This window comes from Halomonas chromatireducens (assembly GCF_001545155.1).
Classification (GTDB): Bacteria; Pseudomonadota; Gammaproteobacteria; order Pseudomonadales; family Halomonadaceae; genus Halomonas; species Halomonas chromatireducens.
This window is the reverse complement of record NZ_CP014226.1, coordinates 3,425,558-3,539,534: the sequence shown is the minus strand read 5'-3', so window position 1 is coordinate 3,539,534 and position 113,977 is coordinate 3,425,558. Positions and strand designations below refer to the sequence as shown.

101 protein-coding genes, 1 tRNA gene and 4 pseudogenes (2 of these 106 cut by a window edge) are annotated in these 113,977 nt (G+C 63.4%); 51 read left to right on the top strand and 55 right to left on the bottom strand.

The features are described from left to right. The 3 genes in view from LOKO_RS16375 to LOKO_RS16365 are tightly spaced (each overlapping or abutting the next) and all read left to right on the top strand, a layout consistent with a single transcriptional unit that may run on beyond the window. Positions 1-1,160, top strand: partial view of a BCCT family transporter gene (locus LOKO_RS16375; RefSeq protein ID WP_066451731.1) — the 3' portion only. 469 nt of this gene lie to the left of the window's left edge; 1,160 of the gene's 1,629 nt are visible here — the last part of the coding sequence; its start codon lies beyond the left edge, outside the window; its stop codon occupies positions 1,158-1,160. Next, on the top strand, positions 1,157-1,555 hold the full coding sequence (locus LOKO_RS16370; RefSeq protein WP_335339192.1) for a CidA/LrgA family protein: 399 nt from the start codon (positions 1,157-1,159) through the stop codon (positions 1,553-1,555). The genes LOKO_RS16375 and LOKO_RS16370 overlap by 4 nt, the downstream gene beginning before the upstream one ends. Continuing rightward, positions 1,552-2,283 carry an LrgB family protein gene (locus LOKO_RS16365; protein ID WP_066451727.1) on the top strand — a complete coding sequence of 244 codons (732 nt, stop codon included), beginning with the start codon at positions 1,552-1,554 and terminating at the stop codon, positions 2,281-2,283. Before LOKO_RS16370 ends, LOKO_RS16365 begins: the two co-directional genes overlap by 4 nt. Positions 2,284-2,296: 13 nt before the next feature. Here the strand turns inward: LOKO_RS16365 and LOKO_RS16360 are convergent, their stop codons facing one another. Continuing rightward, positions 2,297-2,653, bottom strand: coding sequence for a hypothetical protein (locus LOKO_RS16360; RefSeq protein ID WP_066451725.1), 357 nt, complete (start codon positions 2,651-2,653; stop codon positions 2,297-2,299). 187 nt (positions 2,654-2,840) lie between these two features. Here LOKO_RS16360 and LOKO_RS18985 point away from each other — a divergent pair, with 187 nt between their 5' ends. The 5 genes from LOKO_RS18985 to LOKO_RS16340 all read left to right on the top strand — a co-directional run bounded on the left by LOKO_RS18985 (position 2,841) and on the right by LOKO_RS16340 (position 7,520). Continuing rightward, entirely contained in the window at positions 2,841-3,014 is a 174-nt protein-coding gene (locus LOKO_RS18985; protein WP_083517640.1) for a DUF2970 domain-containing protein, read from the top strand. A 193-nt stretch (positions 3,015-3,207) separates the two neighbouring features. Further along, the gene (gene coxB / locus LOKO_RS16355) at positions 3,208-4,326 is read left to right on the top strand and encodes a cytochrome c oxidase subunit II (RefSeq protein ID WP_066451722.1); all 1,119 of its coding nucleotides are present in this window, start codon (positions 3,208-3,210) and stop codon (positions 4,324-4,326) included. A 73-nt stretch (positions 4,327-4,399) separates the two neighbouring features. After that, the gene (gene ctaD, locus LOKO_RS16350) at positions 4,400-6,037 is read left to right on the top strand and encodes a cytochrome c oxidase subunit I (protein ID WP_066451720.1); all 1,638 of its coding nucleotides are present in this window, start codon (positions 4,400-4,402) and stop codon (positions 6,035-6,037) included. A gap of 35 nt (positions 6,038-6,072) precedes the next feature. Then, positions 6,073-6,666, top strand: a complete 594-nt coding sequence (locus LOKO_RS16345; protein WP_066451717.1) for a cytochrome c oxidase assembly protein — start codon at positions 6,073-6,075, stop codon at positions 6,664-6,666. After that, on the top strand, positions 6,663-7,520 hold the full coding sequence (locus LOKO_RS16340; RefSeq protein WP_066451715.1) for a cytochrome c oxidase subunit 3: 858 nt from the start codon (positions 6,663-6,665) through the stop codon (positions 7,518-7,520). Before LOKO_RS16345 ends, LOKO_RS16340 begins: the two co-directional genes overlap by 4 nt. A 98-nt stretch (positions 7,521-7,618) precedes the next feature. Here the strand turns inward: LOKO_RS16340 and LOKO_RS16335 are convergent, their stop codons facing one another. Continuing rightward, positions 7,619-7,816 carry a DUF2909 family protein gene (locus LOKO_RS16335; protein ID WP_066451713.1) on the bottom strand — a complete coding sequence of 66 codons (198 nt, stop codon included), beginning with the start codon at positions 7,814-7,816 and terminating at the stop codon, positions 7,619-7,621. Between LOKO_RS16335 and LOKO_RS16330 the strand changes: the two genes are divergently transcribed. From LOKO_RS16330 to LOKO_RS16300, 7 genes and pseudogenes are all read left to right on the top strand, one after another. Then, a complete protein-coding gene (locus LOKO_RS16330; RefSeq protein ID WP_083517639.1) occupies positions 7,815-8,624 on the top strand; it encodes an SURF1 family protein in 810 nt (269 codons plus the stop codon). The two genes, LOKO_RS16335 and LOKO_RS16330, sit on opposite strands and share 2 nt — an antisense overlap. Before the next feature lie 48 nt (positions 8,625-8,672). Next, positions 8,673-9,254: a hypothetical protein gene (locus tag LOKO_RS16325; RefSeq protein WP_235588891.1), complete on the top strand. Its 582-nt coding sequence runs from the start codon at positions 8,673-8,675 to the stop codon at positions 9,252-9,254. A 74-nt stretch (positions 9,255-9,328) separates the two neighbouring features. Continuing rightward, the gene (locus LOKO_RS16320) at positions 9,329-10,393 is read left to right on the top strand and encodes a COX15/CtaA family protein (RefSeq protein ID WP_066451710.1); all 1,065 of its coding nucleotides are present in this window, start codon (positions 9,329-9,331) and stop codon (positions 10,391-10,393) included. Then, positions 10,386-11,171 carry a UbiA family prenyltransferase gene (locus LOKO_RS16315; protein WP_083517638.1) on the top strand — a complete coding sequence of 262 codons (786 nt, stop codon included), beginning with the start codon at positions 10,386-10,388 and terminating at the stop codon, positions 11,169-11,171. The genes LOKO_RS16320 and LOKO_RS16315 overlap by 8 nt, the downstream gene beginning before the upstream one ends. A gap of 46 nt (positions 11,172-11,217) precedes the next feature. Then, positions 11,218-11,766: pseudogene (locus tag LOKO_RS16310) on the top strand (PALP domain-containing protein); the annotation flags it as partial. A 351-nt stretch (positions 11,767-12,117) separates the two neighbouring features. Further along, positions 12,118-13,923 (top strand): single-stranded-DNA-specific exonuclease RecJ, encoded by a 1,806-nt coding sequence (locus LOKO_RS16305; protein ID WP_066451708.1) that lies wholly within the window; start codon positions 12,118-12,120, stop codon positions 13,921-13,923. Positions 13,924-14,031: 108 nt separating this feature from the next. Next, on the top strand, positions 14,032-14,649 hold the full coding sequence (locus LOKO_RS16300) for a YitT family protein (RefSeq protein WP_066451706.1): 618 nt from the start codon (positions 14,032-14,034) through the stop codon (positions 14,647-14,649). On the opposite strand, the gene LOKO_RS16295 is transcribed toward LOKO_RS16300, so the two are convergent. Together LOKO_RS16295 and LOKO_RS16290 are read right to left on the bottom strand one after the other, a co-directional pair. Beyond that, positions 14,646-15,065 (bottom strand): VOC family protein, encoded by a 420-nt coding sequence (locus LOKO_RS16295; RefSeq protein ID WP_066451704.1) that lies wholly within the window; start codon positions 15,063-15,065, stop codon positions 14,646-14,648. The two genes, LOKO_RS16300 and LOKO_RS16295, sit on opposite strands and share 4 nt — an antisense overlap. 274 nt (positions 15,066-15,339) lie before the next feature. Then, a complete protein-coding gene (locus LOKO_RS16290) occupies positions 15,340-15,897 on the bottom strand; it encodes a helix-turn-helix transcriptional regulator (protein WP_201025337.1) in 558 nt (185 codons plus the stop codon). A gap of 212 nt (positions 15,898-16,109) precedes the next feature. Here LOKO_RS16290 and LOKO_RS16285 point away from each other — a divergent pair, with 212 nt between their 5' ends. Continuing rightward, positions 16,110-16,688: a superoxide dismutase gene (locus tag LOKO_RS16285; RefSeq protein ID WP_066451700.1), complete on the top strand. Its 579-nt coding sequence runs from the start codon at positions 16,110-16,112 to the stop codon at positions 16,686-16,688. A 185-nt stretch (positions 16,689-16,873) separates the two neighbouring features. Continuing rightward, complete coding sequence (locus LOKO_RS16280) at positions 16,874-17,482, top strand: FMN-dependent NADH-azoreductase (protein ID WP_066451696.1); 609 nt, start codon at positions 16,874-16,876, stop codon at positions 17,480-17,482. A gap of 144 nt (positions 17,483-17,626) precedes the next feature. Here the strand turns inward: LOKO_RS16280 and LOKO_RS16275 are convergent, their stop codons facing one another. Together LOKO_RS16275 and LOKO_RS16270 are read right to left on the bottom strand one after the other, a co-directional pair. Further along, entirely contained in the window at positions 17,627-18,694 is a 1,068-nt protein-coding gene (locus LOKO_RS16275; protein WP_066451695.1) for a metal-dependent hydrolase, read from the bottom strand. 54 nt (positions 18,695-18,748) lie between these two features. After that, entirely contained in the window at positions 18,749-19,285 is a 537-nt protein-coding gene (locus LOKO_RS16270) for a DNA-3-methyladenine glycosylase I (protein WP_066451692.1), read from the bottom strand. 91 nt (positions 19,286-19,376) lie between these two features. On the opposite strand from LOKO_RS16270, the gene LOKO_RS16265 reads away from it, so the two are divergent. The 5 genes from LOKO_RS16265 to LOKO_RS16245 all read left to right on the top strand — a co-directional run bounded on the left by LOKO_RS16265 (position 19,377) and on the right by LOKO_RS16245 (position 23,535). Beyond that, entirely contained in the window at positions 19,377-19,799 is a 423-nt protein-coding gene (locus LOKO_RS16265) for a DUF411 domain-containing protein (protein ID WP_083517637.1), read from the top strand. Between the two features lie 75 nt (positions 19,800-19,874). Further along, positions 19,875-20,360 (top strand): vWA domain-containing protein, encoded by a 486-nt coding sequence (locus tag LOKO_RS16260; RefSeq protein WP_235588889.1) that lies wholly within the window; start codon positions 19,875-19,877, stop codon positions 20,358-20,360. A 55-nt stretch (positions 20,361-20,415) separates the two neighbouring features. Then, positions 20,416-21,378 carry a kinase gene (locus LOKO_RS16255; RefSeq protein ID WP_235588888.1) on the top strand — a complete coding sequence of 321 codons (963 nt, stop codon included), beginning with the start codon at positions 20,416-20,418 and terminating at the stop codon, positions 21,376-21,378. Continuing rightward, complete coding sequence (locus LOKO_RS16250) at positions 21,368-22,243, top strand: protein phosphatase 2C domain-containing protein (RefSeq protein ID WP_066451691.1); 876 nt, start codon at positions 21,368-21,370, stop codon at positions 22,241-22,243. Before LOKO_RS16255 ends, LOKO_RS16250 begins: the two co-directional genes overlap by 11 nt. Before the next feature lie 56 nt (positions 22,244-22,299). After that, positions 22,300-23,535 carry a patatin-like phospholipase family protein gene (locus LOKO_RS16245; RefSeq protein WP_335339191.1) on the top strand — a complete coding sequence of 412 codons (1,236 nt, stop codon included), beginning with the start codon at positions 22,300-22,302 and terminating at the stop codon, positions 23,533-23,535. Positions 23,536-23,796: 261 nt separating this feature from the next. On the opposite strand, the gene LOKO_RS16240 is transcribed toward LOKO_RS16245, so the two are convergent. Then, positions 23,797-23,873, bottom strand: a tRNA-Met gene (locus LOKO_RS16240). A 200-nt stretch (positions 23,874-24,073) separates the two neighbouring features. On the opposite strand from LOKO_RS16240, the gene phbB reads away from it, so the two are divergent. Beyond that, on the top strand, positions 24,074-24,820 hold the full coding sequence (gene phbB / locus LOKO_RS16235) for an acetoacetyl-CoA reductase (RefSeq protein ID WP_066451689.1): 747 nt from the start codon (positions 24,074-24,076) through the stop codon (positions 24,818-24,820). 99 nt (positions 24,821-24,919) lie between these two features. Here the strand turns inward: phbB and LOKO_RS16230 are convergent, their stop codons facing one another. Beyond that, positions 24,920-27,700: a DUF349 domain-containing protein gene (locus tag LOKO_RS16230; protein WP_066451687.1), complete on the bottom strand. Its 2,781-nt coding sequence runs from the start codon at positions 27,698-27,700 to the stop codon at positions 24,920-24,922. Positions 27,701-27,956: 256 nt separating this feature from the next. Here LOKO_RS16230 and minC point away from each other — a divergent pair, with 256 nt between their 5' ends. The 4 genes from minC (at position 27,957) to sbcB (ending at position 31,447) form a co-directional block, all read left to right on the top strand. Beyond that, a complete protein-coding gene (minC, locus tag LOKO_RS16225; protein ID WP_066451686.1) occupies positions 27,957-28,700 on the top strand; it encodes a septum site-determining protein MinC in 744 nt (247 codons plus the stop codon). 72 nt (positions 28,701-28,772) lie between these two features. Next, positions 28,773-29,591: a septum site-determining protein MinD gene (gene minD, locus LOKO_RS16220; protein ID WP_066451684.1), complete on the top strand. Its 819-nt coding sequence runs from the start codon at positions 28,773-28,775 to the stop codon at positions 29,589-29,591. After that, positions 29,588-29,842 carry a cell division topological specificity factor MinE gene (gene minE / locus LOKO_RS16215; protein ID WP_043512823.1) on the top strand — a complete coding sequence of 85 codons (255 nt, stop codon included), beginning with the start codon at positions 29,588-29,590 and terminating at the stop codon, positions 29,840-29,842. Before minD ends, minE begins: the two co-directional genes overlap by 4 nt. Positions 29,843-29,956: 114 nt before the next feature. Beyond that, entirely contained in the window at positions 29,957-31,447 is a 1,491-nt protein-coding gene (sbcB, locus tag LOKO_RS16210) for an exodeoxyribonuclease I (protein ID WP_066451682.1), read from the top strand. Positions 31,448-31,546: 99 nt separating this feature from the next. Here the strand turns inward: sbcB and LOKO_RS16205 are convergent, their stop codons facing one another. Both LOKO_RS16205 and LOKO_RS16200 read right to left on the bottom strand, forming a co-directional pair. Further along, positions 31,547-34,429: an insulinase family protein gene (locus tag LOKO_RS16205; protein ID WP_083517636.1), complete on the bottom strand. Its 2,883-nt coding sequence runs from the start codon at positions 34,427-34,429 to the stop codon at positions 31,547-31,549. Beyond that, positions 34,429-35,112, bottom strand: coding sequence for an SOS response-associated peptidase (locus LOKO_RS16200; RefSeq protein ID WP_066451680.1), 684 nt, complete (start codon positions 35,110-35,112; stop codon positions 34,429-34,431). The genes LOKO_RS16205 and LOKO_RS16200 overlap by 1 nt, the downstream gene beginning before the upstream one ends. Before the next feature lie 169 nt (positions 35,113-35,281). Here LOKO_RS16200 and LOKO_RS16195 point away from each other — a divergent pair, with 169 nt between their 5' ends. Together LOKO_RS16195 and LOKO_RS16190 are read left to right on the top strand one after the other, a co-directional pair. Further along, positions 35,282-35,899 carry a TetR/AcrR family transcriptional regulator gene (locus LOKO_RS16195; protein WP_066451678.1) on the top strand — a complete coding sequence of 206 codons (618 nt, stop codon included), beginning with the start codon at positions 35,282-35,284 and terminating at the stop codon, positions 35,897-35,899. A gap of 32 nt (positions 35,900-35,931) precedes the next feature. Beyond that, positions 35,932-36,660, top strand: a complete 729-nt coding sequence (locus LOKO_RS16190) for a 1-acyl-sn-glycerol-3-phosphate acyltransferase (RefSeq protein ID WP_066452412.1) — start codon at positions 35,932-35,934, stop codon at positions 36,658-36,660. On the opposite strand, the gene LOKO_RS16185 is transcribed toward LOKO_RS16190, so the two are convergent. Next, the gene (locus LOKO_RS16185) at positions 36,661-37,950 is read right to left on the bottom strand and encodes an HlyC/CorC family transporter (RefSeq protein ID WP_066451677.1); all 1,290 of its coding nucleotides are present in this window, start codon (positions 37,948-37,950) and stop codon (positions 36,661-36,663) included. It abuts the gene before it with no gap. Positions 37,951-38,034: 84 nt separating this feature from the next. Further along, on the bottom strand, positions 38,035-38,835 hold the full coding sequence (locus LOKO_RS16180; protein ID WP_066451675.1) for a cytochrome C assembly family protein: 801 nt from the start codon (positions 38,833-38,835) through the stop codon (positions 38,035-38,037). A gap of 306 nt (positions 38,836-39,141) precedes the next feature. Between LOKO_RS16180 and ffh the strand changes: the two genes are divergently transcribed. From ffh to LOKO_RS16130, 10 genes and pseudogenes are all read left to right on the top strand, one after another. After that, positions 39,142-40,569 carry a signal recognition particle protein gene (gene ffh / locus LOKO_RS16175; RefSeq protein ID WP_066451673.1) on the top strand — a complete coding sequence of 476 codons (1,428 nt, stop codon included), beginning with the start codon at positions 39,142-39,144 and terminating at the stop codon, positions 40,567-40,569. A 256-nt stretch (positions 40,570-40,825) separates the two neighbouring features. Further along, positions 40,826-41,074, top strand: coding sequence for a 30S ribosomal protein S16 (gene rpsP, locus LOKO_RS16170; RefSeq protein WP_066451671.1), 249 nt, complete (start codon positions 40,826-40,828; stop codon positions 41,072-41,074). A 23-nt stretch (positions 41,075-41,097) separates the two neighbouring features. Next, on the top strand, positions 41,098-41,655 hold the full coding sequence (rimM, locus tag LOKO_RS16165) for a ribosome maturation factor RimM (RefSeq protein WP_066451669.1): 558 nt from the start codon (positions 41,098-41,100) through the stop codon (positions 41,653-41,655). A gap of 29 nt (positions 41,656-41,684) precedes the next feature. Continuing rightward, positions 41,685-42,446 carry a tRNA (guanosine(37)-N1)-methyltransferase TrmD gene (trmD, locus tag LOKO_RS16160; RefSeq protein WP_066451667.1) on the top strand — a complete coding sequence of 254 codons (762 nt, stop codon included), beginning with the start codon at positions 41,685-41,687 and terminating at the stop codon, positions 42,444-42,446. Positions 42,447-42,608: 162 nt separating this feature from the next. Further along, positions 42,609-42,965 carry a 50S ribosomal protein L19 gene (gene rplS, locus LOKO_RS16155; RefSeq protein WP_066451665.1) on the top strand — a complete coding sequence of 119 codons (357 nt, stop codon included), beginning with the start codon at positions 42,609-42,611 and terminating at the stop codon, positions 42,963-42,965. Between the two features lie 112 nt (positions 42,966-43,077). Next, entirely contained in the window at positions 43,078-43,980 is a 903-nt protein-coding gene (xerD, locus tag LOKO_RS16150; protein ID WP_066451663.1) for a site-specific tyrosine recombinase XerD, read from the top strand. Positions 43,981-43,983: 3 nt separating this feature from the next. After that, entirely contained in the window at positions 43,984-44,739 is a 756-nt protein-coding gene (locus tag LOKO_RS16145) for a DsbC family protein (RefSeq protein WP_066451661.1), read from the top strand. A 50-nt stretch (positions 44,740-44,789) separates the two neighbouring features. After that, a complete protein-coding gene (locus LOKO_RS16140; protein ID WP_066451659.1) occupies positions 44,790-46,106 on the top strand; it encodes a homoserine dehydrogenase in 1,317 nt (438 codons plus the stop codon). A 4-nt stretch (positions 46,107-46,110) separates the two neighbouring features. Beyond that, a pseudogene (gene thrC, locus LOKO_RS16135) lies at positions 46,111-47,094 on the top strand (threonine synthase); the annotation flags it as partial. Further along, positions 47,090-47,554, top strand: a complete 465-nt coding sequence (locus tag LOKO_RS16130; protein WP_066451657.1) for a DUF2231 domain-containing protein — start codon at positions 47,090-47,092, stop codon at positions 47,552-47,554. The pseudogene thrC and the gene LOKO_RS16130, both read left to right, overlap by 5 nt. 54 nt (positions 47,555-47,608) lie before the next feature. On the opposite strand, the gene LOKO_RS16125 is transcribed toward LOKO_RS16130, so the two are convergent. Further along, positions 47,609-48,028: a CopD family protein gene (locus LOKO_RS16125; protein WP_066451655.1), complete on the bottom strand. Its 420-nt coding sequence runs from the start codon at positions 48,026-48,028 to the stop codon at positions 47,609-47,611. 35 nt (positions 48,029-48,063) lie between these two features. Continuing rightward, on the bottom strand, positions 48,064-48,558 hold the full coding sequence (locus tag LOKO_RS16120; RefSeq protein WP_066451653.1) for a methylated-DNA--[protein]-cysteine S-methyltransferase: 495 nt from the start codon (positions 48,556-48,558) through the stop codon (positions 48,064-48,066). A 189-nt stretch (positions 48,559-48,747) separates the two neighbouring features. On the opposite strand from LOKO_RS16120, the gene LOKO_RS16115 reads away from it, so the two are divergent. Then, complete coding sequence (locus LOKO_RS16115; RefSeq protein WP_043510453.1) at positions 48,748-49,062, top strand: high-potential iron-sulfur protein; 315 nt, start codon at positions 48,748-48,750, stop codon at positions 49,060-49,062. Between the two features lie 90 nt (positions 49,063-49,152). On the opposite strand, the gene LOKO_RS16110 is transcribed toward LOKO_RS16115, so the two are convergent. The 13 genes and pseudogenes from LOKO_RS16110 to LOKO_RS16050 form a co-directional block, all read right to left on the bottom strand. Continuing rightward, positions 49,153-50,706 (bottom strand): SpoVR family protein, encoded by a 1,554-nt coding sequence (locus LOKO_RS16110; protein ID WP_066451651.1) that lies wholly within the window; start codon positions 50,704-50,706, stop codon positions 49,153-49,155. Positions 50,707-50,723: 17 nt separating this feature from the next. After that, positions 50,724-52,007, bottom strand: a complete 1,284-nt coding sequence (locus LOKO_RS16105) for a YeaH/YhbH family protein (protein WP_066451646.1) — start codon at positions 52,005-52,007, stop codon at positions 50,724-50,726. 24 nt (positions 52,008-52,031) lie between these two features. Continuing rightward, the gene (locus LOKO_RS16100; protein ID WP_066451644.1) at positions 52,032-53,954 is read right to left on the bottom strand and encodes a PrkA family serine protein kinase; all 1,923 of its coding nucleotides are present in this window, start codon (positions 53,952-53,954) and stop codon (positions 52,032-52,034) included. Between the two features lie 423 nt (positions 53,955-54,377). Beyond that, positions 54,378-55,007, bottom strand: a complete 630-nt coding sequence (locus LOKO_RS16095; RefSeq protein ID WP_066451642.1) for a hypothetical protein — start codon at positions 55,005-55,007, stop codon at positions 54,378-54,380. 122 nt (positions 55,008-55,129) lie between these two features. Then, positions 55,130-56,140: a hypothetical protein gene (locus LOKO_RS16090; RefSeq protein ID WP_144439690.1), complete on the bottom strand. Its 1,011-nt coding sequence runs from the start codon at positions 56,138-56,140 to the stop codon at positions 55,130-55,132. 62 nt (positions 56,141-56,202) lie between these two features. Next, positions 56,203-57,183, bottom strand: coding sequence for a hypothetical protein (locus LOKO_RS16085; RefSeq protein WP_066451638.1), 981 nt, complete (start codon positions 57,181-57,183; stop codon positions 56,203-56,205). Between the two features lie 140 nt (positions 57,184-57,323). Further along, positions 57,324-58,415: a WD40 repeat domain-containing protein gene (locus LOKO_RS16080; RefSeq protein WP_066451636.1), complete on the bottom strand. Its 1,092-nt coding sequence runs from the start codon at positions 58,413-58,415 to the stop codon at positions 57,324-57,326. A 75-nt stretch (positions 58,416-58,490) separates the two neighbouring features. Then, the gene (locus LOKO_RS16075; RefSeq protein ID WP_066451632.1) at positions 58,491-59,912 is read right to left on the bottom strand and encodes a hypothetical protein; all 1,422 of its coding nucleotides are present in this window, start codon (positions 59,910-59,912) and stop codon (positions 58,491-58,493) included. Positions 59,913-59,922: 10 nt separating this feature from the next. Continuing rightward, positions 59,923-62,340, bottom strand: coding sequence for a transglutaminase domain-containing protein (locus tag LOKO_RS16070; RefSeq protein ID WP_066451630.1), 2,418 nt, complete (start codon positions 62,338-62,340; stop codon positions 59,923-59,925). After that, positions 62,330-67,936, bottom strand: a complete 5,607-nt coding sequence (locus tag LOKO_RS16065; RefSeq protein WP_144439689.1) for a vWA domain-containing protein — start codon at positions 67,934-67,936, stop codon at positions 62,330-62,332. The genes LOKO_RS16070 and LOKO_RS16065 overlap by 11 nt, the downstream gene beginning before the upstream one ends. Before the next feature lie 20 nt (positions 67,937-67,956). After that, positions 67,957-73,356, bottom strand: a complete 5,400-nt coding sequence (locus LOKO_RS16060) for a VWA domain-containing protein (protein ID WP_066451626.1) — start codon at positions 73,354-73,356, stop codon at positions 67,957-67,959. A 231-nt stretch (positions 73,357-73,587) separates the two neighbouring features. Next, positions 73,588-74,376: a hypothetical protein gene (locus LOKO_RS16055; RefSeq protein ID WP_144439688.1), complete on the bottom strand. Its 789-nt coding sequence runs from the start codon at positions 74,374-74,376 to the stop codon at positions 73,588-73,590. Between the two features lie 59 nt (positions 74,377-74,435). Next, positions 74,436-75,173, bottom strand: a pseudogene (locus LOKO_RS16050) (BaiN/RdsA family NAD(P)/FAD-dependent oxidoreductase); the annotation flags it as partial. Between the two features lie 332 nt (positions 75,174-75,505). Between LOKO_RS16050 and LOKO_RS16040 the strand changes: the two are divergent. After that, entirely contained in the window at positions 75,506-76,447 is a 942-nt protein-coding gene (locus LOKO_RS16040) for a helix-turn-helix transcriptional regulator (RefSeq protein ID WP_083517634.1), read from the top strand. Between the two features lie 74 nt (positions 76,448-76,521). Here the strand turns inward: LOKO_RS16040 and LOKO_RS16035 are convergent, their stop codons facing one another. From LOKO_RS16035 to LOKO_RS15975, 13 genes are all read right to left on the bottom strand, one after another. After that, a complete protein-coding gene (locus LOKO_RS16035; RefSeq protein ID WP_066451619.1) occupies positions 76,522-77,805 on the bottom strand; it encodes a TadG family pilus assembly protein in 1,284 nt (427 codons plus the stop codon). Positions 77,806-77,807: 2 nt separating this feature from the next. After that, positions 77,808-78,275 carry a TadE/TadG family type IV pilus assembly protein gene (locus LOKO_RS16030; protein WP_066451615.1) on the bottom strand — a complete coding sequence of 156 codons (468 nt, stop codon included), beginning with the start codon at positions 78,273-78,275 and terminating at the stop codon, positions 77,808-77,810. Between the two features lie 31 nt (positions 78,276-78,306). Continuing rightward, on the bottom strand, positions 78,307-79,248 hold the full coding sequence (locus LOKO_RS16025; protein WP_083517633.1) for a tetratricopeptide repeat protein: 942 nt from the start codon (positions 79,246-79,248) through the stop codon (positions 78,307-78,309). Between the two features lie 83 nt (positions 79,249-79,331). Then, positions 79,332-80,300, bottom strand: coding sequence for a type II secretion system F family protein (locus tag LOKO_RS16020; protein WP_066451613.1), 969 nt, complete (start codon positions 80,298-80,300; stop codon positions 79,332-79,334). Between the two features lie 51 nt (positions 80,301-80,351). Then, positions 80,352-81,344, bottom strand: a complete 993-nt coding sequence (locus LOKO_RS16015) for a type II secretion system F family protein (protein ID WP_066451607.1) — start codon at positions 81,342-81,344, stop codon at positions 80,352-80,354. Then, positions 81,335-82,699 (bottom strand): TadA family conjugal transfer-associated ATPase, encoded by a 1,365-nt coding sequence (locus tag LOKO_RS16010; RefSeq protein WP_083517632.1) that lies wholly within the window; start codon positions 82,697-82,699, stop codon positions 81,335-81,337. Before LOKO_RS16010 ends, LOKO_RS16015 begins: the two co-directional genes overlap by 10 nt. 114 nt (positions 82,700-82,813) lie before the next feature. Then, positions 82,814-84,004 carry a CpaE/TadZ family protein gene (locus tag LOKO_RS16005; RefSeq protein WP_066451605.1) on the bottom strand — a complete coding sequence of 397 codons (1,191 nt, stop codon included), beginning with the start codon at positions 84,002-84,004 and terminating at the stop codon, positions 82,814-82,816. A 66-nt stretch (positions 84,005-84,070) separates the two neighbouring features. Next, positions 84,071-84,253, bottom strand: a complete 183-nt coding sequence (locus tag LOKO_RS16000; protein ID WP_144439687.1) for a hypothetical protein — start codon at positions 84,251-84,253, stop codon at positions 84,071-84,073. 175 nt (positions 84,254-84,428) lie between these two features. Next, positions 84,429-85,964, bottom strand: a complete 1,536-nt coding sequence (locus LOKO_RS15995; protein WP_083517631.1) for a type II and III secretion system protein family protein — start codon at positions 85,962-85,964, stop codon at positions 84,429-84,431. Positions 85,965-86,160: 196 nt separating this feature from the next. Continuing rightward, positions 86,161-86,985: a Flp pilus assembly protein CpaB gene (cpaB, locus tag LOKO_RS15990; RefSeq protein ID WP_066451596.1), complete on the bottom strand. Its 825-nt coding sequence runs from the start codon at positions 86,983-86,985 to the stop codon at positions 86,161-86,163. 5 nt (positions 86,986-86,990) lie between these two features. Beyond that, on the bottom strand, positions 86,991-88,340 hold the full coding sequence (locus LOKO_RS15985) for a P-loop NTPase family protein (protein WP_144439686.1): 1,350 nt from the start codon (positions 88,338-88,340) through the stop codon (positions 86,991-86,993). 150 nt (positions 88,341-88,490) lie between these two features. Next, positions 88,491-89,036: an A24 family peptidase gene (locus LOKO_RS15980; RefSeq protein ID WP_066451592.1), complete on the bottom strand. Its 546-nt coding sequence runs from the start codon at positions 89,034-89,036 to the stop codon at positions 88,491-88,493. 82 nt (positions 89,037-89,118) lie between these two features. Beyond that, positions 89,119-89,337, bottom strand: coding sequence for a Flp family type IVb pilin (locus tag LOKO_RS15975; RefSeq protein WP_066451590.1), 219 nt, complete (start codon positions 89,335-89,337; stop codon positions 89,119-89,121). Positions 89,338-89,692: 355 nt separating this feature from the next. On the opposite strand from LOKO_RS15975, the gene LOKO_RS15970 reads away from it, so the two are divergent. The 4 genes and pseudogenes from LOKO_RS15970 (at position 89,693) to LOKO_RS15955 (ending at position 95,082) form a co-directional block, all read left to right on the top strand. Further along, positions 89,693-90,664 carry a Bug family tripartite tricarboxylate transporter substrate binding protein gene (locus LOKO_RS15970; RefSeq protein ID WP_066451588.1) on the top strand — a complete coding sequence of 324 codons (972 nt, stop codon included), beginning with the start codon at positions 89,693-89,695 and terminating at the stop codon, positions 90,662-90,664. 244 nt (positions 90,665-90,908) lie between these two features. After that, a complete protein-coding gene (locus LOKO_RS15965; protein ID WP_066451585.1) occupies positions 90,909-92,033 on the top strand; it encodes an efflux RND transporter periplasmic adaptor subunit in 1,125 nt (374 codons plus the stop codon). Beyond that, a pseudogene (locus LOKO_RS15960) lies at positions 92,033-94,117 on the top strand (efflux RND transporter permease subunit); the annotation flags it as partial. The gene LOKO_RS15965 and the pseudogene LOKO_RS15960, both read left to right, overlap by 1 nt. Before the next feature lie 269 nt (positions 94,118-94,386). Then, positions 94,387-95,082, top strand: a complete 696-nt coding sequence (locus LOKO_RS15955) for an aspartate/glutamate racemase family protein (protein WP_066452409.1) — start codon at positions 94,387-94,389, stop codon at positions 95,080-95,082. Between the two features lie 10 nt (positions 95,083-95,092). On the opposite strand, the gene LOKO_RS15950 is transcribed toward LOKO_RS15955, so the two are convergent. The 3 genes from LOKO_RS15950 to LOKO_RS15940 form a co-directional block, all read right to left on the bottom strand. After that, positions 95,093-95,296 (bottom strand): putative motility protein, encoded by a 204-nt coding sequence (locus LOKO_RS15950; RefSeq protein ID WP_066451583.1) that lies wholly within the window; start codon positions 95,294-95,296, stop codon positions 95,093-95,095. Between the two features lie 181 nt (positions 95,297-95,477). Then, on the bottom strand, positions 95,478-96,485 hold the full coding sequence (locus LOKO_RS15945) for a zinc-dependent alcohol dehydrogenase family protein (RefSeq protein ID WP_066451582.1): 1,008 nt from the start codon (positions 96,483-96,485) through the stop codon (positions 95,478-95,480). A gap of 112 nt (positions 96,486-96,597) precedes the next feature. Then, positions 96,598-97,461 (bottom strand): LysR family transcriptional regulator, encoded by an 864-nt coding sequence (locus LOKO_RS15940; RefSeq protein WP_066451580.1) that lies wholly within the window; start codon positions 97,459-97,461, stop codon positions 96,598-96,600. 94 nt (positions 97,462-97,555) lie between these two features. On the opposite strand from LOKO_RS15940, the gene LOKO_RS15935 reads away from it, so the two are divergent. Then, positions 97,556-98,320, top strand: a complete 765-nt coding sequence (locus tag LOKO_RS15935) for an NAD(P)H-dependent oxidoreductase (protein ID WP_066451578.1) — start codon at positions 97,556-97,558, stop codon at positions 98,318-98,320. Between the two features lie 222 nt (positions 98,321-98,542). Then, positions 98,543-100,012 (top strand): methyl-accepting chemotaxis protein, encoded by a 1,470-nt coding sequence (locus LOKO_RS15930; RefSeq protein WP_066451575.1) that lies wholly within the window; start codon positions 98,543-98,545, stop codon positions 100,010-100,012. An 18-nt stretch (positions 100,013-100,030) separates the two neighbouring features. Here the strand turns inward: LOKO_RS15930 and LOKO_RS15925 are convergent, their stop codons facing one another. Continuing rightward, entirely contained in the window at positions 100,031-100,441 is a 411-nt protein-coding gene (locus LOKO_RS15925; RefSeq protein ID WP_201025336.1) for a RidA family protein, read from the bottom strand. Positions 100,442-100,467: 26 nt separating this feature from the next. Beyond that, complete coding sequence (locus LOKO_RS15920) at positions 100,468-102,360, bottom strand: ABC transporter ATP-binding protein (protein WP_066451573.1); 1,893 nt, start codon at positions 102,358-102,360, stop codon at positions 100,468-100,470. Between the two features lie 436 nt (positions 102,361-102,796). On the opposite strand from LOKO_RS15920, the gene soxR reads away from it, so the two are divergent. Further along, entirely contained in the window at positions 102,797-103,246 is a 450-nt protein-coding gene (soxR, locus tag LOKO_RS15915) for a redox-sensitive transcriptional activator SoxR (RefSeq protein WP_144439684.1), read from the top strand. Between the two features lie 112 nt (positions 103,247-103,358). Beyond that, positions 103,359-103,994, top strand: coding sequence for a glutathione S-transferase family protein (locus LOKO_RS15910; RefSeq protein ID WP_066451571.1), 636 nt, complete (start codon positions 103,359-103,361; stop codon positions 103,992-103,994). A gap of 52 nt (positions 103,995-104,046) precedes the next feature. Here the strand turns inward: LOKO_RS15910 and LOKO_RS15905 are convergent, their stop codons facing one another. From LOKO_RS15905 to LOKO_RS15895, 3 genes are all read right to left on the bottom strand, one after another. Continuing rightward, complete coding sequence (locus tag LOKO_RS15905; RefSeq protein ID WP_066452407.1) at positions 104,047-104,268, bottom strand: hypothetical protein; 222 nt, start codon at positions 104,266-104,268, stop codon at positions 104,047-104,049. A 166-nt stretch (positions 104,269-104,434) separates the two neighbouring features. Further along, positions 104,435-105,016, bottom strand: a complete 582-nt coding sequence (locus LOKO_RS15900) for a rhomboid family intramembrane serine protease (protein WP_201025335.1) — start codon at positions 105,014-105,016, stop codon at positions 104,435-104,437. Positions 105,017-105,071: 55 nt separating this feature from the next. Next, complete coding sequence (locus LOKO_RS15895; protein WP_066451568.1) at positions 105,072-106,265, bottom strand: M24 family metallopeptidase; 1,194 nt, start codon at positions 106,263-106,265, stop codon at positions 105,072-105,074. A 156-nt stretch (positions 106,266-106,421) separates the two neighbouring features. Here LOKO_RS15895 and LOKO_RS15890 point away from each other — a divergent pair, with 156 nt between their 5' ends. Then, the gene (locus tag LOKO_RS15890) at positions 106,422-107,150 is read left to right on the top strand and encodes a YebC/PmpR family DNA-binding transcriptional regulator (protein WP_066451566.1); all 729 of its coding nucleotides are present in this window, start codon (positions 106,422-106,424) and stop codon (positions 107,148-107,150) included. Between the two features lie 52 nt (positions 107,151-107,202). Here the strand turns inward: LOKO_RS15890 and LOKO_RS15885 are convergent, their stop codons facing one another. The 6 genes from LOKO_RS15885 to LOKO_RS15860 form a co-directional block, all read right to left on the bottom strand. Then, positions 107,203-108,039 (bottom strand): alpha/beta hydrolase, encoded by an 837-nt coding sequence (locus LOKO_RS15885; RefSeq protein WP_066451564.1) that lies wholly within the window; start codon positions 108,037-108,039, stop codon positions 107,203-107,205. A gap of 3 nt (positions 108,040-108,042) precedes the next feature. Continuing rightward, positions 108,043-110,010, bottom strand: a complete 1,968-nt coding sequence (gene ftsH / locus LOKO_RS15880) for an ATP-dependent zinc metalloprotease FtsH (protein WP_201025334.1) — start codon at positions 110,008-110,010, stop codon at positions 108,043-108,045. A gap of 129 nt (positions 110,011-110,139) precedes the next feature. Beyond that, complete coding sequence (locus tag LOKO_RS15875) at positions 110,140-110,898, bottom strand: creatininase family protein (protein WP_066451558.1); 759 nt, start codon at positions 110,896-110,898, stop codon at positions 110,140-110,142. 101 nt (positions 110,899-110,999) lie between these two features. Further along, positions 111,000-111,233 carry a hypothetical protein gene (locus LOKO_RS15870; RefSeq protein WP_066451555.1) on the bottom strand — a complete coding sequence of 78 codons (234 nt, stop codon included), beginning with the start codon at positions 111,231-111,233 and terminating at the stop codon, positions 111,000-111,002. Between the two features lie 38 nt (positions 111,234-111,271). After that, the gene (locus LOKO_RS15865; RefSeq protein WP_316935495.1) at positions 111,272-111,484 is read right to left on the bottom strand and encodes a tautomerase family protein; all 213 of its coding nucleotides are present in this window, start codon (positions 111,482-111,484) and stop codon (positions 111,272-111,274) included. Positions 111,485-111,609: 125 nt separating this feature from the next. Next, positions 111,610-112,917 carry a putative bifunctional diguanylate cyclase/phosphodiesterase gene (locus tag LOKO_RS15860; RefSeq protein ID WP_066451552.1) on the bottom strand — a complete coding sequence of 436 codons (1,308 nt, stop codon included), beginning with the start codon at positions 112,915-112,917 and terminating at the stop codon, positions 111,610-111,612. Positions 112,918-113,318: 401 nt separating this feature from the next. On the opposite strand from LOKO_RS15860, the gene LOKO_RS15855 reads away from it, so the two are divergent. Next, positions 113,319-113,507 carry a DUF3008 family protein gene (locus tag LOKO_RS15855; RefSeq protein ID WP_066451551.1) on the top strand — a complete coding sequence of 63 codons (189 nt, stop codon included), beginning with the start codon at positions 113,319-113,321 and terminating at the stop codon, positions 113,505-113,507. Between the two features lie 171 nt (positions 113,508-113,678). On the opposite strand, the gene LOKO_RS15850 is transcribed toward LOKO_RS15855, so the two are convergent. After that, positions 113,679-113,977, bottom strand: partial view of a PA4780 family RIO1-like protein kinase gene (locus tag LOKO_RS15850; protein WP_066451550.1) — the 3' end only. The gene runs 568 nt beyond the window's last position; 299 of the gene's 867 nt are visible here — the last part of the coding sequence; its start codon lies off the right edge, out of view — the gene reads right to left on this strand; it ends in the stop codon at positions 113,679-113,681.

Sequence of the window (113,977 nt, the reverse complement as noted above, 5' to 3'; positions counted from 1 at the left end):
TCGTGGCGCTGGTGCTGGCCTATTTCTCCTATCGATGGAAGATGCCGCTTACCATCCGTTCGGGCCTGAAGCCGTTGTTTGGCGATCGAACCGATGGACTGCTGGGTGATGCCGTCGATGTGCTGGCGGTGTTTGGCACCGTATTCGGCATTGCCACTACCCTCGGGCTTGGCGTTCAGCAAATGAATGCGGGCCTCGACGCCGTATTCGGACTGCCGTCTTCGCTGACCCTGCAGTTGATCGTCACCGCCGTGATCATGAGCGTGGCGACATTCTCCGTGGTTTCCGGCGTCAAGCGTGGCGTGCGATTGTTGTCGGAAGCCAACTTCTGGTTGAGCATCGCGGTGGTGGTGTTCATGTTGCTGTTCGGGCCGACCCAGTACCTGATCGCGATTACCATCGAGTCCACGGGAGACTATATCCAGAACCTGATGGGCATGACGTTCCATACCAATGCCACCCGTGACGATGGCTGGCAGGCAGAGTGGACGGTGTTCTTCTGGGGGTGGTGGCTGGCCTGGTCGCCGTTTGTCGGCATGTTTATTGCCAGGGTCTCACGGGGGCGTACCTTCCGTGAATTCGTCATGGGCGTGCTGCTGGTGCCCACGCTGATAACCATTGTCTGGATCGGTCTTTTTGGCGGTACCGCGCTCTATCATGAGCTGTTTGGTACGGGTGGCATCGTGGCCGCCGTGGAGGCTGACGTGGCCACGGCGCTCTTTGCCACCATTGATGCCATGGGGCTCGGTTTGCTGGGGCAGGGCGTATCTGCCGTGCTCGTACTGCTGATCGCCACCTACCTGATTACATCGGCCAATGCCGGCACCCTGGTGATCAATACCATACTGGCAGGGGGCGACCCCGAACCACCCACGGCTCACCGTATACTCTGGGGTGGCCTGCTGGGCTTGCTGACGGCGGTGTTACTGATGGCGGGTGGGCTCGAGACTCTGCAGGCGGCCGTGATCATGGCGGCCCTGCCTTTCTCGGTGGTGATCATGCTGATGATTGCCGGTCTGCTCAAGGCGCTGCATCGTGAGCGCTATGCGGCCCGTACCGGTGAGCGCGCCGAGGCGCCGCGGGAGCCGTGGGCAGACCTCGACGATGCGGGCTCCCAGCCGGTGCCTGTTTCCAATGACGAGGCGCACAAGGCGCATTGAGCGAACGCTGCGACGAGCACAAGGGGGCTGGCATGCCGTTGATCATGGGGATGAGCGTATTGCTGGCCTGCCAGTTCGCCGGTGAGCTGGTGGCGCGTGGGCTGGGGGTGCCGGTCCCGGGGCCGGTAGTGGGTATGGTGATTCTGCTGCTGGGCCTGATGGTGCTAGGCCGGGTACCCAGCAGTCTGCGCATCACCGGGGAGGGGCTGCTGCGCTACCTGACCCTGCTGTTTGTGCCTGCCGGGGTTGGATTGATGGTGCATGCCAGGCTGATTGGCATGGATTTCTGGCCCATCGTTGCGACACTGATTATCTCGACGGCGCTGACCCTGGCGGTTACTGCGTGGGTGTTGGAGCGCATGCAGCGCCGCTATCGGCGAGGCGAAACGCGATGAGCGTCGTTGCCCTGGATCAGCTATGGGTCTACCTGTCTGGCAATCCACTGCTGTCGTTATTGGTCACCTTGCTGGCCTTCATGGTGGCAGTGCGAATCAATCGCATGCTGGGGGGGACTCCCCTTGTGCATCCAGTGACCCTGGCCATCGCCATGCTCATTGGCTTTTTGCTTTTGGTCGACATGGATTACGCCACCTACTTCGAGGGGGCGCAATTCATCCACTTTCTGCTCGGGCCTGCCACCGTGGCCCTGGCCATTCCGCTCTATGATCACCGTGAGCGCATCCGACGGCTGCTGTGGCCCTTGCTGCTTGCTTGTCTGGTGGGAATATTCACCGCCGTTGCTTCCACGATTGCCATCGCCATGGCGCTGGGGGCCCAGATCGAAACCGTACTAACCCTGGCGCCGCGATCGGTAACGTCCCCAATTGCCATGGGTATCGCCGAGCAGGTGGGGGGGATTCCCTCGCTGGCGGCGGGACTGGTCTTGTTGACCGGCTCGATTGGCTGTGCGCTGGGGCCGCTGCTATTCCGGGTAATGGGAATTCGCGACCCCGGCGTCCAGGGCTTTACCCTTGGGCTGGCCGCTCACGGCTTCGGTACCGCCCATGCTTTTGCTCGGATCGGGGCGGTAGCCGGCGCCTTCTCAGGGCTGGCCATGGCGCTGACGGGCTTGCTGACAGCGTTCCTGCTGCCACTGGTGGTCAGGGCATTCGGGTTAGGCTGAGCGCAAACAATCGTTAGATCTCCTCCCAGATGCGTGCACGAAAGTCATGGGACAGGTTCGCGACATTTTTCATTCTTTCCATATGGTGTTCCGCCACTTCCTTGGCAAGTTCCTGATAGCACTCGTTCATTTTCATCGGATCGCCCTGGTTGGTGTCGTAGCACTTGGCGATGCGCTGACTGGCCTCGGCCAGGGCAGAAAGAAAACGAGCCTCCTGCTGCATGATCTCAGACAGATTCTCCATCCAGGCCAATTGCATGCGGGTCATTGGGGTCGCACCCTGCATCCACTGCTTGGTCCACCACTCCATGATGGGCTGGGCAGCCTCAAAGGGTGCGCTGGGGTTGGCGGCCGATTTCTTGGTGGTCATGTCGTACTCCAGAGGTCAGTAAAACAGGGCTTGTCTCCTACTTGAAGTGTAGCTCAGAGCGGGAACCTTGGCGGTATTTCTACTGCGCTGCAGCATGGTTTTTCGTGTTGTTTTGAATACTTGATTTCCCGAAGTCGAGACTGCTGTGGCATGCTGTGAGCGTCCCAACTGGCCGTGGAGATCAGGCATGTGGAAGGTGGTCAAGTCGGTGCTTGCGGCTTTTTTGGGTGTGCAGAAGGAGCAGCAGAGGCGTGAGGATTTCGAGAAGGGCAATCCGATGGCCTTTATCCTCGTCGGTATCATCATGGCGCTGCTGTTTGTGGGCGTGATTGCAGTGGTGGCTATCTGGGCAGCAGGTTGAGCTGGCCCGGGTTTGATGCGCTGCGTTGATTGGAGCGTTTGTCAGAAGACGGGAGCAGGAGCAGTGACTTTCCGGCCCCGACTTCATATAATCTTTGCAGAAGCGGCTAATGTTCTTGCGCTTGCGTGAGGGCCCCCGTCCCTGACCTTCGGGGTTTCCGCTCTACGACAACTACAAACATCGGGAGGCGTCGATGCGCACTCTGCTCGTATGGTTGGCAGGGGGCCTGTCCCTTGTCGGCTCGAGCCAGGCGGCTCTGGCCAGTGGCTGGAACATGCCGGTGGGGGTAACAGACCTCAGTAGAGAAATCTACAATCTGCACATGGCCATATTCTGGATCTGCGTGGTCATCGGCGTGGTGGTGTTCGGGGTGATGTTCTACTCCTTGATCCGCTACCGCCACTCCAAGGGCGCCAAGGCGGCCAACTTCCATGAAAACACCACCGTGGAAGTGATCTGGACGGCGGTACCGCTGCTGATCCTGGTCGGCATGGCCATCCCTGCCACAGCGACGCTGCAGAAGATCTATGATCCCTCTGATGCTGAGTTGGACGTCATGGTCACTGGCCAGCAATGGCGCTGGCGCTATGAATATCTCGGTGAAGATGTCGCATTCAATTCGAACTTGGCGACACCGCGCACACAGATACGCGGTGACGAGGTTCGCGGTGAGAACTACCTGCTGGAGGTCGACGAGCCTCTGGTCCTGCCTATCAATCGCAAGGTTCGTTTCCTGTTTACTTCCGACGACGTCATCCACGCCTGGTGGGTGCCTGACTTCGCCGTCAAGCAGGACACTATCCCCGGCTTCATCAGTGAAAACTGGGTCAGGATAAACGAGCCGGGGATCTATCGCGGCCAGTGCGCCGAGCTGTGCGGGGTGGATCACGCCTTCATGCCCATCGTGGTTCACGCCATGGAGGAAGATGACTTCGAGACCTGGCTGGCCGAGCGCAAGGAGATGGCAGCCGAGGAGGCGCTTGGCGTCGATCGCGATTGGGAAATGGATGAGCTGATGGAGCGTGGTGAAGCCGTCTACGGCAGCATCTGTGCCTCCTGTCACCAGGTGGAAGGTCAGGGCTCTCCGCCGGCGTTCCCGGCACTGGCCGGCAACGAGCAGATGCTGGACGATATCGATTGGCACAAGGATGTCATCATCAATGGCGTGTCCGGTACTGCCATGCCGTCGTTCCGTACCACGCTCAACCCTGTCGAGCTCGCCGCGGTGATCACTTATACCCGCAACGCCTGGGGCAACGACACCGGCGATGCGGTACAGCCCGCGGAAATTGCCGAGCGGCTGGAACGTTGATCACGGCCACGGCACGCACGCCGTGGCCACCCCTTGCGCCGATATAACAAGACAATGAATCTGGAGATTTCCGATGGCCCCTAAGGTACCTCCTCAGCCTACCCTCGAGCAGAGCAGCACCGCCGCGGAAGCTGGGCATGGACACGCCCATGCAGCGCCCCCCAAGGGCCTCATGCGGTGGCTGCTGACTACCAACCACAAGGAGATCGGGTCGCTCTACCTGATCTTCTCGCTGGTCATGTTCTTCATCGGGGGGATCTTCGCCCTGGTGGTGCGCCTGGAGCTCTTCCAGCCCGGCATGCAGTTCGTCAATCCGGAATTCTTCAACCAGATGACGACCATGCATGGCCTGATCATGGTCTTCGCCGCTGTCATGCCGGCCTTTACCGGACTGGCCAACTGGATGATTCCGCTGCAGATCGGCGCGCCGGACATGGCCCTGCCGCGCCTGAACAACTTCAGCTTCTGGCTGCTGCCCGTGGCGTTCGGGCTGCTGCTGTCTACACTGTTCATGCCGGGTGGTGGGCCCAACTTCGGTTGGACTTTCTACGCGCCGCTCTCTACCACCTATGCACCGCCCTCGACGACGTTCTTCATCCTCGCGTTGCATATCGCCGGTATCAGCTCGATCCTGGGGGCAATCAATATCGTTGCCACCATCCTCAACATGCGTGCCCCGGGGATGCGCATGATGGATATGCCGCTGTTCGTGTGGACCTGGCTGATCACCGGTTTCCTGCTGATCGCCGTGATGCCGGTACTAGCCGGGGTGATCACAATGATGCTGATGGACATCAACTTCGGCACCAGTTTCTTCAATGCCGCAGGTGGGGGTGATCCGGTCCTGTTCCAGCACCTGTTCTGGTTCTTCGGCCATCCCGAGGTGTACATCATGATCCTGCCGGCCTTCGGGATCGTGTCGGCGATCATTCCCGCCTTCGCCCGCAAGCGCCTGTTCGGCTACGCATCGATGGTCTACGCCACTGCGGCCATCGCTCTGCTGTCGTTCATGGTCTGGGGGCACCACATGTTTGTGGTGGGGATGCCGCTGGCGGGGCAGCTTTTCTTCATGTATGCCACCATGCTGATCGCGGTACCCACCGGGGTGAAGGTATTCAACTGGATCGCCACGCTCTTCCAGGGCTCGATCAGTTTCGAGCCGCCGATGCTGTTTGCCCTGGCCTTCGTGGTGCTGTTCACCATCGGTGGCTTCTCGGGTTTGATGCTTGCCATCGCGCCGGCCGATTTCCAGTATCACGATACCTACTTCGTCGTGGCGCATTTCCACTATGTGCTGGTGCCGGGCGCGATCTTCGCGATCATGGCGGGGGTCTACTTCTGGCTGCCCAAGTGGACCGGGCACTACCCCAATGAGCGCCTGTCCCAGTGGCACTTCTGGCTATCTGTGATCGGCGTCAACCTGACCTTCTTCCCGATGCATTTCTCGGGGCTTGCTGGCATGCCGCGCCGGATTCCCGACTATGCCCTCCAGTTTGCCGATTTCAACATGGTGTCGAGCATCGGTGCCTTCATGTTCGGTTTCTCCCAGCTGTTGTTCGTGGCCGTGGTGATCATGTGCGTGCGGGGTGGCAAGAAGGCGCCGGCTGCGGCCTGGGGCGACTATGCCGACGACCTCGAGTGGAGCGTGCCTAGCCCGGCTCCGCTGCATACCTTCGAGACACCGCCGAACTACCAGCGCCCGGCTCACTGAGCCGGCGTATCGGCATGTGACAGGAGGAACGAAGCATGAGTCGGAACGAGACGGATACTCAGGAAGTGAGGGTCAGGCGCACGGTATGGCGTAGCGTCGCGGCACTGGTGGGAATGTTCGCCTTCGCCTTTGCCCTGGTACCCCTGTACGACGTGTTCTGCCGCGTCACCGGCATCAACGGCAAGGTGGACACCAACGCCCAGGCATTGGTCCATGACGATGTTGATGATTCGCGCATGGTGACCGTGCAGTTCATCACCCGCAACGGCTCCGGCTTGCCCTGGCGCATGGAAGTCGAGACCCGCCAGGTCCGAATTCATCCGGGCCAGACATCCGAAGTGAATTTCAGCTTCAACAATCAGAGCAGCGGGGAGAGCTGGGGTCGTGCGGTTCCCAGTGTCTCGCCCTCGACTGCAACGCGACACGTGCGCAAGGCAAGCTGCTTCTGTTTCGAGGAGCAGCGGCTTGAGGCAGGCGAGCGGCTCGAGCTTCCGCTGGTTTTCCAGCTGGATCGCGATCTACCCCCCGAAATCAACACCGTCACCCTGGTCTATACGCTCTATCCCGTTGAAGGCAAGAAGGCGCCGCTTCAGGCCGCTGCGAAGACCATTGAAGGAGATGAGGCATGAGTGGCAGCTATTACGTACCTGCAACCAGCAAGTGGCCGGTGCTGGGCTCCCTGGCACTAGGCATGATGATGGTCGGCACCGGCATGGTGCTGGTGCATGGGCGCGGCACTTTGATCATGCTGCTGGGGTTGGCGGGGGTGGTGGCCGTGATGGCGCTCTGGTTCCGCGATGTCGTGGTGGAATCGCGCAGCGGCCTCTATGATGCCCAGATGGACCGCTCGTTCCGCTGGGGTATGGGCTGGTTCATCTTCTCGGAAGTGATGTTCTTCGCAGCCTTCTTTGGTGCGCTGTTCTATGTGCGCATGTTTGCCATCCCATGGCTGGGGGGCGAGGGCACCAAGGGGCCAACGGCGCTGCTATGGCCGGAATTTACGGCCCACTGGCCGTTGCTCAGCCCGCCTGACCCCTCGATTTCCGGGCCGGCACAAGTCTTCAGTCCCTGGCATCTGCCGCTGGTCAATACGCTGATCCTCATCTCTTCAAGCATTACCCTGACGGTGGCGCACGAGGCGCTCAAGGAAGGCCATCGCAAGATCTGTCGCAACTGGCTGGCCGGAACGGTGCTGCTGGGCCTCACCTTCATCGTGATCCAGGGTGTGGAGTATTACGAGGCCTACGCCCATTACGGCATTACCCTGGAAGCTGGCATCTATGGTGCAACCTTCTTCATCCTGACCGGCTTCCATGGCGTGCATGTCATCGTCGGTACCTTGATACTCATCGTGATGCTGGTGAGGGTAATGAAGCGTCACTTTTCACCCGAGGAGCATTTCGGTTTCGAGGCGTCCTGCTGGTACTGGCACTTCGTGGATGTGGTCTGGGTAGGGTTGTTCCTGTTTGTCTACGTATTCTGAGGCTCAACAAGCGCATCCCCCTTCACCAGTCGATGATACGATATCTCCCGTCCAGCCCGGTGTGGCCGGGCGGGAGTTCGTCGTGAGATGTCCGGTGTTCAGGCGGTGCCCAGGTCGCCAAAATAGAAGCCGTAGAACAGCAGGGCGAGCAGTAGCGCGGCTAATCCAACGCGGATCTTCAGTGACACCAGCAGGCGGCGGGACTGGCTGTCGTCTCGTAGCAGAAAGCCGACGCCGGCTGCCAGGCTGGTCACCATGGCCAGGAATACAACGGCGATCAGGATCTTCAGCAGCATGAGTTACTCCATCAAGGGTCAGGGGGCAGGGGGAAAGGGGATGCCGACGATGCGTCTTCCTGGCTGGCGACTGGGCCTGTGGTGCGTGCTCTGGTCGCTGCTCGTGGCACTCGGTCTGGCTCTCGGACTATGGCAGTGGGAGCGGGCCGACGACAAGCGCGACTATCTGGCCAATCTCGACGCCGCGCCAACGCTCGAGGCACCCTTGACGGCTCCTCCTGATGGTACGCGTCTGACGCTGCGAGGCGAGTACCAAGCTGACGACACCCTGTTCCTCGATAATCGTACACTCAATGGCCAGGTGGGTGTGGCAGCATTGACGCCATTGCGCACCGAGGATGGCCGGCTATGGCTGGTACAGCGTGGCTTCATGGCCACCGGTCCGGTGCGCGAGACACCCGAAGTGGATACGCCTCAGGGTCAGGTCACGCTAAAAGGTCGCTGGCAAGAAGTCGGCGATTCAGGGCCGCTCTATGGTCCGAACCGCGAGGGGCTGCGGCTGCAGCAGATGGACCTTGCTGCCTGGAGCCAGTCGCCCGGGTTCGCCCACGATGGCTGGCTGCACCTGGAGGAGGGTGGCGGTCTGCTCGAGCCATGGTGGGAGCCCAGTGTGATGCCCCCCGAGCGACATGTCGGTTACGCGGTGCAGTGGTGGGGCCTGGCTCTGGCGGCACTGGTCATGATGATCGTCGGAGGGCGTCGGCTGGCCCGGGATCGGCGTGCAAGATTCGCTTCTGACGATTGCCCACCGCAGGGGCTGGAACCTCTGCCGAAACAACCCCCTACAGAGCCTCCCAAAGAAGGGTAGCCCGCTGGTTGGGCGCGCTGGGAGCTGTCATCAGATTAAGGTAGAAACGTGCGAGAAAAGCCGGCCGAGCAACACAGTAATGAGAAGGATAGCCAGAGGGCGCGTCGCCAGCGCTTCAAGCTTCTGGCGTTGATTGCCATCTTCGCCATACCGGTAGCAACCGCCTGGATCATGGTGGAGTGGCGCATTGGTATTCCAGAGCAGCGTACGGCTCACGGTGAATTGGCACCGGCAGTGCCTGCCCTTGCCAACTGGCCTCTGGTCGAGCCTCTCGAGGCGCTGGAGCCCGGGGATTGGATCCTGGCTTTCGATTGCTCTACGCAATGTGAGGCATTGGCTGACCAGTGGTGGCGCCTCCATCGGGCCCTGGGGAGAGAAGCGCCCAGGGTGAGCCGTTTGCGTATCGGTGGCGATGGGCCGGCACTACCGGGAGAGTCCGTGGCACAATGGACCCATACGCCGGAATGGCACTCGCCGGGCCGTGTTTGGTTGGTCGATCCACGGGGTGAGGCGGTGCTGACATACGCCCGCGAAGTGGAGCTCCGCGGTGTGATGGATGATATCAGCCACCTTTTGCGCATGAATCCGGAAAAGCGAGCGGCGCCGGAGCTAGAGGTCGGTAATCGCTGAAACGCCAGCGGTCGCCTCTCACGATCAGGGTAGGCATCATCGAGTGGCAGTCAGGATCGATAAGGAATGTACCAATGCAGGACATATCGACGCGAGGCCATCAAGGGTCGTCGCGGCTGGGGCTTCTGCTCAGCCTCAGTCTGGTGGGTGTTTTCTTCACTAGTGCCGTGATTCTGGTGGGTGTCTGGACGCGGCTGGTGGATGCTGGCCTGGGTTGCCCCGACTGGCCGGGCTGCTATGGCCGTCTTGTCGTACCTGACGCCGAGCGGGCCATGGCCCACTCACCGGATGCGCCTCTGGAAGTCTTCAAGGCCTGGGTCGAGATGATTCATCGCTATGTGGCTTCCGCGTTGGGGTTGCTGGTCATCGCCCTGCTGGTGGCGGGAGCCGGCCTGCGTAAACGCCAGGGGTATCCCTGGGGCGTGAGCGTGGCGCTGCTGGTAGTGATCCTGCTGCAGGGGGCTTTCGGCGCGTTTACCGTTACCCTGAAGCTTTGGCCCCAGGTGGTGACGATGCACTTGCTGGGCGGATTGGCCGTGCTGCTTTTATTCCTCTGGTTGCACTTGCGGCTTCGGCGATATGCCGCCGGGGACACGGGGGAGCGTCCAAGGCGCCGGCTTACGCCGCTGTGGGGCCTTGCACTGCTGCTGCTATTGCTGCAACTTGCACTCGGCGGTTGGGTTTCCAGTAACTACGCCGGTATTGCCTGTCAGGGCTTCCCCACTTGTAATGGCCAATGGTGGCCGGAGATGGACTGGAGCGAGGGTTTTCATCTGACCCAGACGGTCGGGCCAAACTATCTGCATGGGCAGCTGCATGCCGATGCAAGAGTCGCCATTCATCAGGGGCATCGCATTGGTGCGCTCCTGCTGGGGTTGGTCCTGCTGGCGCTGGCGGTCCGCTATTGGCATGAGTCACGCCTGCGGCCTTGGCTGGGCGGAGTGGTGGGGATATACGTGCTGCAACTGGGGTTGGGGATCGCCAATGTCCTGCTTTGGCTGCCGCTTTGGCTTGCCCTGCTACACACCGCCGGGGCTGTGGCCTTGGTGCTGTGCCTGGCATTGGCGGTATGGCATTGGCGTGAGGCGGTGGAGGATGAGACTACAATACGAAAGGACAAGGAGTGGGCGCATGTCTAATGCGGTAATCAAGCGAACGGGATTGAAGCGCACCCTGGGGGCTCCCTTCAATACCGAGGACGCTGCCGACTGGACCGGGCAGGATCTGCTCACGCTGTGCAAGCCGCGGGTAGTCGTCGTCATGCTGGCCTGTGCCTTGGTGGGCATGGCATTGGCGACACCGGCCTTGCCCCCGCTCAGTACGGTGATTTTCGGGCTGGCCGGGATTGGCTTCGCGGCTGGTGGGGCCGCTGCGTTCAACCATGTGGTTGATCGGCGGCTCGATGCCATGATGTTGCGGACCTCGCGTCGGCCGCTGGCCAGCCAGCGAATGCCGACCTGGCTTGCGCTGGCCTGGGCCTCGCTACTATCTGTGTCGGGAATTCTGTTGTTGCTGTGGCAGGTCAATGCGTTGACGGCGTGGCTGACGCTTGGTTCACTGATTGGCTATGCATTGATTTATACCGCGTTTCTAAAGCGGGCCACGCCACAGAACATCGTTATCGGTGGTGTTGCCGGCGCGGCACCGCCACTCCTGGGTTGGACGGCGGTAACTGGCCAGTTGGGTCCGGAGCCGCTGCTGCTGCTGCTGATCGTTTTTGCCTGGACGCCGCCTCACTTCTGGGCGCTCGGCCACCTTGAGGAAAGGTGGGTAGATCGGCGTGATCGTCAAAACGCCGTCACCCGGCTCGGTCAGAGCCAGGCTGGCCAGATGCAGTGCCGGCACCACGCCGGGGAGCCAGAGCTGCCATTCGGGCTCGATCGCCCAGCCATACTCCCTGGCGCTCCACTCGCATAGAGACCGGCGTTGCGAGTCGGGTTCCATGCCATAGCCGTAGACGCNCAACGCCAACGACATCCTGCACCGCACGCTGGCCGCCAACGACTTCTCCAAGCAGGAGCTCAAGGCGACCCTGGCGCCCTCCATGGACATCGTGGTGTCGTCCAACTTCGAGCGACTGCTGTTCGAGGCCTACGAGCGTGATGGCGACGCCGTGCGCGGCCTGCTCGAGCGCTTCCAGTTCGAGCCCACGGCGCTGGCCGAGGCGCCGCTGGCCAGGCTGCGCAAGCTGTTCGCCAGCCACAGTGTCGATGACACCACCATCCTCGAGGTGATCCGCGAGGCGCACCATCGCACCAAGGAGGTCCTCGATCCGCATACGGCGACCGGCTATCGTGCCGCCGAGCGGGCACGGGCCGATGCCCAGACGCCGATGATCACCCTGGCCACGGCCCATCCGGCCAAGTTCGCCGAGGCGGTGGTCAAGGCCGGCTTTCCCGGGGTGCCGCTGCCGCCGCATATGGACGACCTGCTGGAGCGGGAGGAGCGCTACACGGTGCTGCCGGCGGAGCTGGCTGAGGTTCAGAAGTTCGTGGTGGAAAACCGCCGGTAAAGCCAAAGGCGAACCTGGAGGCGAGGGACGCCGGGGAAAGGCCTGGAGGGGGTCTTTTTCCAGGGAAGGAAAAAGTAGCGTACAGGGAAGTATTTACAGCGCCCCCGAACAGGCCTTTCGCCGGATCAGCCCCGAGCGGTGCTGCAGCGCCTCCTCTACGACCGACCCCGGCGTCCCTCGCCATGGATGCCAGCCCCGAGCGGTGCTGCAGCGCCTCCTCGGTGGTACGGCACTCCGGGACCTGTCCCCGGCGCCCCTCGCATCTGTCTGCGCCCGTAGCCTACCGGGCAGGCGTTTGATCACTTGGCCTCGTCTCGTTTTCTTTCTCATACCGAACCACAGGAGCCACGCTTGGACGTGATTGCGCCCCCCGACCTGCACGCCCGACTCAGGCCACGGCTGCTGCCTCGGCCGCGCAACCAGGCGCTGTATGCCCGCGCCCAGGCCGAAGGCCTGACCGAACTGCAGGCCCGCGTGCTTGCCGGTCGCCTGGCCGGCTACGAGGGTGAGCTGGCGCCCCTGACCCAGCCCAGCCTGCGCTATCTCGAGCACCCGGAGCGCCTCGCCGACGGTCGCCGTGCCGCGGAGCGAATCGCCCAGGCCGTGGTCGAGGGCGAACATATCGGTATCCTCACCGACTACGACGTCGACGGCATCACTTCCCATGTTGTCATTCGGCGTACCCTGGTCGAGCTGTTCGGCGTGCCCGAGGCGCGCCTGCACAGCCTGATCGGCCACCGTATTCACGACGGCTACGGCATCAGCCTGCCGTTGGTGGAGCGCACGCTGTCGCTGAAGCCGCGGCCAAGCCTGGTCATTACCGCCGACTGTGGCAGCTCCGATGAGCCGCGCATCGCCCGGCTCAGGGCGGCCGGCATCGACGTGGTGGTCAGCGACCATCACGCCCTGCCGGTGGAGGGGCCACCGGCTTCGGCCCATGCCGTCGTCAATCCGACGCGAGACGACTGCGACTATCCCGACGCCACCATCGCCGGCTGCATGGTGGCCTGGCTGGTCATGTCCCTGGCGCGCCAGGTGCTGATCGAGTGGGGTGCGCTGCCCAGCGCCACGCCCAAGCTCTCGCCCTGGCTCTCCTACGTGGCACTGGGTACCGTAGCGGACTGTGTCTCCTTGGGGGCTAGCCCGGCCAATCGCGCGGTGGTCAGCCACGGGCTGACGCTGATCAACCGCATGGAGGCGGCCTGCTGGCGCGCCATGGCGGCCAGGCTGGGGGAGGACAGCACCCCCTTCACCGCCGAGACCCTGGCCTTCCAGATGGGGCCGCGAATCAATGCTCGCTCGCGCCTCGACGACCCCTACGCCGCGCTGCACTTCATGCTTGCCGCCGATGACGGCACGGCAACCCGGCATCTGGAGACGCTGGACCAGGACAACCAGTCGCGCAAGGCCATCGAGGCCGACATGACCGAGCAGGCGCGGCTGCTGGCGGTGCCGCAGCTTGACGCCAATCATCCCGCCATCGTGGTGTTTCTGGAAGGGGGCCACGCCGGGGGGCAGGGCATCGTCGCCTCGCGGCTGGTCCAGGCCTATGGCCGGCCCGCCCTGGTGATGACCCCGGCGGCGGCGCCGGGCATGCTTACCGGTTCGGGACGCTCCATCGAGGCGCTGCACCTGCGTGACGCCCTGCAGCGTACCTTCGAGCTGGCCCCCGAGGCACTGCCACGATTCGGCGGGCATCGCGGTGCGGCCGGGGTCGGCGTACCGGCCGACCGGTTCGATGCCTTTCGCACGGCCTTCCTGCAGGCAGTAGGCGAACAGCTGGGCGGCATCGAACTGTTTCCTCACGTGCTCACCGACGGCGAGCTGCTGCCGGCCCAGTTCGACCTGTCGACGCTGGACGAGCTGGAGCGGCTGGGCCCCTACGGGCGGGAGTTCGATGCACCTCTGTTCGAGGGCGCATTCCTGGTGGAGGCGTTAAGGCCAGTAGGTGCCGATGGCAGCCACCTGATGATGACGCTCTCGGCAGGGGCGGTGAGCCTGCGAGCGATCTGGTTTCGCGCCTTGACCCCCGGCGAGCTGCCGGCCTTTGGCCTGGGTGATCGGCTGCGCTGCGCCTATCGGTTGAGCCGTAACCGCTGGAAGGGGCGGGAGTCGCTGCAGCTGATGGTGGATTACGCCGAGCCGTTGGATGGTTGAAAGGCGCGATTCCCGGTCCGGTGAGCGAGGTCAATGAAACCGCTGGCCATTGTCGCTAGAATCCGGCCCCATTCGGCCCTGCCGCACTCACCACCAAGGAATTCGTGAATGGATCCACAAGATCTATCGGCCGACCCCCATCGCCCCTACGAGGACGTGATGGCCATGCTGGTGGGCACGCTGTTCGTTGCCCTCGGTGTCACCTTCTATACCCAGGCGCTGCTGCTGACCGGCAGCACCGCCGGGATGGCCTTCCTGCTGCAGTACGCCACCGGCTGGCGCTTCGGGGTGTGGTTTTTCCTGATCAACCTGCCGTTCTACTATCTGGCCGTGAAACGCATGGGCTGGTCATTCACCCTACGTACCTTTGTCGCCATCGGCCTGGTTTCCCTGTTCTCGGAACTCACCGGCAAGTGGATCACCATCGAGAGCCTCAATCCGCTCTATGCCACCTTGATGGGGGGAAGCCTGATCGGCATCGGCATGCTGGTGCTGTTTCGCCACCGCACCAGCCTGGGCGGCATCAACATCCTGGCGCTCTACCTGCAGGCACGCTATGGCCTGCGTGCCGGCTATGTGCAGCTCGGCATCGATGGGCTGATCATGCTCGCCGCCCTGCTGGTGCTGCCGGCCGACCGGGTCGGACTTTCGGTGCTCGGTGCCGTGGCGCTTAATTTGATTATTGCCCTGAATCACAAGCCAGGGCGATATATGGGCGTTTCCTAATAATTAGGCCAGACGCCTGGCGTGGCCAGCTCGATCAGGTGACCGTCCGGGTCACGAAAGTAGAGGCTTTCGCCTCCCTTGGGCCAGTGGGTGCGGCCCTCGATGGCCACGCCGTGGTCGTCGAGCTGGGCCTCCCACTCGGGCAGGGAAGCGGCCGAGATGGCAAAGGCGAGATGCACCCGGCCCTTTCCGTCATGGGGTGGAATGGTGCCCATGTCGTTGGGCAGTTTCACGGTTTCCAGCGTCTCGCCCTGCAGGAACAGCAGCAGCACTGAGCCCCTGCCGGCGTCGTAGGCGGTGAAGCGATGGTCGGCGTTGAAGGGTTCCAAGCCCATCACGCCTTCGAAGAAGACCCGCGCCCGATCCATGTCGTCGACGTAGAGCGCGGTCTCGAGTACGCCGTTGAGTCTAGGCATGGCGTTCTCCCTGCGNAGCGCTGAGGCGTTGTGCCACAGCCCCCTTAACAACGGATTGCTGAGTTGCGTTAGACTGATTCATGACCTGCCTCCCTCAATAGTGGCTCTGTGTTCTGGTCCCTACCTCAACGTAACCCACGACGTTGCGGCGGGGCAGGTCAATCCATAATGTCTACAACGGCGTGGCTGCGTCGGTGGAAAGAATCGCTGTTGGAGCGCCGCTTCGCGTCGCGACTGGCGCCGTCAGGCGCCTTGGCGGAGACCGCAGCGCCAGCTATGAACCTACTTGCTTGATGATTCGATAGGCGCAGCGTCGTGCTCCCTCCAGGACATGCTCGACACGTTCGACGCTGACGTCCGGGCCCAGCACGGCGCGAAACACCTGCAGTTCGGAGTGGCAGAAGGCCGGGCAGGTGCGGGCGGCGCTGCAGATCGGGCAGTGATTCTCGACCAGCAGCAGGCTGCCGTCCGCGCCTTCCTGCCATTCGGCCATATAGCCTTCTCGGCTGCGGATCTCGGCCAGGCGCGCGACCCGTGACGCCAGGGTCCCGGCATCTGCCAGCTCGAGGCGATAGTGGGCCAGGGTCTCGGCACCGCGCGCCTCCACCAGGCGGCCCAGCGCCGCTTCGCCAAGGGTGTCCCGCACGCTGATGATCAGTCGTGAGGCGAGCTCGGCGTGGGTGTCGGGAAAGTGGCCGTGGCCGGCTTCGGTGAGCCGCCACTCGACAACAGGGCGACCGACGCCACCCGGCCGCGAGCGCTGGGCCACCAGCCCCCTGCGAGCAAGCTTGCTCAGCTGCTGTCGCGCATTCTCGCCGGTGGTGCCGAGCATTTCGCCCAGCTCCGCGGCTGAGTGCGGCCCGCGGGACTTCAGCAGGTGTAGCAGTCGCTCCGCGGCTGTATCAGCTGGTTTTTCATTAGGGTCGCTTGACATGGTGCCCGTTGGAATTAATCTAGTGTATGCTTGGAAAATACCGACGAGGCGGCCAGGAGGCAAGTCCGGATCGCCTCGATTCCCACCGTGAAAGCAAGGAGCAAGACCCGATGGCATTTGAATTGCCCGCACTGCCCTACGAAAAGAACGCGCTCGAGCCGCACATTTCTGCCGAGACGCTGGAATACCACTACGGCAAGCACCACCAGGCCTACGTCACCAAGCTCAACGAGCTGGTCGAAGGCACCGACAATGCCAGCAAGTCGCTGGAAGAGATCATCAAGAGCGCGTCAGGCGGCCTGTTCAACCAGGCGGCGCAGGTGTGGAACCACACCTTCTACTGGCACTGCCTGTCGCCGAATGGTGGCGGTGAGCCCAGCGGTGCGCTGGCTGAGGCGATCAATGCCAAGTTCGGCTCCTTCGACAAGTTCAAGGAGACCTTCAACTCCAACGCCGTGGCCAACTTCGGCTCCGGCTGGACCTGGCTGGTCAAGACCGACGATGGCGGCGTGGATATCGTCAATACCAGCAACGCCGATACCCCCATTGCCCATGGCCAGACCCCGGTACTGACCATCGATGTGTGGGAGCACGCCTACTACATCGACTACCGCAACGCCCGTCCCAAGTACCTGGACAGCGTATGGAACCTGATCAACTGGGATTTCGTCGCCCAGAACTTCAGCTGATACCGGGCGCCACCCTGGCGCCTTGAGACGCTGACAAGGGCCCTGCCGCATGCGGCAGGGCCCTTGTGTTTTGAGCCGAGTTCTTTCGAATTAATCGTCTTTATTGGGCGAAATGTTGCGCTTTTATACGATTATTTGGACCAATAGAATGGCGGTCATCTTCCTCCCATATACAGGAGAACGCCATGACCACCCGCGCACTCGTTGTCACCTCGTCCATCCTCGGCACCCAGGGCCAGTCCATGGCCCTGGCCGAACACTTCACTACACGCAGCAATGAGCGGGATGCCCTGGAGGTGACCCGTCGCGACCTGGTGGCCGATGAGCTGCCGCACCTTGGTGTCGCCGAACTTTTCAGCTGGCAGGTGCCGGCGGTCGAGCGCACGCCGGAGCAGCGAGCCCTGGCCGAGCTTTCCGATGGCCTGATCGACGAGCTGAAGGCGCACGACGTCCTGGTGCTGGCGGTCCCCCTGTACAACATGGGCATTCCCTCCCAGCTGAAGGCCTGGTTCGACCGGGTATTACGGGCAGGTGAAACCTTCCGCTACACCGATAAAGGCCCCCAGGGTCTGGTGGAGGGCAAGCGTGCCGTTATCCTGGCGGCCCGCGGCGGGCAGTACGCCGGCACCGAGATGGACAGCCAGACGCCGCATCTCAAGGGCATGCTGGGCCTGATCGGCATCACCGACGTGACGGTGGTTTTCGCCGAAGGGCTCGCCATGGGGGAGAGGCATCGCGATGCTTCGCTCAAGGAGGCCAGGCAGGCTATCGACGGGCTGGTTGCCGCTCTCTGAGCCAGCCGTATCGCTCCTACCGAAGCCACAGCCGCACGACCAAGAAATAGTTCGGTGAACATAGCCCGGTGAAAGAGCACAGCGGGGGCGGCCATGGGCCGCTCCCGCTGCGTCGTGCCAGGTCCTCTTGTCGCTAGGGGCTGCTCAGCATGATGCCGGTGTGTCGACCACCCAGCGGTCGGCGACGAACTCGCTGGTGCAGAGCGGGGGCTCGGGGCTGAAGATGCGTGAGCCCAGCTGCCCAAGGGCGTCGAGGTCGGCGCGCGCATCGAAAGAGAGCTGTTCTGTTGGAACTGCCGGCCGCCAGTCGCCATCCTCGCGGACCGCCAGGGTGAAGCTGAAGGCATGAAAGCCGGGAAAGCCGAGGCGCAGGTCGGTGGCCACCAGGGTTTCTTCGCCCTCAAGGTCGCGGATCTCGTATCGCAGGAAGGGGCCGGCGAACCAGTGGAGCCGCTCGCCCCGTTCGAACGCCAGTGCGGTGGGCTCCAGTTCGCCGCCACGATCGAAGGTCTCGAAGGTGGGCTCTCTGTTACCGTCGAAAACGCTCAGCAGCGTTTCGTGATGCTGTGCCCCATCAATGATGGTCACGCGCCACAGCAGGGTATTGAAGGGCGTGGGCTGTATCAGACGCGGTGCCTCTTGCAGCCCCTGTTCGGCCAGCACCGGCTCGAGGCGTTGCTCTACCAGTATCTTGGCACCCATGGCGAACAGCAGGTAGGCGCTGGAGAGCGCCAGTCCCCAGGCAGGGCCGCGCCGGCCGTTGCCGGTGACCAGCGCTACGCCGATTCCTGCCAGCAGCGGCAGGGTGTAGAGTGGATCGATGATGAAGACCACCGGCCAGGCACTGGGCCGCACGTCCATTGGCCACCATAGCTGCGTGCCATAGGTGGTAAGAGCATCGAGCAGCGGGTGGGTGACCAGGCAGAGGACGAAGAAGGCCCACCAGTGGCGCAAGGCGATATCACGGGCCGGGGCGAAGCGGTCGGCCGTGAGTGCCAGCAGCGTGCCCAGTCCGGTCAGCACGAACAGCGAGTGGGTGAAGCCGCGATGCTGGGTATAGTTTGCCACCGCATCGCCATAGTCCAGGAAGACGTCAAGATCCGGCAGGGTGCCCAGGACAGCACCGATCACAATTGCCTTGCGGCCCAGTCGACGGCCGAGAACGGCGCCCCCCACCGCTGCGCCCAGTGCGGCTTGAGTCAGGGTATCCATATGTCTTGCCTCCTTTTCTGCCTCTTGCAAGTCCCTGGACTGTTCGCAAAACGGTCAGGTTGACTGCCAGGCAGGGCCTGCGGTGAGTATGCGGGCCTGGACCGGGCAGTCGTCGCGATGGGCGCCGTTCAGGTAGCCGGTACTCATCAGGAACTCGCCGACGATCTCGGGTCCGGTGAAGCGGAATGTCTTGCGAAACAGCTTGACCCAGTCGGCGTGAGGCAGCGGGTGGTGGTGGTCCAGCCAGGCCTTGAAGCTGCCGTGCTCACTTCGAAGGGATTGCACGACTCCGGCATTGTGTATGACTGCATCCACCTTGAGCCGGTTGCGGATGATGCCGGCATCGCTCAGCAGCCGCTGCCGGTCCTCCTCCGCATAGTTGGCGATCCGGTCGATATGAAAGTCCTCGAAGGCGAGACGGAAGGCGGCGCGCTTCTTCAGCACGGTCAGCCAGGAGAGTCCGGCCTGGTTGATTTCCAGCACCAGTCGCTCGAAAAGTGCGCGATCGTCATCAACGGGGAAACCATATTCCGTGTCATGGTAGGGGCCGTGAAACGGGTGACCCGGTGCCAGATCACAATAATGCGACATTTTGCCTTCTCCGCTGTCTTTGCTATTGGCAAGCCCGCATCGGCTTGTCACGATTCCATTATCTGGCGTCAACGCATCAGGAGTCACTAGCATGAAAACCCTAACGGTAAACCGCAAGACGAGAAAGGCGGCGGCGCTATCCCTGTTGGCCGGCGGTGTCTTGGCCTTGTACCTTGTCTTGGCGCCCGGCGCCAGCACGCAGGCAGGTTCGGTGGTCGAGATGTACCAGGATCCCAACTGTGGCTGTTGTACCGACTGGGCCGATCACCTCCGAGAGGAGGGCTTCGAGGTTCGCCAGCACAAGACCCGCGATATGCGCTCGGTAAAGATGGAACACGGTGTCACCCCGGAACTCTCCTCCTGTCATACGGCGCTGATCGATGGCTATGTCATCGAGGGCCATGTTCCGGCAGCCGACATCAAGCGACTGCTCGAGGAGCGTCCTGAGGTGGTGGGACTGANTCGATACCGAGGAATTCGAACTCGAGAAGCCCTGAGTAGCGAGCGTGCATAGCCATACCTTGCTGCCAGCCGGACTGCCACCTATCCTGATAGTTGCCACTGTCGTTTTTCAAGGAGGTAAAACGCCATGAAGCAACTGTTGATATCCGGTTTTCTCGTCGCCCTTATGGCAACGGCTGCCCACGCCATGAACATCTCCCAGTGTCGCCACTTCGCCGCATCCGGGCTCACTCCGCTGGGGGCGGCCATGGAGCTGGCGCTGGACCGATTGGAAGAGCGCACGGCAGCCTACCGCAAGGCTGGTGTCGCCTACTACCAGCCCTGGCTGGTGGTCATCAGCGATGGCGTTCCCACCGACCAGTGGCAGGCGGCATCGGCCAGGGCCCGTTCCCTGGCGCAGCAGCGCAAGATGGTGGTGATGCCGGTGGGGGTCGAGGAGGCCGATCTCGAGGCGCTCAGCGCCTTCTCGACGCGTCCGGCCAAGCGGCTCCACGGCCTGAAGTTTCGCGAGTTCTTCCTCTGGCTGTCGGCCAGCATGAGCCGCGTCTCCGCCTCGGCTTCTACCACCGAACAGGTCAGGCTACCGCCGACCGACAGCTGGGACAGTATCTGAGCATGCCCCAACGCGTCGATGGGAAGGAGGTCTAGTGGCATTGCGGGCAAGGGTCGTGACGGATTCGCTGGGCAAGACGCGCCGGCTCGGCAAGCGCCTGGAGCGCGGCGGGGAAGGGGAGATATTCGCCCTTCAGGAGCGCCCCGACGTGATCGTCAAGTGGTACTACCCCGAGGTCCTCGACAAGCGTGGCGACGAGCTGCACCGCAAGGTGGAGGCGATGCGTGAACTGCGCGATGCGCACATGACCCGTGACGTCTGCTGGCCCCTGATCCGCGTCTTCGACGACAAGCACCGCTGGATCGGCTTCGCCATGTATCGGGCCCGGGGCGTCAGGATGGGCTTTCTGGCCCATGCGCTGCTCTATCAGCGCTACTTCCCCGGGCTGGATCGCCGGCAGATCGTCGATTATCTGATCCGCTTCGTCGAGATCGTCCAGCAGCTGCATCGCGCCGGCGTCTGCATCGGCGACTATAACCTCAACAATATCTTCTGCGTGCCCTCGACCCAGGAGGTCACGCTGATCGACTGCGACAGCTACCAGCTGCGCATGGGCGGCACCTTCTATCCCTGCCCGGTGGGCAGCCCCGACATGACCCCCAAGGAGCATCAGGGCGTCGCCTTCCGCGATATCGTGCGCACGCCCCGCAGCGAGGCGTTCTCGCTGGCCATCGTGCTCTTCAAGTGCCTGATGCTGGGACGTCACCCCTACGATATCGTCGGCGGCGACGACCCGGTCCGCAATCTCCGTCGCGGCAACTTCGCTTACGGACACGGCCAGCGCGATGTGCCCCAGGGGGCCTGGTACGATCTCTGGCGCGAGCTGCCCGAGCCGATTCGCGACATGTTCGTCACCACCTTCACGGCGGGTGCCAGCGCGCCGAGCCGTCGCGCGACACTGCCGCAGTGGCATGCCGCCTTGACGACGTATCGTCAGCAGTTGGAAGCCGGTGAGTGCCCCCGTGAACTTGCCAGGCCCAGCGCGAAGCCGGATTCGCAGGTGCTTCATGCCCGATGAGCTGAGCCACGCCGAACCTGAGCGGCAGGAGGGGGCCTGGACGGCCCTGGCCACGGCGGTGCCGGGGCTGGCGCATCTTGAAGCGCCAACCCCGCAGCCCTGCCAGGATGCTGCTGGGGCTGCTGCTGGCTGGCGCCCCGTGCTGGTGGTGGCCGATGGCGCGGGTAGCTCGCCGGCGTCGGACGTGGGTGCGCGCACACTGGTCGCCGCCATGTTGCGTCTGGCCGACACGCTGGAGCCCCAGCTCGCCTGGCTGCTCGATGGTCAGGATGAGCCGGGGAGCGAGCCGCTTGGTCAATTCGCCGAGCTTCTGGTTCGCCACGCCACGGGAAGCCTGCTCGACCGCGCCGCCGAACGGTTGCGCCCGGCGCGCGACCTTCGCTCTACGCTATTGCTGGCGTTGGGGGGCCGCGAAAGGCTGCTGTGGCTCAAGGTGGGTGATGGCGAGATCGTGCTGGAGCGGGCGGTGCCCATCGAATCCCCGGAGGGCGACGAGCCCGCGCTGGCGCCCGAGCTTGTCACGCTGGGTGAACGGGGCAAGGGCGAGTTTGCCAACCAGACGCTGTTCGTCGACGATCGGCTGACTTCCGAACAGGTACAGTACGGCTGCGAGCCGATGTCAGCCATGACAGGCATCGCCCTGATGAGCGACGGTGCCGCCGAGAAGTTGGTGGCACACGACGGTGGACGGGTGGCAGGACAGCTCAGCCACTGGCTCGATGACCTGCGCCGGGGCCGGCTGCGCCAGCGCGACCTGGTCCGGCTCTTCTACAGCGATACCTTCTGCCGCGGCACCAGCGGTGACGATCGCAGCATCGCCCTCGCCGCCCGGGGCCTGCCCCCCCACGATATAGTCCAAACGTAGTGAGAACGTAGGGATTTCAGGAAGACTTGCAGCTGGCTGCGAGGATCACATCGTGCGTGCTGACAATCCAGTCCTTCCTTTCCCAAGCTCTCCAGCGTTGGGCGGCTCTGTACGTCACCGAACAGATAGCCCTCTCGCCCTGCTTTATTCTGCAGACAGTTTCTGCGTCCGGCCATTTCCATGCCCTTGTTGTGGGCCTCGATGTCCACGCCATCCATTCAGCGATTCACCCCAAAAGGCCCGAGCACATGACACAGAAACCCAAGCTCATTAACCTCGCTCTTCAGGGCGGAGGTGCGCATGGCGCTTTCACGTGGGGGGTGCTGGACCGGATTCTTGAGGATGGGCGGCTGCAGATCGCCGGGATTTCGGGTACTTCGGCGGGAGCGATGAACGCGGTGGCGCTGGCCGATGGCTTTACCCGCGATGGCCCCGAAGGCGGGCGCGCGGCCCTCGAGCACTTCTGGCGACGCATGGGCGAGGGCGCGAAGAACAGCCCGCTGAAACGCACGCCCTACGACGTTCTGACGGGCCGCTGGGGGCTGCAGAACAACCCCATGTATCACGCCATGGATGCACTCTCCCGAGTGGCTTCGCCCTATCAGCTCAATCCGATGAATATCAATCCATTGCGTGATCTGGTGGAAAAGAGCATCGATTTCGACAGGGTGCGTCGATGCACGGCGTTCAAGCTGTACATTTCGGCCACCAACGTGGAGAGCGGCAATGTCAAGGTTTTCCCTCGCGAGGTGATAACGTTGAACATGTTGATGGCCTCGGCCTGTCTTCCGCATATTTATCAGGCGGTCGAGATCGACGGCGTGCCATATTGGGATGGCGGCTACATGGGTAATCCGTCGCTGTTTCCCTTTCACGGCGAGACCGGTACCAACGATATCGTGGTGATCCAGATCAATCCGATCGAGCGGAAGGGCGCGCCGAAGAGCTCCCAGGACATACAAAACCGGATGAACGAGATCAGTTTCAACAGCAGTCTGCTCAAGGAACTGCGCGGAATCGACTTCGTTGATCGGCTGATCCGTCAGGGCAAGCTATCGGCCGATGAATACCATCAGGTTCGGGTGCATGTCGTGGAAAACCAGGCGGAGCTGATACCGCTCGGCGCTTCATCGAAGATGAATGCCGAATGGAAGTTTCTCACCAAGCTTCGCGACCTCGGCCGTGACACCGCCACGCGCTGGTTGGAGGAAAATTTTTCCGCTATCGGTGAGCGTTCGAGTGTCGATCTTCGTCAGATTTTCCAAGGCATCGGCGCCCAGCACCAGGGTTAGGTTCGACAGCAAACGTAAGCATGTGGCTAACTGACCATTCTTTGGGGTGTCGGGCACAAATTCGGTGGCTGGGCACGGGCGTGCCAAAAGCGGAATTTTTTGGCAGGCATTGAAAAGAGGCAGATCAGTAATATACTGATCTGCCTCTTTAAATCTTGATAGCCGGAACGCTGACGTTGAATGGAACGCGAACCGATGACCGGTCATCGTGATGACGCTTAATAAAAAAACCGAGGCTTGTGGCCTCGGTTTTTTCGAAGATGGTAGCGGGGACCGGATTTGAACCGATGACCTTCGGGTTATGAGCCCGACGAGCTACCAGACTGCTCCACCCCGCATCAACGTGGTGCGAATACTACGCTTTTTCTGCGCCATGTCAAGTGGGTGGTCGTTGTTCGTGCACTTGTCGCTCAAGGGTCCATAATCATAAAGGATGCTTGAAGGGGGCGCCCCTCAGGAAGCATCCTGTTACCGCTTGCCTGCTGCTTCAGGTCAAGCCATTCTGCATAAGTATGCGTCATGATCAGGGAGGTGGAATATGACCCAAACAGCACCCGTTGCCTGGGTAACCGGCGGAACCGGTGGTATTGGCTCGGCAATATGTCGCGGCCTGGCCTCAGCGGGATATCAAGTGGTTGCCGGGTATCACAACCCGGAGAAGGCGAAAACCTGGCTTGAGACCCAAAAGGCTGACGGCTTTGACAACATAGCGCTTTCTGGTGTCGACCTGACCAGCTTCCAGGCGTGTGAGACTGGAATCAAGGAGATCGAGGAAAAGCACGGGCCCGTGAGCGTATTGGTCAACTGTGCCGGGATCACCCGGGACGGCACCATGAAGAAGATGACCTCCGAGCAGTGGCACGAGGTCATCGACACCAACCTCAACAGCGTCTTCAATACTTGCCGTAGTGTCATCGGGACCATGCTCGACCAGAAATACGGCCGCATCATCAACATATCCTCGATCAACGGCCGCAAGGGACAGTTTGGCCAGGTCAACTACTCCGCTGCCAAGGCGGGTATGCATGGCCTTACCATGGCGCTGGCCCAGGAGACCGCCACCAAGGGAATTACCGTCAACACCGTATCGCCGGGCTACATTGCCACCGACATGATCATGAAGATACCGGAGAACGTGCGCGAGGCGATCCGCGAAACCATCCCGGTCAAGCGCTATGGCACGCCGGAGGAAATTGCACGCCTGGTCGTGTTCCTGGCAGACAAGGAGGCGGGGTTCATTACCGGGGCCAATATCGATATCAACGGTGGCCAGTTCATGGGCTGACACCACGGCGCCAGAATGTCATCCGGCTACGGGAGGCTTTGCCTCCCGTTTGCGTATCTGCAGCTGCGAAAGCAAGCCGGCAGCGGTGTCCAGCCCCTCTCAGGGAGGCGGTAGGTGGGTCAGTCGTGTCAACAGCGCGTCGAGTTCACCCACTTCACGCGCCCACTGGTCCGGGGAGACAGGGCCGGTGGCCAGCAGATTGCGCAGCACGATACGCACTTCTTCTGCACGGCTGAGTTCTCGACTCAGCCCTTCGTTGAGACGCTCGACCTGTATGGCCAGGCGCAGCGGCTCGTCATGTTGGCTCACTCGCCCCATGGCCAGCAGCGAAAGATGGACGCGCAGCCGGGCCAGCTGCTCGGCCACGTCGGCGTCGGAGGGTGGGTGAAGGCGTGCGGCATTGCGCTGCTCATGGGCGGTGCGCATGTCCTCCGGGAGAGAGAAGCCGTCCTGGATGGCCACGTCCTCGGCGGTATCCTCCTCGAGCAGCCTGGCGTCGGCCTTCAGGTGAGCGTCGACCAGGGGCTGGTAGGTCTGCCACCGCTGGATCTCCTCGGCCACGGCAAGGCGGTTGAGTCGTTCGCGCCGAGCTCGAACGATGCCGCTCCAGCGGCGTCGCATGCCCTCCGTTCGCCGTCCTGATGGCAGCGGCTCCAGGGTCGACGCCTCATCAATGGCCTGTTCCAGGATCGTGCTATCCGCATGGCGGCTCGGCTGCCAGGCGTCGAGTCGGTCGATCAGTGCCTGCATCTCCTCAAGCCGCTGGCGAGCTCGCTGCGTGCGGTCATCCCGCTGGGCTTCACGGGCCGCGAATATCTGGTCGCAGATCTCGCGAAATTCCCGCCACAGCGTCTGCTCCTCGCCACGCGGTGCACGGCCCAGCTCTCGCCAGCGCTGCTGAAGCGTCTTGGCTTCTTCCGCCCGGGCGGCTGCCGGGAGCTGCCGCTCGAGCAGGGTGCGGGCGTCTTCGACCAGTTGTCGCTTGGTAGTGGCGACTTCGCGAGCCCTCTGGTCGATAAGCCCCTGAAGTGCGTAGCGAATGCGTCCGAACCGGCGCCCGATGGCTTCCGCTTGCTCCTTGGGGACCGGAGTGTGGCGACGCCACTCCTCCCGGGCATGATCGCGGATGCGGCGCAAGGCGTCCGGGTCGGCGTCTGCGGCGGGAGCTTCCAGCAAGGCTTCCAGTTGCTCGCAGAGAGCCGTACGGGCTTGGAGGTTGCGTGTGCGCTCGGCGTGTAGCCTGTCGCGCCAGGAGGCCAGGCGTTCGTGAATACGATCCGATGCCGCGCGAAACTGTTCCGAGAGCTGGCGATTGGCAGCGGCATCGCCCAGCAGCTTCCAGTCCCGCACCAGTTGCCGGTGCCGGCGGTCGAGCTCGGCGTCGGTCAGCGATGGCGTCTCGGCCAGTTGCTCAATGGCCTGGCAGAGCTGCTCGCGCTTGGGGCCGGCAACAAAGCCGCGCCAGTCGCGTAGTTCTGCAAGCCTGGCGCCCAGACGCTTGAGGGTGGCCCGATGGTTCTGGAGTCGCTCGTCAGGCAGCGATTCGGCACGATGCCTGAGGCTCTGATGGAGGCGGCTGGCCCCCTTGAAGGCGCCCCGGTCGAGCAACTGCTCCAATTGTGAAAGGTCGGCTGCAAACTGTTCCAGCCGTGTGTCGATGTCGACGTCCGTTTTCTCCGAGCCAGCGAGTTCGCGGCGGGCCCGGGCAAGCAGCGGCGTGGGAGGCAGGGATTCGGGCCACTGGCAGGCCTCGATGCTGGCCGCCAGGCGTTCCGGGTTCCGTTCCGCCAGGGCCGCCTCAAGTTCGGCCTGCTGCGAGATCAGCCGCTCCCAGGCGGTGAGGACGCGGTCATAGTCGGCCAATACGGTGTCATAGCGTTCGCGCAGCCCTTCATCGGTGACATGCAGGTCGGAGAGGGTCTGCCAGCGGTTGGCCAGCAGCAGCTTCTGTGAGCGCAGACTGGCGATATCCTGCTCGGTGAGAAGATCCCCCCGGGGTAGGCTGGCAAGGCTCTCCTCCAGCGCTTCGAGCAATGATTCGCGGGCCTCGGTGGCCAGCTCGCGGCGGCGGTCCGCCTGGGCATGGGCGTGTTCGCGTGCCTCGTGATCGGATATGACCTTGCGGCAGCGCTGGCAGGCGTCCTGGTAGCGGCGCTCCTGGCTGGCATCAGGAAGCCCCGGCATCGACTCCCACTCCCTGGCCAGATGTCGGTATCGACCGGCATAGAGCGGCTCCCATGGGGCGCGGCCTTGAGCTTCCAGCTTGGCCAGCAGGGCCTCGCGGTTCTCGCGCTCGGCGGTGAGGGAGGCGGCATCGGCTTTCAGACGATTCAGGCGCTCTTTGGCTTGGCGCATGACCTGGCGGTCGCGGCGAGCCTTCTGGGCCAGCTGTTGCAGGCCGGCTTCGCTGGTTACCCGTGCCGCAGCGGCGTGGCGGACGGCGGCAATTCCGTTTTCGCAGGCCTGATGGATGAGGTCCTCTTCCGCGTCAAGGCGTGCCACAGCGGCCAGCCTGAGCTGCTGGTTGTCCCCCTGCAGGGCGACGGCGGAGAGCAGGTCGCGGTCGTCGATGTTTTCCAGTAGCTGCAGGCGCCGGGTCAGCGTCATGCCGCCGGTCTTGCCGGTAATGATGTCGATCAGGCGGCGATGCAGCTCCGGGGCATAGGGCTGTTCGCCGAGCAGGCGAATCAGGGTGTCGGGCTCATCGATCCTCGCCAGCGCCGCCAGGCGAACTCGCGGGTCGCTGTCGAGGCAGAGGCGCTCCAGGCCCTCACGCTGGTCTGGGCGCGATGGGTCGAGCTTGTCAACGGCCAGGCGTCGGACCTGGGCATCGTGGTGCTGCCAGCGAGGGGCAAACAGGCGTCGAAGGAATCCGGGCATGGGGCATCCTAAGCGTGAGGAGCGCAGAGCAAGGCGCCTGCGCCTAGCCGTTTTATTGCTATCGGGTCGGCATCTTTCGTCTAATGTATGTATCTAAGCATGCGCCGCGGCTGGGGAAAAGTCTTGCACCCAGCCAAGTGTGGCCAAACTGCGACTCTGTCATCCCGGCCCGGCTGGCCGTATGATCAGTTGCAGGGTCGCAGGGAGTCGCTTAGCTTTAGACCACGACCCGACAACACCCGAGTGGAGTCCGGCAATGAGCCTCAAAGTGGACAGGGCAAGCATGGCATTTACCTTCAAGGGGGGCATGCTGCCAATGACGGTCATGGAACTGGCCAGTGCAGACCCGGAGCGCATCAGAGAGCAGCTTTCCGGCAAGCTTAGTCAGTCCCCCGCCTTCTTTCAGCATACCCCCGTGGTTCTCAGCGTAGAGAAGCTCGACGAGCCTCATCTGGCGCTGGAGCGCATCTGTGCCGTATGCCGGGCCCACAAGCTGCTTCCGGTAGCGGTGCGCGGCGGCCCCGACCCGGTGAAACAGTCGGCCTGGGCGCTGGGGCTGGGCTGGTTTCCACCCAACGACGGCGCTCGTGCGCGCACGCTGGAGGGCGTGTCCACGGTTCAGCCGGCGCCTGACGTGCCGGAACCCTCCCCGGAGCCGATAAGCACGGCCAGCGGCGGGCGTATCTATCGGGGCACGGTCCGCTCGGGGCAGCAGGTTACCGCCCCGGATGGGGACCTGGTCGTGATCGGTGCCGTCAATGCCGGTGCCGAGGTGCTGGCCGCAGGCAGCGTGCATGTCTATGGCGCCCTGCGTGGCCGCGCCCTGGCCGGTATTCATGGCGATACCATGGCCGGTATCTTCTGTCGCGAACTCCGTGCCGAGCTGCTTTCGGTTGCCGGCAACTACAAGCGCCTTGAGGATATCGACCCTCAGCTGCTGGGAACCTCGGTTCAGGTCAAGCTCTGTGATGCCCAGTTGGGGATAACCTCACTCGGTTGACCGGCGGCTTGCGCCTGATGACGCCGCTTTTCATCGTTTTCCGTTTTCACCGTCATCCATAGGAAGGACAACTTGGCCAAGATTATCGTAGTGACCTCAGGCAAGGGTGGGGTCGGAAAGACAACCAGTGCAGCGGCCATCGCCACCGGCTTGGCCCTGAGAGGCAACAAGACTGTCGTCATCGACTTCGACGTGGGGCTGCGTAACCTGGACCTGATCATGGGCTGCGAGCGTCGCGTGGTATACGACCTGGTCAACGTGATCCAGGGGGAGGCGGGACTCAATCAGGCACTGATCCGCGACAAGCGCGTCGACAACCTGCATATCCTGCCGGCCTCGCAGACCCGCGACAAGGATGCCCTGACCTCGGAAGGGGTGGAAAAGATACTCGAGACCCTGAGCAAGGATTTCGACTATATCCTCTGCGATTCGCCTGCCGGCATCGAGCGGGGAGCCCAGTTGGCCATGTACTACGCCGACGAGGCGATCGTGGTGACCAACCCCGAGGTGTCATCGGTGCGCGACTCCGATCGTATCCTGGGGCTGCTGGCATCCAAGACCCGCCGGGCCGAGCGTGGCGAGGATCCGATCAAGGAGCATCTGCTGATCACCCGTTACAACGCGGCCCGCGTCGACGATGGTGACATGCTCAACCTCGACGACATTCGCGAGATCCTGGCCATTGACCTGCTCGGCCTGATCCCGGAGTCGGAAGCGGTGCTGCGTGCCTCCAACCAGGGGGTCCCGGTCACCCATGACGACAACAGCGACGCGGGCCAGGCCTATGCTGATACCGTCTCGCGTCTTCTCGGGGAGGAGGTGCCGCTGCGCTTCCACGAAACTCAGAAGAAGAGTCTGCTGAGCCGCATGTTCGGAGGAGGTCGCCGGTGAAGTTGCTCGAATTCCTGAAGCGTGAACGCAAGAAGTCCGCGTCGGTCGCCAAGGAGCGGCTGCAGATCATCGTGGCCCATCAGCGCAGCCAGCGCGGCCAGCCGGATTACATGCCGATGCTGGAGAAGGAGCTGCTGGAGGTGATTCGACGCTATGTCCAGGTGGATGACGATGCCATCAATATCAGCCTGGACAGCGAGGACAACTGCTCGGTGCTGGAGCTCAACGTCACCCTGCCGCGCAGTTCGTAGTCGAGCGCTGCTAGCACCGAGCGCAGGCTGGACGTTTTAAGCCTGGCTGAGGCATCGGCGAGGCTGTGTTAGGCTGTGCCACTCAGCGACGCAGAGTCAGGAGACACCGCGCCCATGGCGAAGCCCGATGCCGCCCCGATGACCTTTCTCTGGCACGACTACGAGACCTTCGGCGCCGACCCGCGTCGCGATCGACCCTCGCAGTTCGCTGCCATTCGCACCGACGCCGACTTCAACGAAATCGGCGAGCCCGTCGAACTCTTCTGCAAGCCTGCTGACGATTATCTGCCGCACCCCCAGGCCTGCCTGATCACCGGCATTACCCCACAGCAGGCGCGCCGTCGCGGGCTGCCGGAAGCCGAGTTCGCGGGACGGGTCCATGCTCTCATGAGCGAGCCCGGCACCTGCGCCCTGGGCTACAACAGCCTGCGTTTCGACGACGAAATCAGCCGCTGCCTCTTCTATCGCAACCTGCTCGACCCCTATTCCCGGGAGTGGCAGAACGGCAATTCCCGCTGGGACCTGATCGATGCCGTGCGTGCCTTCCACGCCCTGCGACCGGCCGGCATCGAGTGGCCGCGTCGCGAGGATGGCAGCCCCAGCTTTCGGCTCGAGGACCTGACCGCTGCCAATGGCATCGCCCATGAAGGCGCCCATGATGCTGTCGCCGACGTGCGTGCCACTATTGCCCTGGCGAAGCTGCTCAGAGGCTGCAATCCGCGTCTCTTCGATCACCTGCTTGCGCTGCGAAAAAAGCGGGAAGTGGCGCTTCGTCTCGACGTCCCCGGCCGCAAGCCGGTACTGCACATCTCGCGCCGCTACCCGGCGAGCCGTGGCTGCAGCGCACTGGTGATCCCGCTTGCCGAACACCCCACCAACCCCAACGGGGTGATCGTCTATGACCTCTCGGTCGATCCTGAACCGCTGCTGACCCTGAGCGCCGAGCAGATTCGTCAGCGCATCTTCGTCAGCAACGACGACCTGGCCGAGGGTGAGGCACGTATTCCGCTCAAGGTGATTCACATAAACCGCAGTCCGGTGATCCTGCCGGCGTCGGCCTTGAAGGATGTGGATGGCCCCCGGCAGGGCGAGTATGGCGATATCGTCGAGCGACTGGGGCTGGATCTGGCCGCCTGTCGTACACACTGGAAGCGCCTGGCCGGCAGCGCCGATGCGGCGAGCAAGGCCGTGGAGGCCTTCGTGGCTCCCCCTCCCGAAGGGCCGCAGGACCCTGATCTGATGATCTACTCTGGCGGTTTTTTCTCGGCAGCCGATCGCCAGCAGATGCAGCGAGTGCGCGATACCGACCCCTGGGATCTGGTGGATGCCCGATTCGCCTTTCAGGATGGGCGGCTGGAAGAGATGCTCTTCCGCTATCGAGCCCGCAGCTTTCCGGAGACGCTTTCCAGTGAAGAGCTGGTTCGCTGGGAAGCCTTCCGCTGGGAGCGCATGAACGACTCGGCGGTCTCCGGCTTTACCTTGAAAGACTTTGCCCGGGAGATCGAACGGCTCAATCAGGTGGCGCTGAGCGATCGCGACCGCCAGGTGCTGGAGGAGCTGGTGATGCATGTGGAGGCGATGATGCCGCCCCAGGCCTTCGGCTAGTCTTCTCCGGAACTAAACCATGAAGCAACAGTGCCCGGCCAATGGCCGGGCACTGTTGTTGAGGTGCTGTCGTTGAGTCGATGATTGGAGCCGAACGGGTCAGTCGTCGGCCTCGGGCATCGGTTCCAGGTGCCGGGTCAGGTCGGCCACGTCGCTGGGCTCGTCGCCCGGATCATGGCTGATGGTGGCGGTGGCGCCTTCGCGCAGCTCAGGCCAGGCCTGGCGGAGCTCATCGGCGCTGACGTCGAGTACCCGTGCGGCCAGGCGTTCGCGACGGTCGAAGTCGGTGTCTCCGAAAGACAGCGCGCGCCAGAGCCGGTTTGTACGCCCCGAAAGGCTGGTGTCGCGCTGCAGCAGGTTGTCATGGACCGCCTGGCGGTACGCCGCCAGCTCGTCGTCCTCCAGCGCGCCCAGTCGCTCGCCAAAGGCGTCCAGGAAGGCGTCGATATGCGTCAGGATCTCGTCGCTGGGGGTATCCGGCGACTGCACCAGCAGGCTGAGGCCCGGTGCGTCGAGCAGCGGCGAATAGCCGGCGTTGACCACGTATCCTAGCTGTTCCTCGGTGCGCAGGCGCTGGTAGAAGGGGGTATCGATCACCTGGCCGAGTACAGCGAGGCGCGCCTGGCTCGTGAGCGAGCGGTCGCTGCCCTGCAGGTAGCGCAGCACCAGTGACTCCTCCCGCGAGGTAACCGGATGCAGTGGCGGCAGGTCACTCACGATGCGCAGCGGCGTCAGGTCGGGTATCGCTTCCTTCGCGGCTTGAGGCTGCAGCAGCTCGGCGATCTGACGCCCCTCTCGAATGGCCAGCTCTTCGTCGAGGTTGCCCACGGCCAGGGCTTCCATGTGCAGGTCGGAGAGGAGGGCGTCGCGGAAGTCGCGCAGTGCCTGGACATCGAGGTCTCGGCTGGCCTCCAGCAGATCGTTGGTGGGCCACTGCGGCCGTACCAGGGCTTCGGTCAACGTGCGATGAGCCTGGCGGAAGAGGGCGGCCTGGGGCGCGTTGCGCCACTCCCGCTGCAGGCGATAGCGCGCACGCTCGAAGCTGGCCTCGTTGATCTCGCCCTGCTGTAGCTGAGCCAGGGTGCGCTGCATGACGCGGTCCTGGCGATCGCGCCAGCCGGAAAAGGAGAGCGTGATGCCGCGGGCATGCGCATAGGCTTCGGCATGGTGGCCCGCCAGGCGGGCTGCATAGAAGTCTTCGTTGAGGCTGTCATCCAGCCAGCCTGCCAGCAGGTGGGCCAGCGCCGCCTGCCTTGGGTCCGAGTTGGCCGCCGGATGCTGCAGACTGATGCGCCACTCCACCTTCGGCGTGTTGAAGGAGGCGTCCGCCATGTGCCAAAGGGCGAAGCTTGGTTCGTCCAGTACTTGGGAGGGCCGTTCATGCTGTTCGGTGAGCAGCGTCAGGTCCTCGGCGATGAAAGGATTCGGTTCCGGCAGGGACAGGCCGGCCAGGGGTTCTGCCGTCGCCGGGCCGGTATCGCTGGCCTCACGCCAGGGGGCATTGAACCAGGGCGAGATCTGCTCGCCTTCGACATCCGGGGCGCTGTAGAGACGCAGCAGCCGGTCGGGGCGCAGCTCGTCGAGATAGCGCTCGACCAGCTCGCGGTCGAAGCCGTCCATGCGATAGGCGGCGTACTGCACGTCCTCCACCGGGAAGCGTGCCAGATTCATGGCCAGGCGCATGGCGCCCTGTAGCGGCGAGCCATGCTGCTGGAAGCGAAACTGCTGTTCGGCCAGTTGGGCCTGCTCGTCGTAGCGCCACTCGTCGAGGCCCGACTCGCGGATCTGGTCGATGGCGGCGAACAGGGTGGCCTCGATCTCGTCGAGCCGTTCGGCCCCGGCAGGTGTCAGGCTGATGCTGACGGTGAACAGGGCATCGCGCTCGTCGCTGCGGCCGACGCCGGCGGAGAGCCCGTCGGCCAGTCCTGCTTCGCGAAGCACCGCCAGCAGGCTGCCCTCCCCCTCGTGGCCCAGCAGGTGGGCCAGGTAGTCGGCGGGCTTGTGCTCGTAATACTGGATGGAATCGGGCACCGGGAACATGAAGCGCACGTGGCGGCTGTTCCTGACCGACTGCATTTCCAGTTTCAGGGGCAAGCTCTCTTCCCGCACCAGCGGCTCTTCGATGACCGGGCGCTCCAGCCCCCGGTCGGCGATATCGGCGAAGCGCTCGATGACCATTGTCTCGAGCTCGTCCAGCGAGTGCGGTGCGACCAGAGCCAGATGCATGACGTTGGCGTCGTAGTAGCGCTCGTAGAAGTCGATCACCCGTTGACGCAGCGATGCTTCTCCTTCGGGCGGATCGAGTGTCTCGCGGCTGCCGACCGAGAACCCGACGGTGGGGTTGTCGGGGTTGAGCACCTGGTTGAGCACGTCGAGTTCGCGTCGCCCGTCGTCGCGGATACGAGCCATGTACTCCGAGTGCACGATATTGCGCTCACTCTCCAACTGGTCGGGGTTGAACAGCGGTGTCAGAAAGAATTGGCTGAAGCGATCCAGCGCCCCGGTCAGAGCCTCGGGCTCGATGTCGAAGAAGTAGTTGGTGTCCTGTGGCGCGGTGAAGGCATTGTGGCTGCCGCCATGGCGACGCAGATAGCCCTGGTAGGCATCCGCTTCGGGAAAGGGCTCGGTGCCGAGGAACAGCATGTGTTCCAGGAAGTGGGCCAGCCCGGCCAGGTCGTCGGGATCCTGGGCGCTACCGACACCCACGTTCATCGAAGCGGCCGCCCGGTCGGCGTCAGGGTCACTCACCAGCAGCGCGGTGAGCCCATTCTCCAGCGTCAACACCCGGTAGTCCCGTGTATCGTGGGGGCTGACCCGAGGGGTAACGATCTCATCAATGGCGGCCTCGGCGGCCTGCTCAGCGGTCTCGGCGGCGGCTGTCGGCAGCAGCGCACCGTTCAGCAGCGCGCCGGCCAGCAGCAGCCCGGCGAATGGTTTTGACCAGTGCCGTTGGCCCTGGGGGGAAGTAGCAAGACTGGACATCATATCTCCTGGTCACTCCAGCGCAGCATTGGCCCGGTGGGATGCGCGCAGGCTGGGTCCTGGTTCTTGGGATCGTTCACTCGTCTAGATACCGGAAAAGCGCCCAACAGTTCCCTTGGGGCGGGACGCAGCAGGGCCTTGGCTGTCGGAAGTGGCGTCTGCGGGTCGAGCCAGCAGGCGGCATCATCGGCGTCAATGATTGCTGGCAGCCTATCGCTGAGTGGCGCCAGAGGGTCGCTGGCGGCCACGGTGATCAAGGCCATGGAGTCAGCATGTTCGCTCAGGCTGGTGTGATAGCGGCACCATACTCCGGCCAGCAGCAGGGGGCCACGGTCGACCCGAGTGATCAGGAAGGGCTGCTTGAAACGCGGCTGAGGCTTCCAGACGTAGATGCCACCCACCGGAACCAGGCAGCGTCTCGCGGCAAAGGCTTCGCGAAACATGTAGCGCGACTCCAGCGATTCAGCGCGCGCGCAGTGAGGGGCATGGTCGAGTACGGTCAACCACGGTGGCGTCAGGCCCCAGAAGACTGGCGACAGCCGGACGCTGCCGCCTTCGAGGCGAATCTGCGATACGGGCCGTCGTGGTGACAGGTTGGCCGCGGTGATCAGTGGGGCATCATGGCACAGGTCAGGCAGCAGTCGAGCGAGATCGAGGGTGGGAATGAAGAGTCGACCGGCCATGGTTTCTCCGCGAGTCGGGGCACTCAGGGTAGCCAAGTCGAACGGGACTGAAAAGGGCTTGATGCGTAATGGTCGAAAACAGTGTTCGATGTGCGCTATCCTAAGCCACGCGAGGCATGGCAGGCGCCACGCCATGCTTACGATTTGATCATCGCCCTGCGAGGAATTCATGGCCCGTCCCCGACAGCATGCGCCCGAAGCGCTACATGCCCAAGTCATGGCGGCAAGCGATGCCTGGCTGCAGGGCAACCCCGTACATACGCTGTCGCTGCGCGCCCTGGCGCGTGAGGTCGGCTGTGCGCCAAGCACCCTGCTCAAGCTCTACGGCAGTTTCGGCAACCTGCTGCAGCATGTGAACATCGAGACCCTGGGGCGCCTGCGCATGGTGATCGAGCCCTTGACCGAGGGCGCCTCTCCCGAGCGACAGCTCAACGCCCTGGCGCTCGCCTATTGGCAGTTTGCCCAGCGCGAACCCTATCGCTGGCAATTGCTGTTCGACTATCCGCTGGCCCAGGAGGGCGAACTCGATCAGCGCCAGTCCGACATGATCGAGGCCCTATTCCTGCGCGTCGAGGCGAGTCTCAAGGAGTACCAGCCGGCGCTGGGCGACCTGGAGGCGCGCCGGCTGGGGCGTACCCTGTGGGGCAGCGTTCACGGCCTGGTGCAGCTTGGGCTCAATGAGCGGCTGGGGTACTGGCAGGGGCAGCAGCTCGAGGTCGGCGAACTGCTCGATCAGCTGCTGGTCACCATCCTTGCCGGCCTCAGGAACAGGTCCGGTATCGCGTGAACCTGGCCTTTCTCGGGCTCTTCGGCACCCTGATGGCGGCGGGTGCCTGGCGTGTCGCCCGCGCGCCACGACCGATCATTCGGCGGCTGATCTATCTGCTCATTCACTGCCTCTACCGCTTGCGCTTCCGGGGTCGTCGCTTCATACCGGCCAAGGGGGCGGCGCTGGTGGTATGCAATCACGTCAGCTTCATGGATGCGCTGGTGGTCGGCGGTGCCAGCCCTCGGCCGCTGCGCTTCCTCATGGACCGGCCGATCTACGACTCCCCCTGGCTCAACTGGCTGTTCCGTCTGGTGGGAGCGATACCGGTGGACTCCGACCGGCATGATCCCGGCAGCGTGCGACGCGCGCTGGAAGAAGTGAGTCGTGCGCTGCGCAACGGCGAGGTCGTGATGCTGTTTCCCGAGGGGCGGCTGACACCGGACGGCGAGGTGCATGCCTTTCGCCGCGGGCTGGAGACGATCCTGGCGCGGGATCCGGTGCCGGTGATTCCGGCGGGCCTGGCGGGTCTCTGGGGCTCCTGGACGTCCCACTGCGATGGGCCGGCCCTTTCCAAGCGCCCCCGCCGTTTCAGGGCCCGTGTGGCGCTCTATTTCGGCGAGCCGGTGTCACCCCGCCTGGCTCGGCGCGACAGGATGGAAGCCCGGGTGCGGGCGCTCAAGGCCGAGGCCGACGACTGGGCCTGCTCTGTTGGCCACGGGCTGGGCAGCAAGGATTCGGGTAGCAAGGATTTGGACAGCAAGGGCTCAGGCAAGAGCTGATCACTCCTGGCGGCGGCGGACACTTCGCGAGGGTTGCGGCCAGCAGCGTGCCCCGGTGATCAGGTTGTCCTGCACGTCGAGTATCTCCATGCGGATGCTGCCGATCTGAAGGCAGGCGGGCCCGTCGGGGAAGGCTTCCAGATGTTCGAGAATCAGCCCATTCAAGGTCTTGGGTCCATCGGTGGGCAGCTGCCAGCCCAGCATCCGATTGATGTCGCGGATGTTGGCCGTGCCGTCGATCACATGGCTGCCATCATCCTGGCGATGGATATCCTGGTCCTGGCCCGCCACGTCGGTGGTGAATTCGCCGACGATCTCCTCGAGAATGTCCTCCAGCGTCACCAGCCCTTCCACGTCGCCATACTCGTCCACCACGATGCCGATCCGTCGCTTCTGCTTCTGGAAGTTGAGCAGCTGCGTGTGCAGTGGGGTCGATTCGGGGATGAAGTAGGGTTCCCGTGCCTCCTGGACGATGGAGGCCTTGGTCACCTCTTCCCGGGATAGGAAGCGCGCGGCATTGCGCAGATGCAGCATGCCGATGATGTTGTTGATGTCCCCCTTGTAGATCGGCAGTCGCGTATGCTGGCTGGTGCGGATCTGCGTCAGGATCGCCGGCAGGTCATCGTCCAGGTCGATCCCCACCACCTCGTGGCGGGGAACCATGATGTCGTTCACCGTCACGTTCTCCAGGTCGAGAATCGACAACAACATGGCCTGGTGGCGATGGGGGATCAAGGTGCCCGCCTCGTGTACAACGGTGCGAAGCTCGTCGCGGGTCAAGCTCTCGCCGCCACCCTCGATGCTTTTGACCCCCAGCAGCTTGAGCAGGTTGTTGGAGATGACGTTGACCAGCCAGACCAGCGGATAGAGCAGCTTGAGTAGTGGCTCCAGGGCGCGTGACGCGGGGTAGGCGATGCGCTCGGGTTTGATGGCGGCATAGGTCTTGGGCGTGACCTCGGCAAAGATCAGGATCACGATGGTGAGGACCAGGGGGGCGATGGCGGGGCCGGTGACATCACCGAAGAAGTGAATGGCAAGCACCGTGGAAATGGCGGCGGCCAGGTTGTTGACCAGGTTGTTGCCGATCAGGATCACGCCGATGAGTCGATCCGGTCTGGCCAGCAGTCGCATCACGCGGCGGGCACGGCTGTCCCCGCTGTTGGCCTCGTGGTTCAGCCGGTAGCGGTTGATCGACATCATGCCAGTCTCGGAACTGGAGAAGAAGGCAGAAAGACAGATAAGTAGGAAAAGCAGGCCGAACAGCAATCCCAAAGGGAAGTCGTCGCTCAAGTCGAAGGGTCCTCGCTGACGTGTCAGCCACGTTTTTAGGGATTCGGCCCGTCACTGTCAAGGCGACTTCCGCCTGGCAGACGATTAGGTGCGTTGAAGGATGACCTCCAGCACGAATTTGCTACCGAAATAGGCCAGCAACAGCACTGAGTAACCGCCCAGCGTCCAGCGTACGGCTCGCATGCCGCGCCAGCCCAGAATGTGATGACTGATCAAGAGAATGGCAAAGATCACCCAGGCAGCCAGGGCAAGAATAGTCTTGTGTGCCAGATGCTGGGCGAACATGCTTTCGACGAAAATGAAGCCGCTGACGATGGATAGGGTCAGCAGGATCATGCCAGCCCAGATCAGCTCGAAAAGCACCCGCTCCATGGTGGTCAGTGGCGGCAGCACCTGTACCACGCCACGGGTGTGGTGGTGGCGCAGCGCCTGGTTCTGCAGCCCCAGCAGGACCGCCTGGAAGGCGGCAATCGCCATTACGGCGAAGGCGAGCGCCGAGCTGATGGCGTGCAGGGCGATGCCCGGCGTCATGCCGCCGGTGCGCTCGGGGCTGGGCACGCCGACTGCCAGCAGCAGGGCCAGGCCGGACAGGGGAAATAGACCTATCGCTACATTGAGAACCGGCTTGGCCAGGCTCACCGCCAGCAGCAGGAGGACCATGATCGCCGTCAGGAAGACTGCGCTGGTCGACAGGCCTGGCAGCAGGCCGGGGCTCTGGTCGATCAGCTTGAGTGCAACAGGCAGATGGAATAACAGGCCCAGCAGGCCCAGGGCGCGGACCAGTACGGGGCGCTGCGGCACCCTGCGCAGCAGGGTGAGTCCCTGCCAGGAGGCAGCACCCAGATAGAGGATGAGGGCCATGATAGCCAGAGGAAGCGCCTGCATTCAGTTGTCATCCGTGCGCCGTTGGCGGCGTCAATGCATCTCGAAGGAGGAAAAGGTTTTTGCCGACATCACTATACCCAATCCGTGCAGCGCCGCACAGCCATGGCTGTCAGCTCCATGGAGACTGGCGGCCACAAGGCGTATAATTCTGCGTCAATAACTCTCTACCGCTAGTTTCAACGACTGTTTTACAGTATGGCGGGCAATGCGAGATGCCTGGCGAGCGTGACCGATCGTCGCACGACAACAATCACAGCGACGCCGGGCGGGTTGCCAGCCCTGCCAGTATCGTAGCCGGAGTGGCCCATGTTTCAGAATCTCAGCGAGCGGCTTTCGCAGACGCTCAAGTCCATCAAGGGTCAGGCGCGCCTGACCGAGGACAATATCAAGGATACCCTGCGCGAGGTGCGCCGGGCCCTGCTCGAGGCCGACGTCGCCCTGCCGGTGGTCAAGGACTTCATCGACCGCGTGCGCGAGCGTGCCGTAGGGCAGGAAGTGTCGAAGAGCCTCTCCCCGGGGCAGCAGTTCGTCAAGATCGTCCAGCAGGAGCTGGAAGCGACCATGGGCGAGGCGAACGAGGGGCTCTCGCTCAAGGGGGCGCCTGCCGTTGTCCTGATGGCCGGCCTGCAGGGCGCAGGCAAGACCACCTCGGTGGCCAAGCTGGCGCGCTACCTGCGTGAGCGCGAGAAGAAAAAGGTGCTGGTGGTCTCCGCCGACGTCTACCGCCCGGCGGCCATCGACCAGCTCGAGACGCTGGCCGCCGAGGTGTCGGTCGACTTCTTTCCCTCCCGCTCCGACCAGAAGCCGGTGGCCATTGCCGAAGCCGCGCTCAAGCACGCCAAGATCCAGTTCCATGACGTAGTGATCGTCGATACCGCCGGCCGGTTGGCCATCGACGAGGCGATGATGGCCGAGATCGCCGAGCTGCACCGGGTCTGCCAGCCGCAGGAAACCCTGTTCGTGGTCGATGCCATGACGGGCCAGGATGCGGCCAATACCGCGAAGGCGTTCCACGAGGCACTGCCGCTGACCGGGGTTATCCTGACCAAGGCCGACGGCGACGCCCGAGGCGGCGCCGCGCTGTCGGTGCGTCACATCACCGGCAAGCCGATCAAGTTCATGGGCGTGGGGGAGAAGGTCGACGCCCTGGAGCCCTTCCACCCGGATCGGGTGGCCTCGCGCATCCTCGGCATGGGCGACGTGCTGTCGCTGATCGAGGAGGCCGAGCGCACCGTCGACAAGGACAAGGCCGAGCGGCTGGCGAAGAAGGTCAAGAAGGGGGATGGCTTCGACCTCGAGGACTTCCGCGACCAGCTCCAGCAGCTCAAGAAGATGGGCGGCATGGGCGGGCTGCTCGGTAAGCTGCCCGGCATGGGCCAGATGGCCGAGATGGCCCAGGGCCCCGGACCTGAGAAGGAGCTGGGCAAGCTGGAGGCCCTGATCAACTCCATGACACCCAAGGAGCGTCAGCGCCCCGAGATCATCAACGGTTCGCGCAAGCGGCGCATCGCCGCCGGTGCCGGCCTGCAGGTGCCCGATCTCAACCGACTGCTAAAGCAGCACAAGCAGATGCAGAAGATGATGAAGAAGGCAGGCAAGAAGGGCGGCATGCAGAAGATGATGCGCGGCATGTCGGGCATGATGGGCGGCGGTGGTCCCGGCGGCCCGGGGGGTATGGGCGGCATGGGTGGCCCCGGTGGCATGGGCGGCCCGGGCGGGTTCCCCCGTCGCTGAGCCGGTATCGGCCGCTGGGCGGCAAAAGGATTGTCGGTCGGGCTTTCCAAGACGGGCTGATTTCCGTAGAATGCTGCGTCTTCATGGCAGGACCGGACATCTGTCCGGCTGCACGCTTGATAAGCAACAGTGACCGAATGACGCGGAGGCTGGCCTGGTGGCCCGCTTCCGGGGCAGTATGTCGGCATCCGGCCGTTAGCCGGGGTCGTCACGCATCGGTATTAAACGTAACCTCAACTGAAGGACAGTTAACGCCATGGTTACCATTCGTCTGGCACGTGGTGGCGCCAAGAAGCGTCCCTTCTATCATCTGACCGTGACCGATTCGCGCAATGCGCGCGATGGCCGCTTCATCGAGCGTCTGGGTTTCTTCAACCCCATCGCCCGTGGCGGTGAAGAGCGTCTGCGCGTCGATCTGGACCGCGTCACTCACTGGCAGAGCCAGGGTGCCCAGCTGTCCGATCGCGTGGCCGAGCTGGTCAAGGAAGCCCGTAAGCAGGCCTGAGCCTGTCGCTTTGCGGTGACGTCATGAGTGAGCAAGCCGAACGCATCGAGTTGAACGACCATGTGGTGCTGGGCAAGCTGACCAGTCCCTATGGCGTCAAGGGGTGGCTCAAGGTCTACTCCCATACGAGCCCGATGGACGGCATTCTGGAGTATCCCGAGTGGGTGCTGCGGCAGGGCACCGCCCTGACCCGTCATCGCCTGTTGCAGGGCCGTCGGCACGGCAAGGGCCTGGTCGCGCTGCTGGAGGGCGTCGAGGGTCGCGAGGCCGCGGAAGCCATGGCCGGTGCCGAGATCCTGCTACCCAAGTCGGCACTGCCCGGCCTGCCCCGCGGCGACTACTACTGGCATCAGTTGGAAGGGCTGGTGGTAGCGACCCGTGAAGGCGAGGTGCTGGGGCGCGTCAGCTACCTGTTCGAGACCGGGGCCAACGATGTGCTGGTGGTAAAGGGCGACCCGGAAGGTGAGCCGCCGGCCATCGACGATCGTGAACGCCTGCTGCCTTATTTACCCGACGAGGTGATCGTCGAGGTGGACCTGGCCGCTGGGACCATGACCGTGGACTGGGATCCGGCGTTTTGACGGATGAAGCGACCTCACGGGGTTTGTCCATGTGGGTTGGCGTGGTGTCGCTGTTTCCCGAGATGTTCGATGCCATCACTCAGCATGGCGTGACGGGTCGGGCAGTCAGCCAGGGGCGTGTGGCGCTGGAGTTCTACAATCCGCGCGACTATGCCACCGACCGACATCGCACCGTGGACGATCGCCCCTATGGGGGTGGCCCCGGCATGCTGATGAAGGTCGACACGCTGCGTGCGGCCATTCATGCCGCCCGCGATCGGGCTATTGTGGCAACCGGGCAGCAGCCACGTGTGATCTATCTGTCGCCCCAGGGGCGCCGGCTCGATCAGCAGGGTGCGCAAGAACTGGCCTCGGGCCCACCGTTGGTGGTGGTGGCCGGGCGCTACGAAGGCATCGATGAGCGCGTGGTAGAGAGCGACATCGATGAAGAGTGGTCGATCGGCGACTATGTGCTCAGTGGCGGCGAGCTGCCGGCCATGGTGCTGATCGATACTGCGGCAAGGTTGGTCCCCGGCGTGCTGGGGCATCAGGATTCCGCAGTGGAGGACTCCTTCAACGAGGGGCTGCTGGACTGCCCGCACTACACACGCCCGGAGGTGATCGACGGGCGGCGGGTGCCGGATGTGCTGCTCAGCGGGCATCACGGCGAGATCCGGCGCTGGCGGCTCAAGCAGTCGCTGGGGCGGACCTGGCTGAGGCGGCCCGATCTGCTCGAGGGCAGGACGTTGAGTCGAGAGCAGCAGGCGCTGCTCGAGGAGTTCATCGAAGAATACGCGCTGTCTACTAGGTAGCCTGTCTACCCGGTTGATGGGGCGGAGGTGCAGGACGCTGACTCGCATTGAGCTCGCGGACCTGCGTCACCCATCATTTCCCGCGCTCTCGAGCCATATTCGAGCGCCGGGATCACGCTTCGCCACCAAGGTGGTGAAGCCATGTTATCGAGGAGTTATGTCATGAGTAGCAAGAACAAGGTGATCCAGGCGCTTGAAAACGAGCAGATGAGCAAGGAAGTGCCGGCTTTTGCTCCGGGCGACACCATTGTCGTTCAGGTCAAGGTCAAGGAAGGCAACCGTGAGCGTCTTCAGGCCTTCGAAGGCGTGGTGATCGGCAAGCGCAACCGCGGCCTGAACTCCGCCTTCACCGTGCGCAAGATCTCTCACGGTGTCGGCGTCGAGCGTACCTTCCAGACCTACAGCCCGCTGGTCGACTCCATCAGCGTCAAGCGCCGCGGCGACGTGCGTCAGGCCAAGCTCTACTACCTCCGCGACCGCAGCGGCAAGTCTGCCCGCATCAAGGAAAAGCTGGGCTAAATCCAGCTGGCCGACGGCGCACCCGAGCGTGCGCCTCCTGCGAAACCCCGTCACCGCTTGTGCGGGGCGGGGTTTCGTTGCATTAGGTCCGTCAGCGTCGGGGAGAGCCTGCATGTCGCACGCCGATGAATCTCACGTACTGATCGACACCTTTCTCGATGCGCTGTGGCTTGAGCGGGGGGCGAGCGATCACACGCTGACGGCATACCGTCATGACCTTGCGGCCTGGGTCGAGCGCCTGGGGGAAACGGGTGGCTCCCTGCTTGCCCCCGGCGATGCGGCGCTACCGGCCTGGCTCGACGAGCGGCGAGCAGCGGGTTATCGTCTGCGCAGCAATGCCCGGCTGCTTTCCAGCCTGCGTAGCTTCTATCGCTGGGCGCTGTCCGAGTCGCGCACCGACCGCGATCCGCTGGCGGACGTGCGCCTGCCGCGGGTGCGGCCGAACCTGCCGGATACCCTTGAAGAGGCGGAGGTGGAGCGCCTGCTGGCCGCCCCCGATCTCTCGACGGACCTGGGCCTGCGTGACCGGGCCATGCTCGAAGTACTCTACGGCTGCGGGCTGCGCGTCTCGGAGCTGGTGGGGTTGACCGTGGATGCAGTCAACCTTCGCCAGGGCGTACTGCGTGTGCGCGGGAAAGGGGACAAGGACCGGCTGGTCCCCCTGGGGGAAGAAGCCGTACACTGGGTGTCACGCTATCTACGCACGGCCCGCGGGGCGCTGATTGCCGATATCACTCGTCCAGCACTTTTTCCCGGTCGAGGTGATAACTGCATGACGCGGCAGGCATTCTGGCATCGCATCAAGGCCCATGCCCGCACCGCCGGGATCACGCGACCACTGTCGCCCCACACCCTGCGGCACGCCTTCGCGACGCATCTATTGAATCATGGGGCCAATCTGCGTGTCGTACAGCTGCTGCTCGGTCACAGCGACCTGTCGACCACTCAGATCTATACCCATGTCGCGCAGGCACGACTCGAAGCCCTGCACGCCGACCATCATCCTCGAGGCTGACTCATGATCGCTCTACCACGCCGTATCGCCAGCACCCTGATTGCCCTGTCGCTACCCTTGATCGCCCTGTCCCTGCCCGCAAGCGCGTTGGCGGGCGACGCGGCTCTGCTGGCTGAGCGCCTTCAGGGGGGAGGCCAGCCCATGCCGGTGGCCAGTATCCGTGACACTCCCATGGAGGGTATCTATCAGGTGCGCCTGGAGACCGGTGAATCCTTCTACAGCGATGTGGAAGGGCAATACTTTCTGGTCGGCGACCTCTACGAGAACAGCGACCAGGGGCTGGTCAACCTGACCGAGCAGTCCCGCAACGACGAGCGGGTGGCGCGCCTGGCCGACGTGGCCGAGGGCGAGCGGGTCATCTTTCGCGGCACCGGCGAGAGTCGGGCAGAGATCGTCGTCTTCACCGATACCACCTGCCCCTACTGCCGCCAGTTTCATGAAGAGGTGCCCGACCTCAACGCCATGGGCATCGAGGTGCACTACCTCGCCTTTCCGCGTGTCGGCATGGATGGGCAGGGCGCCCGCGAGCTACAGCAGATATGGTGTGCGGACAATCGCAGCGAAGCGATGACGGCGGTCAAGCGCGAGGAAGCCCTGTCGAGTGTCGGCGACTGCGACAATCCGGTCGAGGCACAGTATCATCTCGGCATGGAAATCGGCGTACAGGGTACGCCGGCCATTGTGCTGCCCGATGGCCGCATGGTGCCGGGCTATGTGCCCGCCGATCGCCTGGCCGCAATGCTAGGCCTCGAGGGCTGACAGGCACTGAACCAATCAGTGACATTGATACACAACAGGGGAGCGGGACATTGAAACCGGTGAGAGTGGGAATCTGTGGTCTGGGGACCGTCGGCGGCGGCACATTCAACGTGCTGACGCGCAATGCCGACGAGATTGCGCGGCGTGCGGGCCGTCCGATCGTCATTGAACAGGTGGCACATCGCAGCCTGAACCCGGAGTGTGACCTCACCGGTATCAAGACCACCACGGATGTCTTCGAGGTGGCCCGGAACCCCGATATCGATGTTCTGGTGGAGCTGGTCGGAGGCTATGAGCTGGCCCGCGAGCTGGTGCTGACGGCCATTGCCAACGGCAAGCACGTGGTGACAGCCAACAAGGCGCTGATCGCCGTGCATGGCAACGAGATCTTCCACGCCGCCCACGAGCAGGGCGTCATCGTCGCCTTCGAGGGCGCCGTGGCGGGTGGCGTTCCGGTGGTCAAGTCGCTGCGCGAGGGCCTGGGTGCCAACCGTATCGAATGGGTGGCCGGTATCATCAATGGCACCGGCAACTACATCCTGACGCACATGCGCAGTGAAGGACGTGCCTTCGAGGACGTACTGGCCGAGGCCCAGGCGCTGGGCTATGCCGAGGCGGACCCGACCTTCGACGTGGAGGGCATCGACGCAGCCCACAAGCTGACCATCCTCGCCTCCATCGCCTACGGGGTGCCGTTGCAGTTCGAGAAGGCCTACACCGAAGGCATCTCCCGGGTCACCTTCGACGACGTGGAGCAGGCCGACAACCTTGGCTACACCATCAAGCACCTGGGCATCTCCAAGCGTACCGATGCGGGCCTCGAGCTGCGCGTGCATCCGACGCTGATCCCCAAGGAGCGCCTGCTGGCCAACGTGCATGGGGTCAAGAACGCCATCGCCATCATGGGCGATGCCGTAGGGCCGACCCTCTACTACGGTGCCGGTGCCGGGGCGGAGCCGACCGCCTCGGCGGTGGTCGCCGACCTGCTCGACGTAGCCCGCGACATCGCCACCGACCATCACTACCGGGTGCCCTATCTCGCCTTCATCGGCATCGGTGACGACGACGGCAGCATGCCGATCCTGCCCATGGAGGACATCGTTACCGCCTATTACCTGCGCCTGCTGGCGGTTGACCGTCCCGGCGTGCTGGCACGGGTGGCGACGATCCTCGCCGAACAGGGCATCTCCATCGAGGCCCTGGTGCAGAAGGAGGCCACCGAAGGCGAACTGGTGCCGATCATTCTGCTGACCCATCGCACCCGCGAGAAGAACATGAACGAGGCGATCCGCCATATCGAATCCATGGCCGATATCGCCGGGCCGGTAACGCGGATCCGTGTGGAATCGCTGGATGAGCAGGAATAACGCCATGCGCTATATCAGCACCCGCGGGCAGGCGCCCGCGCTCTCCTTCGAAGAGGTCGTGCTCACCGGCATGGCCAGTGACGGCGGCCTCTACGTACCGGAGGAGGTCCCCCAGCTCTCGGCCGAGGCGCTCGAGGCCATGGCGGGGCTCTCCTATGCGGAGATCGCCTTTCGTGTCATGAAGCCGTTCGTCAACGGCGAGATCGATGACGAGACCTTCCGCGGCATCGTGCGCGATGCCTACGCCACCTTCAGCCATGACGCCGTGGTACCGCTCAACCAGCTCGACGCCAACCACTTCCTGCTCGAGCTGTTCCATGGCCCCACGCTGGCCTTCAAGGACGTCGCCCTGCAGCTGCTCGGCCGGCTGCTCGATCACTTCCTGGCCAAGCGCGGCGAGCGGGCGGTGATCATGGGCGCCACCTCCGGTGACACCGGGTCGGCGGCCATCGAGGGCTGCCGCCACTGCGACAACCTCGACATCTTCATCCTGCACCCGCACAACCGGGTCTCCGAGGTGCAGCGTCGCCAGATGACCTCGGTGCTGGCCGACAACGTCTTCAACATTGCTATCGAGGGCAACTTCGACGACGCCCAGGCCATGGTCAAGGCGAGCTTCGCCGACCAGGGCTTCCTGAACGGCACCCGTCTGGTGGCGGTGAATTCGATCAACTGGGCGCGGATCATGGCCCAGATCGTCTCCTACGTGACCGCCGGCGTGGCGCTGGGCGCGCCGCACCGCCAGGTGAGCTTCTGCGTGCCGTCGGCCAACTTCGGCAACGTCTTCGCCGGCTACATGGCCTATCGCATGGGCCTGCCGGTCAAGCAGTTCATCATCGCCACCAACGCCAACGACATCCTGCACCGCACGCTGGCCGCCAACGACTTCTCCAAGCAGGAGCTCAAGGCGACCCTGGCGCCCTCCATGGACATCGTGGTGTCGTCCAACTTCGAGCGACTGCTGTTCGAGGCCTACGAGCGTGATGGCTGAACAAAACAGACGCTCGATCAAGAGCCGAGCCGCCATCGCCGGACATCCCCTGCACCCGGTCATGATCCACTTCCCTATCGCCTGCCTGATGCTGGTCGTTGCGAGCGATGGCGCCTTTCTCTATACAGAAGACCTGTTCTGGGCCCGCGTCAGCCTGTGGCTGGCTGGAATTGGCGCTCTGGGAGGTTGGGTCGCCAGCATTGCCGGCCTCATCGATCTGATCACGGTGAGACGCATACGCCAGATGATTCTCGGCTGGTGCCACGCCATCCTGGCAGTAATGATGCTGTCGCTGGCCTCGCTCAACTGGCTGTGGCGCTTCAAGGATCCCGTCGACCTGTTGCCCTGGGCCGTGGGGTTGACGCTGATGACGGCAGGGCTGATCGCCCTGGCCGGCATCCTCGGGGGCATGCTCGTCTACGACGAAGCGGTAGGCGTCGAAATCGACGACAAGTGAAGCAAGCCGTGCTTGGCGGGTCGCGTGGCGCATGGTCACTCTCCTTGTCATGCCTCAGTCGAATGGCTTGCCGAGCACAAGCACCAGTACGGCCAGCATCAGTGTTGCCGCCATGATGGCCACCAGCGCGCTTGCCGGCATCAGCCCCCTCAGGTGCTCCTGCTCGAGACGCACGATCAGCCAACCGCATAGCACGTGACAGAAAACCATACCCGTCACCGCCGCCAGCTTGAGTACCAGCCACCCGCCGGTGAGCTGTCCGACGATGAACAACAGGGTTCCGCTCATGATCGCCAGCAGGGCGAATGGCGTTGCAACATGGGTGAAGAGAAAGCGAAGAATGACCGGTGCGGGTGCATGAAAGGACGAGCCAACCCGCGGCTTGGCACTGGCCATCAGCAGCGCGGGCAGGTAAAGCAATGTGCCACACCAGCAGAGCAGGGTGGCGATATGCAGGATCTTGATCCACGGCATGGCAGCATCCTTGCAGTTGCAGTGTCTGCTTCACCCTACCTAGGGTAAGAAGGAGTTGCCAGCTTCGCCGAACTCTCCATTGATAATAGAGAGTCCTTGAGTGCCTGCCCACCGCTGTAGCTGCCCAGCCCATCGGCGGCCACGACCCGATGACAGGGAATGAGCAGCGGGACGGGGTTGGCCAGCGCCGCTGCCGATACGGCTCGTGCCGCCCCCTCGTGGCCCAGCCGGTGCGCCAGCTCCCCGTAAGTGCGGGTTTCGCCGTAGGGAATGCGCAGCAGCGCCGACCAGACATCCCGCTGGAAGTCGCTGCCACCCGGCGCCAGAGAGAGGCTGAAACTGCGCCGGCGGCCGGCCAGATACCCCTCGACCTGTTCTCGGGCTTCTGCCAGCGCAGCGTCATCCCGGCGCGCCTCTGCCGGGTCCGGCTCGTCGTCGGCCGCCACAATCAGGCAACTGACCTGCTGCTGCTCGTCGGCTTCAATCAGAATGTCGCCCATGGGCGAAGCAAATCGGGTAAAGATCGGCATGGCGTCCCCTCCGTCGGTTCAAGAAAGTCATCCTGACTGTATGATCATAGCGAACTCATCGGGCTCAATCCTGTCGCACACTAGGTGGGCGGGCGCATGCCAGCCCATTGGTCGTGGCTACGATAGCCCGGTAACGGAGCTATCATGCCAGGCACCGATAACCCAGGACCGTGACGAAAAGGAGTATCCATGGCCAATCAGAGCCGCCGTGACTTCATGCGCAACAGCTTGCTCGGTGTAGCCGCCCTGCCTCTGGGGGCCGGTATCCTGTCGAAACAGGCCTTTGCCCAGACGCTGCCCCGGCTGGACCCCAACGACGAACAGGCCCAGGCGCTCAACTACGTCGAAGTGGCCGAGGAAGCCAGCGATCATCCTGCCTTCGAGGAGGGTGAGTACTGCGACAACTGCATGTTTTACGAGCCGGAAACCGAAGGCTGTCAGCTGTTTCCGCAGAACAGTGTCGAACCTCGAGGCTGGTGCCAGTCCTGGGCACCGATGGATTGAGCCGCTGGCTCGATGCTGGACAACAGGCGCCTTTTCGGGCGCCTGTTCTTGTTGGCGTTCGCCCACCCGCCTGCCTGCCAGCCGTCTCCGTCACTTCGCCTCCTCGTCCGGTAGCGGCCATTGAAGCCGCCGCCCCACCGAATCGTCATCCATGATGGTCTCCAGTCGCACGGGGAACCCCCACAGCTGATACAGGTGGCGTAGCACCGGATAGACGCTGCGCCCCAGGGGACGGCGGCCATCCTGCACGTGATGCAGCGTCAACGAGCGGTCGCCGCGGATATTGGCAGCATGGACCTGTATATTGGGCTCGCGAACGGACAGCGCATATTGAGTGGCCAGGGCATCCCTGACACGCCGATAGCCCCGTTCATCGTGTATCGCCGTCACTTCCAGCATTTCATCCTGATCGTCATCCACGACGGTGAACAGCTTGAGGTCTCGGATCACCTTGGGTGAAAGGAACTGCTGGATGAAGGATTCGTCCTTGAAGTTGCGCATCGCGAAATGCACCGTTTCCAGCCAATCCCCACCTGCCGTATCGGGAAACCACTCGCGGTCCTCGTCGGTGGGGTTTTCGCACATGCGCTTGATGTCGCTGAACATGGCAAACCCCAGCGCATAGGGATTGATGCCACTGTAGTAAGGGCTGTCGAAGTCCGGCTGATTGACCACCGCCGTGTGCGACTGCAGGAACTCGAGTATCAGACCTTCATCGACCAGGCCATCATCGTAGAGACGATTCATCAGGGTATAGTGCCAGAACGATGCCCAGCCTTCGTTCATCACCTGGGTCTGCCGCTGGGGATAGAAGTACTGGGCCAGCTTGCGCACGATACGAACGATTTCGCGCTGCCAGGGGGCCAGCAGCGGCGCGTTCTTCTCGATGAAGTAGAGCAGGTTTTCCTGGGGCTCCGGCGGATAACGCCCCCCTTCGCGAAGGCCAAGCGGATCTTCGCCATCGTCCAGTGAACCCGGCAGGGTATCGCCAACCGGCCGATCGGGAATGGTACGCCAGAGCATGTTGACCTGGGCCTGCAGGTACTCCTCGCGCTCCGTCTGGCGCCTGGCCTCCTCTTCGGCGGATATCGGTGAAGGGCGCTTGTAGCGATCGACGCCATAGTTCTGCAGCGCATGGCAGGCGTCCAGTAATTGCTCCACTGCCGTCACGCCGTGGCGCTGCTCGCAGTCGGCCACGTACTTGCGGGCAAAGACCAGGTAATCGACGATCGAGCTGGCATCGGTCCAGGCGCGGAACAGGTAGTTGCCCTTGAAGAAGGAGTTGTGGCCGTAGCAGGCGTGGGCCATGACCAGCACCTGCATCATCAGGGTATTCTCCTCCATCAGGTAGGCGATGCAGGGGTCGGAGTTGATGACCAGCTCATAGGCCAGCCCCATCTGGCCACGCCGATAGGCCTGTTCGACCGCCAGGAACTGCTTGCCGAACGACCAGTGGTGGTAGCCCACCGGCATCCCCACGCTGGCGTAGGCGTCCATCATCTGTTCCGTGGTAATGATCTCGATCTGATTGGGATAGATATCCAGGCGATACTCATCGGCCAGGCAGGCCAGCTCTCGCTCATAAGCTTCCAAAACCTCGAAATTCCAGTCGGAGCCAGTAGCAATGGGCTTGCGTCGGGTCATGTTGCCTCCTGTCCGCATCAATGGGCGGTGCGACGCTTGAACAGCTCGCGGAAGACCGGGTAGATATCGCCGGCCTCGACGATCTGGCGCATGGCAAATCGGTCGGGGAACTCGTCGGCCACCGTCTCGTACTCTTCCCATAGCGCCTGGTGGGCATGGGGCGTGATCTCCACGTAGGTGTAGTACTGCAGCCGTGGCATGAGGGACTTCATCAACTGCTCCCGGCAGGTGATGGAGTCGTCGTCCCAGTTATCGCCGTCCGAGGCCTGGGCCACGTAGAGGTTCCACTGCCCCGGTGGATAGCGGTCAGTAATGATCTCGTCGACCAGGGACAGGGCGCTCGACACGATGGTGCCGCCGGTCTCCCGTGAGTAGAAGAACTCCTCCTCGTCGACCTCTTTGGCAGCGGTGTGGTGGCGCACGAAGACCAGCTCGACCTTCTCGTAGTTACGCTCCAGGAACAGGTAGAGCAGCAGGAAGAAGCGCTTGGCAATATCCTTGTGGGCCTGGGTCATGGACCCCGAGACGTCCATGACACAGAACATCACCGCCTTGCTCGACGGCTGGGGCTGATTGATCAGGTTGTTGTAGCGCAGGTCGTAGGTGTCGATGAACGGCACCGCCTCCAGTCGCTTCTCCAGGCGCTCGATCTCGGCCTTGAGCTCGGCGATGCGCGCCGGGTTGCGCAGCACCGGATCCTTGCCCTCCTCCAGGTCAAGCGCCTCCCGTGCCTCGCGCAGCGCCCGCCGAATGGGCGCGCGCATGGCGATCCGCCGGGCATAGGCCTCGCGCATGGAGCGTACGATATTCATGCGTGCCGGCACGCCGTCCCGGGAGACCCCCGCTCGCACCGGCCGCACCTCGTCGAGATCCACCAGCGCCTTGCGCTCCAGGTGTGGCAGCTCCAGTCCGTCGAAGACGAAGTCGAGGAACTCTTCACGACTCAAGGTAAAGGCGAACTCATCCGTGCCTTCACCCTGGTTGGAGGCTCCCCCCTCCCCCGCGCCGTCACCACCACCGCCGCCACCGGGGCGGCGCAGGCGGTCGCCTTCGACGAATTCCTTGTTACCGGGACTGACGATGGTCCGCTTGCCGCCAGGGCCATGCTGGAACACCGGCTCGGAGATGTCGCGTGCCGGAATCGACACCTTCTCTCCACGCTCCATGTCGGTGATCGAGCGGCGGTTGACCGCCTCCTCCACCGAACGCTTGATATGCGTCCGGTAGCGGTCGAGGAAACGCTGCCGATTGACCGCACTCTTGTGCTTGGCATTGGCACGTCGATCGATGAAATAGGTCATGGTGACCTCCCAGGCCAGCGCCGGTTACTGCGATTTACGCACGCGCAGATACCACTCGGAGAGCAGCCGTACCTGCTTCTCGGTATAACCGCGATCCTTCATGCGCTCGACGAAGTCCTCGTGCTTCTTCTGGTCTGCCGTGGACGCCTTGGCATTGAAGGAGATCACCGGCAACAGCTCCTCGGTATTGGCGAACATCTTGTGCTCGATCACACCTCTGAGCTTCTCGTAGGACTGCCAACTGGGGTTCATGCCGTTGTTCTGGGCACGCGCCCGCAACACGAAGTTGACCACCTCGTGACGGAAGTCCTTGGGGTTGGAGATGCCCGCCGGCTTCTCGATCTTCTCAAGCTCCTCGTTGAGCGACTGGCGATTGAAGAGCTCCCCGGTCTCGGGGTCTCGGTACTCCTGATCCTGGATCCAGAAGTCGGCGTAGGTCACATAGCGATCGAAGATGTTCTGGCCGTACTCGGAGTAGGACTCCAGGTAGGCGGTCTGAATCTCCTTGCCGATGAAATCCACGTAGCGCGGCGCCAGGAACTCCTTGATGAAACGCAGGTAGCGCTCGAAGGTCTCCTTGGGCAACTGCTCCTGTTCCAGGCGCTGCTCGAGCACATACAGCAGGTGTACCGGGTTGGCGGCAATCTCATGATTGTCGAAGTTGAACACCTTAGAGAGGATCTTGAAGGCAAAACGCGTGGACAACCCGTCCATGCCCTCGTCGACACCAGCCGCATCGCGGTATTCCTGGATCGACTTGGCCTTGGGATCGGTGTCCTTGAGATTCTCCCCGTCATAGACCCGCATCTTGGAATAGATACTGGAGTTCTCCGGTTCCTTCAGCCGCGAGAGCACCGAGAATTGAGCCAGCATGCGCAGGGTGTCGGGGGCACAGGGAGCCTGGTCGAGAGACGAATGCTCGAGCAGCTTCTTGTAGATATTGATCTCTTCGGTAACCCGCAGGCAGTAGGGCACCTTGACGATGTAGACGCGGTCGAGGAAGGCCTCGTTGTTGCGGTTGTTGCGGAAGGCCTGCCACTCGCTCTCGTTGGAGTGGGCCAGCACGACACCTTCGAAAGGTATGGCTCCCATGCCCTCGGTAGGGTTGTAGTTGCCTTCCTGGGTAGCGGTCAGCAACGGATGCAGCACCTTGATAGGTGCCTTGAACATCTCGATGAACTCCATCAGACCCTGGTTGGCCTTGCACAGGCCGCCGGAGAAGCTGTAGGCATCCGGGTCGTCCTGGGAGTAGAGCTCCAGTTGGCGGATGTCCACCTTGCCCACCAGGGAGGAGATGTCCTGGTTGTTTTCATCACCCGGCTCGGTCTTGGAGATGGCGATCTGGTTGAGGCGGGACGGGTAGAGCCTGACCACCTTGAACTGGGAAATGTCGCCGCCATACTCCCTCAGCCGCTTGGAGGCCCAAGGCGACATCACGCTCTTCACGTAGCGCCGGGGAATGCCGTACTCCTTCTCGAGCAGCTCGCCATCTTCCTCGGGAGAGAATAGCCCCAGGGGCGACTCGAATACCGGCGAGCCCTTGATGGCGTAGAAAGGGATATGCTCCATCAGCAGCTTGAGACGCTCGGCAAGCGAGGACTTGCCGCCCCCCACCGGCCCCAGCAGATAGAGGATCTGCTTGCGCTCCTCCAATCCCTGGGCGGCATGGCGAAAGTAGGCGACGATCTGCTCGATCGCCTCTTCCATGCCGTAGAATTCAGCGAAGGCGGGATAGCGACGAATCACCTTGTTGGAGAAGATCCTCGAGAGCCTTGAGTCCTTGGCAGTGTCGATCACCTCGGGCTCGCCGATGGCCTGGAGCATACGCTCGGCAGCGCTGGCATAACCCATGGGGTCTTCACGACACAGCTCAAGGTATTCCTGCAGGGACATTTCTTCCTGCTGGACACGAGAGAAGCGGTTCTGCACATGATCGAAGATGCTCATCGAAGCCTCCTGTTTGCCCACCCTGATGGTCACCGCCACACTCGATGACCTTACCGGGTTACTCATCAGCCTAGTCAGCTTCCGGCGGAGCGGCCGGGGAACTGTCAACGCAGTGAATGACTACTCAATGAGAACGCAGGAGTTGCAGAGGGTTCGATGAAGGAATCTATTCTGATTTAACGATGGATAGACGCAATGCGTGAGTCAACGCCTCACCAGGCTGGCAAGCGCAGCGAAGACCACCTCCGCTGGATGTCGCGCATCAGCGGGACCTTTCTTCACGTTAGCCCAATATTCAGCGCCCGGTTCAACGCAGACGCTTGCCCAGCCCTCTGGTGCCGGCCAAAACAGAAGACTGATTGACGTCCGTCGTGCTTTCGCTGACCGGGCGCAAGAATGACCTTTATGACGTGGCAGCCGGCTTTACCGTGCCGCCCTTGCACGCACCTCGGCCAGGTCCCAGGCCTTGAGCAGATCGACGGCGACATCGGGCGAATCGATTCCCTGCCCCTTGACCTGCATCAGGATCCGTCCGTCGAGCAGCAGCGTCGCCTCGACCCGGGAGCGATCCGCCTCCCATTTGACGATGGCAGACTCGCGTCCCATGCGAACACGCTCCATGTTGGGCTGGGCAGCGATCATGGCGGGATTGTGGAACATCGCAGCCATGCCCTGGACCATGGGGTTGTCGATCATCAAAGACGCTTCCAGGCGTCCCTCCCCTTCGTCCTCGCGATAGTTGCGCTGCAGCATGGAACCACCGCCCCCCATCAGGGCCGCCGCGCCGCCACCGCCGGCGGATTCAGCTTCACCTGCGGTCCAGCCCTCGGGGGCGTCGGGGAAGGTTTCGGCAATGCGTCCCGAGAGCAGCTTGCGAATGTCGTTGATGGCGAACTCCAGCTCGGTGACCGCCCCGCCATAATCCTCCTCTTGATACAGCTCGAGACCCAGTTCGATCTGTTCGACGACCTCATCGGCCAGCGCTGAAGCGGTGAATGGCATTGCCAGCGTGGCACCCAGCAGGACAACACCAAGAGAGCGTTTGCTGCGCATATTCGTTTTCCTCGTTGTTTTGTCTACCCAATCTTGCCTATCCAGGCTTGCCCACCCCGTCTTTCCTATCCCGTCCTACCCTGTCCTTCCTACCCATGCGTCAACCGTTTCAGGTCGCCGGCTCACTCCTCATTCAGCACAAACCAGCGCAGATCGCCGGCCAGCGCCACCTCATCCTCCCCACTGGCATCAATGTGGAACTCGGCATCGTAGCGCTCGCCGTTGGCCACCAGTGTCAGCTCTCCGCTGACCTCCTCGATGTCATGCCGGGAGAACTGGGCGCGCACGGCGTCGTCATCCCGATCTGCCTGAACCGGGTAGCTGCCGGCTGTCGCCCCTTCAGGCAGGTAGAGATAGATCCCATTGCCGATGATCAGCATGTTGTCGCGACCGGTGATACGGGACAGGGCTGACTCGGTATCCCCGTTGACGGTGAGCTCATATTCCGCCTCGGACTGCAGCGTCAGCGGCAGTTCCCTGACCGCCCCTTCGCTCGTCACTCGGCCTGCCTCCTCGCCACGCCCATCGGCGGCCTCCAACTGCCAGGCAGCACTGACCCTTTCCCCGAACGATTCCAGGTAAACACTGCCCGAGACCTGCCGCGAGAATGACCACCCCATGCCGTCACCCCGAACATGGGCTTGCACCTGGTGGTCCTCGGCGTCGGCGAAACTCGCCACCTCGTAGCGCTTTCCTGCCTCGGCGTCTGCCGGCAGCACCAGCGAGACCCAGGCACGCACAACATTGTCAGGGTCATCTTCGTGGGTCGCATCGGTGTAGATTGAAATGACATACGGCCCTTCGGCATTGCTGCCTCGACGGGATGAGCCACCTCCCAGCGCAGGCCGAAAGATATCGTTGCTGACACCGCCGTAGCGCGGGTCATCCGCCGTGGTGTACTCACCTGTCGAGGTGGCGGCACCGCTGATGCTGATCATCGACTCGCCGCTTTCCACACTCTCCAGCAGGCCAGCAAGCTCACCGTCGCCGTTGCTTTGCACACCGCCCTGCTGCGAAGCGCCGTTGTCTGACTGCACGGCACTGGAAGCGGATTCATCATTGCATGCCGTCAACAACCCCAGGCCGACAAGCGCCATACCTGCCAGCAATGTACCTTGGCTTCCCCGATTCATGCTCATATCGCACCTTAATGCCTTATTGTTCTGCTCTCAGCGCATTTCCCGGCCACGCGGTGTCACCGCGCAGCTTCTGCTCCTTGCGCGTCGTCACCTGTCGTCGTCTGAGTGGCACGCAGCTTCAGTTTGCGGAACTTGGCCGACATGCCATCCAGCTTGGCCTCCCACTCGGCATCCGGCTGCTGGCCTTCGATGGCCTTGAAATACGCCTGCATCATGCAGGTGATGGCAAAGGGCTCCAGTACCGCCACCTTGACGCTCCAGGCGAACAGCAGTGCGACGATGACCCCGGTCGCCGACCAGCCACCAGGAATGAGATAGGCCACCAGGGCAGCGGGCGCCAGCATGACCAGGAAGACCAGGAAAGAGAGGCCGTAGACGATCAGTGCCAGCCAGGCGGCATTCTTCAGCATCGGCTTGGCATTCTGACCGTAGAGCACGAGCGCATCACGGGAGGAAGCCCAGGCGTTGTCGGAGCGGGTGCGAATGCAGTAGGCCAGGATCACCTCGTCGATGAAGCCCACGGCGATGCGCAGGAACATTTCAACGAGCCGGAGGAACTGACGGGCGCCGGGAATCGGCAGCAGCCGGAATATCCCGCGAGCCAGGCCGGTAATGGCACGCAGCACGCCCTTGATCAGCTGGTCCACGCCGAACAGCACGCTGGCCTGGGCAAAGCGCGCCTTCACCACGGTGCTGGCATGCTCGATCTGGCCACGTCCCTGGGGCAGCGGCTTGCCGTCCATCAGCTCCACCAGCACGGCAATATGGCCCGCCTTTACCATATACAGCAGGTACTCACGCAGAATGTACATGATGGCGCCGACGATCCCGAAGCCGACGACGCCGCCCCAGAAGGTGGAAGCGGCGCGGAAGCCCTCGTCGCCCAGGCCCCCGACGCCCCACCCCACGCCGGCACCGACACCGGTCATCAGTACGTAGGCCAGTGCTACGCCGAAGTAGACGGCAAGGCGAAAGAGAATGAAAGGCATTGTCTTCAGCATCAGGCCAAGGGCCTGGCCAATCTTGAAATCCCACATGTCGCCCCCTGCTGAGGATGAGTGTTGTCGTTGTTTAGCGCTAATGCTATCGGCTGATCCCACTAGGTTAGCCAGGCTGGGGCGACGTGACCCCGTTCGTTTGGAGGGGGAGTGCCGCTCCCAGCCGACGCCGGCCGGTATCAATGGCATAGCGCCGTGGACCAGGTATCCGGCTCGGTGGGCCCTCGTCGGCACTGCTGCTGTCGCCCGACTTCACCGAGCTGCCAGCGCCCATCGGCCGCAGGAGAAAACAGCAGCCGGTAGCGAATGGCACGAACCGAATCATCCTTGAGGCCCTCCAGGCTCAGGGTGACCAGGATATCGCCGTCCTGGCGCATACGCTGGGTGACCGTCTCCACGGTGACCGGGTTGAACTCGCGCATGCCGTAGTGGCTTCGCGCCAGGGCCACTGGATCGTCAGTCGCTTCCACCTCTGGCAGCTCGATGAGCTGATAGTCGTTGGCCGGCAGTGTGCCACCACCTGCCGGAGATGCTTCGGCCTGCCACACTCGCACCAGCGGTGCGGGGAAGGTCGGCGGCTTTCCCGCCCAGGCCAGCCGCATGCCGTCCTGGCTCAAGGCCAGCGCATGGGCAGGGCCCTGCCTGGGCATCGGCAGCGCATCTGCCGCGGTTTCGGCATCAGGCCCATGCAGCAGTTCGGCAGGGAAAGACTCTGCCCGCTCGACGACAAGACCTGTCTCCAGTACATAGCGCTGCACGTCTGCACCGCAGGCAGCCCATACGCTGGCCCCATCGTCGGAAAAGGCCACCTCGCGACACCCCTGTCCTCCGGCCAGGGCACGACGCAGCTTGCCTGTCGCCAGATCCCATAGCATGAGCGACGCGTCGGCCGCCACGCCCGGATTCCAGCTGGCGCTCACCAGGCTCCCGCCATCGGGGCTGAAGGCCAGCCCGGTGACAGGCAGCGGCCGGTCCACCTCTGGAGAGTGGTGGCCCTCCAACTGATGAACCAGCTCACCGGTCGACGCCTCGCGTATTTCGAGATTCCCATGTGCGGCAATCGCAACACGATCGCCATCCGGTGACAGCGCCAAGCGCTCGACGCTCTCTCCCTCGAGCTCGAACTCATGCAGCAGCTCGGCCCCCGTCCAGTCCGGCGTCGTGTTTCCTATAGCGGGGACAAGCCAGCCACCTGCCACCAACCCAAGAACGAAAGCCCCGCCCCAGACGCCTGCACGGGACCGTGCGCCATATGAATTGCGATGTGACATCTTCATCTCCTGAAGTCAGTGATAGCGATCCGGTCAAGGTCAACAGTTCGCCCCAAGGCTGGGACTCATCTTCGGTCAGGGCTCCACGGGGAGCCTGACCCGCTCGGTGACCGAGACACCGCCATACTCGAACTCATATATTTCAGCAGGTGACTCGAAGCGATAGAGCAGTTGAAAGCGACGAGGCTCATCATCGGCAGGCAGCCAGAAGGGCTCCTCAAGCACGAGAGGACCGCGCTGATAGGCTGCGACCAGTTCTCCTTCCACCCCCCTCGGGCTCAGCCGCTGGCTGACCGGCATCATGCCGCCCACCCCGCTGAGATTCGTCATCGAGGCCTCCACCAGCAGCAGGCTCTCCTCCTCGCTGGCCAGATGGCCGGCAAATTCATCTGGAAACTCAAGGCCATGCACCCGAAAGCGGATGGGGCCATCCTCGATGTCGACGAGGGCCTCACCGATCATCCCGGTGACGGCCTCTCCCTTCAGCAGGTAGCGCAGGCTGGGGCGGATCTCCGAAGAGATATTGGTGCCGCGAAACTCCGGCATATAGGCAATGAGTTCCACGCTTTCGGCATCCTTCGGCACCGGGAACACCGCCTGGCCGCCGGCCCAGGCATCGGGCAGCAGGGCGGGGTCTCCCGCCAGGGTGCTGAGTTCAAGATCGCGCACGTAAGCATGGCTACCGTCGACTACCGCCTGCAGCAGCCCCGGGGCCTCGATATACTCCATGACCCGGCGCAGCGAGACCTCGGCGCCGGACTCGGCGGACGCATCCAGCGCCCGAGCGTCAACCGGCGTGCGCCACTCCCCCTGGCCGCGCAGGTCCACCACCAGCCACTGCATGCCTTCGGGAGCCGACTCGCCATGCCAGCGGTCATGCCGACTGACACCGTGAACGCCCAGCGAGAAGAGGTCGTGGCCCTCCTGCCGACTCGCCGCATCGCGCTCCTCGTCGGGCTGGGCACGCTCGCCGAGAAGTGGCACGACGATGGGCGCATACTGGTCGTGGTAGTAATGCAGCGAGAGTTGAGACAGAGGCTCATCGGGCACAGCGAAGGCGACCTGGCCCTGGCGCCGGTCGCCGGATCGAGGCAGAACGAACTCATCCTCCAGGTCCGATGCCTCCGACAGGGTCGACCGCACCACCTGCCGGTCGTCCACCAGCAGATAAAGCTGGCGTGCAAGCGAGGCCACCAGCAACGGCTCCGGATAGCCCAGACCGAACACCAGGTCGCTGGGCATCCAGCTGTCAAAGCGTACCTCCAGGGTGATCCAGCGTTGGCCGGGCGGCGGCGTCCGGCCGTTCAGCTCATCGCTGAAGGCCATCTCCTTGACGTGCAGGGTGAAAGCGCGGTTGCAGCCCGATGCGGGGAGTCGCTCCTGCACCGCCTCGACGCAGGGCGGCTGAGCCGCCGCAGGCTTCGTCGCAACCAGTCCGACCAGGACCAGCAGCCCCGTCATGCCCAGTGCGGCCTTGCGCATGCTTGGCTGTTTCATTGATGTCTCCTCAGTTGCAGCGGCCCCAGGAATCCACGATGAACTCGGCGCCGGCGCCGGCCACATCACCGGCCGCCTTGCTGATGCCCGCTGAATTGAGCCGGTCGAAGGCCCCTCCGGAGATGAGTTCGCGCCCTATGATGATGTTGATGTCATGGGCCTCGGCGAGACCGCCCAAGCCGGCGCTGACGGCGCGACCAATCATCTCCTGGGCGGCGGCATCCTGGGTGCAGCAGAGCGGATCGCTCGAGGTAAACAGGCAGTCCCAGATGCTCTGCACCATGCCCACCGCGCCCATGGCACTATCGCCTGCACTCATCAACGTCAGAATCCCCTCGATGTACTGCCCACGTCGGTCTCGCCCGTAGCCGAGCAGGTCACCGGTGGCGGGGTCCAGCTGCCACCAGGTGGGCGCCTCTTCCCGAGCCGGCGCGTCGGGCAGCAGCAGCACCTGCCCCGTGTTCAGGTGCGTCGCGAAGTGCGCCTTGAGGTCGGCATCCGGTTGCCAGTCGAGGTCCGCCAAGCCGTCCAGGCTGTCCACGCGACGCCAGTCGACTCCCTCGCCGAGGTCGTGCAGGAAGGCGCGAGCAGTGTTGCCCAGGGCCGCACGCGCTTCCACCGCGAGCTCGGCCTCCAGCAGAGTATCCAATGCCCCCTGGGCCAGCCGGGTCTCGGCCACCGCATCACCGTCAGGCACCGCAATCCGATTATCGAGGATGTCGAAGCCCTCACGGCGCCGATACTCCCCCCCCTTGAACTCCATCAGCGTCACATAGCCCAGCAGGTTGAGGCGCGTCAGCGCGACCCTCTCGGGGTGCGGACTGTAGGCCAGCCGCATGGCGGCGAGCTGGTCCAGCGTGGAGCGGCGGGTGCTGCGCGCTTCCAACGCTTCGCCGATAAAGCTGTCATCACGTTGGGCAGCCAGGTAAGCCCCGGCCAAGGCCGACTGCCGATTGTCCATCAGCCCCTCGTAGCGCCAGGCGGCCAACTGCGCGGGGGGCACCCAGGTACTCTGTCCGAGCACCTCCAGGGTGCTCAGCAGTTCGACGGCGCGCTGCTCGCGCAGGGCATCATCGAACTCGAAGGCCTCGACGCCCGCGGCGCGAAGTGCGGGGCCGATCAGATCCATCATGGGGCGCTCTACGATGTCGGTCTCTCGGCCCGGCGCCTCGACATGGAAGCGCACCATCACGGCCGTCAGCTCCGGCGGGGTGTCTGGTTCATCGGCACCGAGTCCACCGATGCCCACCTCGCCCAGGGCACTGCTGGCTTCGCCAAAGGCACCGGCCATGCCGGCCTCCGATCCGAGGTCGACGACACTACCGTCGGCCATGATGCCGTCCTGGCGCTCCAGGCTGTCACCCAGGCGCAGATAGGGCACCCACTGCTCCTGGTCGAACAGCGCGCCAGGCAGGGCATCCAGTTCATGACTGCCATCAAGCAGCGCCTGGGGTGACGGTAGCGCCATGGGGTAGAGCTCCAGGTGCAGTTGCTGCCCCAGCAGTTCGGCAGCAGGCAGCCGGTGGGAGAAGGCTACCGCCTCGCTCAGGCGGTCATCATGGAGCTGCTCCGCCACCACTTCGACGGTCAACCAGTGCCGGACGTCGTCGGGCAGCGCCTCCGGGTATACATGCTCGACCTCCCCTTCGGCGACCAGGCGCTCACCGGCGGCCTGCTGCGGAAGCGCAGGGTCGAAGTCCGCCCAGCCATCGCCTGTGCGTTGTTGCACCCACCAGTGATGCGTCGGGGCAGCATCCGTGCCATCAACTGCCTCCAGGGCCCCGTCCATCAACGCCTCCAGCGCCTTGGCCTGTTGGCGACCGTCGGCCAGCAGCCGCGCCTGTCGCGTTTCGGCCGCCTCCCGCTGTTCCCGCAGCGACTCGGCGATGGCGTCGGGGTCGCTATCGAGCCGCTCGGCCAGGGCCTTGATGGACGCGTCAGAGAGGTCCATCTCGATGGGGCCATCCGGCCGCCTGGCCACCGGTTCGCCGGCCCAGGTCGACTCGAGGCGCTTCAGGGCCTCCTCGGACAGGTCGGTCCGGACCAGGCGCACGGTGTGTCCGGCCTCTTCCATCAGCGCCGCCAGCAGCAGGGCACGATCCAGGCTGGAGCCCATACGATCCTGCATCACCCCGTCCGCCCCGCGCAGCTCTCCTGCATAGGGCAGCCAGCGAGTCTCATCACGCACCCACTCGAAGAGGGCTCGGGGCTCCACACCCAGCGCCTGCTGCGCCTGTCCGACGTTCAGCTCCTGCCAGGGCAGCTCGGTATAAGCCTCACGAACGGCGCGATCCAGCGTCACGATCCGCTGCTCCAGGTAGCGTGAATGGCTCTTATCCATGCCCGCCGTTCCCAGGCACATCTGATTCGCCGAGACCAGCGGGCTCAACGACATCATCACCAGCAGCCACCAGAGTCTAGTCTTCACCGCTCACCTCCAGGTTCTTGTCCTCACGGGGGCCAATCTCGAAGGCTTGGCGCCACTCCCCGCTCTGGGTCTCCACCAACAGCTCGTACTCGCCCACGTCCAGTGCGATGGGGACGTCATCTACCCGTCCCCGGGCGACCTCGCTCCCATCACTGTCCAGCACCCGCCAGGTGGCAGCCAAGGCCTGGGACAGGCCGGCAATCAGCTCGTCACCGTCGTGGCTATCGAAGTACTCGCCGCCGCCTTGGGCAGCGAAGCGCTCGAACTCGGCCTGCAGGCCGACCTCATCGATATGGAAGCCGACGATATTGAGGCGCACGTCCACACCCTCCTCGATCAGGGCCTCCACGGAGGCGGCCACATCCCCGTCGCAGGTCTCTTCACCGTCGGTGAGCATCACCACCAGGCGCCGCTGGTCCTCGTAGCCCGAAAGGTCCTCCAGTACCGCATCGATGGAGGCGGCCAACGGCGTACGTGCCAGGTTGATGGCCTGGATACCTGACACCACTTCGCGCACCTCGTCGTGGTTACCCGCACGGGGCTCGACCAGCAGCTCGGTCTCGCAGCTATGGGGCTCGGTATGGCCGTAGGCACGCAGCGCAACCGGTACCTGCTCCGGAATGCGCTCATCGAGTACCTGCTGGACGATGCGTCGCGCCACCTCGATGCGCCGCCCGCCCTCCATCTGTCGCAGCATGGAGCCCGAGGCATCGAAGATCAGATGCACCACCCCGCCGGCCACCGCCGGCTGTTCGGGGTCGGCGCTGACCACCCTGAGGCTGCCGGGCTCGGGTGGCTCCTGGTAACGGGATGTCACCTCCAGGGCAAAGGTCGTGGGCTGACGAACCTCCTGCATGCCGACCTCGAAGGCCCGCACAAGATCGCGTCGGTCCAGGGTATAGGCATAGCGACCGCCCCCCACATTGGCCCAACTGCGCATCTGGTTCTGGTACCAGCGTGTCTCGCTGGCCAGACGCTGCTGCCCATGGGAAATCTCCAGGGTGAAGATACGCGGCTGTACCCGCTCCAGGTCGTCCCAGACACTGATAGCCCGTCCCATCTGCTCGGCATCGGTGATCAGGAAGATGACCCTTTCCCGGTCCAGCGCCTCCAATGCGCGCGTCGCGCTCTGAAGCGCCGGCTCGGCATCGGAACTCTCGAAGCGTCCGTCGTAGGCAGCCAGGGTATGGCGCAGAATGCGCGGCTCCCCGCTCCACTCATCGAGCAGCATGGGCCCGCCTAGCGGCATCAGGTTGGCGACTTCCTGGTCGGGGTCGAGCCCTTCGGCAAAGCGGTTGATGGCCTGCAGAATCGGAGCCTGAAGCGCTTCCAGGCTGCCGCTGGCATCCCACAGGAAGGCGATGGCCCGAGCCGGCTCGGTGATGTCCAGCCGATACTCCCCGGGCGGAAGGCCAACGGCCTCGCCGCGGCGCCACCCCTCGGGCTCGCGCTGCCAGTCGAAAGACTGCGTCTCTCCATCGGTCGCTACCAGGCTGGCCTGGATTCTGCCGCGTAGCGTCTCACGCAGCCGCACCACCAGGGTGTTGTGCCCCTCCTCGATCCTCACCCGATAGCTACGAGTATCATTCGGCTGCGCCAGGCGTCCGGTGATGCGCTCCTCCAGCCGCCGGGGCGCGTCGGGATGACTGGCGTCATCGTCCACCGCTTCCGGAAGCGCTTCTTCGCCCAACGTCAGCTCATAGGGTCCCGCCTGCCCTTCCCTGCCTTGCTCCGGCCAGTAGGCCAGGATCGATTCGCCGCCGCCCAACGGTTCCGCCTCATGGGCACGGATCTCGGCAGGCAGCCGCCAGCGACGCTCAGCCTGTTCCGGGTCCGGCTCGGGCATCAGCACCTCGAGGCGCAGATAGCGCGCCCAGACAGGGGTGTCCAGGGTCAGCTCGGCCAACCCCTGCGCATCGCGCTCGAGGTGCCAGTCAGCCTGATGCTGCCAGGGGCCAACCGGGCTTTCGGTGCTGGAATAGACCCTTACCGTCTCGATGGGCTGACCGCGGTGTTCAGGCGCCTCCTGCCAGCCCAACTCCCCAAGCCTTGCCGCGCGCTGCTGCAGGAAGCCGAAGACCAGCGATACGCCGCCCGGCTGCCATTCGCCGCCACGCGCCAGGCCTCGCCCAAGGCGATCCCCATGGGCACCATGGGCCTGGAACGCATTGCGCTCCGGCAGGGTCATCTCGTTCAGGGCGGGAACCTCGGGCCGCGTAGTGATCCAGTGCCCACCGCGCCGATCCGCCAGCAGATCAAGGCGCTGACGCGCCAGTTCATCAGCGGGCTCGCCCAGCACACGAAGCTGCCCGATGCCGGTGTCTTCCAGCCGCCCCGTCTCCCCCCAGAAACCGAGAGGACGCAGCCCCAGGTAGCGAGCCTGGCGGGAAGACCCCAGGGCGAAGAACTGCTCGCCGTCGGCGGCGTCAAGCTCGAGGGTGGTGACCACCTCCAGGTCATCGGGAGTGTCGCCCAGCGACACCTCGAGCTCGCGCCAGCGCTGCTCAGGGGGCTGGCCCGAACGCTGGTTGATCACCAGCATCTCGACGTCGCCACCGTCGCCGGCCAGGCGCAGGGGGGGCAGGGCCTCACCCGGCTCCCCGCGATAGCGCAGATGGCTACCCATCGAGCTCATGCCGTCGATAAGATGCACCAGCCGGGGCTCGGAAGCCACGCGATGGGTACCCCAGCCGCTAGTGGCATCATCAATGATCGGCTCCCCGCTGTCGGGGTCTTCGAAGTAGGCACCAAGACCCCACCAGGCCAGGTCCACCAGCCCTTGAGCCCGGTCGCGCAGGGCCACGTCCCCCAGGCTGACGCCGGCTTCGGTATCGGTGCTCCCGACAGCGAGGGTCGCCTCTAGCGTCTGGCCCGCAACGCCGATGAAGAGTGACACCGGCGCCTCGTCATCCAGTCCGGCCGGCAGCGTCCAGGCCGGGGTCAGAACGACCTCCTCGCCGGGATCGAGGGTAAGGGTGTCGGGCAGCGCGTCAATGCGCCAGCCGGCATGGCTGGCGTGGGCCTCGAGCGGCAGCGTCACCGGCGCCTCGGCGCCGTTGCTCAGCACCAGTCGGCTTTCTAGCCGCTGGGGAGCGTCATGCCAGGCGGTCAGGGGCCCGTCTGCCTCGAAGCGGGCTTCGATGGCATCGTGGTGCCTCTGCGATTCGGCCTGTCGTTCTGCGATCAGGGGATCCTCGAGGATCAGGTCGATATGCCCCAGGCGCGCGCTGCTGACGCGCAGGTAGACCTTTGCCCGTGCGGGAATCTGTACCGCCACGGCTTCGGCATTGTCACGCGCTGTCTCAACCTCCCGGGTGGGTAGCGCGTCACCCTGCTCATCGATCAGCTCGACATGGGCGCGGCTCAGTCGATTGTCCCCCAGCCGCTTGATTCTCACTTCTCTGGGACTATCGCCCACCGGGAGACGGAACCACTGATAGTCGCTACCCAATCCGCTGTGGGGAAGCTCAATGCGACCGTCAGGTGGCGGCTCGACAGCCAGTTCTTGGCGTGTCGCCATGGCATGCCCCGCAAGCGGTTCCCAGGGCGCTTGTAAATCCAGCCGGACTCGATAAGGACCGGCTGGCTCCCGATCTCCCAGCCAGAGATAGTAGTCACCGGCCGGCAGCCGACCGGTGAGTATCAGAGGAGATGTATCCAATGCGCGACGTGGATGCACGGCGGCAATACGCTCTTCATCCCGGTAGAGAATGGGCTGAACACTTCCGGCATCGGGCGGGGTAATCTTCAGCCGTATACGGTTGTCGCCTGGCAGGGTGAACCGATACCAGTCCTCGTCGGAGGCGTCGTGAAGATCGCCACGCATGACCCCTCCGAAAGTCAGCGCATTGGCCTGGCCGCGGGTGTCATTGGGCTCGCGCTCCCAGCCTTCTTCATCGGCGTCCAGACGCTCGGCAAGGATTCGATAGTCACTGTCGCTCCCGGAGAGTTCCAGGTAATAGGTGCCCGCCATCAGATCGAGACGAGAAAAACCGAGGCCTTCCTTTTCACCTACAGGCCCGTAGGCCTGGGATCTGGCGAAATGGGAGCGCCCCGAATGGCCGGACTGGTAGAGGCGAAGGTCCTCCAGGCCATCGCCACTGGCCACAATGCGCCACACCTGATCCGAGCGCGGCACCTCGAGCCGGAAAACCCCCTTTCGCGGGCCATTGAAGGTGCCCTGTAATTCTTGCTCTGGCGATAAGGCGGTTGCCACCTCGCGGCTGTCGTTGGGCTCCGCCACTTCCTGTGAAGTGGGCCGAGGAACGGATCGGCGAATCACCTCCACCGCGACGCCAGCCTCTTCCGTCTGCTCTGACGGTGTCAGCGCCAGGTAGTGACGGCCAGGGTCGAGGCGCAGACGATCGAAGAGCGCCTCCCGCGGGCCCGTGCGGCAGATCGCCTCCTGACCCAGGGCGTCCGCCAGGCACGCTTCGATCGGCGGATCCTCCGGGCCAAGCAGATCCAGCGCCCAGCCCTGCCCTTGAGCCTCTTCATCATTGAGCTCAAAGGCCAGGTAGCTACGCTGACCGGGCAGCAGCTCAAGCACTTGAGTGGCCTGGGCGGGCAGAGCCAGTGCGTCTTCCCGTGTCGCTGCCACCGGCTCAGGCGCCGGCTCCGGAAAGGCCTCGCCCGGCTCGAGGCGCACACGCACCCGGCCGATGGCCTCACCTTCCTCATCACGCGCCAGGGCCAGTGCGGCGCCTTCTTCCAGGGCCAGCTGGTCCCATTGTTGCTTCATTGGCAGAGGCCCCGTGGACGCCACCAGGGGCTCGTCCGATGCATCCACCGGCTGCGCCCTTACCGCATGGCCAAGTTCGGTCAGCAGGGAGAGTCGCCAGAGCCGGGCGTCGTTCTCATCAATCTCAAGAGGGAGCTGCAGGCGCGATGCATTGAGCTGATAGAACCAGTCGCGGCCCGGGCCCACGACCAGGGCGTCGGCATTCGATGGCGCGTCTGCCGTGCCATGCAGGCTGACCTCACCGGCAGGCTCAACGGTCAGCTGGTATTCGCCCTGCCCTCCCTGAGTCTCGACTTCGATCCGATAGTCGCCATGGGACACCAGCAGGGAGGTAACGCGATCACCGGCGGTATCGGGCGTGGCCTCAAGGGTCAGCAGCGGCTTCTCGGTCGCGCGCCCCTCAGCGGCGGCCGGGTCAGACGCATGCGACGCGTCGCCCGACGCCTCATCGGCGGTGCCAAATGTCGACGTCGCCGGCGCCTCGCCAAACGTCGTCACACCCTGCGGTTCCCCTTGCCCTGCCGACGCCTGGTCAGGGTGCAGACTGACACGCAATCGCTCAGCGGTGGTGGCGCGCAGCGATATCTGCCACAGGTAACCCACCTCACGGTCATCGATCGACCAGGTGAAGGCGTGCCGCTCTCCCTCGGCCAGCGCTCCCAGGATACGTGCTGCCCCGCGAAAGCCCTGGGAAGGCGGCATGCCCTCAGCCAGGGGTTCGGCCACCAGGGTTCGGGGGTAAGCGTAGGCCGACGCACCGCTTACCAGAGACGCCAACAGCACCACAGCCAGCAGGCTGATCATTGCCATTCCGCCCCTGAGGCACCTGTTGCCGTCACGACAGGCTGTCGTCATCGCCATTTCCTGCTCCCGGATCAAAGTCCCAGCTCGACGGACTGGCTGGGCGCCACCTGGAAGGTCTTGCTCCGCTCACCCTCCTGAGTCACCACCACCAACTCGTACTCACCTACGTCCAGCTCGATGGATGCGTCATCCACCCGTCCCCGGGCGACTTCGCTCCCATCACTGTCCAGTACCCGCCAGGTGGCCGCCAAGGCCTGGGACAGGCCGGCAATCAACTCATCGCCGTCTTGGCTATCGAAGTACTCGCCGCCGCCACGGGCGGCAAAGCGCTCGAACTCGGCCTGAAGGCCGATCTCGTCGATATGGAAGCCGACGATATTGAGGCGCACGTCCACCCCCTCCTCGATCAGTGCCTCCACGGAGGCGGCCACATCCCCGTCACAGGTCTCCTCACCGTCGGTAAGCATCACCACCAGGCGAGGCTGACCCGCGAAATCGGAAAGGTCATCGAGTACGGCATCCAGCGAGGCGGCCAACGGCGTACGTGCCAGGTTGATGGCCTGGATACCTGAGACCACTTCGCGCACCTCGTCGTGATTATCCGCACGGGGCTCGACCAGCAGCTCGGTCTCGCAGCTATGGGGCTCGGTATGGCCGTAGGCACGCAGCGCAACCGGCACCTGCTCCGGAATGCGCTCGTCCAGGGTCTGCTGAACGATACGCCGCGCCACCTCGATGCGCCGCCCGCCCTCCATCTGTCGCAGCATGGAGCCCGAGGCATCGAAGATCAGATGCACCACTCCGCCGGCCACCGCCGGCTGTTCGGGGTCGGCGCTGATCACCCTCAGGCTGCCGGGCTCGGGTGGCTCCTGGTAGCGCCGCTCCACCGCCAGCGCGAACTCGCTGGGCTGGCGCAGCTCACGCATGCCCGCCTCGAAGCCGCGAATCAGGTCGGTACGATCCACGGTATAGCGATAGCGCCCATCGGCGATCTGGGCCCAGCTAAGCATCTGGTTCTGGTACCAGCGATTCACCTCGGTGTCCCGGCTGGAACCATGGGTGATCTCCAGGGTGAAGACCCGCGGGCGAACCCGGGCCAGAGTCTCCCAGGCCTCCAGGTCGCGACCGGTCTGCTCGGCATCGGTAATCAGGAAGATCGCCCGCTGCCCCTCCCGCTGGGCCAGGGCGCGGCTGGCCAGTTCGAGGGCGGGCTCCGAATTCGAGCTATTGAAGTCGTCGTCATAGGCGGCGAGGGTCTGGGCAACCTGGGAAGGGTGGTCAGCCCAGCCATTGATCAGCAGGGGGCCTCCCAGGGGCAGCATGTTGAATACCTCCTTGCCGGGCTCCAACCCCTCGGCGAAGCGGTTCAGTGCCTGGTAGATCGCCGGCTGGTGCTCGGAAATACTGCCGCTGCCATCCCACAGGAAAACGATGGAGCGCGGCGGCTCGCTGACCGTGAGACGATAATCCCCGGCAGGGATATCCACCGCCTCGGCCTGACGGCGCCCCCCGCCGACCGATGACCAGTCGAGAGGCACCGTTTCACCATCGGCATTGCTGAGGGTGACCACGAGGCGATCCCGAGCCGGCTCCTCGAGCTCGAAGGCCAGGGTATTGTCCGGTGCATCAAGGCTCACCCGATAATGACGGGTATCCCCCGGCTCATCGACCCGCCCCACCACTCGATCCGCCAGGGAATAGGGGGCCTCGGCGTGGCTATCGGAGTCCTCGATCTCTCGCACCCTGAGGCCGTCACCGCCCTGCTCCACTTCCAGCGGCCCACGAGGCTTGTCCAGTCCCCAGTGGCCGAGAACCGAACGACCGCTGCCCAGGGCATCGGCCTCGAAGGCCTGCAGGGCCTCGGGAATCCGCCAGCTGGCTCGGCGCTCGTCCTCGGGCACGGCGGGCTCATCGAATACCAGGCGCAGGTAGCGAGCCCGCGGCGCGTCAGGCAGCGAGAGAATTGCCTGACCCTCTCCGTCACGCTCCAGGGTCCAGTCGGCCCGGTGCTCCCAGGGGCCCACCGGTGACTCGAGGGAGGTGTATACCGAAACCTCCTCCACCGGCAGGCCGTCCCAGTCGAGGTTCTCGATCCAGCGCAGTTCGTCGATCCGCGCCGCCCGATGCTGGAGGAAGGCGAAGACCATCTCGATGCGCTCGTCACTGATACGCTGTCCCCGACGCACCCCGCGCTCGCCGGTCACGCCTCGATGGGTGTAGCGCTGCCCCTGGAAGCCATAGAGGCTGTCGATATCCGGCAGGGTGTATAGCCAGTGCCCGCCCAGGTCGCGATCCAGCAGGTCATGACGCCGTTCGGCCAGCTCTCCGGAAGGCTCCCCAAGCACACGCAGCTCGCCGCTGCCATGGCGGGAGCGTCGGCGCTCGCCCTCTTCGAGGAAGATCGCCAGAGGGCGCAGCTGTACGTAGCGCGCCTCAACCGGGGCATCAAGGGGGAAGAACTGCTCGCCGTCACGGCTGTCCAGCTCGACGGTCATCCGGGTCTCCAGCGTATCCCGGGACTCGCCCAAGGCGATCTCGACCTTCCGCCAGCGGTAGCTATGCTCATGCAGCGAGCGCTGATTGAAGGCCAGGCCATGCACCTTGCCCCCTTCACCGGCAAGGCGGATCGGCGGCAAGGCCTCACCGGGGTCGGCGTCGACCTCGATGGAGCTGGCGGCACTGGCCATACCGTCGATCAGGAAGTGCCCGTCACTGGCGAGGCCAGCCAGGTCACTGTCCGGCTCGCCGCTCTCGGCGTCGACGAAGTGCGCCCCCAGGGCACTCCAGGCCAGGTCGACCATTCCATCGAGCGATTCGGGGACGGGGAGCGCCGGTTGCGGATCCAGCGCCGCCATCGACGGGTCCACTATCAGATCATGCCGCACACTGTGCTCGCCCACCGCCACGAAGAGCGACAGGGGATCGCTCTCCAGCATCTCGGGCGGCAGGGTCCAGGTCAGGGGTACTTCACGCCCCTCCCCGGGGGCCAGGGAGAGTGACTCGGGCAACCCGTCGAGCGACCAGCCCGAATGGCTGGCGTGGGCCTTCAGGGGCAGCGTCAGGGATTCCTCTCCCTCATTGCGGACCGTCAGGCGGGCCTCGAGGCGCTGGGCATGGGGCAGGAAGGGTGGGAGGCGAGCGCTCTCACTTTCCAGCTCGGCAGTGATGGGCGCCGTCTCCGGTGTGTACGGCTGCGCCGGGTCCTCCAGCGTGAGGCTGCTCATGCGACGACTGATGGACGCCCAGAGGTACCACTGCTCGCCTGCCGGCACGGTCACCGCATAGCGGCGCCGCTCGTCTGTCTCCTCGATCTCGAGCTCATCGCCCTTGGCATTCACGAAGCGGACTCGATCGCCGAGGCTCCGTGCCTCGACATGCAGGGTACGCGCCTGCTCGGTGACGGGAAGTCGCAGATAGCCCTCTGGATCATCCACGCCGCCCGTCTCTTCATCGATAACCCCGTCCCTGGGGACCAGGGGCGCCTGCTCGAGATTCCGCACCAGCCCCACCGCACCCTGATGGTGCCAGGGATCGCCGATGTCCAGCCGGACGCGGTAGGGTTCCTGGGAGGGGCCATCCCCGACGAGCCTCAACGTATAGTCCCCGGGGGGCAGCCTCCGACTGATGCGCGCGGCCTCCTCAAGGTCGAGGGTGCGCAGTACCTCATTTCCCTGCCAGAACAGCCGGGCCTCGAGGCGCCCTTCCGACGGCGGCTCGACATCCAGCACCAGGCGGTTCTCGCCGGGCAGATGAAAGTGAAAATGGTCCGCGTCATCCTCGCTGTGGAAATGTCCCTCGACGGATTCGCCCAGCCATAGCGGATTGGCCTCCTCGGGCGTGTCGTTGGGCTCCATCTCCCTGCCGGGCTGGGGCCGACCCAGCGGCTCGGCCTGGAGGCGATAATCGGTATTTTCCCCCTCGATACGCACCTGGTAACGACCCGGCAGCAGGCGCACCGGGCTCAAGCGCCGCTGCTGCAGCGGGTCACCGCGGCGAGACTGCCTGCTGTCGAGGAAGGGGCGGCGATCACCATCACGGTAAAGGGCCAGGCGCTCGAGTGGATCGCCCTCCGCCAGGAATTCCCAAACCTGGGTCTCACCTCCGACCAGCAACTCGAACCAGGCGGTATCGCCGCTTTCTAGCCGGCCCTGGCGGACGACTCCGGGTCTCAGCACCGCGGCCCAGTCACGCTGGTCATTGGGTTCGCTCACCCAGCCGTCCCGATCCGGCAGTTCCGTCTCGCTCAGCCGCACCTCGGTGGGCACAGGGCCATCGGCGCGCCGGGACAATCTCAATTGCAGCAGGTAGTCGCCAGCGGGAAGCTGCATCTGGGCGAACAGCGCCTCGGCAGGCCCCTCTCGGCACACCGGGTCGCGGTCGTCATGGCGACTGAGACAAACATCGATATCGCGGTCAGTATCGCCAATCACGTCCAGGGTCTGGCCGGGCGCTGACTCATCCAGGCTGAAGGCCAGGTAGTGGCGCTGGCGGGGAATCAGATCCAGCGTCACGGCTTCGCCGAGGGCAAACCACAGAGCCTCCTCTTCCGAGGTGGCCACGGCCTCCGGTTCCGCCTCCATCGTCTCCTGCGCCTCCGGGTCATCGTCTCGCGGCGCGGGACGCTGGCCGTCTTCCTCCAGCTCCAGCCCCACGCGCCCGATGGCATCTCCCTGCGGGTTACGTAGGTGCAGGCGCCCTCCCCCGGCGAGATCCAGGCGGCTCCACTGCTGCTGCACTGGGGAGTCGCCGTGTACTTCGGCGAGTCGTTCACCGGTGTCACTCTCGATCCAGGCCTCCAGCGACACGCCCAGCTCGCCGAGCAGATCGAGTCGCCACAGGTATTCGGCCGCCTCATCCTCCGGCACCAGAGGGATGGCATGTTCGGCGACATCAAGGTGGAAGAACCACAGCCGCCCGGGGGTCACTTCCAGGTCATCGGCCTCGTCGGGGCCAACCTGGCCGCGGATGCGCATGCGCCCCGCCTCGGTCAAGGTCAACTGATACTCACCGCCCTCCCCTTGGGGCAGGAAGCTCACAAGATGCTCCCCTGGCGGGACGATCAGTTGCTGGCGATGCCGCCTCGGCTGGTCGGCGCTGATGCCGAGACTGAGCAACTCCGTCGTCTCGTCGGCACTCTCTTCGGGCTCTGCGGCACCGAATTCGGCCACCCCGCTCGGCTCCGGCTCTTCCACGGCGGGCCAGAAAAAACGTGCCTCGATACCGTCCGGCGAATCACCCTGCAGCTCGAGTTGCCAGAGACGGTCCGTTTCGGCATCGTCCAGCACCCAGCGGAACATGTCGCGATCATCGCTCGACACCTCGCCCACCAGGCGGGCTTCACCACGGAACGATTGGGCTTGCTCGGGGGTATCGTTGGGCTCCTCCTCGAAGACCATCCTGGGGAAGGCTTCCGTGCCATCCACCATCAGGAGTGCCAGCAGGCAGGTGGTAGTTGCCGCAATCTTTTTCACTGACGCGCCCCTCTTACCTTTTACTGCGGGCGCCCCACTTACGCATCAGAGAGGATTAACGTTAGACGCCCATGAGGTTTCATTTTTGTAATTCATGGTTTCTAGTAGTTACTAACTAGACAGCCTAGAACAACCATGACCGGGCTGTACCCGTTCATACAGACGGGACAAGGCATCAAGTCGATGAAAGGTGGCAAGGCGGGCCTGGCTCAGACCCGTCTTCCATCGCCATCAGAATGAGGCCAGGGCCGTCTCGGCAACGGGGCTGAAGTCCGGATCACCCAACGCGGCAACGCGCTCCAGAAACGCCAGCCACTCGGCCTTTTCGTCCGGTTCGCTGGCGAACCTGCCGGGCTGGGCAAGCATTGGCTGGGTGTAGGGCGCCACCGGGAAGGGATAGCTCTCGGGCTTGTCCCCGGCGAACACCGTGGGCTCGTAGAGCGCGATGACGCCGGCAACGGTGTTTTGCTGGAGATCGAACAGCGGGGTGCCGCCGCGGCTCAGGTGTGGCCCAAGGTAATCCATGTCCAGCACCGGACTTGCGATGGCCTTGCCCATGACCACCGATGCCAGTTCACGGGTTATGGTGCGCTCCAGGCCCCGGGTCATGCCGCTTTCAATGGCAAGCGCGGAGGCGGGATGCATCGACCAGTCCGTGACGTGGTCGTCGAAATCCTCGGCGACCAGGCGGACCACGACCGTTGCGTGCTCGGCCAGGCGCATGACATGCCATAGCATCATCCCCGGACCCTCGGCATCCTCTTCATCACGGCTGCGCCAGACCAGGTCCATGAGGTGGGCGAGATAAGCCTCACCGTAGAGATCCGCCATCCGCGGGGAGCTGCTGTTCAGTACCTGCGAGACCGTGTCCTTGAAGTCCGCCGAGGCGGAGTCATCCTGCATTGTGGACAGCAGCGGATCGATGACAGCGGTGAAGTCCGACACCTTGTGGGTTGTCAGAAACTCCATCTGCGCCGCGAGTGCACCGGTGCCATGCAGGGTGGACGGTGCGCCGTCCATGAGGTCCTTCATCCGCCGGGTGTAGAGCGCCTTGGCCGCCTGCCGTTCAGTCGATGTCTCGGCCCCGAGAGGCCGCGGTGGGTGAACAGCATCGGCTCGCGGTAGCGGCGCTCGCGGCCCGGCCCCAAACACCGGCCGTCGCGTATCGTAGCTACCGCGATGTCGCAGCTCACCCCGGCCAGTTCGGCCGCCCGCGCCTTCCACTGCGATGTCAGTGTAAACGGCACCAGCGCAGGGCGGGTGTCGGTGACAGCCAAGCCAAACTGCCGGGCGATGTCGTAGCCGAAGCCGGTCGCCCCCATGGTGGGAATCGAAAGGCCGCCGCAGGCCACCACCACGGCACCGGTCTCGATACGGCCCAGTGATGTCAGCACTTGCATCCCCTCCCCCCGCCGCTCGACCCCCTCCACCGAGCACTGCAGGCGAATATCGACCCCGGCCCAGTCGCACTCGGTGAGCAGGACCCGCAGGATCTCCTTGGCGGAATCGGCACAGAACAGCTGGCCCGGGGCCTTTTCCACGTAGTCGACCCCATGGCGTTCTACCAACTCCACGAAGTGCTCGGGGCGGTAGCGCTTCAGCGCGGAAATGCAGAAATGCGGATTGCCGGAGAAGAAGTTCGCCGGAGCTGTCGCCAGGTTGGTAAAGTTGCAGCGCCCCCCGCCGGACATGAGGATCTTCTTGCCGGCCTTGTTGGCATGGTCGACGACCAGCACCCGCCGCCCGCCGTAACCGGCCGTCAGCGCACACATCAGCCCGGCGGCCCCCGCCCCGATCACCACCACGTCATAGGTCATGCGCTCAGTCTCCCAGCCGCTGGTGCTAGAGGGCGAGCATTGTAACAGGGATGCCTTGCCTTCCTCACGAATCGGGCTTTTCACTTTCCAAAGTCAATTTGGCCGTCTAGGCTAAGTAAGCGCAGCAACAAATTGAAACAATGGTACGTATATTACATTTCAGAACAAGGGAAGATTTTTCAGCTGGCTTAACGTCTTAGAGAAATCCTGGGCGTGAAGTCTTGCTATATAAATTAATCTGCTGTCGGAAAGAATGCTTCAATAAAAATTAAAATAAAACTAATTTAGTAAAATAGCATATAGATGAGCTTCGAGCGAGAGCAGGGGGAGCCATGATTGTACATGAGTATGTGCTTATCGTTGTTCGAAACGTTCAAGGGCAGACCGACAGTGACTTTCACCATGCCTTGAAACAGGAAGGCTATCGCACCGAGGTCGTTGTAGCCGGCCAGGACCCCGTCCCTATCATGCAGGACAGACCACCCATTGCTGTCTGTTTTCAATTTGATTATCCGGATTTTTCCGGACTCACCAGCCTACGCGAAACGAAACAGGCCGCGCCCTCCGTCCCCCTGCTGATGATCACCCAGGCCCACTCAGAACACCTTGCCGTATGGGCCTTCCGCGCCAGGGTCTGGGACTACCTGGTCGAGCCTGTCGATACACAGCGGTTTATAGAGGTAATGGCCAAGCTATACAGGGTGCGCTTGCCGGGCAAGACTATCAATGCCGGCATCCCGCCCCACAGGAGCATGCCGCAGGAAAGGGAAGTGGTGGAAATCGATAACAGCATTCCCCACGAAGCCCGACTCCACTGTTCGGCGGCAGGCGATGAACAGGCCCGCCTTCAGCGAGCGATTTCCTATATCGACCAGAACCTGCACCGCAGGATTGCCCAGCAAGAAATGGCGACACTTTGTGGGCTGAGTGCCTTCCAGTTCAGCCGCTTCTTCAAGCGGCTGACCGGGATCACCTTTCAGGAATACCTGCTTCACCGTCGCATCAATGAGGCCATGCGGCTGCTGGCCAATCCCAAGGTGTCCATCACCGACGTCTGTTTTACCGTGGGCTTTCGCGACCTCTCCTATTTTACTCGCACCTTTCAGCGCTATGTGGGGAAGCCCCCTTCGCGCTACCGGCTCGAAGCGACTCAGTCCACCCACCCCACAGACACCCAGGCAGCCGGTCCAATGCCCACAGACAAGGCCGGGGAGGCCGCACTCATTGCGACATTGCCGGCATTGCCTGACCCCATCAAGCCCATCGGCCCATAAGCCGCCACTTCACATTGCAGGCAGCGTACATAAAGGACCCCACAACGGGGTCCTTCGAAGGAAGAGCGCAGCGTTCAATCCACCAATACCGGTATTCGCGCCAGGATGCCGAAGTTCTCGCCGCCGGTCTGCCCCTTGGGTTCATGGAAGCTACAACTCGGCAAGAAATAGATGCTCTTCTGACGCCAGCCGGTCTGCTGCGGCTCCGAGCTCCAGTACGCCAGATCACCGTTGGGCTTTTGCAGATTAAAAGTTTCGACGAAGCTATCCCAGCGCTCTGCCCCGCTGGTACTGGCGCTGCTCCAGGTACCGGGCGAAACGCCGTCACTGTCCTCCGGCGGCAGTTCCATCTGCTGCGGGGCCCGCTGGTCGATCTGGTTGGCCTGGTCGATGATCCAGACGATATTCACGGTCACAGCGCCCACCAGAGGATTGCTTGGGGCCACGCCATCTTCGCAGTCGATCACCGGCAGCGTCAGCGACCATACCGTTTCCTTGCCGGTCTCCTCCACCCAGCAGTCGTAGAGTGCCTGGAAAGCCGACTGCACCTGACCGTTATTGGTCGAAATGTCTTCCCCAAACCGCATCTCGTCCGGATTACCTTCACCGCAAACCAGTTGTTTCAACTCATTGGCATTAGTCGCCCCGCTCTCGTCGTGCTGGAAATTGGTCCAGCCACCGGTCTGGTCGCCCTCGGGAATAAAGCGACCGACACTGCAGGAATAGTTGCCTGAGGGGTCCACCAGCGCTTGCCGGCACATAGCAATGGGCTGGTCAGTGTCTTTCGGACGCAGCCGGCCGGCAAAACCGATATAGGCCACCGAACGCGCCGACACGTCGTAGCCCTCGAAGCCGAAGATACGCCCAAAGAAGGCCTCCACCTGGGTCTGCTGCCGAGCCGTGACCACTTCCACAGCATTGATGAACGGATTGAATGGGTCGTACTCGTCCAGCTCAGCGGTCGACTTCTCGAACAGGTCTACTGGATCCAGGGAATCATTCGGGGTGAAGGTGCGGGTCGCGAAGCTCCAATGGCCACGCAGGGCACTGACGACTTCCGACGCGGAATTCTGGCTGTTGTTGGCTTGAGCGGCATCGGTGGCAATCTGGTTGGCACCGGGATTGACCGAGCTGCCGTCCTGAGTATAGAGCATCCTGGCCCCCGCCAGGGAGCCGGCATCGGCGGCGTTATGTAATTCATTTTTGGCGACAAAAAGGTTGCCGCCGTCCACCGACAGGGCGGTAAAGCCCAATAGCATGAACAATGCCAGGGCGAACAGGACGATGGAGACACCGCGCTGATGGCCGGGTGAGCCGTGGCGCCAGCCACCGCGCCGTATAGGGATAGACGTTTTCATGGCTATTCCGCTCGCATGGTAGTGGTGGCAGAGAGACCCAGGATGCCGCCCAGGGTGCCAACAAAACTCGGCAGCAACAGGAACTGGTAGGGGTAATCCACCGTAACGATCAGGCTATCGCCAGCCTGCACAGAGTTTCCATTGGGTCGTTCGATTGTGATTGCCATTTCGGCCGGGCCGCCCAGGGAGATCAGATACTGCTCGGCGTAGATTCGAATGGCCTCTTCGATGGCGTTATCCTCGGCAGAAATATCCCTGGGGTCAGGTCGAAAGAGAATACCGGTTCTCGCCCCCTCGCGGCTGGCATTGGTCAGCGTCGCCTTGTCATACAAGGCAACGCTGAACTCGATGATGCCGAATAGCAGGATAAACAGCAGCGTGGCGGAGATGGCGAATTCGACGGTTTCACTCCCCTGCTGCCTGCGCAGCGATCTCAGCTGCCCCCTCTGCTTGCGTGCCTGGCATTTCATGATCAATACCCTCCACAGCGGGCACCGCTCGTCAGTTGGGCCTGCTCGCTCCGCCGTTGCGTCGCAGCAGGCTGTCGAGATTGCGCGCGTTCTCGCTGGCGGTTATGTAGTAGGCCGGTGATAGCCGCATGGCCTCCTCGAAAAAGCCCATGGCATCCTGGTAGCGTCCTTCCAGCATCGAGATGTAGCCGATATCGTTGTAGGCCTTGGCCCGGTCGCCGTTTCGCGCCACCGCCTCGATCGCAGTTTCGTGGTCACCCTCCCGGGCGTAGACCAGCCCCAGATTGCGCCATGCCAGCTCGTAGCTGGGGTTGGCACTTACCGCGGCGCGCAGCGACTGCCGGGCCCCCGGCAAGTCGCCGGCCAGGTAGCGTGAATAGCCCAGGTTGTTGAGCACCAGCGGCGTGCCGGGGCTCGCCGACAGTGCCTTTTCGTAGTGGCTCCCGGCCAGGCTGTGCTCGCCGCGGATGTCGGCGATTACTCCCAGGGCGTTGTGCGCCTGCCAGGGAGAGTTGCGCCCGTTGGCGATGGGAGCCAGGTGGCGTTCGGCACCGTCGTAGTCGCGTTGCTGCAACAGCAGGACACCCAACGCCGTGCCGGCGCCCACGTGGCTCGGCTCGATCTCGAGCGCCCAGCGATAGGCATTCTGGGCCAGGTCTTGATTGCCGCGCCCGTGGTGGATGATGCCGACCCGATAAAGCGGATCGGCCTGGGGCCGCCGCTCCATGCGCAGGCCGCGCAGGTACTCGAACAGCGCCCTATCGGCGTCACCGGCGCGAAGGGCCGCCTCGCCGTTGCGATAGGCCTCTGCCGGCGAGGCGACCGGAAAGGCGGTGCCATAGGCCAAGGAGGAGCCGTCATCCCCCAGCGGGCCGTAGAGGTCCGAGTTCACACCGTTTTGCTGAGCCGTGCTGGCACAGCCGCTCAGTGCCAGCGCCGCCAAGGCGATACAGGAGAGGTACTTGCATTTCATGGCTGATGCTCCCTGAATGACCGCTATCGTGATGATTAACGGTGTCGTGATACTTCGTTGTCGTTATTAGTGTTCCTGCCGGTTCAGCGGCCGGCCAGGGCCGCCGCCGCCCCCAGCAATGGCGGTCCCATTGCAACCAACAAGAAGCTGGGAAAAACGCAGAAGATAAGCGGAAAGAGCATCTTGGTGCTGACCTTGGCCGCCTGCTCTTCGGCCTCCTGGGTGCGCTTGTCGCGCAGCTCGGCCGCGTAGATGCGCAGGGTCATGGCGATACTGGTGCCAAAACGCATGCTCTGCAGCAGGGTGGTCACCAGGCCACGGATATCCTCCACGCCGGTACGCTCTTCCAGGTCGCGCAGCGCCGCCTTGTTGTCCATGCCGGCACGGGTCTGCAGACCGAACAGGTGCAACTCGTCGGCCAGTTCCGGGTGGCTCACTTCCAGGTCCCGGGCCACACGCTGAATGGCGGCGCCCAGGCCCAGGCCCGCCTCGCTGCAGACCACCAGCAGGTCCAGGGCGTCGGGCAGGCCGCGCCGCAACTGCAGGGTGCGGCGCTTGATGGCCCGCTCCAGCCAGAAGCGCGGCAGCAGATAGCCGGCAATCGCCACGGCTATCACGATAATTACGCTGACAGCGGGATCAATGCGCACGAAGGGAATGACCAGCAGCGCCAGCGTCAGCGCGGGCACCACCGTCAGCAGCAGGCGCACCCCGTAGAAGACATTCACCGCCCCCGGCGAGCGCTTGCCGGCACGGCGCATCTCGCGGGCAATACGGCTCTTGGCCTCCTCTTCACTGGGCACCAGCCGCTCACCCATGGGACCCAGCCACTGGCCCAGGCCCGACGCCCCGGCCGTGGCGGTTTCGCCACCTGCCTCCAGGCGCCGCAGGCGACGGCGCAGTGGGTCCGAGGTGCCCATGACCAGCAGCATCAGTGCCACCATCAAGGCAAAGATTGCCAGTCCCAGCAGGGCGGCAAAGCCCAGTTGAACCATCTGGGGGTCCTGCAGTCGCTCACTGAGCGGCTCGAACCAGAGCGCCATGCTTTCCATGTCCTGCCCTCCTCACTCAACACGCTGACTCATAACGCTCGTTCAGCGTACTCATACCTCGATACGTACGATCCGGCGCATCCACAGGATTCCAACGACCATCATCACGAAGGCCGCCACCACCAGCTGACGCCCCGTGGGGTCCTGGGTCAGCATGGGAATGAAATTTGGCGAGACAAGACTCAGGATTCCCGCCAACGCAAAGGGCAGCAGCGAGAGAATCCATGCGGCCATTCGTCCTTGGGCCGAGAGGGTGCGCACCTTGCGGTGGAAGCGGAAGCGATCGCGCACCACCGCGGCCAGGCCATCGAGCAGCTCGGCCAGGTTGCCACCGGTCTCCTTCTGGATCAGCACCGAGGTGACGAAGATCATCACCGTGACACTCTGGACCCGGCGAAGCAGGCCAAGCATCGCCGTACGCACCTCGCCACCGTAGTTGATCTCCATGAAGGTGGTGCGAAACTCGCCGGCAATGGGCTCGGCCATCTCCTCGGCGACAAGGTGCATGGCGTCGCTGAAGGGGTGTCCGGCGCGCAGCGCCCGAGACATAACGATCAGGGCATCCGGCAGTTGCTCCTCGAAGCGGGCCAGGCGCCGGCTGCGAGCCACGGTCAGCCTCAGGAAGGGCACATAGGCCACGCCTAGCCCCAGCAGCAGGGCCAGCGGCAGCGGTAACAAATGGAAGCCTGCTGCACCAGCTATGCCGCCCAGGCAAACCGATGTGAGCACCACCCGATAGGCCGGCGTTTCCTTTCCCGCCTGCTCGACCAGCCGCTCCACCCGCTCCATGCCGGGTAGCGACTCCAGGGCCCGCTCCAGGGGCCCCAGCTCACGCAGGTACTTGCGCCGCACCAGAGAGATACTTCCCTGATGCGCCTCGTCGGAGATGGCCCGGAGGCGCTGCTTGAGCCGCTTCTGTACCTGGCGATTCTCGCCGAAGGCCGGCACCAGGAAGCTCTGGATCAGCAGGAAGGCGGCAAGGAAGATCATGCCGACCACGATCATCTCGTCGGAAAGCTGGATCCCCAGGCTGCTCAGTTCCATGACCGCTGCACTCCCATGTTCTGGAAGATCTCCAGGCCCGGGTCGAGACCGCGGCGCTTCAGGTGGTCATAGAAGCCGGGCACCACACCGGTAGCCACGTGCCGGCCGAGCACCTTGCCGTCGGCATCGATGCCCTCCCGCTCATAGCGGAAGATCTCCGACATGGTGATGATCTCGCCCTCCTGGCCGTTGACCTCCTGCACGCTGACCAACCGGCGCACACCATCCTCCTGGCGCTCGATCTGCACCACCACATCAATGGCTGAGGCGATCTGCGAGCGCAGCGCCTGGGCCGGCAGCTGATAGCCGCTCATGGCCACCATGTTCTCGATACGGGTCAGGGCGTCGCGGGGGGTATTGGCGTGAATGGTGGTCAGCGAGCCGTCGTGGCCAGTGTTCATGGCCTGCAGCATGTCGAAGGCTTCGCCGCCGCGCACCTCGCCGACCACGATACGATCGGGGCGCATGCGCAGGCTGTTGCGCACCAGGTCGCGCTGGCTGACTTCCCCCTTGCCCTCGATGTTGGGCGGCCGGGTCTCCAGGCGTCCCACGTGGGGCTGCTGTAGCTGCAGCTCCGCCGAATCCTCGATGGTGACGATGCGCTCGTCAGCAGGAATGAAGCCGGAAAGCACGTTGAGCAGGGTGGTCTTGCCCGCGCCGGTACCGCCCGACACCAGCACGTTGAGCCGCGCCTTTACCACCTTCTCCATCAGTTGTGCTATCTCCATGGACAGGCTGCCGAATGCCACCAGGCTCGGCGCATCGAGCTTCTCGACCGCAAAGCGGCGAATCGACAGCATGGGGCCATCGATAGCCAGCGGGGCGATCACCGCGTTGACCCGCGAGCCATCCTTGAGCCGCGCGTCCACCATGGGCGAGGATTCGTCGATGCGCCGCCCGACGCTGGAGACGATGCGATCGATGATGGTCATCAGGTGTGCATCGCTGTCGAAGCGCAGCAGGGTCTGCTCCAGCTTTCCGCGTCGTTCCACATAGATGGGGTTGGTGCCGTTGACCAGGATGTCCGAGACCGTCTTGTCGGCCAGCAGCGTCTCCAGGGGGCCCAGCCCCAGCACCTCGTCCTGCAGTTCGGTAACAATGCGCTGCCGCACGCCGGCATTGAACGGCAGGGTCTCCTTGCTCATCAGCGACTCGCACACCTGCTGCACCTGCAGCCGGGCCTCCCGCTCCTCCAGAGTGTTGAGCAGCGTCAGGTCCATCACCTTGACCAGTTGACGGAACAAACGCTGCTTGTACTCCTGCTCGGCCTGGGACAGCTGGCCGGCCCCGCGGCCCGCCCAGGCCGAACGCGACTCCGCCTCTCCGCCAAGGGTCATCCGATCACGCAGGTTCATGGCCGTTCTCCTCGTTATATTGTTTTGGGGCTATGTTCATTTGAGGCGATGTTCGCTTGGGCGGTACTTTTATTCGTTCGTAACGTAGTTAGTGACGCTAGTGACTGCCAAATGTCAGTGCCGGCCTGGCAGTGCCCAGCCCAGCAGCGAACGCTTCTTGCCCCGGCCGGCGCCCGCTTCCTGAGGCGTCGCAAGCGAACGGGTCAGCTCCTCGATCTGCCGAGTCAGGGGCGCCCTGGGGGCGATCTCGTGCAGCGGGCTGCCCACGTTGATGCTGTGGCTGGCGCGCTTGAAGTCATTGGGCAGCGTCTGCAGCGACAGGCCCGGCAGGGCATCCTCGATCGCCGAGAGAGTCACGTCACTGCGCTTGTCGTAACGGTTGACCACCACGCTGATCCGGGAAGCCAGCATGCCCAGCTCATGAACGAGAATGTCGCGCAGCCGCTGGGCATCATGCAGGTGGGCCACGCTCTGCTGCATCACCACCAGCACGTGTTCGGCGCGCTCCAGCACGCAGGCGGTCGCGCCGTTGATCCAGCGCGGCAGGTCGACCACCACCTCCTCCTGGCTTTGGCAGAGCACCGCCAGCAGCTGTTCGACGCGGGTTTCGGGCACTTCGCCGAGGCTCAGGCGGTCCCCCGGCGAGGAGGCCAGCAGCCCCACCCCGCCGGTGTGGTATTTCAGGTAGGCCTCCATGGCCAGGGCGTCCAGGCTGTCGGCCGATTCCAGCGCCCGCACCAGGCCATGGTCCGGGGTCACATTGAAGTAGAGCGGCAAGGAACCGAACTGCACGTCGAGATCCACCAGCACGGTATCGCGCCCCTGCCGTGCCAGGCAGTGGGCAAGGTTGGCGGCCACCAGGCTGGCCCCGGAGCCCCCCTTGGCATTGATTACCGCCGTTAACCGTGCGGCATGGCTCGGGGCGTCGCGCCGGTTCCGGGCCAGCTCGCGCAGGAAGTGGAAGATCTCGGCATCGTCGATGGGTGGAGAAAAGAAATCACGCGCTCCGGCGCGCATGGCCAGGCGAATCAGCTCCACGTTTCCCTTGGGCCCCACCACCAGCAGGGGTGGGCGCTCCGCCGCCGGTCGCTCGCACAGGGCCATCAGCTCCGCTTCCCAGTGGGTGCCCACCAGCAGCACCAGGGCATCGGGAAGGGGTGCCACCCCTTCCAGAGGGTCGACGTTACCGTTGACCATCAGACGAGAGGTGACCTGGATATCGCCCTGGCTGCTCAGCAGCGACTCCAGAGCACCCAGTTCATCCCGGGTTCTTCCCGCCAGCAATATCTCGAGCCGTTTACGCATTGCGTCACCTGCTTGTCAATGAAAGTCCCTGGTTGCCGTGTGTCCTGCTGTCGGTGGGTGGGCCGCTCAGGGCAGTGAGCTCGGGGCCTGGCTGCCGCCAGGTGCCTGGCGATAGTGGCGCATGGCCTCTGCCGCCTTGGCACCGTGTAGCGGCGGCACCGAATCGCCGGGCTCATAGGTCTGCATCGCCTTGGTATGCTGCACGCTCTCGCCATAGGGCGGCAGGTCGGCTCCCGGCTGGGGGGCCATGCAGCCCGCCAGAAGCGGGGCAAAGAGCAGGAACCCCAAGGCTAGCCATCGGCGCCCCCAGAGGAACCGCCGGGCCGACAGAGCACGGTGAGTGGTATCAAGCCTGCCTGCACTGGATCGTTGTGAAGGAAACATGGACGCGCCCCCTGTTGATAAGTCGCCAAGGCGATAAAGGTCAGAGATCATGACCGAAGCGGCCTTCGGTGCCGCCATCGGGGCGGCTGGACATCAGCTCCAGGTCGAAGCTGCTCGGCCGCTGTCGCGGGTTGTCGCCACCTTCCTCCAGGGACCGAAAGCTGCCCAGCAGGTAGAACTCCAGGTCGCTGGGTGGCACGAAGGAGCCGGTGGGCAGGCGCACCTGCTCCGGAGCAAAGGAGCGCGCCAGCCGGGGGGTGACGAAGATCACTAGCTCGGTCTGCTCCTTGATGAATTCCTGGCTTCTGAACAGCACCCCCAACACCGGAAGATCACCAAGGCCGGGCATCTTGGAGACGTTCTCGCGCAGGTTCTCGTTGAGCATGCCGGCGATGGCGATCGTCTGGCCGGTGGCGAGCTCCACCGTGGAACTGGCACTACGCTTGGCCAGCGCAGGCACGAAGAACTGGGTGCTCACCCCGCTGCCGACCCCCACCTGCAGGCTGTTGACCGGCACCAGATCGGAGACCTCGACGTTCACCTGGAGGTTGATGGTGCCGGAATCCAGCACCGTGGGCAGGAACCCCAGCCCCACCCCGAACTCCTTGTGCTCAATGGCCACCTGGCCGTTTCCCTGGGGCACGGGAATGGGAAACTCGCCACCGGCCAGGAACTGGGCCGGCTGGCCGGTCAGTGTGGTCAGGTTGGGCTCGGCGAGAATCTTGGCCACGCCTTCACGGCTGGCGGCGTCCAGCACCAGGTTGAGCAGGTAGTCGCCACGCTGGTAGCTAGCGAAGATCCCGGTATCGGCGATGGTGGCGGTGGCCGGTGCGAACTCGGTGACCGCCGGTCCGATAGGTGTTTGCCCCATGGCAAATGGCAGCGCCGAAAAGCGACCATCGCCACCGAAGTCGCTGAATACCGCATCGGGGAAGCTGGCCCCACCACTGACCGCGCCGGCGCGGAATGCCGAAGAGCCGACGTTGAAGACGTTGAAGTTGGCCTCCAGGCGCTTGACCAGGGAGCGGGAGACCTCGGCCACCTTGACGTCGAGCATTACCTGCTGGGCGCCTCCCACCTGCATCAGGTTGAGCACCGCATCCTCGCCGCCGAAGCGGCTGGCCAGGCGCAGGGCAGTTTCCAGCCGCTCGGCGCTGGAGAGCTGTCCGCTCAGCACGATGCCATCCTGGGCGGAGCGCACCTGGATGTTCTCGCCGGGCAGCAGCTGGTGCAGGCTACTCTTGAGCGTTTCCAGGTCGTGGGTCACCGTGACATTGAGCGCACCCTCGACCTGCTCTCCCTGATCCCACAGCACCACGTTGGTGGTACCGGTGGACTTTCCCAGAACATAGAGCTGGCGCGAGCCCATTACCACGATGTCGGCGATTTCGGGGTTGCCCACCGATACCACCCGCACCGCCCGAGGAAACTCCAGAACCTGGCCCTTGTTGATGGCCACCGCCACCGCGACCGAGCGCCCCTCGATGGGCATGGAGACGTTGCGCGGCGTGCCGCGGTCCTGGGCCGCTGCCGACCCGGCCCAGCTCACCGCGAGTAGCAGTGCCAGCACTACCATCCCGCTCAACCATCTGCAGCTCGTCCTCCTGCAGCTCATGCATCTGCGGGCAGCCCACCCGTCACGCCGTGTCCACTGTTCGCCTTGTCTGGTCATCTCGATTCCCCTTGCCCCGCGTTACCTGCTTTCGTTAGCTGCTTTCGTTACTTGCTTTCAAAGTGTTGCTTGCCCTTGCCGGATCCTGTTTTTTCTTTTGTCAGTTGCGTACATTGACGGTGCTGGTCTGGGTGCCGCGAATCACATGGACCTGACGCTGTACCGGTGCCGCGGGTGCAGGCGCCGGCCTGGCTTGTTGCCGCGGCTCGATTTCCGGCAGGTTCAGCACCGAGCGCTGGGCCGTCATCACGTCATTCTCGTCCTCCTGATCCAGGGGATTGCGCAGGGTGAGCTGTACCTTGCCCTCCTGGGTGGCCTGGACCAGGGTCTCGGCCTGGCGCGGGTCCACCTCGAGGGTGACCGCACGCACGATCACCGGGCCATCACGCTCCTGGGAGGCGATCTGGTCCACCGCCAGCACCTTGATGTTGCGCAGGATGGTTTCCGACGCGACGCTGTTGCGGTTGCCGTTGTTGCGCTGGGAGGAAACCACGTCCACCCGGTTGCCGGGCAGTAGGAAGCCCGCTACGCCCACCACATCGTCCACCCGTACGCTCATGGCGCGCTTGCCGTGGTCCAGCAGCGCCGCCAGGGCACTGCCGCCTAGGTGCTCGGCCACCCGCCCTTCGTGGAGAATCTCGCCGGAAAAGATCACCTGGTTGCTGACACGCCCAACAACGCTGTCGAGGTCATTGAAGCTCCCCGGCGGCACCGACTCGGGAGGCAACTCCATCACCTTGAGGTCGGACGCCTGCACCGTGGTACCAAAGGGAATCTGCATTGCCGCCACCACCACCTGGCTCGTCTCGGCCAAGGCGTCTCGCTCCCCCCCCTGCTGCTGCAACCAGCTCATGGCCACCAGGGCGGCGCTCAGGGCCATGAATAGTGAAATCGCGAACATCGCGAAGATACCTTTGCGTTTCATGATCCTTACCTCCCATGCACGGCGGCGTCACCGTCGGTGAAATCGCCGAAGTAGGTTTGCCAGGCCCAGTTCAGGGTCTCGCGGTCAGGGGTTGTTGCTCCCCGATAGCTCAACTGGTCCAGCGCCAGGCTCAACAGGTCGCGGGGATGGCAGGCCAGCAGCGGCACCCCGTGGCGGGCATGCAGTTCGTCGATAACGAAATTCACCAGCGCCTCCTCGAACGCCAGCCCCTGCGCCTGGCACTGCTGGGCCCAGATGGCCCGGTAGGCCTCCGGTGCCAGGGGTGAGAAGCGAATCTTGTAGCCGATGCGGCGAAGAAAGGCGGCATCGGCCAGTGAGAGCGGGTCGAGGTTGGTGGAAAACACCAGGGCCACATCGAAGGGCACGCTGAAGTGGTAACCGTTGGAGAGGGCCAGGAAATCGCGGCGCTCTTCCAAGGGCACGATCCAGCGATTGAACAGCTCGGTGGGCGACATGCGCTGGCGACCCAGGTCGTCGATCACCAGCATGCCGTTGTTGGCCAGCAGTTGGATCGGCGCCTGGTGAATATGGGTCGCCATATCGTACTGGACCTCGAGCCGCTCCATGGTCAGCTCGCCGCCGGTGACCACGCAGGGCCGCCGGCAGCGCACGTAGCGCGGGTCATGGCCGCGCTCCAGGTAGAGCGCCGAGAGCGCGGCGTTCTGCTCGGCAACCTCAACCGGCTGATGCACGGCCGGGTCGAAGCAGCGCACCGCCTTGCCCCCGACCTGGATGGCATGGGGAATCAGTACCTCCCCGGACAGCAGCCGTGTCAGGCGCCGGGCGATATAGCTCTTGCCGGTACCCGCCTCGCCATGGATGAACATGGCCCGGCCGGAGTGCAGCCCCGGCCCCAGCTGGTCGAGCAGCGCAGGGTCGATCACCGTATCGGCGAAAGCCTCCGTGACCGTGTTGCGCCGAATCGCCACGTCACTGAGCGCCTGGGCCTCGACCCGCTGCTGGTAGTGCGCCAGGGTAACCGGCGCCTTGCCGCTGTAGCCGTCGCGGTTAAGCGCTTCCAGCGCCGAGGCGCGGCCACGGTCGGTCAGCCCGAAGCGCAGCGCACCGCCCTCGCCCTGGCCGCGCACCTCTACCCGCCCCCCATCGCGCAGAAACCGGCATACCTCCTCCACCACGCTGCCGGCCAGCGCGCTCTCGCGGCAAAGCTGGTGCAGGTCGAGCATGCCCTGCTCGAAGAGCTGCTTGACCAGCAGGTCGCCCAGGTAGAGCACCGAAAGCCCGGTTTCAGCCACCGTGCCTGGGCGCGGCGTGGCCAAGGTAGCTGCCCGCTGGCCAGGGCCGGCTGAATGGGAGTCGGTGGCTTCGACAGGCATGGCACACCTCGCTTACTATTTCGTTACAAAACTTGAAAAAAACGCCCGAAAATCGGAAAATTTCACTAATTTTCTTGATGATTTTTTTAATAATTTTAAGAACCCTTTAAATAGTTTCAAATAGTTTCGCTAAATAATTCCGCGAAAGGCCTATCCAAATGCCAGCGGCCATTGCCAGATCATCCAGCCCGTGGCACCGATCGCGATCGACACTGCAAAGGGAAACTTTGAGCCCATTACCTCACCTTCTTTCGGGGCGATATACAGTGGTCTTCCGGTATAGAGCAGCGTCTTTGCCATCAGTCCATAGCGACTCCAGGGCGACACCGACTGTCTTCTGAAAAGCGCCGAGGTGGCGAAGACCATTCCAACAATTCCTCCAACAACAATACTCATGAGGCCCGCCTGCAATACACCCACCGGTCCCAGAAAGGTACCCACCGCCGCCATCAGCTTGGCATCACCCGCCCCGGTAAAGCCCATCAGATAGCCCGGCATCAGGATCGCCATCCCCACCAGCAAACCAAGGATGGCGGCCAGGAAACCGCCGGTTCCTACCAGCACTCCCTGCAACAGCAGGCCCATGACGGTCCCGGCCAGAACAAGTCGATTGGGGATGCGCCGTATACGCAGATCCCAGCCTGCAGCGATCCAGGCCAGCAACAAGCAGGGAATCAGCAGGAGCTCATGACGCATAGCCAGTAATTCCTGAATAATTTATCTAATAGGGCGTCAACTTATGACGCCCTAATTTCCGTGTTATCACCCATTATCCGTCTCAGTTTTCGCCAGCTGCTCCTTCAGCTCCTGCTTCTGTTACCGCTGTACCCAAAGTATCTCTTACAGTTGCAAGCAAATCGCCTGTGTGCTCTCCAATTACCACAAAAATTGCTGCACCAACGGCGACAATTAGTCCACCCACCAAGGCCCACTCCACCACCTCGGTGCCCTCTTCTTCGCGCCAGAAACGCTCGATACCCTTCATCAGCTTGCTCATGATTGCTTCTCCGTACGTTTGTTTTTTCAAGCTTGCTGTTGTCGGAAACCGGCGCTTCTTGCCCCGGCTCTCGGAAGTCAGCATTGTCGTTACCATGTGTGAATGCTTGAAGTATCTTGCAGGAGACTAGGACTATCTTGCAGCGGCTTGAAGAATTTTGGTGGAGTGTGCCGAAAGCAGCACTGTGCCGGCTGAAGGCTGGAACTTGGGCGCAGAAACGAAGCCAATTGCGCACCGCTGGGTGACGGGATGACCATGCCTTCAGGGTCGATTCAGAAAAAACAGCTGTGCCAAGCTGTGCTAGGGTCAACAAGCCAACCGAAGAAACATCACAATCAAGAAAAGAGGTTCAATAATGACGTATCCGAAGAAGGCAATGCTGGGCGGCGCTCTGCTGGCTACCACTCTGATGGCGGGCGGCCTGGTGCAGGCGGACGACTTCCCGAGCCAGCCACTGACGATGGTGATCGGCTTTGGCGCCGGGGGGAGCACCGATATCCAGGGTCGTGTTCTGGCCAATGTGCTGGAGGATGAGCTGGGCCAGCCGGTCAACGTGGTCAACCAACCCGGTGCCGGCATGGGCGTGGCCCTAACGCGCCTGGTCAATAACGATGACGAGGGCTACACCTTCCTCTATGGCCCGACCTCGCCGATTACTTTCGGCCCCCTGGCGACCGAGGTCGACTACGACATGGATGACTTCCGCTATATCTCGGCGGTCTCCCTGGCGCAGGCCGGTATCGTCACCGGTGAAGATCGCCCCTTCGGCGACAGCTGGGAAGAGCTGCTCGACTATGCCCGTGAGAACCCGGGGGTCAGCTATGCCACCCAGACAGCCCAGGATAGGCTGATCATCGACTATATCGCCGAGCAGGAGGGGTTGGACCTGCGTATCGTGCCGACAGCCGGCGGGGCAGGCATGGCCCCGCTGATCCTGTCCGGTGATGTTGATTTCGCCTATAGCGGAGGCACCCACTCTGGCTATGCCGATTCCGGAGAGATGCCCGTACTGCTCAGCCTGGCCGAGGATCGCCTTGTTGCCTTCCCGGACGCTCCGACTCTGGTCGAAGCCGGCTACGACATCACGCCGGGCGACATTCTCATGGCGGCCCTGCCGAAGGGCGTGCCCGATGAGCGTGCAGAGCGCCTGGCCCAGGCCCTGGAAGCGGCGACACAGGACGAGCGTTTCATTGAAGTGACCGAGGAGCGTCTGCTACTGCCGGTCAATTATATGGACGAGGAGGAACTGACCGACACGCTCTATGCCCAGCGTGACGCTTTCGCCGAGCTGATCGACGAAATGGGAGGGGTTGAAGCGCCAGAGTAACCTTGCCGCCGGCTCCTTTCCGGGGCCGGCATTTCCGCCTCACATCTCTTCTCTTCTCTTCTCTTCTCTTCTCTTTTTTGTACAATATACGTACAATTAAATCTGACTGCGTCACTGTCACTGCGTGGAACTTGTGAATTGTTGCCACACTTCCACCAAGCCGCGTGGCTAGTATTATCACGGTGCCCCAAAGGATTGGGTCGTCTCTCAGTCATGCATCGTCCGATTCGCCACAAGAGCCCCGATGAAAACGATTTCACGCCTCAAGCCCCCCACGTGGCACAACACAGTGTTGTTGCTGTCATCGTTGTTGATGCTAACACTCGCTCTGCTTTTGCTGAGCCTGCCGCTTGCCGCTCAGGAGCGCACCGCGGTGATTGCCTCCCGCGTGACGCTGGAGCCCTGGTCCGACCCCCTCGAGGCGCTGGGCACCCTGCGCGCCGACGAGAGCGTCACCCTGTCTGCCACCGTTACCGAGATCGTCGCCGAGCTCAATTTTCGTGACGGTGACCTGGTGGAAGCCGGCCAGTTGCTGATCCGCCTGGAGGATGGCGAGCAGCAGGCACAGCTTCGAGCCGCCCAGGCCCAGCGCGACGAGCGACGCAGTGCGGTCAACCGGCTCACCCAGCTGCAGGAACGCAACATGGCGCCCCGCGCCGACGTCGAGGACAGCCAGGCACGACTGCGCCAGGTGGAAGCCGAGATCCAGGGACTGGAGGCGCGCCTGACGAACTACCAGCTGCGCGCCCCCTTCGACGGCCGGGTGGGCTTTCGCAACATCAGCGTGGGCAGCCTGGTCACCCCCGGTACCCAGCTAGTGACCCTGGACAAGACCGACGTGATGAAGCTCGACTTCAACGTGCCCGAGGTCTTTCTGGCGATTCTCGAGCCTGGCCTGCCACTGACCGCGCACAGCGCGGCCTTTCCCGACGATGTCTTCGAGGGCGAGGTAGCCAGCGTCGGCTCGCGGGTCGACCCGGTCAGCCGCAGCGTCAGCGTTCGCGCCGAGCTGGCCAATCCCGAGCTTCGCCTGCGCCCGGGCATGCTGATGGAGGTCGTGGTCCAGCGCAGGCCCCGACAAGCCGTAGTGGCACCCGAATCGGTACTCGTTCCCAGCGGTGACCGACAATATGTGATGGTGATTGATGAAGCCGACGGCAACCGACTCGAGCGCCGCCGCGTCACCGTGGGAGAGCGCCGTACCGGTCAGGTCGAGATACTCGAAGGCCTGGCCGAGGGTGAACTGGTGGTCAACCATGGATTGCAGCGTGCCCGGGAGGGGGACAACGTGAGGCTGCTGGGCATCGCCGACGACGATGCCACGATCCGCAAGATACTCGAGCGGAACCGCAGTGAGGAAAGCTCCTGATGCGGCTCTCGGACCTATCCGTCCAGCGCCCGGTGATGGCCACCGTCCTGGCCCTGCTGATCGTCGCCTTCGGCCTGCTGGCCATGCAGCGCCTGCCGCTGCAGGAGTACCCCTCCATCGACCCGCCGGTGGTCAGCATCGACACCCGCTACCCCGGCGCCTCGGCCAACGTGGTCGAAACCCGGATCACCCAGCTGCTGGAAGACCGCATCGCCGGGGTCGAGGGCATCCAGTTGATCACCTCCTCCAGCGAGGATGGCCGTTCACGGATCAACATCGAGTTCCGCCTGGACATGGACATCGATGCTGCCGCCAACGACGTACGCGACCGCATCTCCGGCGCCCTGCGCAACCTGCCCGACGAAGCCGACCCGCCGGAAGTGCAGAAGGCCGACTCCAGCGAGGAGGTGGTGCTGTGGCTCTCCCTCTCCGGCGACGACTACACGATTCCCGAGCTCACCGACTATGCCGACCGCTACCTGGTGGACGGCTTCTCGGTACAGCCCGGCGTGGCAAGGGTACGCGTGGGGGGCGGACGGGAGTATGCCATGCGGGTGTGGCTCGACCGCAATGCGCTGGCGGCCCGCAACCTCACCGTGGGCGATGTGGAAAGCGCCCTGCGTGCCGAGAACGTGGAACTGCCGGCCGGGTCGATCGAGTCCCGCGACCGGCAGTTCATGGTTCGCCTGCCGCGCACCTTCAACCAGCCCGATGATTTCGAGCGCCTGGCGCTGACCCAGAGCCCCGATGGCTATCTGGTTCGCCTGGGCGATGTGGCGAGAGTGGAAATCGGCTCGGTGGATGATCGCTCGATCTTCCGCGCCAACGGCGTGCCGATGGTGGGCCTGGGAATCATGAAACAGTCCACCGCCAACGTGCTGGAGGTCTCCGAGGGCGTGCAGGCGGAGCTGGCGCGGGTGCAGAACAGCCTGCCCCAGGGCATGTCGCTCTCCCTCAACTATGATGCCTCGGTCTTCGTTTCCGGCGCCATCCAGCAGGTGGTGATCACGCTCTTCATCGCCATGGGTCTGGTCGTCGTGGTGATCTTCCTGTTCCTGGGCAACGTGCGTACCACCCTGATACCTGCGGTAACGGTGCCGGTGGCAATGGTCGGCGCCTTCATGGCCCTGGCCCTGATGGGCTTCTCGATCAACCTGCTGCCCCTGCTCGCCCTGGTGCTGGCCATCGGCCTTATCGTCGATGACGCCATCGTCGTGCTGGAGAACATTCACCGCCGCATGCACGACTACGGCGAGACCCCTCTGGTGGCGGCCTTCCGCGGCACCCGCCAGATCGCCTTTGCGGTCATTGCCACCACGCTGGTGCTGATCGCCGTGTTCGTGCCGCTGGGTTTCCTGCAGGGCAACGTCGGTCGCCTGTTCACCGAGTTCGCCTTGACCATGGCCGCCGCCGTGGCCATATCCAGCGTGCTGGCGCTCTCCCTGACCCCGATGATGGCCTCGAAGATTCTCAAGCCTTCGATGCACGAGGGCCGCATCGCACTGGCGGTCCAGTGGTTGCTGGAATTCACCCAGCGCATCTATCGTACCCTGCTGATCTGGATACTCAGGGCGCGTGCCGCGGTGCTGGCGGTATTCGTGGCGCTGATTGCCGCCACCGTCTGGCTGGCCGACCTGCTGCCCAGCGAATACACCCCGCAGGAGGATCGCGGCAGCTTCATCATCCTGGTCAACGGCCCGGAGGGGGCCACCTTCGACTACATCATGGATTACATGGATGAGATCGAGACCCGGCTCGATCCCATGCTTGAGAGCGGCGAGCTCGAGCGAGTGGTGGTGCGCGCCCCACGCGGCTTCGGCAACATCGAGAATTTCAACAACGGCTTCGCCATCATCAGCATGTCCCCCTGGGGCGAGCGTCGCGATGCCTGGTCGATCATGGACGAGGTTCGCCGGGAGCTGGCCGACCTGCCCGGGGTGCAGGCCTTCCCGGTGATGCGCCAGGGCTTTGGCCAGCGCATCAGCAAGCCGGTGGAGTTCGTGCTGGGTGGCGGCACCTACGAAGAGCTTGCCGAGTGGCGCGACACCCTGATGGATCATATCCGCGAGGACAACCCGAGACTGATCGACCAGGCATCGCGACGCTCGCCCCAGGGGGACATGCTGATGATGGCGAAGCCGTTGTTGAAATTCTCGATGTTGCCGAAGCCGCGTGGGGCGAGGCTGCGCACGAAGTCGTGCTCGGTATAGGCGCGCCAGTCGTCCTGGCAGGCGGCGGTGAGGTCGGTAAAGCGGTAGCCTACGTCTGGAACCGCCGCCACGACGAATACGAGACATAGGCAGCGCCGTATGACAGTTATGGAATAAACGACAACATGAGGGAGCGCATGACCATGAAGACCATCGGCCTGCTCGGCGGCATGAGCTGGGAATCCACCGCCAGCTATTACCGGGCGCTCAACGAGGGCGTTAGAGCTGCCCTGGGCGGGCTGCACTCAGCCAAGCTGTGCCTGTACAGCGTCGACTTCGCCGAGATCGAGCGGCTACAGCACGCCGACGACTGGGACGCCACCGCCGAGATCCTCAGCCAGGCTGCCCGCAGCGTAGAGGCCGGCGGTGCGGATTTCCTGCTGATCGGCACCAACACCATGCACAAGGTCGCACCGCAGGTCGCCAAAGCGGTCTCGATTCCGCTGCTGCACATCGCCGACGCTACGGCACATCGCCTGGCCACCGACGGCGTTAGCCGCGTCGGCCTGCTCGGCACCCGCTTCACCATGGAGCATGACTTCTACAAGGGGCGCATCACTGAGGGCTTCGGCATCGAGGTGCTGGTGCCCGACGAGGGTCAGCGTGACCAGGTTCACGAGGTGATCTTTCACGAGCTGTGCCTGGGTCAGGTAAAGGAAGCGTCGCGGCAGCGCTACCTGGAGATCATCGAGTCACTACGCGAGAAGGGCGCCGAGGCGGTAATCCTCGGCTGTACCGAAATCGCCCTGCTGGTGCAGCAGAGCCATACCGCGGTGCCGCTCTACGACACCGCAGCCATTCACGCCGAGGAAGCGGTGAAGTGGGCAATCGGGGATTGAAAGAGAAGGATCAGGCGTAGGTGTTGATGTGGGTGCCCACCATGCCATCATTGGCCAACTGCGGTGCCACCGAAGCCGAAGCCATCAGGGCGGCAACCTGGTCCTTCTGCATGTCCAGGGCTTCCTTGTAGACCTCCAGCTGTACCTGCTGAGCGGCCTGAGCCTGCTGCATGACCAGCGACTGGCCGACGATGGTATTGACGGCTGAATCCATGTTGCTTGCTCCAATATCTGATTCATCTGTTTACCCACGCTAACAGCAGACACACGCCAGAGCAAAACCGTATCTCGCCGTAGCGACTGTCGCCGATGAAGTTGGCCTGTAGCCCAATCGGCTAGCCTTTAGCGACACACGGCACAGCGACGCGACGCTGGCCGGAGCACCTATCCCATCATCAGTAGCTAAGACAGATCTTGCCGAAGTGGCGCCCCGCCTCCTCATGGCGGAAGGCGTCGGCAATTTCCTCAAGCCCGAAGGTGCTGTCGATGATCGGACGCACGCCGCTGGCCTCGATGCCACGCACCATCTCCTGCTGGTGAATGCGGCTGCCGACGATAAGCCCCTGCAGGCGTGCCTGCTTGGCCATCAGCTTGGCCGTGGGAATCTCGCCACCGCGACCGGTCAGCACACCGATCAGCGAAATGTGACCGCCGATGCGCACGGCATCGATGGATTGCGGCAAGGTGCCGGGGCCGCCGACCTCGATCACGTGGTCGACGCCCTGGCCATTGGTAAATGCCTTCACCTTCTTGCCCCACTCAGGCTCTGCCTTGTAGTTAAGGGTGTGGTCGGCGCCAAGCTCCTTGAGCTTTTCGATCTTCTCATCCGAGGAGGACGTGGAGATCACCTGCGCGCCCATGGCCTTGGCGAACTGCAGAGCGAAGATGGAAACGCCGCCGGTTCCCAGGGTGAGCACTGTATCGCCCGCCTTGAGGTTGCCGTCCACCACCAGCGCACGCCAGGCGGTGAGCCCCGCGGTAGTCAGGGTGGCAGCCTCTTCGTGGCTGTAGCCGCTGGGTGCGTGGGTGAACCAGGTGGTTGGGCGGATCACCCGCTCCCGGGCATAGCCGTCGACGCCGTCGCCAGGCGTGGTCTTGAAGTCGCCGACCCGCGCCGGGCCGTCGAGCCAGTAGGGAAAGAAGGTGGAGACCACGGCATCGCCCACGGCGAACTCATCGACACCTTCGCCGACCGCCTCAACCACGCCCGCCCCGTCGGACATGGGGATGCGACCGTCCTCGGTGGGAATCATGCCGGACGCCACGCCGTAGTCATGGAAGTTAAGGGAGCTGGCATGTACACGCACGCGAATCTCACCCGGCCCCGGCTCGCCGGGCGCCTCCCGCTCGCTGACTTGTAGCTGGTCCAGCCCGCCGGGGCTGCGTAGGGTAACGACCTTCATCTCTGCACTCCTTTCCTCATCGTATAGAAACCACCGCTATTTCGTGATGACCATGGCAGCCTTGGTAGGCATGCGCAAACCTTGTCGCCGGAACTGGTCCGGGTATCTTCCGTCAGCCTGTCAGGCGGCTTTCGCGTGCGCCAATGGCCTCGGCCAGGAAAGCCATGAAGGCCCGGATACGCGCCACCCGGCGCAGGTCAGGATGGGTCAGCAGCCACAGGTCAGTGGCGAGTTCGGGAATCGGCTCGCCGAGGCGCATAAGCGCCGGCTCGGCATCGGCCAGGTAGCAGGGCAGCACGGCGCGGCCGAGCCCATCGCGGGCGGCGGCCAGCATGCCGAACATGGTGTCGACGCGGTAGCGGCAGCGCTCGTCCGCACCGTTATTGACCATCCATGCATCGAGCGCGGCATAGCCCAGGTGGCGATCCGGCCCAACCCAGGCATCGCTGTGGTTATCGGCGCAGGCATAGACCGCCTGGGCAATGGAGCCGACCCGCCGCCCCACCAGGTGCTCGGGCGGCGACAACGAGGGCCGCACCGCCACGTCGGCATCCCGCTGGGAGAGATTGAACAGCTGGTTGGAAACCGCCACCTCGAGGACAATCTCGGGATGAGCACGCTGGAAGTCGGCGAAGATCGGCGACAGCAACCCCATCAGCAGCGTGTCTGTAGTGGTCACTCGGATGGCGCCGGAGAGGCGCAGGTCGCGCCCCGCCACGCGCCGCTCGGCGCCATGCACTTCGGCCGCTACACGGGCGGCAGTAGCCGCCAGGTCCTCCCCCGCCGCCGTGGCTGCATAGCCCGTGCGCGAGCGCTCGAACAGCGCCACGCCCAGGCGCCGCTCGATGGCATTCAGCCGCCGGAACACCGTGGCGTGGCTGGCCCCCAGTCGCCGTCCGGCGCCCGAGAGCGTACCCGCCTCGGAAATGGCCTGTACCACGCGCAGGTCGTCCCAGTGCAAAGCTTGTTTATTCATGCAAGGTTCATTGTCATTTCTGGGTAATTTCAGTTCGTTTTCGTACAGCATAGCCTGAGGGCATGCACCGTAGCCAACGAACCGGAGCCCTGTAATGAGTAGTCCCCACCCACATGCCCTGATCGTGTTCTGCCACCCCGAGCCCCACTCCTTCAATGGCGCCCTGAAGGACGTTGCCGTCGAAACCTTGCAGCGCCAGGGTTATAGCGTCGAGGTCTCGGACCTCTACGCCGAAGGCTTCGACCCGGTGGAGGGGCCAGCGCACTTCGCCGAGCGCGGCGAATCCGGCACCTTCCTGCCGCTCACCGAGCAGCGCCACGCCTTCGAGGGCGGCACCCTGCCCGCCGACGTGCAGCGCGAGATCGAGCGGCTCGAGCGCGCCGACCTGGTGATCCTGCAGCTCCCGCTGTGGTGGCACGCCCAGCCGGCAATGCTCAAGGGCTGGTTCGACCGGGTGTTCGTCTACGGCGGGCTCTACTCCGGCCGGATACGCTACGACCGCGGGCGCTTTCCGGAGAAGCGGGTGATGCTCTCGGTGACCACCGGCGCCCCGGCGCCTACCTTCACCCGGCACGGTCGCAGCGGCCATATCGTGGCGCTGCTGTGGCCGGTCCACTATTCGCTCTACTACCTCGGCGTCAGCGTGCTGCCGCCCCAGGTCACCTACGGCGTTCAGGGCGGCGGGTTGAGCTACGAAGCGGAGGAGACATTCCGCCAGCGCCTGGAGGCCGAGAAGGCGGCCTGGGCGCAACGGCTGGAAGGACTCGGCAATGAGGCGCCGATCTCCTTCGCCGGCTGGGACGACTGGGACGAGCAGGGCGTGCTCAAGGCGGGGCATCCCGATATCTGGCAGCTGTGAGACGCCCGAACCATCGACCTCGGCGATGCGCTGCATGCCGGCCAGTGCTAAAGTTGGCCTCATCCCGGCCGATAGGAAAATTAACGCATCATTGTACGGATCCTATACATCAAAGAATCAATATACAATGAATCGCTAATGCTGACTCGCACCGCCAGAGGGATCCCGATGTCTCAGCCAGCCTTTACCATCCAGCGCTATCATTAACGCACCGATCAGTTGATGTGGCTGCCCGCCTTCGCCCACCTGTTACTCTGCCTGGGCGTCGGGCTTGCCACCGGCACGCTGGGCCTTACGGTGATATTTGCAGTGACCGCCTTCCCGCTGGCCGCCCTGGTGCAATGGAAGCTGCCCGGTCATATCGTCAATGGCTTTATCAAGGCAGCCCTGTTCATGGGCCTGTCGATAGTACTGATCGAACAGAGTGGCGGCATGATCGAGGCGCACTTCAGCATCTTCATCATGCTGGCGGTGCTCATCCTCTATAGCGACTGGCGAGTCATTGCTTTCGGTGGCCTGGTCATCGCCGTACATCATGCGCTCTTCACCTGGCTGCAATATGGGGGGCATGTCCACCTATACCAGAGCGTTGGCAGCCACGGGGAAAAAGCCAGCCTGATTGCCTCTCTGCTGATGCACGCCGGCGCGGTGGTGGCACAGGTCGTGGTACTTGGCTTTCTGGCCCGTGAGCTGCGTCACATGGTGGACGATAGCCTCACGGTCTGCGAATTTGCCGAAACCGCCAGCGAAGGACGACTGGACATGTCGCTTTCCAGCGCACAGCTGACGCGGCCCGCCATTGCTTCCATCAGCAACATGCAGCAGAAGCTGACCGGCACCCTAGGCGCTGCGCGTGAGGCGGCAAAGCAAGTCAATGCGCTGGGTGACGGATTGTTCAAGGCGCACGACAGCGTGCGCAGCCAGGCAAGGCACAATACGGCCCAGGTGGAGCGCGTTTCCGCTGCAGCCACAGAACTGGCAGCAACGACCCGGGAGAGTGCCGAGAAAACCTCCCAGACCAGACAGCTGGCCACCGAGGCCGAACTCGCCGCCAAGAGCGGTGGGGCAAAGGCCGCCTCACTGCGCGACGCAATGCAACTGCTGGAGGAGAACGCCAGGAACATTGCCAGCCTGCTGGGCGAGATCGACAATATTACCTTTCAGACCAACCTGCTGACGCTGAATGCCTCCGTAGAGGCTGCGCGGGCCGGCGAGCACGACCGTGGTTTTGCCGTGGTGGCAAGCGAGGTTCGCACGCTGGCGCAACGAACCAGCGAAACCGCCGGCAGGATCCGCGAGCGCGTACAACAGACTGAAACGGGCGTACGCAGCGGCGTACAACAGACCCAGGATGTCGACCAGACCATGCAACAAGTCATGAAAACGTTCCAGGAGGTGGCCTCACGCCTCGCCGAAATCGACCATGCCACCTCCCAGCAACACCTTGGCATTGAGGACCTCGACGCCAGCGTCGGCGAGATGCAGTCTTCGATCCAGCGCTCGGCACACTCACTGGAAGACGCCCATCGACTGGCCGAACACCTGGCACAAGTGGCAACGTCGCTCATGGCCTCCATCAACGAGTTCACGTTTCACGAAGATAGCATCCCGTCAACCACGGCAAAGCACGACAGACCGACGCTACCGGCTCCTTCGGCCGCCTCCTTAAACGCTCCCTCACCGGTGACATGACGGGTCCCTGTTCATGACCTATTCCGGAAGCACCGCTTCAGCCTCGATCTCGATCAGCCACTCCGGCTCTGAGAGGCCGCTCACGATCATCCAGGACGTCGCCGGCGGCGACTTGGGGAAGCGCGCAAGCAGCGCCCGCATCACGCCCTCCTGGTCATAGCGGGCGGGCTCGGCGATATAGATCCGCATCATCACCACGTCCGAGAGTTCGCCGCCCAAGGCGCCTAGAATCGCCGCAATGTTGTCCAGCGCGGCAAAGGTCTGACCTTCGAGATCGGTGCCGACCAGACATTCATGGGCATCGACGCCAACCTGTCCCGAGAGATGGACGCGATAGTTTCCCTTGACCATGACGGCCTGGCTGAAACCGTACTGCAGCGTATTCGGCACACCACGCGGATTGATGACCTCTCTTTCCACGACTTTCATGCTTCCCCTCCTTCCGTTGTGCTGCTTCAGGTTTCCACACCCAGCGGCCTGCCGTGGTGTTGCTCTGCCTCAGCGTCAATGTCCAGCCCCAGAAAACCGCCGGACTGGCGACGCCAGAGCGCGGCGTAGAGCCCATCGCGGGCCAGCAGTTCCTGATGACTCCCACTCTCGACGATTCGACCCTCGTCGATTACCACGAGTCGATCGAGCATGGCGATGGTCGACAGCCGGTGTGCAATAGCGATCACCGTCTTGCCCTCCATCAGGGTGTAGAGCTGCTCCTGGATCGCCGCTTCGACCTCTGAGTCGAGCGCCGACGTGGCTTCATCGAGCACCAGGATCGGCGCATTCTTGAGCAGCACTCGGGCGATGGCGATACGCTGGCGTTGGCCACCGGAAAGCTTGACGCCGCGCTCTCCCACATGTGCGTCCAGGCCGCGACGCCCCTTGAGATCCACCAGGTCGTTGATGAAGCTATCGGCATGGGCACGACGCACCGCCTCCTCGACCTCCGCCTCTGTGGCATGGGGGCTTCCGTAACGAATGTTGTCTCGCACCGAGCGGTGCAGCAGCGAGGTGTCCTGGGTGACCATCCCGATCTGGCGTCGCAGCGACTCCTGGGTGACTTCGGCGATGTTTTGACCGTCGATCACGATGCGTCCGCCCTCCAGGTCGTAGAAGCGAAGCAGCAGATTGGCCAGGGTCGACTTGCCCGCCCCGGAGCGGCCAATGACGCCAACTCGCTCACCGGGAGCGATGGTCAGGCTCATGCCATCAAAGACCCGAATGCCTTCACCATCGGGACGCTCATAGCCGAACTGCAGCGCATCGAAGTGGATCTCCCCGCGCGGCACGGTAAGGGTGGCGGCACCGGGGAGGTCCTTCACCGCCGGCTCCCGGGCGATGGTGTTGATGCCGTCCTGCACCGTACCGATATTCTCGAACAGTCCCGCCACCTCCCACAGGATCCAGTCGGACATGAAGCGGATGCGCATCACCAGGGCGATGGCCACGGCGATGGCACCCAGTGAAATGGCCTGGAAGTACCAGGCACCGATGGCCATGGCCACGACGCTCGTCAGCAACAGCGAGTTGAGCAGCGTCAGGCACACCGACAGCAGCGTTGCCAGGCGCATCTGGCGATGCACCGTGACCATGAAGCCTTCCATGGCATCGCGGGCATAGGCCTGCTCCCGCCGGGTATCAGCGAACAGCTTGATGGTCTGGATATTGCTGTAGCTGTCGACGATACGGCCGGTCATGCGGGCGCGGGCATCGGCCTGCTCCATGGAGACCCGGCGCAGCCTCGGCACGAATATCCACATGATCGCGATGTATCCGGCCAGCCAGGCCACCAGGGGCAGCATCAGCCAGGGCTCGGCAATGCCCATGAGCAGCATCGCGCCGCCGAAGTAGACGACTACATAGACCAGCAGGCCCAACAGCTTCATTACCGTCTCGCGGATGGCGAGCGCCGTCTGCATCACCTTTTGCGAGACGCGCCCGGCAAACTCATCCTGGTAGAACGCCATGCTTTGACCGAGCATGTGGCGATGCGCAAGCCAGCGACCGATCATCGGATAGTTGCCGAAGATCGCCTGATGGGTCAGCAGGGACTGCATCAATACCAGCAGCGGCAACCCGATCACCACTATTGCCGCCATGGCTCCCAGGCGCCAACCGTGTTCGGCGAAGAACCCCTCACGCTCGGCACCCGACAGCCAATCCACCAGCTCGCCGAGATAGCTGAAAAAGAGCACCTCGGCGGCCGACACCAGTGCCGTGAGCAGCGACATCAGGATCAGCAACGGCAGCACTGGCCGCGAAAAATGCAGGATGAAGGGCAGGAGCCCCCTCGGAGGCGTCTCGGGCTTACCCGCCGGGTAAGGGTTCACCAGGGTTTCAAAGAAACGGAACATGACATTATCCATCAGCGGAAAATCAGCGGGCCGAGCGCTGAGCTCAACCCGGGTGTAGCCTGCAGGTTAAAACCTCAAGCTAAGTAGAGGTCAAGATAAAGAATTTGGAAACAACACAGCCGTTTGAAGAAAATTCAAAGTAGAGGCCGCCCCGCCACATGGGAAATCAATAATCGTCATGGAATCCATCACGAAACCTGATACCAAGAATACTTTGCTTCACAAGCACTTGTTGCAACGTCTGGAGTGTTCCTTGCCAACCTCAGCCCCGCACGTTAAAACAATGAAGGATACGGCCGCTTGAGCAATGATCATTCCAGTGGCCGAACCAGTCGCCATAACCATTTCAAATACAATCGCAAGAACAATTAGTCGTTAAAGCTATCGTCAATACAATCGTTACAACAGCAGCCAGGCAATGACCGGAGATACAGCAATGCAGTCACACCTGCACCGGGAGCTCAGCGTTGGTGAGGTGGCTGAGCGCAGCGGTCTGGCGGTCTCGGCCATCCACTTCTATGAGGGCAAGGGCCTGATCAGCAGTCGCCGCAACGCCGGCAACCAACGGCGATTCAGCCGCGATGTGCTTCGGCGGGTGGCCATCATCAAGGTCGCTCAGCGCACCGGTATCTCGTTGGCCGAGATACGCCAGGCCTTCGAGACGCTTCCCGCATCCCGGGCCCCCACCGCCGCCGACTGGCAGCGCCTTTCCGCACGCTGGCGACATGCACTCGACGATCGTATTGCCCGGCTGACCCGGCTGCGTGACCAGCTCGATCACTGTATCGGCTGTGGTTGCCTTTCGATGAACGACTGCCCGCTGCGTAATCCGCAGGACGAACTGGCCGATGAAGGAACCGGCCCCCGCCTGCTGGACCCCGATTGATCCTTGATTGATCAGCGGTTGGCTTTCATCCCGTTCCGGTACCGTTTAACAGTCCGATAACACTGCTCCGTGGACCTGCTATCTTCATGGGCAATACATGGAGAGTTCCGTCATGCATGATTCCCTCGTACTCTATACCAACCCCATGTCCCGCGGTCGTATCGCTCGCTGGATACTGGAAGAAGTCGGCGCGCCCTATCGCACTGAACTCATCGACTACGGCCCCGCCATGAAGTCGCCCGACTACCTGGCCATCAACCCGATGGGCAAGGTACCGGCGATTCGCCACGGCACGACTATCGTGACCGAATGCGCGGCTATCTGCGCCTACCTAGCGGATGCCTTCCCCGAGGCCGACCTCGCCCCACCGCTTACCGCACGTGGAGCCTATTATCGTTGGCTATTCTTCGCGGCCGGGCCGCTGGAAGCTGCCACGACCGATCGGGACCTCGGCATGGAGCCCAATACCGAACAGCAGGCTCGGGTCGGGTACGGCAGCATCGAAGCGGTGCTAGAAACGTTGGAACAGGCGGTCAGCGTCAGTGAATACATCGCCGGCGCACACTTCTCGGCAGCCGATGTCTACCTCGGCTCACATATCGGCTGGGGCCTGCAGTTCGGCAGCCTGGAGTCATGCCCCGCCTTCGTCGACTACTGGGCGCGGGTCAGTGACCGCGAAGCGTTTCGGCGCGCCAACGAGCTGGACGATCGGGCCATGTCATCCGTAGCGAAACATCATCCCGCCTGACCGACCAAGCGCGGTACCAGGAGCCTGTCGGATTTGGCCGTTCGGCAGGCTCCTAACCCTCTTCAAAGGGGCGCGCCCAGAGCTCAACAGGCTCATGCCGCCTCAGGATCTCCTCCGCTTCAGGCCGGGTGGTATCGGGCACGATGACCTTGACCTGGTGCGTCTCCCTGTCGAAATAGAGCTTCTCGCGCGGATAGCCCTCGGATACCAGCTCGTCGTAAGCATTGGTGGCCTTCATCAAGTCCCTGTAATCGGCGGTAACAGTCAGTGTCATGACACCCTCCTGGGGCTGAAACGTGAGCAGCACCTTCTGGCGCCGCAACCGGGCACAGGAAAGAACTCTCCCTAGCCTTACTGCCCAGTATAGCCAGATCACTCGATTGGACAGTGGCGAACAGTGCCGGAGATTGGCAAGACCGACTAACGCCCGACAAGGCGGTTCACGCCACGCTCTCCATCTCCGTGAGCCCCATCAGGAGGAGCATGAAGGCGACGCCCCAGCCACCACCCCAGAGGTGGGCGCTGTGATTGATATTGTCGCCACCGCGCCGCTGGGCGCGAAACGAATAGAGGACATAGAGGACGGCAAAAGCGATCGCCGGCACCGGCACGAAGAAGACGAACAGCAGCGACCAGGGCCGCAGCAGGATATAGGCGAACAGCATTGCCGATACCGCCCCCGACGCCCCCAGGCTGTAAAAACGTGTGTCGTGCCGATGGCGCAGATGGGTCGGCAGGATTGCCACCAATAGTCCGGAGAGATAGAACAGGATGAAGCCCGCCGAACCGATGTGCGGGGTGAGTACCAGCTCCATCACGGTGCCGAAGAAATAGAGAGTGATCATGTTGAAGAGCAAGTGCGTACTGTCGGCGTGGATGAAGCCATGGCCAAGCAGTCGCCACCATTGGCCGCGGGACACACCCGGCGGCCAATAGATCAGCGCATCGAATAGTCGCGGCCACATCCAGGCCAGCACGCTCACCGTCGTCGTCACCACGACCAGGACCAGCGTCATGCCCATGGCCAGGCCTGCCGGTCAGAAAGATGAATGGACCTTCGCCTTGCACGCAATTGCCTCAGCTCCCCGAACGCTCCTTGAGCTGCCAATCGTTATCGGTGATCGGCACGCCCCCAGTGGGCGTCACCTGAACGGTATCGCTGATACCGATGCCCCACTCCCCCGGCACCCGCAGACAGAGCGGCAGGTGGAAGACCATGCCTGCCTCGAACTTTCGCTGCTGGCCACGGGCGATATAGCCGCTGCCTTCGACCCAGCTGGGCGGGAACTGTGCTCCCACGGCATAGCCGAAGACACCCGAGAAAAACACCCGGTCAACCTGGGGTGCCAGCACCGACTCCGCGGCCCGCGCGGCATCGTCGAAGGTGTTGCCCGGCCGCATGGCCGCGCTCAGTGCCTCGAACAGTGCGCGGCAGACATCGCGCATGGCCTGCATCTCCCCGCTGGCACGCCCTGCCACCGCAGTTCGCATCATCGGCGCCGTGTAACGACGGAAAGAAGCACCGAACTCAAGAAATACCGGCTCATCCGGCTCGATCCGGTGACGCTGGTGGTTCATGTGGATCACGCTGATACGCCGCCCGGTGGTGACGATGGGCTGCATGCTCATGAATTCACTACCCGCCGCCAGCAGCGCACGGGCGCCTTCCGCCGCAACATCGTTGTCGGTCATGCCCGGTGCAATGACCTCGATGGCGGCAGCCAGCCCCCGCGAGGTGATCCGCGCACTATCGCGCAGACAGGCCAGCTCCGCCTCACTCTTGACGATGCGGATGCGATCCAGCAGCTCACCACCCCCGGCCTGAAATCGCTCGGCCCCCAGGCGCTGCTGCAAGGGACCGATGATGCCGTGGCGCAGGGTGGGGCTGAAGGGATCCAGGCCGATGGCCGCAAAGCCCGATAGCGTCTCTGCCAAGGGCTCGAGCACCTCCTCGATACCCTCCCAGCGATAGCCCAGCAGCTCGTCGACCCGGGCCGTGACCACCGCCGGGCCGGTCTCGATGGAGGGCACCTGCAACACCAGGCGATCCCCCGAAAATACCAGGCAGGTATGCACCGATACCTCGAAGGTGTTGTATCCGGTGAGGTAGTAGATGTCGGCAGGATCGGTGACCAGCAGGGCATCCAGTTCGCTGTCCGCCATCGCGGCGCGGACCCGCCCCTGTCGCGCATCGTACTCGGCTTCGGGGAAGGCCAGTTCGGCAGCCTGCAGGTGGGCCGCCAGGGCATGACGGTACTGATGATGGTCCATGAGAGGTGGGCTCCAGGCAGAGTAGGATGCAACTCACCCCGACAGTGTAGCCATGACTCGCGTCATGCCACCCCGCTTCCCCAAGAAATAACACTGTTCCCTGCCGGAACGGTTTCGTAGAATTCCGCTTCATGTCAGACGCAACAGGACAACGTTATGGGCAGGGCCTTTCAGAACCGCAAGGAATCCATGGCCAAGACGGCCGCCGCCAAGACCAAGGTGTACAGTAAATACGGGCGTGAGATCTACGTGGTCGCCAAGGCCGGGGGCGTCGACCCTTCCGCCAACCTGAGCCTGCGCGGGCTTCTCGAACGCGCCAAGAAGGACCAGGTGCCGTCGCACGTGATCGACAAGGCGCTGGACAAGGCCAGCGGCGTGGGCGGCGAGGACTTCTCGCCGGCACGCTATGAGGGTTTCGGGCCGGGCAACTGCATGGTCATCGTCGAGTGCCTGACCGACAACCCGAACCGCACCTTCGGTGACGTCCGAGCCTGTTTCAACAAGGCCAAGAGCAAGCTCGGCACCCCCGGCACCGTCAGCCACATGTTCGACCACTGCGCGATTCTCGCCTTCAGCGGCGACGACGAGGAAGCCACCCTCGAGGCGCTGATGGAAGCCGACGTGGACGTCACCGACATCGAAAGCGAGGATGGCCACATCACCGTCTTTGCACCGCATACCGAATATGCCAAGGCCAAGCAGGCCCTGCTCGACGCCTTTGGTGAGCTCGACTTCGAGATCGACGAGATCCAGTTCGTGCCCCAGACCACCACGCCGGTCGAAGGCGACGACGTCGCCATGTTCGAGAAGCTGCTCGATACGCTCAATGACCTGGACGACGTTCAGAACGTGTTCCATAACGCCGACGTTCAAACGAACAGCTGATACGAACAGTTGATACGAACCAGAGCTGACGTCGGCCTGGCAGGCAGTTCCGTCAATGCCGTTGCAGGCCGGCCAGCTCCTCCAGGAAGGCGTCGATGCCCTCGGAGTACTCGGGTTCGCTGTCGAGGAACCCGGTGTTGTGGCCTCCTCGAATCACCAGCAGCTCCTTGGGATCATTGGCCGCCTCGAAGACCGCCTCGCCCTGGGAGAAGGGGATGATCTCATCCTCACGGCTGTGGATCACCAGCAGCGGAGCCGTGAACCGGGTCACATAGGTCTCGGTATCGTATTCCAGGTTTGCCAGCCAGCGTACCGGCAGGAACGGGTACAGGCTCTGGCCCAGCGACGGTACCGAGCGGAAGGGTGACTCCAGGACCACCGCAGCCGGGCTCACGTCGGGCGCCAGCCCGGCGGCCAGTTCCGCCGCCACGGCAGCCCCCAGCGAGCGCCCGAACAGTACGATCTCCTCGGCCGGAACCTCGGCCTCCTCGACCAGCCAACGCCAGCTGGCCCGGGCATCCCTGGCCGTGCCGGCTTCAGACGGACTGCCTTCGCTGCGGCCATAGCCCCGATAGTCGACGATCAGCACCGACAGGCCGAGCCGGTTGAACTGGCGAATCGAATCCAGGCGATGGGAGATATTGCCGGCATTGCCGTGAAAGAACAGCAGGCTGCCGCGCGCTTCATCGGCCGGTATCCACCAAGCATCCAGCGTCAGCCCATCTTCTGTCTCGAGATCGACCGGCTCCCACGCCATGCCACGGTCCGCCGGCGTTCCGACGTGCTCCCGCCCCATGTGCGGCAGGTAGAGCAGGCGATCCTGGAAGAACCAGGCCAGAGCCACCACGATGGCATAGATCGCCGCCAGCGAAACGAGGATACGCAGCATTCGCTAGCCTCCCTGCCCGCCAGGCACCAGGCCGTCAAGCACCTCACGGATTTCGTCGGCGTCCAGCGTTTCGCGCTTCTCGAGTGCCTCCGCCAACGCAACCAGCGCCTCGCGGTTCCGCTCGAGATGCCGGCGCCCGTGGGCTTCCAACTCCATCAGCAAACGCTGGACCTCCTCGTCGACCAGCCCGGCCATGGCCTCGCTGTGTTCACGGGACTGGGCCATCTCCTTGCCGAGAAAGACATGCTCCTGGCTCTCGGAAAACATCACAGGCCCGATGCGCTCGCTCATGCCCCAGCGTCCCACCATCCTTCGTGCAAGCCGGGTCGCCTGCTCCAGATCGTTCTCCGCACCACTGCTTACCTCATCGAAAACGATGGATTCGGCCAGGCGGCCACCGAACATGACGGTAATGCGATCACGCAGGTAGGCCTCACCCTGGTTGTAGCGCTCCTCATCCGGTACCTGGGCGGTTACCCCCAGCGCCCGACCGCGGGGCAGCACAGTGACCTTTTCCAGTGGATCGGCCTTGGGCAGCAGATACGCCAGCAGCGCATGGCCCGCCTCATGGTAGGCGACGATGCGCCGCTCCTCTCTGGATAGCCCGGTGTCCTTGGTCTCACCCAACAACAGGCGATCACGCGCGTCGGCGAAGCAGCTCCAATCCACCTCCTGCTGCTCACGCCGGCCCGCCAGCAGGGCGGCTTCATTGGTCAGGTTGGCCAGGTCGGCACCGGAGAAACCGATGGTGATCTCGGCCAGCCGCTCGAGATCGACATCCGCCGCCAGCGGCATCTTCCGGGTATGCACCTCGAGGATGCGCTGCCGCGCGTCACGATGAGGGTTCTCCAGGGTGATCTTGCGATCGAAGCGCCCCGGCCTCAGCAGCGCCGAGTCCAGCACGTCCGGCCGGTTGGTGGCCGCCAGCACCACCACTGACTCCTCCACCTCGAAACCATCCATTTCCGCGAGAATCTGGTTCAGCGTCTGCTCGCGTTCATCATGTCCTCCGCCCATGCCGGCGCCACGTGAGCGGCCAATCGAGTCGAGCTCGTCAATGAAAATTACCGCCGGTGCCTGCTCCTTGGCCTGCTTGAACAGGTCACGCACGCGAGAAGCCCCTACGCCGACGAACATCTCGATAAACTCCGAGCCACTGATGCTGAAGAAGGGCACCTCGGCTTCGCCGGCAACGGCGCGGGCCATCAGCGTCTTGCCGGTACCCGGCGGCCCCATCATCAGGATACCGCGCGGGATCTTCGCCCCCAGGTCGAGAAAGCGTGTCGGCTCCTTGAGGAAATCGACCACTTCCATGACTTCCTGCTTGGCATTCTCCGAGCCCGCCACATCGGCGAGCCTTACCCGGCTCTCCTCACTGCGGATCTGGCGAGCCCCCGACTTGCCCATGCTGAAGAAGCCACCGCCCGACATGGTGCGCTGCTGCATCCGGCTCCAGAACCAGAACAGCAGGCCCAGGATCAGAATCCACGGAAGCGCCCCTATCAGGACGCGCTGCCACCAGGGAGGGTCCACCGGCCTGGCGGAAATGTGTACCTGATTGGCCTCCAGGCGCTCGAGAAGCCGCTCCCCCTCTACGTCCGGGCGAGTGGTCTCGAAGGACTCCACGCCTTCGGCCTCCTGAGCTTCCTGGCCCGCCTCGGTGAAGCGCCCCTCGATCGACTGGCCACGCAGCGTCACCTCATCCACATGCCCCTGCTCGATAGCTTCGATGAACTCGGAATAGGTCAGCTCGACCTGAGCCTGATGCTGCTCGGCCGCATCGAGGAAATGAAAGACCAGCAAGATACCGATCGCAAACCAGAGAAACAGCAGCCACTGCGGACGCTGAGGCCGCTGCATCTGGCCGCCGTCAGGTCCCGAATCCAGATCTAGAGGCGAGCGCGGCTGGCGCTCACTCCTGTCCCAATCGGAACGGTCATTGGATGACGCCCCCTGTTTCCATCGCTTCATGACAGATCCATCGATCATGAATGTCACCCTGACCATGGCAATCCCCAGCAGCCTTTGCAAGGTCACCGGCTCGGCTTCTCACAAAGGGAGAACTGGACAGAAGGGTGATGAAAGCAGGTAAAGGCCTGACTATTGCAGGCCCTCGCCAAGGAAGGCCCGGTACGCGTCCCAGGTATCCTCGACCGCCGCGGCCTGGAAGCGCTCACCATGCTCGATACGCGACAGTGACGGGTCCGAGCCCATACGACCATCGGGGAAGCGACGACGAAACTCTTCGGCATCGCACTGGGCACTGCCCGAGGGCGCGATACGGGGTGACATGGCGACATCCTTGACCGCCTCGGGGCGAGCGAACCAGGAGAGCGACACCTCTGATGCCGTGGCATGGCCCCCTTCCGCATCACCGTAGAGCGACTGGGCCAGCTCACGCACCCGCGGGCCGGCGAACCAGTTGTTCAAGGCGAGATGGAGCGCACCTGACGACTGGCCATCGCTACGCAGACTTCGCCCGGAGTAGATCTCGGCGAAGGCCGCGTTGACGGTGGCGATATTGCCGCCATGTCCATTAAGAAAGAAAACATGGGTGAAGCCATGACGTACCAGGGAAGTCACGGTATCGCGCAGCACCGCGATCAAGGTGCTGGGGCGCAGGCTGATGCTACCGGGAAAAGCCAGGTGGTGCTGCGCCATGCCGATGCTCTGGGTCGGCCCCACCAGCACATCGTGGCGCGCTCCCAGCTCCCAGGCAACGCTCTCGGGGCAGATCGCATCGGTGCCAAGCAGGCCATTGGGGCCATGCTGTTCGGTGGAACCGATGGGAATGATGATCCCGCTGGCGCGTTGCAGGTAGTCTTCCACTTCCTGCCAGGTGGCGTGCTGCAGCTTCATGTCTGTCTCCTTGGGCTGTCTGCAACCCAGTGTCGACAATTATGACGGCCACCGCCACCAACGCTTGCCTGCCGCCCTCCCCCAGGCGACGCCCCCCCTGCTCAGGCCGGGCTCGTCGGCCCCCTCAGCCAGGGGATGCGCCGCCGAATCGACGCCACCACCCGGCGCATGGCAATGAGGCGAATGCCATAAGCCAGGGCCAGCCCGGTGACGATAGAAAACAGCATTCCCAATCCGACACGAAACATCAGTGCCGTGAAGAAGGCAGTGAGGACTGCCGTGACTATCTCTTCCAGGTGTCCCTGGATCCACTCTCTCTGTTCTTGCCTGATCATGGTACGAACTGCCTGTATCCGGTCATGGTGTATAGGGCTCAGCCGGGAGTGTTGTCGCATCCCATCACGCCACCCTTCGCCCAGCTCTCGCCGTCCACCTCGCTGAAGAAAAGCTGAACGCTTTCCGGTTTCACGTCATAGACCTCGGTAAAGGCCTCGGTGATACGGCGCGCCAGCTCACGCTTCTGCTCCAGGTCACGGGGAAACTGCTGAATAGTCACGATGGGCATCGTCGGCTCCTGCGGAAACAAAGCCTTGTATACTCAGCCGAAACACGCCTTTTCGCAACCATCAAGGACTGCGGCACGGCAGCAGCCGTCGTTCCCGTCGGCAACGGAACAATGCGCGACCGCTCGTTATTCAAATATTCACCGGCTCAGCGCGTGTGGAGATACTCCATGCGCGCCCATAGGCTACCCTGCAGCAGGTCACAGCCCTGCTGGCGCAGGAAATCCGCCTGCTGTCGGGTGCTGATGCCATTGGCCACGACCTCGATGTCCAATGCATGCGCCATGCCGATGACAGCACGAATGATCGCCTGGTGGCGGGGATTGTCGAGGCATTCGTGAATGAACAGCTCGCTGAGTTTCAGTGTCCCGACGGGCAAACGGCTCAGGTGGCCAAGAACCGTGTATCCGCTGCCGAAACCATCCACGGACAGGCGCACCCCCTTTGCCTTGAGCTGTTCGAATAGCGTCACAGCACCATGGATGTCTTGCATCAGACCACCCTCCGTCACCTCGATCTCCAGCAGTTCGGGGGGCAGTCCGCTCCTGCCAAGTGCCAAATCGACCCGCTCGAGAAAGCCACCATCGAGCAGGCCTGCGATCGAGACATGCACCACGACCCTCAGTCCGACTCCTACCTCGAACCAGGAACTCGCATGTTGGCAGGCGTTCTCCAGAACCCACAGGCAGATATCGGCTAGCTGGCCATTATCCGCGGCCGCAGCCATCCAGCGCTCCGGCTCCAGGCCCCCGAAGCGGGCCGAGCGCCAGCGGGGCAGCGCCGAGACCGCCACGACCTGGCCGCTTCGCGCACAGAGCATCGGGCGGTAAAGCAACTCCAGCTCACCTCGATCAAGCGCCCCTTGAAACGCCGATCGCAAGGCACAATAGTCGAAATCATCATCCAGCAGCTCCGGCGTAAAGAGCTGGTACCGACGCCGACCGAGACGCTGGGCCTGGCATCGGGCCAGGTTGGCATGACGCATCAGCTCATTGACCGTACGGCCGTGATCAGGAAAGAGGCTGGCTCCGATGCAACAGCTGGCAAGCACCGTCTGCCCAGCCAGTTCGATGGGTTGCCCGGCCCGGTCAAGCAGACGCTCGACGATGGCCGAGACCTCTTCTGGCTGCCGAATGCCGGGTACCACCACAAGGATCTCGTCACTTCCGAGGCGGCTGACTATTTCGCCATCGACCAGGCAGTGCCGGATGCGCCGGGCTATCCGCTGCAGATAGATATCGCCCAATTCCAAGCCCAGCGAGTGGTTGACCTCCTTCAACTGGTCCACATCGATATGCAGAACGGCCACCCTATCCCCCTCGGGGGCGGCGGCAATCTGCATCTCCAGCTGCTGTGCCCCGACCTTGCGAGTCGTCAGGCCGGTAAGCTCATCGTGGCAGGCAGGGGCGGACACCATCGGGACATGAGGCTGAAATCGAGGGCTGGACTGCTGCATGAGAAATCCGTTCTCCTGTGCATGATCAGCAAAAGCATTCGATCCTTTTATATTAGGGTTGCACAACAAAGTGGCTCACCCTCTTAAATCGGATCACTCTTATGGTTGTTTCACGTAGGATTTACGTGTTTTGTTACGATACCGCTCCTCAATATCACGCTCTGAACAAGAGCGTCAAACACTGCCTGCTACCATCGGATTTAACGAATACTTTAATTAACAAACCCAGCCTTTCGAATGTGAAATGAAAACAGTGTAAAAAAAACAAAAGCACTATTTTTGCAGGCGCCACGCTCCCTTTTTTCATCATTACGAAGCATTGGGTTACATGCTGTCATGGCAACTCTACCATTAAACTTCTAGGGTAATGGTAGCAGGAATTGTTTCATAAGGAGAGAAAGATGCCAGCCAAGTCCCAGGCCCAGCAAATGGCGGCCGGCGCCGCGCTTTCCGCCAAGCGCGGGGAAAAGAGAGTCAGCGAACTCGATGGCGCCGCGAAGCAGATGTATGAATCAATGGATGAGCAGGAGCTGGAAAAAATAGCGTCGGCCAAGCGGAAGAACAAGCCGAAGCACAATACCAAGTCCTGAGCTTGGGCCAAGACCTGAGCATGGGCCAAGACCTGAGCATGGGCCAAGACCTGAGCGTGGAGCTAGTTCTGAGCATTAACTGAAGACCTGCGCGAAGCGTATTGCCTGGACCAGGATACTTCAGCAGCCCTCCCCGGGTGTCAGCCGCTTGGGGAGGGCGTGGGTGGCGACTCAGTCCTCCTCGTCACCCTGCTCGTTGCGGGCCAGCATTGCCAGATGCTCATCCTGCTCTTCCCGGGCATCTTCGATCACCGCCAGCAGATCATCGACATCCACTGCAGTGGTGTCGTAGGCAAAACAGCCGGTCAACCGGCTCTCGGGATGCAGCTCACCCGCCTCATAGAGCGCCCAGATCTCCTTGCCGTAGTCGGTATTGAGCAGCTCCGGCGCGTAGCGCCCGAAGTAGGCGCGCATGTTGTTGACGTCCCGCTCCAGCATCATTTCGGCGCTGTTGTTGCCGGCGGCATCCA

What these genes read in the sequence shown, in the direction of transcription:
- LOKO_RS16365 (WP_066451727.1), top strand. Translation starts at nt 1,552, where the DNA reads ATGAGCGTCGTTGCCCTGGATCAGCTATGGGTCTACCTGTCTGGCAAT.
- LOKO_RS16360 (WP_066451725.1), bottom strand. Translation starts at nt 2,653, where the DNA reads ATGACCACCAAGAAATCGGCCGCCAACCCCAGCGCACCCTTTGAGGCT.
- LOKO_RS18985 (WP_083517640.1), top strand. Translation starts at nt 2,841, where the DNA reads ATGTGGAAGGTGGTCAAGTCGGTGCTTGCGGCTTTTTTGGGTGTGCAG.
- coxB (WP_066451722.1), top strand. Translation starts at nt 3,208, where the DNA reads ATGCGCACTCTGCTCGTATGGTTGGCAGGGGGCCTGTCCCTTGTCGGC.
- ctaD (WP_066451720.1), top strand. Translation starts at nt 4,400, where the DNA reads ATGGCCCCTAAGGTACCTCCTCAGCCTACCCTCGAGCAGAGCAGCACC.
- LOKO_RS16345 (WP_066451717.1), top strand. Translation starts at nt 6,073, where the DNA reads ATGAGTCGGAACGAGACGGATACTCAGGAAGTGAGGGTCAGGCGCACG.
- LOKO_RS16340 (WP_066451715.1), top strand. Translation starts at nt 6,663, where the DNA reads ATGAGTGGCAGCTATTACGTACCTGCAACCAGCAAGTGGCCGGTGCTG.
- LOKO_RS16330 (WP_083517639.1), top strand. Translation starts at nt 7,815, where the DNA reads ATGAGTTACTCCATCAAGGGTCAGGGGGCAGGGGGAAAGGGGATGCCG.
- LOKO_RS16335 (WP_066451713.1), bottom strand. Translation starts at nt 7,816, where the DNA reads ATGCTGCTGAAGATCCTGATCGCCGTTGTATTCCTGGCCATGGTGACC.
- LOKO_RS16320 (WP_066451710.1), top strand. Translation starts at nt 9,329, where the DNA reads ATGCAGGACATATCGACGCGAGGCCATCAAGGGTCGTCGCGGCTGGGG.
- LOKO_RS16315 (WP_083517638.1), top strand. Translation starts at nt 10,386, where the DNA reads ATGTCTAATGCGGTAATCAAGCGAACGGGATTGAAGCGCACCCTGGGG.
- LOKO_RS16300 (WP_066451706.1), top strand. Translation starts at nt 14,032, where the DNA reads ATGGATCCACAAGATCTATCGGCCGACCCCCATCGCCCCTACGAGGAC.
- LOKO_RS16295 (WP_066451704.1), bottom strand. Translation starts at nt 15,065, where the DNA reads ATGCCTAGACTCAACGGCGTACTCGAGACCGCGCTCTACGTCGACGAC.
- LOKO_RS16290 (WP_201025337.1), bottom strand. Translation starts at nt 15,897, where the DNA reads ATGCTCGGCACCACCGGCGAGAATGCGCGACAGCAGCTGAGCAAGCTT.
- LOKO_RS16285 (WP_066451700.1), top strand. Translation starts at nt 16,110, where the DNA reads ATGGCATTTGAATTGCCCGCACTGCCCTACGAAAAGAACGCGCTCGAG.
- LOKO_RS16280 (WP_066451696.1), top strand. Translation starts at nt 16,874, where the DNA reads ATGACCACCCGCGCACTCGTTGTCACCTCGTCCATCCTCGGCACCCAG.
- LOKO_RS16275 (WP_066451695.1), bottom strand. Translation starts at nt 18,694, where the DNA reads ATGGATACCCTGACTCAAGCCGCACTGGGCGCAGCGGTGGGGGGCGCC.
- LOKO_RS16270 (WP_066451692.1), bottom strand. Translation starts at nt 19,285, where the DNA reads ATGTCGCATTATTGTGATCTGGCACCGGGTCACCCGTTTCACGGCCCC.
- LOKO_RS16260 (WP_235588889.1), top strand. Translation starts at nt 19,875, where the DNA reads ATGAAGCAACTGTTGATATCCGGTTTTCTCGTCGCCCTTATGGCAACG.
- LOKO_RS16250 (WP_066451691.1), top strand. Translation starts at nt 21,368, where the DNA reads ATGCCCGATGAGCTGAGCCACGCCGAACCTGAGCGGCAGGAGGGGGCC.
- phbB (WP_066451689.1), top strand. Translation starts at nt 24,074, where the DNA reads ATGACCCAAACAGCACCCGTTGCCTGGGTAACCGGCGGAACCGGTGGT.
- LOKO_RS16230 (WP_066451687.1), bottom strand. Translation starts at nt 27,700, where the DNA reads ATGCCCGGATTCCTTCGACGCCTGTTTGCCCCTCGCTGGCAGCACCAC.
- minC (WP_066451686.1), top strand. Translation starts at nt 27,957, where the DNA reads ATGAGCCTCAAAGTGGACAGGGCAAGCATGGCATTTACCTTCAAGGGG.
- sbcB (WP_066451682.1), top strand. Translation starts at nt 29,957, where the DNA reads ATGGCGAAGCCCGATGCCGCCCCGATGACCTTTCTCTGGCACGACTAC.
- LOKO_RS16205 (WP_083517636.1), bottom strand. Translation starts at nt 34,429, where the DNA reads ATGTCCAGTCTTGCTACTTCCCCCCAGGGCCAACGGCACTGGTCAAAA.
- LOKO_RS16200 (WP_066451680.1), bottom strand. Translation starts at nt 35,112, where the DNA reads ATGGCCGGTCGACTCTTCATTCCCACCCTCGATCTCGCTCGACTGCTG.
- LOKO_RS16195 (WP_066451678.1), top strand. Translation starts at nt 35,282, where the DNA reads ATGGCCCGTCCCCGACAGCATGCGCCCGAAGCGCTACATGCCCAAGTC.
- LOKO_RS16190 (WP_066452412.1), top strand. Translation starts at nt 35,932, where the DNA reads ATGGCGGCGGGTGCCTGGCGTGTCGCCCGCGCGCCACGACCGATCATT.
- LOKO_RS16180 (WP_066451675.1), bottom strand. Translation starts at nt 38,835, where the DNA reads ATGCAGGCGCTTCCTCTGGCTATCATGGCCCTCATCCTCTATCTGGGT.
- ffh (WP_066451673.1), top strand. Translation starts at nt 39,142, where the DNA reads ATGTTTCAGAATCTCAGCGAGCGGCTTTCGCAGACGCTCAAGTCCATC.
- rpsP (WP_066451671.1), top strand. Translation starts at nt 40,826, where the DNA reads ATGGTTACCATTCGTCTGGCACGTGGTGGCGCCAAGAAGCGTCCCTTC.
- rimM (WP_066451669.1), top strand. Translation starts at nt 41,098, where the DNA reads ATGAGTGAGCAAGCCGAACGCATCGAGTTGAACGACCATGTGGTGCTG.
- trmD (WP_066451667.1), top strand. Translation starts at nt 41,685, where the DNA reads ATGTGGGTTGGCGTGGTGTCGCTGTTTCCCGAGATGTTCGATGCCATC.
- rplS (WP_066451665.1), top strand. Translation starts at nt 42,609, where the DNA reads ATGAGTAGCAAGAACAAGGTGATCCAGGCGCTTGAAAACGAGCAGATG.
- xerD (WP_066451663.1), top strand. Translation starts at nt 43,078, where the DNA reads ATGTCGCACGCCGATGAATCTCACGTACTGATCGACACCTTTCTCGAT.
- LOKO_RS16145 (WP_066451661.1), top strand. Translation starts at nt 43,984, where the DNA reads ATGATCGCTCTACCACGCCGTATCGCCAGCACCCTGATTGCCCTGTCG.
- LOKO_RS16130 (WP_066451657.1), top strand. Translation starts at nt 47,090, where the DNA reads ATGGCTGAACAAAACAGACGCTCGATCAAGAGCCGAGCCGCCATCGCC.
- LOKO_RS16125 (WP_066451655.1), bottom strand. Translation starts at nt 48,028, where the DNA reads ATGCCGTGGATCAAGATCCTGCATATCGCCACCCTGCTCTGCTGGTGT.
- LOKO_RS16120 (WP_066451653.1), bottom strand. Translation starts at nt 48,558, where the DNA reads ATGCCGATCTTTACCCGATTTGCTTCGCCCATGGGCGACATTCTGATT.
- LOKO_RS16115 (WP_043510453.1), top strand. Translation starts at nt 48,748, where the DNA reads ATGGCCAATCAGAGCCGCCGTGACTTCATGCGCAACAGCTTGCTCGGT.
- LOKO_RS16110 (WP_066451651.1), bottom strand. Translation starts at nt 50,706, where the DNA reads ATGACCCGACGCAAGCCCATTGCTACTGGCTCCGACTGGAATTTCGAG.
- LOKO_RS16105 (WP_066451646.1), bottom strand. Translation starts at nt 52,007, where the DNA reads ATGACCTATTTCATCGATCGACGTGCCAATGCCAAGCACAAGAGTGCG.
- LOKO_RS16100 (WP_066451644.1), bottom strand. Translation starts at nt 53,954, where the DNA reads ATGAGCATCTTCGATCATGTGCAGAACCGCTTCTCTCGTGTCCAGCAG.
- LOKO_RS16095 (WP_066451642.1), bottom strand. Translation starts at nt 55,007, where the DNA reads ATGCGCAGCAAACGCTCTCTTGGTGTTGTCCTGCTGGGTGCCACGCTG.
- LOKO_RS16090 (WP_144439690.1), bottom strand. Translation starts at nt 56,140, where the DNA reads ATGAATCGGGGAAGCCAAGGTACATTGCTGGCAGGTATGGCGCTTGTC.
- LOKO_RS16085 (WP_066451638.1), bottom strand. Translation starts at nt 57,183, where the DNA reads ATGTGGGATTTCAAGATTGGCCAGGCCCTTGGCCTGATGCTGAAGACA.
- LOKO_RS16080 (WP_066451636.1), bottom strand. Translation starts at nt 58,415, where the DNA reads ATGTCACATCGCAATTCATATGGCGCACGGTCCCGTGCAGGCGTCTGG.
- LOKO_RS16075 (WP_066451632.1), bottom strand. Translation starts at nt 59,912, where the DNA reads ATGAAACAGCCAAGCATGCGCAAGGCCGCACTGGGCATGACGGGGCTG.
- LOKO_RS16065 (WP_144439689.1), bottom strand. Translation starts at nt 67,936, where the DNA reads ATGACGACAGCCTGTCGTGACGGCAACAGGTGCCTCAGGGGCGGAATG.
- LOKO_RS16055 (WP_144439688.1), bottom strand. Translation starts at nt 74,376, where the DNA reads ATGGACGGCGCACCGTCCACCCTGCATGGCACCGGTGCACTCGCGGCG.
- LOKO_RS16040 (WP_083517634.1), top strand. Translation starts at nt 75,506, where the DNA reads ATGATTGTACATGAGTATGTGCTTATCGTTGTTCGAAACGTTCAAGGG.
- LOKO_RS16035 (WP_066451619.1), bottom strand. Translation starts at nt 77,805, where the DNA reads ATGAAAACGTCTATCCCTATACGGCGCGGTGGCTGGCGCCACGGCTCA.
- LOKO_RS16030 (WP_066451615.1), bottom strand. Translation starts at nt 78,275, where the DNA reads ATGAAATGCCAGGCACGCAAGCAGAGGGGGCAGCTGAGATCGCTGCGC.
- LOKO_RS16025 (WP_083517633.1), bottom strand. Translation starts at nt 79,248, where the DNA reads ATGAAATGCAAGTACCTCTCCTGTATCGCCTTGGCGGCGCTGGCACTG.
- LOKO_RS16020 (WP_066451613.1), bottom strand. Translation starts at nt 80,300, where the DNA reads ATGGAAAGCATGGCGCTCTGGTTCGAGCCGCTCAGTGAGCGACTGCAG.
- LOKO_RS16015 (WP_066451607.1), bottom strand. Translation starts at nt 81,344, where the DNA reads ATGGAACTGAGCAGCCTGGGGATCCAGCTTTCCGACGAGATGATCGTG.
- LOKO_RS16010 (WP_083517632.1), bottom strand. Translation starts at nt 82,699, where the DNA reads ATGAACCTGCGTGATCGGATGACCCTTGGCGGAGAGGCGGAGTCGCGT.
- LOKO_RS16005 (WP_066451605.1), bottom strand. Translation starts at nt 84,004, where the DNA reads ATGCGTAAACGGCTCGAGATATTGCTGGCGGGAAGAACCCGGGATGAA.
- LOKO_RS16000 (WP_144439687.1), bottom strand. Translation starts at nt 84,253, where the DNA reads ATGGCCCCCCAGCCGGGAGCCGACCTGCCGCCCTATGGCGAGAGCGTG.
- LOKO_RS15995 (WP_083517631.1), bottom strand. Translation starts at nt 85,964, where the DNA reads ATGGTAGTGCTGGCACTGCTACTCGCGGTGAGCTGGGCCGGGTCGGCA.
- cpaB (WP_066451596.1), bottom strand. Translation starts at nt 86,985, where the DNA reads ATGAAACGCAAAGGTATCTTCGCGATGTTCGCGATTTCACTATTCATG.
- LOKO_RS15985 (WP_144439686.1), bottom strand. Translation starts at nt 88,340, where the DNA reads ATGCCTGTCGAAGCCACCGACTCCCATTCAGCCGGCCCTGGCCAGCGG.
- LOKO_RS15980 (WP_066451592.1), bottom strand. Translation starts at nt 89,036, where the DNA reads ATGCGTCATGAGCTCCTGCTGATTCCCTGCTTGTTGCTGGCCTGGATC.
- LOKO_RS15975 (WP_066451590.1), bottom strand. Translation starts at nt 89,337, where the DNA reads ATGAGCAAGCTGATGAAGGGTATCGAGCGTTTCTGGCGCGAAGAAGAG.
- LOKO_RS15970 (WP_066451588.1), top strand. Translation starts at nt 89,693, where the DNA reads ATGACGTATCCGAAGAAGGCAATGCTGGGCGGCGCTCTGCTGGCTACC.
- LOKO_RS15965 (WP_066451585.1), top strand. Translation starts at nt 90,909, where the DNA reads ATGAAAACGATTTCACGCCTCAAGCCCCCCACGTGGCACAACACAGTG.
- LOKO_RS15955 (WP_066452409.1), top strand. Translation starts at nt 94,387, where the DNA reads ATGAAGACCATCGGCCTGCTCGGCGGCATGAGCTGGGAATCCACCGCC.
- LOKO_RS15950 (WP_066451583.1), bottom strand. Translation starts at nt 95,296, where the DNA reads ATGGATTCAGCCGTCAATACCATCGTCGGCCAGTCGCTGGTCATGCAG.
- LOKO_RS15945 (WP_066451582.1), bottom strand. Translation starts at nt 96,485, where the DNA reads ATGAAGGTCGTTACCCTACGCAGCCCCGGCGGGCTGGACCAGCTACAA.
- LOKO_RS15940 (WP_066451580.1), bottom strand. Translation starts at nt 97,461, where the DNA reads ATGAATAAACAAGCTTTGCACTGGGACGACCTGCGCGTGGTACAGGCC.
- LOKO_RS15935 (WP_066451578.1), top strand. Translation starts at nt 97,556, where the DNA reads ATGAGTAGTCCCCACCCACATGCCCTGATCGTGTTCTGCCACCCCGAG.
- LOKO_RS15930 (WP_066451575.1), top strand. Translation starts at nt 98,543, where the DNA reads ATGTGGCTGCCCGCCTTCGCCCACCTGTTACTCTGCCTGGGCGTCGGG.
- LOKO_RS15925 (WP_201025336.1), bottom strand. Translation starts at nt 100,441, where the DNA reads ATGAAAGTCGTGGAAAGAGAGGTCATCAATCCGCGTGGTGTGCCGAAT.
- LOKO_RS15920 (WP_066451573.1), bottom strand. Translation starts at nt 102,360, where the DNA reads ATGTTCCGTTTCTTTGAAACCCTGGTGAACCCTTACCCGGCGGGTAAG.
- soxR (WP_144439684.1), top strand. Translation starts at nt 102,797, where the DNA reads ATGCAGTCACACCTGCACCGGGAGCTCAGCGTTGGTGAGGTGGCTGAG.
- LOKO_RS15910 (WP_066451571.1), top strand. Translation starts at nt 103,359, where the DNA reads ATGCATGATTCCCTCGTACTCTATACCAACCCCATGTCCCGCGGTCGT.
- LOKO_RS15905 (WP_066452407.1), bottom strand. Translation starts at nt 104,268, where the DNA reads ATGACACTGACTGTTACCGCCGATTACAGGGACTTGATGAAGGCCACC.
- LOKO_RS15900 (WP_201025335.1), bottom strand. Translation starts at nt 105,016, where the DNA reads ATGGGCATGACGCTGGTCCTGGTCGTGGTGACGACGACGGTGAGCGTG.
- LOKO_RS15895 (WP_066451568.1), bottom strand. Translation starts at nt 106,265, where the DNA reads ATGGACCATCATCAGTACCGTCATGCCCTGGCGGCCCACCTGCAGGCT.
- LOKO_RS15890 (WP_066451566.1), top strand. Translation starts at nt 106,422, where the DNA reads ATGGGCAGGGCCTTTCAGAACCGCAAGGAATCCATGGCCAAGACGGCC.
- LOKO_RS15885 (WP_066451564.1), bottom strand. Translation starts at nt 108,039, where the DNA reads ATGCTGCGTATCCTCGTTTCGCTGGCGGCGATCTATGCCATCGTGGTG.
- ftsH (WP_201025334.1), bottom strand. Translation starts at nt 110,010, where the DNA reads ATGAAGCGATGGAAACAGGGGGCGTCATCCAATGACCGTTCCGATTGG.
- LOKO_RS15875 (WP_066451558.1), bottom strand. Translation starts at nt 110,898, where the DNA reads ATGAAGCTGCAGCACGCCACCTGGCAGGAAGTGGAAGACTACCTGCAA.
- LOKO_RS15870 (WP_066451555.1), bottom strand. Translation starts at nt 111,233, where the DNA reads ATGATCAGGCAAGAACAGAGAGAGTGGATCCAGGGACACCTGGAAGAG.
- LOKO_RS15860 (WP_066451552.1), bottom strand. Translation starts at nt 112,917, where the DNA reads ATGCAGCAGTCCAGCCCTCGATTTCAGCCTCATGTCCCGATGGTGTCC.
- LOKO_RS15855 (WP_066451551.1), top strand. Translation starts at nt 113,319, where the DNA reads ATGCCAGCCAAGTCCCAGGCCCAGCAAATGGCGGCCGGCGCCGCGCTT.